The organism is Perlucidibaca piscinae DSM 21586 (assembly GCF_000420045.1).
GTDB lineage: Bacteria > Pseudomonadota > Gammaproteobacteria > Pseudomonadales > Moraxellaceae > Perlucidibaca > Perlucidibaca piscinae.
The window spans coordinates 114,152-227,848 of sequence record NZ_ATUE01000007.1 but is presented as its reverse complement, the minus strand read 5'-3'; the positions used below and the strand labels follow the sequence as shown (position 1 = coordinate 227,848).

Annotated in this window: 110 protein-coding genes, 1 tRNA gene and 4 pseudogenes (2 of these 115 only partly in view); 35 read left to right on the top strand and 80 right to left on the bottom strand. The window is 62.7% G+C overall.

Going from position 1 to position 113,697, the window contains the following annotated elements:
- Window positions 1-193, top strand: partial view of a flavin-containing monooxygenase gene (locus tag F595_RS0108565; protein WP_022956452.1) — the final stretch only. The gene continues 1,313 nt to the left of window position 1, outside the view; only the last 193 of its 1,506 coding nucleotides appear in the window; its start codon lies off the left edge, out of view; it ends in the stop codon at window positions 191-193.
- On the opposite strand, the gene F595_RS0108560 is transcribed toward F595_RS0108565, so the two are convergent.
- The 6 genes from F595_RS0108560 to F595_RS13500 all read right to left on the bottom strand — a co-directional run bounded on the left by F595_RS0108560 (window position 184) and on the right by F595_RS13500 (window position 6,279).
- Window positions 184-804, bottom strand: a complete 621-nt coding sequence (locus F595_RS0108560) for a cation transporter (protein WP_022956451.1) — start codon at window positions 802-804, stop codon at window positions 184-186. The genes F595_RS0108565 and F595_RS0108560 overlap by 10 nt on opposite strands.
- Window positions 805-854: 50 nt before the next feature.
- On the bottom strand, window positions 855-1,730 hold the full coding sequence (locus F595_RS0108555; RefSeq protein ID WP_022956450.1) for a metal-dependent hydrolase: 876 nt from the start codon (window positions 1,728-1,730) through the stop codon (window positions 855-857).
- Between the two features lie 123 nt (window positions 1,731-1,853).
- Complete coding sequence (locus tag F595_RS0108550) at window positions 1,854-2,678, bottom strand: SDR family oxidoreductase (RefSeq protein ID WP_022956449.1); 825 nt, start codon at window positions 2,676-2,678, stop codon at window positions 1,854-1,856.
- Window positions 2,679-2,697: 19 nt separating this feature from the next.
- Window positions 2,698-3,558, bottom strand: a complete 861-nt coding sequence (locus tag F595_RS0108545; protein ID WP_022956448.1) for an SDR family oxidoreductase — start codon at window positions 3,556-3,558, stop codon at window positions 2,698-2,700.
- Between the two features lie 49 nt (window positions 3,559-3,607).
- Window positions 3,608-4,957 carry a cytochrome P450 gene (locus F595_RS0108540; RefSeq protein WP_022956447.1) on the bottom strand — a complete coding sequence of 450 codons (1,350 nt, stop codon included), beginning with the start codon at window positions 4,955-4,957 and terminating at the stop codon, window positions 3,608-3,610.
- Window positions 4,954-6,279, bottom strand: a complete 1,326-nt coding sequence (locus tag F595_RS13500; protein WP_022956446.1) for an oxygenase MpaB family protein — start codon at window positions 6,277-6,279, stop codon at window positions 4,954-4,956. Before F595_RS13500 ends, F595_RS0108540 begins: the two co-directional genes overlap by 4 nt.
- 96 nt (window positions 6,280-6,375) lie before the next feature.
- On the opposite strand from F595_RS13500, the gene F595_RS0108530 reads away from it, so the two are divergent.
- Window positions 6,376-6,975, top strand: coding sequence for a TetR/AcrR family transcriptional regulator (locus F595_RS0108530; RefSeq protein ID WP_022956445.1), 600 nt, complete (start codon window positions 6,376-6,378; stop codon window positions 6,973-6,975).
- A gap of 22 nt (window positions 6,976-6,997) precedes the next feature.
- On the opposite strand, the gene F595_RS0108525 is transcribed toward F595_RS0108530, so the two are convergent.
- The 8 genes from F595_RS0108525 to F595_RS0108490 all read right to left on the bottom strand — a co-directional run bounded on the left by F595_RS0108525 (window position 6,998) and on the right by F595_RS0108490 (window position 16,179).
- A complete protein-coding gene (locus F595_RS0108525) occupies window positions 6,998-7,810 on the bottom strand; it encodes a copper resistance protein B (RefSeq protein ID WP_022956444.1) in 813 nt (270 codons plus the stop codon).
- A complete protein-coding gene (locus F595_RS0108520; RefSeq protein WP_026913407.1) occupies window positions 7,807-9,624 on the bottom strand; it encodes a copper resistance system multicopper oxidase in 1,818 nt (605 codons plus the stop codon). Before F595_RS0108520 ends, F595_RS0108525 begins: the two co-directional genes overlap by 4 nt.
- A gap of 41 nt (window positions 9,625-9,665) precedes the next feature.
- A complete protein-coding gene (gene cueR / locus F595_RS13495; RefSeq protein WP_022956442.1) occupies window positions 9,666-10,097 on the bottom strand; it encodes a Cu(I)-responsive transcriptional regulator in 432 nt (143 codons plus the stop codon).
- On the bottom strand, window positions 10,094-12,286 hold the full coding sequence (locus F595_RS13490) for a heavy metal translocating P-type ATPase (protein ID WP_022956441.1): 2,193 nt from the start codon (window positions 12,284-12,286) through the stop codon (window positions 10,094-10,096). Before F595_RS13490 ends, cueR begins: the two co-directional genes overlap by 4 nt.
- A gap of 2 nt (window positions 12,287-12,288) precedes the next feature.
- Window positions 12,289-12,489 carry a heavy-metal-associated domain-containing protein gene (locus F595_RS0108505; RefSeq protein WP_022956440.1) on the bottom strand — a complete coding sequence of 67 codons (201 nt, stop codon included), beginning with the start codon at window positions 12,487-12,489 and terminating at the stop codon, window positions 12,289-12,291.
- 88 nt (window positions 12,490-12,577) lie between these two features.
- Window positions 12,578-13,666 carry a YheT family hydrolase gene (locus F595_RS0108500; RefSeq protein ID WP_051144674.1) on the bottom strand — a complete coding sequence of 363 codons (1,089 nt, stop codon included), beginning with the start codon at window positions 13,664-13,666 and terminating at the stop codon, window positions 12,578-12,580.
- Window positions 13,663-14,106: a nuclear transport factor 2 family protein gene (locus F595_RS0108495; protein ID WP_022956438.1), complete on the bottom strand. Its 444-nt coding sequence runs from the start codon at window positions 14,104-14,106 to the stop codon at window positions 13,663-13,665. Before F595_RS0108495 ends, F595_RS0108500 begins: the two co-directional genes overlap by 4 nt.
- 45 nt (window positions 14,107-14,151) lie before the next feature.
- Entirely contained in the window at window positions 14,152-16,179 is a 2,028-nt protein-coding gene (locus F595_RS0108490) for an NADPH-dependent 2,4-dienoyl-CoA reductase (RefSeq protein ID WP_022956437.1), read from the bottom strand.
- Between the two features lie 141 nt (window positions 16,180-16,320).
- Here F595_RS0108490 and F595_RS14915 point away from each other — a divergent pair, with 141 nt between their 5' ends.
- Window positions 16,321-16,860 (top strand): PadR family transcriptional regulator, encoded by a 540-nt coding sequence (locus tag F595_RS14915; protein WP_022956436.1) that lies wholly within the window; start codon window positions 16,321-16,323, stop codon window positions 16,858-16,860.
- A gap of 7 nt (window positions 16,861-16,867) precedes the next feature.
- Here the strand turns inward: F595_RS14915 and F595_RS0108480 are convergent, their stop codons facing one another.
- Genes F595_RS0108480 through F595_RS0108475 form a run of 3 tightly spaced genes read right to left on the bottom strand, consistent with a single transcriptional unit; the run spans window position 16,868 to window position 19,397 of the window.
- Window positions 16,868-17,647 (bottom strand): HNH endonuclease, encoded by a 780-nt coding sequence (locus F595_RS0108480; protein ID WP_022956435.1) that lies wholly within the window; start codon window positions 17,645-17,647, stop codon window positions 16,868-16,870.
- Between the two features lie 46 nt (window positions 17,648-17,693).
- Window positions 17,694-18,353 (bottom strand): hypothetical protein, encoded by a 660-nt coding sequence (locus tag F595_RS14665; RefSeq protein ID WP_169446996.1) that lies wholly within the window; start codon window positions 18,351-18,353, stop codon window positions 17,694-17,696.
- A 36-nt stretch (window positions 18,354-18,389) separates the two neighbouring features.
- Window positions 18,390-19,397, bottom strand: a complete 1,008-nt coding sequence (locus F595_RS0108475) for an AraC family transcriptional regulator (RefSeq protein ID WP_022956434.1) — start codon at window positions 19,395-19,397, stop codon at window positions 18,390-18,392.
- Between the two features lie 125 nt (window positions 19,398-19,522).
- Here F595_RS0108475 and F595_RS0108470 point away from each other — a divergent pair, with 125 nt between their 5' ends.
- The 3 genes from F595_RS0108470 to F595_RS0108460 are packed head-to-tail and all read left to right on the top strand — an operon-like array spanning window position 19,523 to window position 22,413.
- Window positions 19,523-20,323: an SDR family oxidoreductase gene (locus tag F595_RS0108470; RefSeq protein WP_022956433.1), complete on the top strand. Its 801-nt coding sequence runs from the start codon at window positions 19,523-19,525 to the stop codon at window positions 20,321-20,323.
- Entirely contained in the window at window positions 20,320-21,303 is a 984-nt protein-coding gene (locus F595_RS0108465; protein WP_022956432.1) for an NAD-dependent epimerase/dehydratase family protein, read from the top strand. The genes F595_RS0108470 and F595_RS0108465 overlap by 4 nt, the downstream gene beginning before the upstream one ends.
- 60 nt (window positions 21,304-21,363) lie before the next feature.
- Window positions 21,364-22,413 (top strand): MBL fold metallo-hydrolase, encoded by a 1,050-nt coding sequence (locus F595_RS0108460; RefSeq protein WP_022956431.1) that lies wholly within the window; start codon window positions 21,364-21,366, stop codon window positions 22,411-22,413.
- 65 nt (window positions 22,414-22,478) lie between these two features.
- Here the strand turns inward: F595_RS0108460 and plsB are convergent, their stop codons facing one another.
- The 4 genes from plsB to F595_RS13480 form a co-directional block, all read right to left on the bottom strand.
- On the bottom strand, window positions 22,479-25,019 hold the full coding sequence (plsB, locus tag F595_RS0108455; RefSeq protein ID WP_022956430.1) for a glycerol-3-phosphate 1-O-acyltransferase PlsB: 2,541 nt from the start codon (window positions 25,017-25,019) through the stop codon (window positions 22,479-22,481).
- A gap of 77 nt (window positions 25,020-25,096) precedes the next feature.
- A complete protein-coding gene (locus F595_RS14235) occupies window positions 25,097-26,989 on the bottom strand; it encodes an ATP-binding protein (RefSeq protein ID WP_156873845.1) in 1,893 nt (630 codons plus the stop codon).
- Between the two features lie 162 nt (window positions 26,990-27,151).
- Window positions 27,152-27,997, bottom strand: coding sequence for an SDR family oxidoreductase (locus F595_RS0108445; protein ID WP_022956429.1), 846 nt, complete (start codon window positions 27,995-27,997; stop codon window positions 27,152-27,154).
- Between the two features lie 14 nt (window positions 27,998-28,011).
- Window positions 28,012-29,073: an AraC family transcriptional regulator gene (locus F595_RS13480; RefSeq protein ID WP_169446994.1), complete on the bottom strand. Its 1,062-nt coding sequence runs from the start codon at window positions 29,071-29,073 to the stop codon at window positions 28,012-28,014.
- 107 nt (window positions 29,074-29,180) lie between these two features.
- Here F595_RS13480 and F595_RS0108435 point away from each other — a divergent pair, with 107 nt between their 5' ends.
- Genes F595_RS0108435 through F595_RS0108420 form a run of 4 tightly spaced genes read left to right on the top strand, consistent with a single transcriptional unit; the run spans window position 29,181 to window position 33,064 of the window.
- Window positions 29,181-29,501, top strand: coding sequence for a 2Fe-2S iron-sulfur cluster-binding protein (locus F595_RS0108435; RefSeq protein ID WP_022956427.1), 321 nt, complete (start codon window positions 29,181-29,183; stop codon window positions 29,499-29,501).
- 37 nt (window positions 29,502-29,538) lie between these two features.
- On the top strand, window positions 29,539-30,927 hold the full coding sequence (locus F595_RS0108430) for a cytochrome P450 (RefSeq protein WP_022956426.1): 1,389 nt from the start codon (window positions 29,539-29,541) through the stop codon (window positions 30,925-30,927).
- A complete protein-coding gene (locus F595_RS0108425) occupies window positions 30,924-31,829 on the top strand; it encodes a fatty acid desaturase family protein (protein ID WP_022956425.1) in 906 nt (301 codons plus the stop codon). Before F595_RS0108430 ends, F595_RS0108425 begins: the two co-directional genes overlap by 4 nt.
- Window positions 31,826-33,064 carry an NAD(P)/FAD-dependent oxidoreductase gene (locus tag F595_RS0108420; protein ID WP_022956424.1) on the top strand — a complete coding sequence of 413 codons (1,239 nt, stop codon included), beginning with the start codon at window positions 31,826-31,828 and terminating at the stop codon, window positions 33,062-33,064. The genes F595_RS0108425 and F595_RS0108420 overlap by 4 nt, the downstream gene beginning before the upstream one ends.
- Here the strand turns inward: F595_RS0108420 and F595_RS13475 are convergent.
- Window positions 33,018-33,668, bottom strand: coding sequence for a TetR/AcrR family transcriptional regulator (locus F595_RS13475; protein WP_022956423.1), 651 nt, complete (start codon window positions 33,666-33,668; stop codon window positions 33,018-33,020). The two genes, F595_RS0108420 and F595_RS13475, sit on opposite strands and share 47 nt — an antisense overlap.
- A gap of 163 nt (window positions 33,669-33,831) precedes the next feature.
- Here F595_RS13475 and F595_RS0108410 point away from each other — a divergent pair, with 163 nt between their 5' ends.
- The 6 genes from F595_RS0108410 to F595_RS0108385 all read left to right on the top strand — a co-directional run bounded on the left by F595_RS0108410 (window position 33,832) and on the right by F595_RS0108385 (window position 39,601).
- Entirely contained in the window at window positions 33,832-35,283 is a 1,452-nt protein-coding gene (locus tag F595_RS0108410; RefSeq protein WP_022956422.1) for a flavin-containing monooxygenase, read from the top strand.
- An 8-nt stretch (window positions 35,284-35,291) separates the two neighbouring features.
- Window positions 35,292-36,095, top strand: coding sequence for an SDR family NAD(P)-dependent oxidoreductase (locus F595_RS0108405; protein WP_022956421.1), 804 nt, complete (start codon window positions 35,292-35,294; stop codon window positions 36,093-36,095).
- A 14-nt stretch (window positions 36,096-36,109) separates the two neighbouring features.
- Window positions 36,110-36,925: an SDR family NAD(P)-dependent oxidoreductase gene (locus F595_RS0108400; RefSeq protein WP_022956420.1), complete on the top strand. Its 816-nt coding sequence runs from the start codon at window positions 36,110-36,112 to the stop codon at window positions 36,923-36,925.
- Entirely contained in the window at window positions 36,922-37,863 is a 942-nt protein-coding gene (locus F595_RS0108395; protein WP_022956419.1) for an alpha/beta fold hydrolase, read from the top strand. Before F595_RS0108400 ends, F595_RS0108395 begins: the two co-directional genes overlap by 4 nt.
- Window positions 37,864-37,879: 16 nt before the next feature.
- A complete protein-coding gene (locus F595_RS0108390) occupies window positions 37,880-38,368 on the top strand; it encodes a DUF2505 domain-containing protein (RefSeq protein WP_022956418.1) in 489 nt (162 codons plus the stop codon).
- Between the two features lie 102 nt (window positions 38,369-38,470).
- Window positions 38,471-39,601: an aminotransferase class V-fold PLP-dependent enzyme gene (locus tag F595_RS0108385; protein ID WP_022956417.1), complete on the top strand. Its 1,131-nt coding sequence runs from the start codon at window positions 38,471-38,473 to the stop codon at window positions 39,599-39,601.
- A gap of 3 nt (window positions 39,602-39,604) precedes the next feature.
- On the opposite strand, the gene F595_RS14780 is transcribed toward F595_RS0108385, so the two are convergent.
- Window positions 39,605-39,775 carry a hypothetical protein gene (locus tag F595_RS14780; RefSeq protein WP_022956416.1) on the bottom strand — a complete coding sequence of 57 codons (171 nt, stop codon included), beginning with the start codon at window positions 39,773-39,775 and terminating at the stop codon, window positions 39,605-39,607.
- A gap of 140 nt (window positions 39,776-39,915) precedes the next feature.
- On the opposite strand from F595_RS14780, the gene F595_RS0108375 reads away from it, so the two are divergent.
- Window positions 39,916-40,983: an SDR family oxidoreductase gene (locus F595_RS0108375; RefSeq protein WP_022956415.1), complete on the top strand. Its 1,068-nt coding sequence runs from the start codon at window positions 39,916-39,918 to the stop codon at window positions 40,981-40,983.
- 176 nt (window positions 40,984-41,159) lie between these two features.
- Here the strand turns inward: F595_RS0108375 and F595_RS13470 are convergent, their stop codons facing one another.
- The 4 genes from F595_RS13470 to F595_RS0108360 form a co-directional block, all read right to left on the bottom strand.
- Entirely contained in the window at window positions 41,160-41,756 is a 597-nt protein-coding gene (locus tag F595_RS13470; RefSeq protein ID WP_265596741.1) for a nucleotidyl transferase AbiEii/AbiGii toxin family protein, read from the bottom strand.
- A complete protein-coding gene (locus F595_RS14910) occupies window positions 41,699-42,100 on the bottom strand; it encodes a nucleotidyl transferase AbiEii/AbiGii toxin family protein (RefSeq protein ID WP_211213154.1) in 402 nt (133 codons plus the stop codon). The genes F595_RS13470 and F595_RS14910 overlap by 58 nt, the downstream gene beginning before the upstream one ends.
- Window positions 42,087-42,686: a hypothetical protein gene (locus F595_RS13465; protein WP_022956414.1), complete on the bottom strand. Its 600-nt coding sequence runs from the start codon at window positions 42,684-42,686 to the stop codon at window positions 42,087-42,089. The genes F595_RS14910 and F595_RS13465 overlap by 14 nt, the downstream gene beginning before the upstream one ends.
- A gap of 170 nt (window positions 42,687-42,856) precedes the next feature.
- Window positions 42,857-43,837, bottom strand: coding sequence for a GlxA family transcriptional regulator (locus F595_RS0108360; protein WP_022956413.1), 981 nt, complete (start codon window positions 43,835-43,837; stop codon window positions 42,857-42,859).
- Window positions 43,838-43,938: 101 nt separating this feature from the next.
- Here F595_RS0108360 and F595_RS0108355 point away from each other — a divergent pair, with 101 nt between their 5' ends.
- Window positions 43,939-44,241, top strand: a complete 303-nt coding sequence (locus F595_RS0108355) for a putative quinol monooxygenase (protein ID WP_022956412.1) — start codon at window positions 43,939-43,941, stop codon at window positions 44,239-44,241.
- Between the two features lie 324 nt (window positions 44,242-44,565).
- On the opposite strand, the gene F595_RS0108350 is transcribed toward F595_RS0108355, so the two are convergent.
- The 3 genes from F595_RS0108350 to F595_RS0108340 form a co-directional block, all read right to left on the bottom strand.
- Entirely contained in the window at window positions 44,566-45,141 is a 576-nt protein-coding gene (locus tag F595_RS0108350; protein WP_026913396.1) for a PIN domain-containing protein, read from the bottom strand.
- Window positions 45,138-45,605, bottom strand: coding sequence for a helix-turn-helix domain-containing protein (locus F595_RS0108345; RefSeq protein WP_022956410.1), 468 nt, complete (start codon window positions 45,603-45,605; stop codon window positions 45,138-45,140). The genes F595_RS0108350 and F595_RS0108345 overlap by 4 nt, the downstream gene beginning before the upstream one ends.
- Window positions 45,606-45,774: 169 nt before the next feature.
- On the bottom strand, window positions 45,775-46,374 hold the full coding sequence (locus F595_RS0108340; protein WP_040568411.1) for a hypothetical protein: 600 nt from the start codon (window positions 46,372-46,374) through the stop codon (window positions 45,775-45,777).
- Between the two features lie 309 nt (window positions 46,375-46,683).
- Here F595_RS0108340 and F595_RS14515 point away from each other — a divergent pair, with 309 nt between their 5' ends.
- A complete protein-coding gene (locus F595_RS14515) occupies window positions 46,684-48,339 on the top strand; it encodes an OmpP1/FadL family transporter (protein WP_084682920.1) in 1,656 nt (551 codons plus the stop codon).
- Between the two features lie 334 nt (window positions 48,340-48,673).
- On the opposite strand, the gene F595_RS0108330 is transcribed toward F595_RS14515, so the two are convergent.
- The 5 genes from F595_RS0108330 to F595_RS0108305 all read right to left on the bottom strand — a co-directional run bounded on the left by F595_RS0108330 (window position 48,674) and on the right by F595_RS0108305 (window position 54,746).
- Entirely contained in the window at window positions 48,674-49,285 is a 612-nt protein-coding gene (locus tag F595_RS0108330) for a TetR/AcrR family transcriptional regulator (protein WP_022956407.1), read from the bottom strand.
- A 791-nt stretch (window positions 49,286-50,076) separates the two neighbouring features.
- A complete protein-coding gene (locus F595_RS0108320) occupies window positions 50,077-51,309 on the bottom strand; it encodes an NAD(P)/FAD-dependent oxidoreductase (protein WP_026913394.1) in 1,233 nt (410 codons plus the stop codon).
- 34 nt (window positions 51,310-51,343) lie between these two features.
- Window positions 51,344-52,999 carry a GMC family oxidoreductase gene (locus F595_RS0108315; RefSeq protein ID WP_022956404.1) on the bottom strand — a complete coding sequence of 552 codons (1,656 nt, stop codon included), beginning with the start codon at window positions 52,997-52,999 and terminating at the stop codon, window positions 51,344-51,346.
- Entirely contained in the window at window positions 52,999-54,411 is a 1,413-nt protein-coding gene (locus F595_RS0108310; RefSeq protein WP_026913393.1) for a cytochrome P450, read from the bottom strand. The genes F595_RS0108315 and F595_RS0108310 overlap by 1 nt, the downstream gene beginning before the upstream one ends.
- A gap of 14 nt (window positions 54,412-54,425) precedes the next feature.
- A complete protein-coding gene (locus F595_RS0108305) occupies window positions 54,426-54,746 on the bottom strand; it encodes a 2Fe-2S iron-sulfur cluster-binding protein (protein ID WP_022956402.1) in 321 nt (106 codons plus the stop codon).
- 126 nt (window positions 54,747-54,872) lie between these two features.
- Between F595_RS0108305 and F595_RS0108300 the strand changes: the two genes are divergently transcribed.
- From F595_RS0108300 to F595_RS0108275, 6 genes are all read left to right on the top strand, one after another.
- Complete coding sequence (locus F595_RS0108300; RefSeq protein ID WP_022956401.1) at window positions 54,873-55,925, top strand: AraC family transcriptional regulator; 1,053 nt, start codon at window positions 54,873-54,875, stop codon at window positions 55,923-55,925.
- Between the two features lie 226 nt (window positions 55,926-56,151).
- Window positions 56,152-57,090 (top strand): alpha/beta fold hydrolase, encoded by a 939-nt coding sequence (locus F595_RS0108295; RefSeq protein ID WP_022956400.1) that lies wholly within the window; start codon window positions 56,152-56,154, stop codon window positions 57,088-57,090.
- Entirely contained in the window at window positions 57,087-58,589 is a 1,503-nt protein-coding gene (locus tag F595_RS0108290; protein ID WP_022956399.1) for a flavin-containing monooxygenase, read from the top strand. The genes F595_RS0108295 and F595_RS0108290 overlap by 4 nt, the downstream gene beginning before the upstream one ends.
- Before the next feature lie 29 nt (window positions 58,590-58,618).
- The gene (locus F595_RS13460; RefSeq protein ID WP_022956398.1) at window positions 58,619-59,476 is read left to right on the top strand and encodes an SDR family NAD(P)-dependent oxidoreductase; all 858 of its coding nucleotides are present in this window, start codon (window positions 58,619-58,621) and stop codon (window positions 59,474-59,476) included.
- Between the two features lie 26 nt (window positions 59,477-59,502).
- Window positions 59,503-60,375 carry a metal-dependent hydrolase gene (locus F595_RS0108280; RefSeq protein ID WP_022956397.1) on the top strand — a complete coding sequence of 291 codons (873 nt, stop codon included), beginning with the start codon at window positions 59,503-59,505 and terminating at the stop codon, window positions 60,373-60,375.
- A gap of 96 nt (window positions 60,376-60,471) precedes the next feature.
- Window positions 60,472-60,885 (top strand): PaaI family thioesterase, encoded by a 414-nt coding sequence (locus tag F595_RS0108275; protein WP_022956396.1) that lies wholly within the window; start codon window positions 60,472-60,474, stop codon window positions 60,883-60,885.
- Window positions 60,886-60,927: 42 nt separating this feature from the next.
- Here F595_RS0108275 and F595_RS0108270 read toward each other — a convergent pair whose 3' ends face one another.
- From F595_RS0108270 to F595_RS14510, 9 genes and pseudogenes are all read right to left on the bottom strand, one after another.
- Window positions 60,928-62,529, bottom strand: coding sequence for a GMC family oxidoreductase (locus F595_RS0108270; RefSeq protein ID WP_022956395.1), 1,602 nt, complete (start codon window positions 62,527-62,529; stop codon window positions 60,928-60,930).
- Window positions 62,522-63,631, bottom strand: a complete 1,110-nt coding sequence (locus tag F595_RS0108265; protein ID WP_022956394.1) for an acyl-CoA dehydrogenase family protein — start codon at window positions 63,629-63,631, stop codon at window positions 62,522-62,524. Before F595_RS0108265 ends, F595_RS0108270 begins: the two co-directional genes overlap by 8 nt.
- Window positions 63,632-63,640: 9 nt before the next feature.
- Window positions 63,641-64,801, bottom strand: a complete 1,161-nt coding sequence (locus tag F595_RS0108260) for an acyl-CoA dehydrogenase family protein (protein ID WP_022956393.1) — start codon at window positions 64,799-64,801, stop codon at window positions 63,641-63,643.
- Window positions 64,802-64,842: 41 nt separating this feature from the next.
- Window positions 64,843-66,393, bottom strand: a complete 1,551-nt coding sequence (locus F595_RS0108255; RefSeq protein WP_022956392.1) for a long-chain-fatty-acid--CoA ligase — start codon at window positions 66,391-66,393, stop codon at window positions 64,843-64,845.
- 38 nt (window positions 66,394-66,431) lie between these two features.
- Window positions 66,432-66,878 carry a PaaI family thioesterase gene (locus tag F595_RS0108250; RefSeq protein ID WP_084682902.1) on the bottom strand — a complete coding sequence of 149 codons (447 nt, stop codon included), beginning with the start codon at window positions 66,876-66,878 and terminating at the stop codon, window positions 66,432-66,434.
- The gene (locus F595_RS0108245; RefSeq protein WP_040568481.1) at window positions 66,871-67,338 is read right to left on the bottom strand and encodes a PaaI family thioesterase; all 468 of its coding nucleotides are present in this window, start codon (window positions 67,336-67,338) and stop codon (window positions 66,871-66,873) included. Before F595_RS0108245 ends, F595_RS0108250 begins: the two co-directional genes overlap by 8 nt.
- A gap of 68 nt (window positions 67,339-67,406) precedes the next feature.
- Window positions 67,407-68,426 carry a BtrH N-terminal domain-containing protein gene (locus F595_RS0108240; protein WP_022956391.1) on the bottom strand — a complete coding sequence of 340 codons (1,020 nt, stop codon included), beginning with the start codon at window positions 68,424-68,426 and terminating at the stop codon, window positions 67,407-67,409.
- The gene (locus F595_RS0108235) at window positions 68,427-69,299 is read right to left on the bottom strand and encodes a metal-dependent hydrolase (protein ID WP_026913387.1); all 873 of its coding nucleotides are present in this window, start codon (window positions 69,297-69,299) and stop codon (window positions 68,427-68,429) included. It abuts the gene before it with no gap.
- A gap of 159 nt (window positions 69,300-69,458) precedes the next feature.
- A pseudogene (locus tag F595_RS14510) lies at window positions 69,459-70,206 on the bottom strand (IS5 family transposase); the annotation flags it as partial.
- 204 nt (window positions 70,207-70,410) lie between these two features.
- Here F595_RS14510 and F595_RS0108220 point away from each other — a divergent pair.
- Genes F595_RS0108220 through F595_RS0108205 form a run of 4 tightly spaced genes read left to right on the top strand, consistent with a single transcriptional unit; the run spans window position 70,411 to window position 74,735 of the window.
- On the top strand, window positions 70,411-71,373 hold the full coding sequence (locus F595_RS0108220) for a metal-dependent hydrolase (protein ID WP_022956389.1): 963 nt from the start codon (window positions 70,411-70,413) through the stop codon (window positions 71,371-71,373).
- 13 nt (window positions 71,374-71,386) lie between these two features.
- On the top strand, window positions 71,387-72,214 hold the full coding sequence (locus F595_RS0108215; RefSeq protein ID WP_022956388.1) for an SDR family NAD(P)-dependent oxidoreductase: 828 nt from the start codon (window positions 71,387-71,389) through the stop codon (window positions 72,212-72,214).
- A gap of 47 nt (window positions 72,215-72,261) precedes the next feature.
- Window positions 72,262-73,197 (top strand): alpha/beta hydrolase, encoded by a 936-nt coding sequence (locus F595_RS13450; RefSeq protein ID WP_084682901.1) that lies wholly within the window; start codon window positions 72,262-72,264, stop codon window positions 73,195-73,197.
- A complete protein-coding gene (locus F595_RS0108205) occupies window positions 73,194-74,735 on the top strand; it encodes a flavin-containing monooxygenase (RefSeq protein ID WP_022956386.1) in 1,542 nt (513 codons plus the stop codon). Before F595_RS13450 ends, F595_RS0108205 begins: the two co-directional genes overlap by 4 nt.
- Before the next feature lie 29 nt (window positions 74,736-74,764).
- Here F595_RS0108205 and F595_RS14505 read toward each other — a convergent pair.
- Window positions 74,765-75,151, bottom strand: a pseudogene (locus F595_RS14505) (DDE-type integrase/transposase/recombinase); the annotation flags it as partial.
- 165 nt (window positions 75,152-75,316) lie between these two features.
- Here F595_RS14505 and F595_RS0108200 point away from each other — a divergent pair.
- Window positions 75,317-76,054 carry a MerR family transcriptional regulator gene (locus tag F595_RS0108200; RefSeq protein WP_228126952.1) on the top strand — a complete coding sequence of 246 codons (738 nt, stop codon included), beginning with the start codon at window positions 75,317-75,319 and terminating at the stop codon, window positions 76,052-76,054.
- Between the two features lie 318 nt (window positions 76,055-76,372).
- Here F595_RS0108200 and F595_RS0108190 read toward each other — a convergent pair.
- The 4 genes and pseudogenes from F595_RS0108190 to F595_RS0108175 form a co-directional block, all read right to left on the bottom strand.
- Window positions 76,373-76,576, bottom strand: a pseudogene (locus F595_RS0108190) (IS3 family transposase); the annotation flags it as partial.
- 12 nt (window positions 76,577-76,588) lie between these two features.
- The gene (locus F595_RS14500; RefSeq protein WP_084682899.1) at window positions 76,589-77,638 is read right to left on the bottom strand and encodes an IS110 family RNA-guided transposase; all 1,050 of its coding nucleotides are present in this window, start codon (window positions 77,636-77,638) and stop codon (window positions 76,589-76,591) included.
- 212 nt (window positions 77,639-77,850) lie between these two features.
- Window positions 77,851-78,785: pseudogene (locus F595_RS13445) on the bottom strand (IS3 family transposase); the annotation flags it as partial.
- A gap of 257 nt (window positions 78,786-79,042) precedes the next feature.
- Window positions 79,043-79,133: transfer RNA gene (locus F595_RS0108175), tRNA-Ser, on the bottom strand.
- A gap of 178 nt (window positions 79,134-79,311) precedes the next feature.
- Here F595_RS0108175 and F595_RS0108170 point away from each other — a divergent pair.
- Together F595_RS0108170 and F595_RS0108165 are read left to right on the top strand one after the other, a co-directional pair.
- Window positions 79,312-81,201 (top strand): potassium transporter Kup, encoded by a 1,890-nt coding sequence (locus F595_RS0108170; protein WP_022956380.1) that lies wholly within the window; start codon window positions 79,312-79,314, stop codon window positions 81,199-81,201.
- 81 nt (window positions 81,202-81,282) lie between these two features.
- Window positions 81,283-82,644, top strand: a complete 1,362-nt coding sequence (locus F595_RS0108165) for a WS/DGAT/MGAT family O-acyltransferase (RefSeq protein WP_022956379.1) — start codon at window positions 81,283-81,285, stop codon at window positions 82,642-82,644.
- A 30-nt stretch (window positions 82,645-82,674) separates the two neighbouring features.
- Here F595_RS0108165 and F595_RS14660 read toward each other — a convergent pair whose 3' ends face one another.
- Window positions 82,675-82,833, bottom strand: a complete 159-nt coding sequence (locus F595_RS14660) for a hypothetical protein (protein ID WP_022956378.1) — start codon at window positions 82,831-82,833, stop codon at window positions 82,675-82,677.
- 173 nt (window positions 82,834-83,006) lie between these two features.
- On the bottom strand, window positions 83,007-84,842 hold the full coding sequence (locus F595_RS0108155; RefSeq protein WP_022956377.1) for an ABC transporter ATP-binding protein: 1,836 nt from the start codon (window positions 84,840-84,842) through the stop codon (window positions 83,007-83,009).
- A gap of 69 nt (window positions 84,843-84,911) precedes the next feature.
- On the opposite strand from F595_RS0108155, the gene F595_RS0108150 reads away from it, so the two are divergent.
- Both F595_RS0108150 and F595_RS0108145 read left to right on the top strand, forming a co-directional pair.
- A complete protein-coding gene (locus tag F595_RS0108150) occupies window positions 84,912-85,430 on the top strand; it encodes a YgjP-like metallopeptidase domain-containing protein (RefSeq protein WP_022956376.1) in 519 nt (172 codons plus the stop codon).
- A gap of 56 nt (window positions 85,431-85,486) precedes the next feature.
- The gene (locus tag F595_RS0108145; RefSeq protein WP_022956375.1) at window positions 85,487-86,701 is read left to right on the top strand and encodes a saccharopine dehydrogenase family protein; all 1,215 of its coding nucleotides are present in this window, start codon (window positions 85,487-85,489) and stop codon (window positions 86,699-86,701) included.
- 6 nt (window positions 86,702-86,707) lie between these two features.
- Here F595_RS0108145 and F595_RS0108140 read toward each other — a convergent pair whose 3' ends face one another.
- The 19 genes from F595_RS0108140 to F595_RS0108050 form a co-directional block, all read right to left on the bottom strand.
- Window positions 86,708-87,334: a GDSL-type esterase/lipase family protein gene (locus F595_RS0108140; RefSeq protein WP_022956374.1), complete on the bottom strand. Its 627-nt coding sequence runs from the start codon at window positions 87,332-87,334 to the stop codon at window positions 86,708-86,710.
- Between the two features lie 169 nt (window positions 87,335-87,503).
- Window positions 87,504-88,433 carry an electron transfer flavoprotein subunit alpha/FixB family protein gene (locus F595_RS0108135; protein ID WP_022956373.1) on the bottom strand — a complete coding sequence of 310 codons (930 nt, stop codon included), beginning with the start codon at window positions 88,431-88,433 and terminating at the stop codon, window positions 87,504-87,506.
- Between the two features lie 2 nt (window positions 88,434-88,435).
- Window positions 88,436-89,182 (bottom strand): electron transfer flavoprotein subunit beta/FixA family protein, encoded by a 747-nt coding sequence (locus tag F595_RS0108130; protein ID WP_022956372.1) that lies wholly within the window; start codon window positions 89,180-89,182, stop codon window positions 88,436-88,438.
- 167 nt (window positions 89,183-89,349) lie between these two features.
- A complete protein-coding gene (locus F595_RS13440; RefSeq protein ID WP_211213162.1) occupies window positions 89,350-89,916 on the bottom strand; it encodes a TetR/AcrR family transcriptional regulator in 567 nt (188 codons plus the stop codon).
- 76 nt (window positions 89,917-89,992) lie between these two features.
- Window positions 89,993-90,784 (bottom strand): TatD family hydrolase, encoded by a 792-nt coding sequence (locus F595_RS0108120; RefSeq protein ID WP_022956370.1) that lies wholly within the window; start codon window positions 90,782-90,784, stop codon window positions 89,993-89,995.
- Window positions 90,774-91,796: a DNA polymerase III subunit delta' gene (holB, locus tag F595_RS13435; protein ID WP_022956369.1), complete on the bottom strand. Its 1,023-nt coding sequence runs from the start codon at window positions 91,794-91,796 to the stop codon at window positions 90,774-90,776. Before holB ends, F595_RS0108120 begins: the two co-directional genes overlap by 11 nt.
- Window positions 91,793-92,434: a dTMP kinase gene (tmk, locus tag F595_RS0108110; RefSeq protein WP_040568406.1), complete on the bottom strand. Its 642-nt coding sequence runs from the start codon at window positions 92,432-92,434 to the stop codon at window positions 91,793-91,795. The genes holB and tmk overlap by 4 nt, the downstream gene beginning before the upstream one ends.
- Before the next feature lie 7 nt (window positions 92,435-92,441).
- Entirely contained in the window at window positions 92,442-93,473 is a 1,032-nt protein-coding gene (mltG, locus tag F595_RS13430) for an endolytic transglycosylase MltG (protein WP_084682897.1), read from the bottom strand.
- Window positions 93,470-94,315 carry an aminodeoxychorismate lyase gene (gene pabC / locus F595_RS0108100; protein WP_022956367.1) on the bottom strand — a complete coding sequence of 282 codons (846 nt, stop codon included), beginning with the start codon at window positions 94,313-94,315 and terminating at the stop codon, window positions 93,470-93,472. Before pabC ends, mltG begins: the two co-directional genes overlap by 4 nt.
- A complete protein-coding gene (gene fabF, locus F595_RS0108095) occupies window positions 94,312-95,550 on the bottom strand; it encodes a beta-ketoacyl-ACP synthase II (protein ID WP_022956366.1) in 1,239 nt (412 codons plus the stop codon). The genes pabC and fabF overlap by 4 nt, the downstream gene beginning before the upstream one ends.
- Window positions 95,551-95,706: 156 nt before the next feature.
- Window positions 95,707-95,946: an acyl carrier protein gene (acpP, locus tag F595_RS0108090; RefSeq protein ID WP_022956365.1), complete on the bottom strand. Its 240-nt coding sequence runs from the start codon at window positions 95,944-95,946 to the stop codon at window positions 95,707-95,709.
- A gap of 139 nt (window positions 95,947-96,085) precedes the next feature.
- Window positions 96,086-96,829 (bottom strand): 3-oxoacyl-ACP reductase FabG, encoded by a 744-nt coding sequence (gene fabG / locus F595_RS0108085; protein ID WP_022956364.1) that lies wholly within the window; start codon window positions 96,827-96,829, stop codon window positions 96,086-96,088.
- 30 nt (window positions 96,830-96,859) lie between these two features.
- Window positions 96,860-97,792: an ACP S-malonyltransferase gene (gene fabD, locus F595_RS0108080; protein WP_022956363.1), complete on the bottom strand. Its 933-nt coding sequence runs from the start codon at window positions 97,790-97,792 to the stop codon at window positions 96,860-96,862.
- Window positions 97,793-97,873: 81 nt separating this feature from the next.
- The gene (gene plsX / locus F595_RS0108075) at window positions 97,874-98,896 is read right to left on the bottom strand and encodes a phosphate acyltransferase PlsX (protein WP_228126951.1); all 1,023 of its coding nucleotides are present in this window, start codon (window positions 98,894-98,896) and stop codon (window positions 97,874-97,876) included.
- A 12-nt stretch (window positions 98,897-98,908) separates the two neighbouring features.
- Window positions 98,909-99,091, bottom strand: a complete 183-nt coding sequence (rpmF, locus tag F595_RS0108070; protein ID WP_022956361.1) for a 50S ribosomal protein L32 — start codon at window positions 99,089-99,091, stop codon at window positions 98,909-98,911.
- 61 nt (window positions 99,092-99,152) lie between these two features.
- Complete coding sequence (locus F595_RS0108065) at window positions 99,153-99,599, bottom strand: YceD family protein (protein WP_169446990.1); 447 nt, start codon at window positions 99,597-99,599, stop codon at window positions 99,153-99,155.
- Between the two features lie 130 nt (window positions 99,600-99,729).
- The gene (sppA, locus tag F595_RS13425; RefSeq protein WP_022956359.1) at window positions 99,730-100,695 is read right to left on the bottom strand and encodes a signal peptide peptidase SppA; all 966 of its coding nucleotides are present in this window, start codon (window positions 100,693-100,695) and stop codon (window positions 99,730-99,732) included.
- A gap of 63 nt (window positions 100,696-100,758) precedes the next feature.
- Entirely contained in the window at window positions 100,759-101,412 is a 654-nt protein-coding gene (locus tag F595_RS0108055) for an HAD-IA family hydrolase (RefSeq protein WP_022956358.1), read from the bottom strand.
- On the bottom strand, window positions 101,405-102,364 hold the full coding sequence (locus F595_RS0108050; protein ID WP_022956357.1) for an RluA family pseudouridine synthase: 960 nt from the start codon (window positions 102,362-102,364) through the stop codon (window positions 101,405-101,407). The genes F595_RS0108055 and F595_RS0108050 overlap by 8 nt, the downstream gene beginning before the upstream one ends.
- A 541-nt stretch (window positions 102,365-102,905) precedes the next feature.
- Here F595_RS0108050 and F595_RS13420 point away from each other — a divergent pair.
- Complete coding sequence (locus tag F595_RS13420) at window positions 102,906-105,902, top strand: Rne/Rng family ribonuclease (protein ID WP_022956356.1); 2,997 nt, start codon at window positions 102,906-102,908, stop codon at window positions 105,900-105,902.
- Window positions 105,903-106,015: 113 nt separating this feature from the next.
- On the opposite strand, the gene F595_RS0108040 is transcribed toward F595_RS13420, so the two are convergent.
- The 10 genes in view from F595_RS0108040 to msbA are tightly spaced (at most 16 nt apart) and all read right to left on the bottom strand, a layout consistent with a single transcriptional unit that may run on beyond the window.
- Window positions 106,016-106,666 carry a PqiC family protein gene (locus tag F595_RS0108040; protein ID WP_022956355.1) on the bottom strand — a complete coding sequence of 217 codons (651 nt, stop codon included), beginning with the start codon at window positions 106,664-106,666 and terminating at the stop codon, window positions 106,016-106,018.
- The gene (locus F595_RS0108035; RefSeq protein ID WP_228126950.1) at window positions 106,663-108,249 is read right to left on the bottom strand and encodes a PqiB family protein; all 1,587 of its coding nucleotides are present in this window, start codon (window positions 108,247-108,249) and stop codon (window positions 106,663-106,665) included. Before F595_RS0108035 ends, F595_RS0108040 begins: the two co-directional genes overlap by 4 nt.
- Window positions 108,224-108,889, bottom strand: coding sequence for a paraquat-inducible protein A (locus F595_RS13415; protein WP_051144672.1), 666 nt, complete (start codon window positions 108,887-108,889; stop codon window positions 108,224-108,226). The genes F595_RS0108035 and F595_RS13415 overlap by 26 nt, the downstream gene beginning before the upstream one ends.
- A complete protein-coding gene (locus F595_RS0108025) occupies window positions 108,886-109,488 on the bottom strand; it encodes a paraquat-inducible protein A (protein ID WP_026913381.1) in 603 nt (200 codons plus the stop codon). The genes F595_RS13415 and F595_RS0108025 overlap by 4 nt, the downstream gene beginning before the upstream one ends.
- A gap of 16 nt (window positions 109,489-109,504) precedes the next feature.
- A complete protein-coding gene (gene murB / locus F595_RS0108020; protein ID WP_022956353.1) occupies window positions 109,505-110,545 on the bottom strand; it encodes a UDP-N-acetylmuramate dehydrogenase in 1,041 nt (346 codons plus the stop codon).
- Window positions 110,535-111,041 carry a low molecular weight protein-tyrosine-phosphatase gene (locus F595_RS13410; RefSeq protein WP_211213161.1) on the bottom strand — a complete coding sequence of 169 codons (507 nt, stop codon included), beginning with the start codon at window positions 111,039-111,041 and terminating at the stop codon, window positions 110,535-110,537. The genes murB and F595_RS13410 overlap by 11 nt, the downstream gene beginning before the upstream one ends.
- Before the next feature lie 14 nt (window positions 111,042-111,055).
- Window positions 111,056-111,829 (bottom strand): 3-deoxy-manno-octulosonate cytidylyltransferase, encoded by a 774-nt coding sequence (kdsB, locus tag F595_RS0108010; RefSeq protein ID WP_022956351.1) that lies wholly within the window; start codon window positions 111,827-111,829, stop codon window positions 111,056-111,058.
- A gap of 15 nt (window positions 111,830-111,844) precedes the next feature.
- A complete protein-coding gene (locus F595_RS0108005) occupies window positions 111,845-112,045 on the bottom strand; it encodes a Trm112 family protein (protein ID WP_022956350.1) in 201 nt (66 codons plus the stop codon).
- Complete coding sequence (gene lpxK / locus F595_RS0108000; protein WP_211213160.1) at window positions 112,038-113,036, bottom strand: tetraacyldisaccharide 4'-kinase; 999 nt, start codon at window positions 113,034-113,036, stop codon at window positions 112,038-112,040. The genes F595_RS0108005 and lpxK overlap by 8 nt, the downstream gene beginning before the upstream one ends.
- On the bottom strand, window positions 113,033-113,697 hold the 3' portion of the coding sequence (gene msbA / locus F595_RS0107995; RefSeq protein WP_022956348.1) for a lipid A export permease/ATP-binding protein MsbA. The gene runs 1,105 nt beyond the window's last position; 665 of the gene's 1,770 nt are visible here — the last part of the coding sequence; its start codon lies beyond the right edge, outside the window; its stop codon occupies window positions 113,033-113,035. The genes lpxK and msbA overlap by 4 nt, the downstream gene beginning before the upstream one ends.

Sequence of the window (113,697 nt, the reverse complement as noted above, 5' to 3'; positions counted from 1 at the left end):
CGAAGCCAATGATCGCTACTTCCGGGACATGAAGGCGCGCAGCGGCAGCCAGGTGTTCTTCAACAACGGGTGCGCCAGTGCCAACAGCTACTACTTCGACAAGCACGGCGACGTGCCGTTCCGGCCCGCCACCAGCCTGGAAGCACACTGGCGCAGCATGACCTTCGACCTCAACGACTACGTTTACCGCTGAGCGCGCAACTCGCCCGAGGCCGAACGCAGGATGCGTGCCGCGCCGGTCAGCGCCAGCGTGGCCATGACCAGCGCCACCAGCACGTCCGGCCAGTGGCTGCCGCTGAACCAGACGGCGATGGCGGCCAGCACCACGGCCACATTGCCGATGGCGTCATTGCGACTGCAGATCCACACCGACTCGCGGTTGCTGTCACCGCTGCGATGGCGGAACAGCATCAGTGCCACGCCGACATTGGCGGCCAGCGCCAGCAGGCCGACGGCGCCCATGGTCGCGGCTTCCGGTACGTCACCACGCATCAGACCCGTCACGGTCACCAGCAGCACCCAGACGCCGAAGCCGGCCATGGTCAGCCCCTTCAGCAGCGACGCGCGCGCACGCCAGACCAGGCTGCGGTCGAGCACGTAGAGACTGATGGCGTAGTTGGCGGCATCGCCCATGAAATCCAGGGCGTCGGCAAGCAAGGCCTTGGAGCCGGCCGCCGACCCGGCGACCACCTCGATGACGAACATCGCGGCATTGATCAGCAGTGCCAGCACCAGCACGCGGCGGTAGCCGGCGTCAGCAACGGGTGTCTGGCTGCTGCAGCTGCCGTGGCAGTGATCCGACATGGTCTCACTCCGCAAAGACGGGTGAGACCAGTCTGGCGTCAGCCCTCAGGTCAGGCAACCAGCTTTTCCTGCTCGGCGAGGAACTCGTCGATCTTCTTCAGGTATTCCCGGTTGTCGTGATCCCAGGGGTGGAAGTCCGGGCGGTAGTAGTCGAAGTAGTTGACCAGCTGAACGCGCAGCATGCCGATGTCGCCCATGATGTAGCGGAAGAACTTGCGCCAGGCGTCGCTGTCAGCCAGCTTGCCTTCGTTGCGCACCACCATCAGGAACGAGGGCACCATGATGCCCCAGAAGATCATCGTGGCCAGCGTCATGCCCAGGGCGCGCGACGCATAGGCACGGGGACCGCGACCGATGGCCGCCTCCCAGGTGTCGTAGGCCACGGCCTTGTGCTCGGTTTCCTCGAGCGCATGCCACTTCCACAGCGCGGCATAGTGCGGCTCGGCACCCTCGACCAGACGCGGGTCACGCAGCACGCTGTCGGCCAGCAACCCGGTGAAGTGCTCCAGCGCGATGGTGCCGCTGAGCGAGAGCTCGTCGCCCAGGTACTTGCGCACGGAGTCCAGTGTGCCCTTGACGAAACGCTCGATCCTGCCCGCCACCGGGACATGCGCGAACAGGATCTCGTTGAGTTCCTCGTGCTCGCGACCGTGCATGGCTTCCTGGCCGATGAAGGCGGTGATGGCCTGCTTCAGCTCGGGATCGGTGATGCGATCGCGGTAGCTGCGCACGCTGTCGATGAAGAAGCGCTCGCCGATCGGCAGGAACAGCGAGAACGTGTTCAGGAACGCCGTGAAGATGGGGCCGGCCGGTTCGTGCCAGTCGCCGATGCGATCGGCAGGCAGCTTGAAGCGCAGATCGCGGCGCACAGGCATCACCATGGGCTGCAGGCGCGCCTGGAGTGCGGACGTGAGGGTAGTAGCCATGGCGGAGGTCCTCGAACTGATTCCGGAAGTTTCACAAAACGGCAGATACTGAAAATGACTGTCAAGTCACGATCATTCTGCCGCCAATCCGGTGTCCGCACAACACATCCGCCTGTCGTCCGATCAGAAGCTGCCGATGTAGAAATCACGCTGGATACGGTCGAGATTGGCCGGATCGTTGGCATAGCCGTTGAAATCGCTGACACCGGTCGTGCGCAGGATGTCCTCGTCCAGCCAGCAGACCTGGCCCTGCCCCGCCCCGCTGAGCAGCGCGAAAGCGGCATCGGCCATGATCGCCGGCGTGCGCGACACCGCCAGCCCGGCCTCGCCGGCGGTCATGCCCACCGCTGCCGTGGCGATCAGGGTCGCCGGCCACAGCGTCGACACGCGGATGCCACGCGCCTTCACCTCCTCGGCGAAACCGAGGCTGAGCAGGGTCATGGCGTACTTGGTCGAGGTGTAGGGCGCGAAGGCTCCCAGCCAGCCCGGATCCAGATTGATCGGCGGACACAGGTTGAGCACCTGGCCCTGCACCGCTGCCAGATGCGGCAGACACTCGCGCATGGTGATCAGCGGCGAACGCGTGTTGAGGGCGTGCATCAGGTCGTAGGCCTTGGTGGTGGTGGCCGCCACCGGTGTCACGCCGAGGAAGCCGGCGTTGTTGATCAGCACGTCAATGCGTCCGAACGTCTCCACGGTGCGGGCAACGGCCGCGACCAGCTGCGCCTCGTCGCGGGCATCCACCGCCAGCGGCAGCGCCTGGCCGCCAGCCGCGCGGATTTCCTCGGCCACCGAATGGATGGTGCCGGGCAGGCGCGCGTGCGGCGTGTCGGACTTGGCGGCGATGACCACGCTGGCGCCTTCGCGGGCCAGACGCAGGGCGATCTCGCGGCCGATGCCACGGCTGCCGCCGGTGATGAAAACGGTTCTGCCTTGCCACGAGGTCATGCGAGTCTCCAGAAAGGAATCAGCCACGGTAAAGAAGACGTCCGGCGGTCCGGAATGCCACGTCACTCAAACTGAACCGGATCATGGCACGGAACAGCCGGTTGGGCAGCAGCTGCCGCGATGCCACCATGGCATGGGCATCCACCCCGACCAGGTAGCGCAGACGGGTGCTGTCATCGTTGGCGGCCTGCCAGATCACCTCGGCGGCCTGCTCGCTGGTCGAGCCGGCCGCGCCGATGCGATCCATCACGCCCAGCATCTCGCCGGCGAAACGGTCGTAGTCACGAATGCCGGTGTCGGCGGCGCGGTCGCTGGAGCGCCCGAAGAAGTTGGTCTTCACGGCACCGGGCTCGATCAGCTTGACGCGGATGCCCAGCGACTCCAGCTCGTAGCTCAGGCCCTCGGTATAGCCCTCGACCGCGAACTTGCTGGCGTTGTAGACGCTGTACAGGGGCAGCGGAATGCGTCCGACCATGCTCGACACGTTGATCACCAGACCCTCGCCACGCGCGCGGAAATGCGGCAGAACGGCCCGGGTCACGGCCATCAGGCCGAACACGTTGGTGTCGAACTGGCGCCGGACCTGCTCGTCGCTGACGCACTCGAACGGCCCCATGAGGGCGTAGCCGGCGTTGTTCAGCAGCACGTCGATGTGGCCGGCACGGGCAATGGCCTCGCTCACCGCCATGCGGATGCTGGCATCGTCGTTGACATCCAGACCCAGGCAGATCACCCCGGGCAGGCGATTCAGCTCGGTTTCATGCTCGGGCGAACGCATGGTGGCGATGACCTGCCAGCCCTGGCGCTGGAAATGGAATGCCGTGGCGCGGCCGATGCCGGACGAGGTGCCGGTGATGAGGATGGTCTTGCGTTGGCGCATGGGTAGTGGCTCAGGTCAGTGGGATGGACAGGCTCAGGGAACGCGCTCGTCAGTGCGTCAGTGGAATCAGGCGCAGCGGCAGCCCGTCGGACGGAGACGGCAGGCTGGTGAAATTGACCGGCATCTCGTAGCGCTCGGGCAGCGACCAGCGGTAGCGCAGCAGCAGCTGGTGCAGGATGCTCTTGATCTGCAGGTCGGCGAAGTGCAGGCCGATGCACATGTGCGCACCGCCACCGAAGGGAATGTATTGATACGGGTGGCGCTTGTGCTCGGCCCGCTCCGGGGTGAAGCGGTCGGGATCGAAACGCTCCGGATCCGACCACCAGCGCCGCAGGCGATGGGTCACGTAGGGGCTGATCATCACCCGTGTGCCGGCCGGGATGCGCTGGCCGGCGACCTCGACATCCTTCACCGTGCGCCGGGGAATGCCGTGCACCGGCGAGAACAGGCGCAGCGATTCCTTGAGCACGCGGTCGGTCAGCTCCAGCGTCGCCAGGTCCTCGTGACGCAATGCCGGGCGCTGCAGGGCCTGGCACTCGGCACGCACGCGCTGCTGCCAGTCCGGGTGCTTGCCCAGGTAGTACATCACCGCGGTCAGCGTCAGCGTGGTGGTGTCATGTGCCGCCATCAGCATGAAGATCATGTGGTTGATCACGTCCTCGTCGCTGAAGCGGCGGCCCTGCTCGTCCTCGGCCAGGCAAAGCTGACTGAACAGGTCGCTGCCGGGACGGGCACGCCGTGTCGCGATGCGACTGGCGAAGAACTGTTCGAGGCGTCGCCGCGCACGCAGGCCGCGCCAGTGGCGCCCGCCGGGCACCGGATAGCGCAGCAGCGCGGTGCCGGCCAGCACGCAGTCGACGAAGTCGCGGTTGATGGCGTCGGCGGCCGGTCCCAGCTGCTCGCCCATGAACACCTCGGTGGCGATGTTCAGGGTCAGCTGCTTCATCCGGGCCAGCACGCGAAAGTCGCGGACGTCATGCCAGCTGTCCAGCTCGCGCGTGATCAGCGGGTTCATGCGCTGCTGGTATTCGACCAGCACCGGCTTCTTGAAGGCGGACTGCATGATGCCGCGATGCAGGCGGTGCTCGTCGAAATCGAGCAGCATCAACCCGCGCGTGAAGAAGCGGCCGATGAAGAAATCCCAGCCCTGGTGATTGGAAAAGGCCTGCTCGCTGTTGCGCAGCACCTGCTGGTTCACCTCCGGCCCGACCAGCGCGACCATGGTCTGGCCAAAGGCCGAGAGCCAGAACACCGGGCCGTAGCGGGCCTCCCAGCGCAACGCCATCTCCACCGGCCGGTAGAGAAAGTCCAGGCTGTGCCCGATCACCGGCAAGCCGGCCTGACCGGGCAGCGTGTCGCGCAGGCGCTGTCCCTGCAGGGTCGAGGCCAGCCAGCTCATGAACGGCCTCCGGTGGCCCGGGCCGCTTGCCCGACACCCGAGTGCGCGGCACCCGGATGCCCGGCACTCAGGCGCAGCACCTGCGCTTCCTCGCGCCCGAACAGGGTGCGCAAGGCAGCGGCCTGCTCGGCACGCCCCTTGCGGACCAGGCGGTCGCGCAGCGGTGGCAGGAAACGCATCAGGCTGTAGCGGCCGACCCGGGCCGGCAGGGTCAGCACCGGGTACCAGGGCAGGATGCCGCCGGGCAGGCCGAGCTGGTGCATCTGTTTCGCCGTCAGGAAATAGCGGCTGACGCTCAGGTGCTGGTGATAGGCCAGCCAGCGCTGCAGGGTCTGCAAGTGCGTGAAGTGGCGTGCCAACGGCTCGCGCGACAGCGCGTGACCGAGCTGGCGACTGGTGTCATCGGGCGGGCTCTGGGTCAGCACGGTGTGGTAGAGCAGCACGATGCCATCCTGCTCGCTGCGCGCCAGCCAGCCCGGTGACACGCCCATCAGCCAGCCCACGTAGGCCCACAGGTGCATGACCCCGCGCGACTCGCGCGGCGTGACCGGCAGACCCAGCTTTCGCAGCCCGCCCAGCATGGCCACCGAGAAGCCCAGGTAGGTGGCCACCATGTCGGTCTGGCTCAGGGGCACGCCCCAGTGATCCTCGTCCCAGTCCGGCTGGCGTGACAGGTGCTGGCGCACCAGCGCATGCACCAGCCGCACGTGCAGCGTCGACTGCCAGGCCATGCTGCCAGGCTGGTCGACATCGGGCTCGGTGCAATGCATCCACCAGGCCCCGGTTTCAGCGACCCGTGCCGAGGTGCCCTTGTCGAGCGCCCCGGTCTTGACCAGCGACTGGTTGAAGCCGGACATCAGGTAACCGCCCATCAGGGCGAGGTCGCGCAGCACCCAGTTGGCATGCAGACCGACCCCCTGCACGAAGCGCACGCCATCCTGGATGGCCTCGGGCTCGATCCAGCGTGGCGGCTGACGCAAGCCGTCAAAGAACACCCGCAGCGCCTGCGGGCAGTCAGGAATGGCCTCGACTCCCTCGCGCACCGCACGCATGAACAGCGCCCGGCCGGTGGCCATGCCAACTTCCTGCATCCAGGCCACCACGGCATCCATGGCCGGATCGCCGACGCGGAGGTCGTCACAGGCAGCGGCATATTCCTCGGCGGTCGGTGCCAGCGGGCGACCGAGCAGCAGACGCAGCGGCAGCGGCGTGGGCCTCTGCGTCTTGGCAAACGGCCGCGCGCGCGTCGGCACGGGCAGGCGGCCGGACGATGCGGCAGACACGCGGGCCGGGGACGCATGCAGGGCGGCTGACGTGAACATGGGTACTCTCCACCGGCGACGGCCGGACTGCGACGTTGACCCAACCTTAATGCGAAACTATATTCGCATTCAATTCGCATTCCGGTGAACAGTCATATGCGCAAGCGCCCGCAGCAGGAACGCTCACGACAGATGGTGGAGAGCCTGATCGATGCCACCGAGCAGTGCATCGCCCGGCACGGACTGGATGGCACCACGACCCCGCGCATCGCCGAGATCGCCGGCGTCAGCGTGGGCTCGCTGTACCAGTATTTCGACGACAAGGAGGGTCTGATCGAGGCACTGATCACGCGTCAGGCCGACCTGATCACGCGCGGCCTCAAGAGCCTGCCGATGGATGACAGCGCCAGCCTGCGTGACCTTATCGCGACCTCGGTGCGCTTCGGCGTCGCCCTGCTCGACTCCAGCCATGGCGTGTATCTGGAGCTGGTGCGCAACTGGCACCGGCTGCCCACGCAGCGGGTCGCCGACGCCTTGCAGCAGCACTTCATGGAAACCACGCACAGCTACCTGCTCAAGCATCACCGCACGCTGCGCGTGGAAAACCTGCAGGCCAAGGTCTTCATCATCGTCAACAGCACGCTGTTCACGCTGGTGAGGCTGATCAGCCAGGACAACCCGCTGCTGACCAAGGCACTGATTGCCGACGAGCTGATCGAGATGATCACGCGCTACATGGAGCCGCTGCCGGACTGAATGCGCCGACCACTGTCCGGGCTCAGTACCACAGGCGCAGACCGGCCACCACCGTGGTGTCACCGACCTGATCACCTTCGGCGCGGGCGAGGTCAGCCGTGCGGCCATGCTTGAGCTGCCGGACCAGACCGACGTAGGGGGCGATCTCGCGGCGAATCTCGTAGCGCAGACGCAGTCCCCATTCGCTGTCACTGAGACCGCGCCCCTGCCTGAGCGCCTCGTCGTCGTGCCCGAGCACGTTGAGCTCGACCTGCGGCTGCAGGATCAGGCGATTGGTGATGAGCAGCGCATACTCGCCCTTGAGCCGCAGCATGCTGCGACCCGATGTCCCGACATAGGCCGTGGCCTCGGTCTCGAACCAGTAAGGCGCCAGCCCGCGTACACCGGCCGCGACCCAGTTCCGACGCTCGCCGTCCTCACGATCCTGACGCACGCCCAGCGTGGTGTCCCACCAGCGTGACACGGCATGACTCCAGAACAGGGAGGTCTCCTGCTCGATCTCGCCGCCCTGCGCCCGCTCGCCCTCGGAGGCCAGCCAGACGCGGTCGAACGGACCACCCCAGCTGACGCTGCCATCCCAGGCCACCGCGCGCCCCGCGTCACCATTGACCGTTTCCAGCTCGTCGATGCGCAGCAGGCTGACACGTGCCGGGGCCATGTGTCCGGCGGCACCGTGATCAGTGGCCGCGTGCGGCATGGCATGACCATCATGGATGTCATGCGCCATGTGATCGCCATGACCGGTGTGCGCTGCGCTGTCCGCCGCCAGCGTGGCAGCCGGCACCAGGGCCAGCATCAGACCGATGCCGGCTGTCGTGACCAGAAAACGGCTCATGTGCTGCCCTCCGCCTCGATCACGTGAACCTCGCGGAACATCCCGCTTTCCATGTGGAACAGCAAGTGACAATGGAACGCCCAGCGCCCCGGCGCATCCGCCGTGACACGGAAGCTGCGCCGGGTGCCGGGTGGCATGCTGATGGTGTGCTTGCGCACCTGGAAGCGACCGTCGGCATCCTCCAGATCACTCCACATGCCATGCAGGTGGATGGGGTGCTCCATCATGGTGTCGTTGACGAGGGTGATGCGCAGGCGCTCGCCCAGGCGCATCACCAGCGGCTCGGCTTCGTTGAAGCGTATGCCGTTGAACGACCAGACGTAGCGCTCCATGTGGCCGGTCAGGTGCAGCTCGATGTCGCGACCCGGAGCGCGTCCGTCGGGATCGGCGAAGGTGCTGCGCAAGTCGGCGTAGGTCAGCACCCGGCGTCCGTTGCCACGCAGGCCGATGCCGGGATCGTCGAGGCGCGGCGCAGGCATCTCGGCCTGCATGTCGACGCCCGGATTGTTGCGCTCGCTGGCCGGGTGTGTCTGCATCGCGGGGACCGCTGCCACCGGTGCGGCATGACCGGAATGATCCTCATGGCCGGCATGCGCGTCGTGTCCACCATGTCCTGCATGCATGTCATGACCTGAGTGGCCCGTATGCCCGGCAGCAGGCACCGGTGCGGCATGGCCGGCATGATCACCATGGCTGCCATGCCCCATGTCCGTCATGGTCAGCAGCGGTCGCGGATCCACCGCCGGCACCGCGGCCGCAAGCCCGGCCCGGGTGGCCAGCGTGGCGCGGGCATAGCCGCTGCGATCCATGTTCCGGGCAAAGATGGTGTATGCCTGCAGATCACCAGGACGCACCAGCACATCCAGCGTTTCGGCCACCCCGAGTCGGAACTCCTCGATCTCGACCGGCTGCACGGGCTGACCGTCAGCGGCGATCACGGTCATGCGCAGACCGGGGATGCGCACGTCGAAATAGGTCATGGCAGCACCGTTGATGAAGCGCAGGCGCACGGTTTCGCCGGGCGCGAACAGCCCGGTCCAGTTGCCGGCCGGCGTGCTGCCGTTGATCAGGTAGGTGTACGCCGCTGCCGACACATCGGCGAGGTCGGTGGGGTTCATGCGCATCTCGCCCCAGGCGGCACGGTCAGCCAGCGCCGCACGCCAGCCGTCACGGCGTGCCTCGCGGAACAGGTCAACGAGGGTACGCTGGCCATGGTTGAAGTAATCGCCCTGCTTGCGCAGGCGATCCAGCAGATGATGCGGGTCGCGGTCGGTCCAGTCCGACAGCAGCACCACGTGATCGCGCTGGTAGCGATGCAGCTCGGGCCCGGCCGGATCAATGATCAGCGCGCCATAGAGGCCGAGCTGCTCCTGCATGGCGGAATGACCGTGATACCAGTAGGTGCCGTGCTGGCGCAGCGGAAAGTGGTAGTCGTAGGTCTCGCCGGGCGCGATGCCGTCAAAGCTGAGTCCGGGCACGCCGTCCATGGTGGCGGGCAGCAGCAAGCCGTGCCAGTGAATGGAGCTGGTCACCGGCAGCGTGTTGCGCACCCGCAGGGTGACGTGGTCGCCCTCGCGCAGGCGCAGCACAGGCGCCGGCAGCGAGCCGTTGACGGTGACTGCGGTGGCAGCCCGCCCGGTCAGATTCACCGCCTGGCTGCCGATGCGCAGGGCAATGTCGCTGCCGGTCAGCACCGCTGGCGCCAGCGGGCTCGCCGGGCCGGCTGCCCAGGCGCCGGGCACCCCCAGACTGACGGCGGCACCGCTCATGGCGAGACCCTGCACGAAGCGCCGCCGGCTGACGGGCTGCGCCAGCGCACCGGCGACGGATCGGTGTTCAGGTGCATCGTTCATCGTCATGTCTCCTTGCGTGTCGCGCACGGTCCGGAATCGCGGACCACGCCATCGGCCAGACCGCTCAGGATCGGACAGTCCGGACGTGCATCGCCGTGACAGCTGCGCGCCAGTCCGGCCAGTGCGTCACGCATCGCCGTCAGCTCGCGAATGCGCGCATCCAGCTCGGCCACATGGGCGCTGGCCAGGCGCTTGACCTCCTGGCTGCTGCGACCGGGATTGCGCCAGAGCGACAGCAGATCACTGACCTGGGGCAGTGAAAACCCCATCAGCCGGGACTGGCGGATGAAGCGCAGGGTGTCGACATCCGAGGCGCTGAACAGGCGGTAACCTGCCTCGCTGCGCAACCCCGGCGTGATCAGGCCCTGGGCCTCGTAATGCCGGATCATCTTGGCGCTGACGCCGGAACGTCGCGCCGCTTCGCCGATGTTCATCGCGGGGTCTCCTCATCATCACGCTCAGGGTGCCACACGGTCAGGCGCAGGGCATTGGTCACCACGCTGACACTCGAAAAGGCCATCGCTGCCCCCGCAACCACCGGGCTCAGGTAGCCCAGCGCCGCGAGGGGAATGCCCACCACATTGTAGGCGAAGGCCCAGAACAGGTTCTGCCGGATGGTGCGCCAGGTGCGCCGCGAAATCGCGATGGCATCGACGATCAGGCGCGGATCGCCGCGCATCAGCGTGACCTTGGCGGTGTGCATGGCGACATCGGTGCCATCGCTCATGGCCATGCCGACATCGGCCGTGGCCAGCGCCGGGGCATCGTTGATGCCATCACCGACCATGGCGGTGACGCCGCGCGCGCGCAGTCGCGTCAGCACCTCGGCCTTCTGCGCCGGCAGCACCTCGGCCACCACCTCGGTGATGCCGAGCTGATCGGCCACCACGCGCGCGCTGCCGGCGTTGTCGCCCGTGAGCATGACCGGCGTGATGCCCAGCGCCTGCAGCCGGCGCACGGCCTCGGCCGCCTCGGGACGGATCTGGTCACGAAAGGCCAGGAAGCCCGCCGTCTGGCTGGCACCGGCCCGGGCCAGCCATGACACCGAGGCGCCCTCGGCCTCGAACGCGGCAGCACGCGACTCCGCCTCGCCCAGCGCCACCCCCGACTCGGCCATGAGCTGTCTGTTGCCCAGCAGCCAGGTCTCGCCGGGCTGCTCCGCCTCGGCACCGGGCACGGGAGCCAGCTCGCCCTGCACACCACGTCCCGGCACCGCACGCACGTTCACGGCCGCCATGGCGGTCACGTTGCTGGCAGCCACGAAGGTCTGCAGCGCATGCGCCAGCGGGTGGTCGCTGTCGGCCTGCAGACCGGCGGCGCGGGCCAGCACCTCACCTTCATGCGCGATCAGCGCCGGCTTGCCCAGCGTCAGCGTGCCGGTCTTGTCGAACGCCACCACACGCACCTGATGCGTGGTCTCCAGCGCCTCGGCGTCCTGGATCAGGATGCCGCGACGCGCCGCCACCCCGGTACCCGCCATGATCGCGGTCGGCGTCGCCAGCCCCAGCGCACAGGGGCAGGCGATCACCAGCACGGCCACGGCATGGATGATCGCGGTTTCGGCATTGGCACCGGCGAGCCACCAGCCCAGTGCCGTGACCAGCGCGATCACCAGCACCACCGGCACGAACACCGCGCTGACGCGGTCAACCTGGCGCTGGATAGGCGCCTTGGCCGCCTGTGCCGCCTCGACCTGATGAATGATGCGCGCCAGCAGCGTGTCGGCACCGATCGCCGTGACCCGGACGCGCAGCACGCCATCGCCACTGATTGCGCCACCGGCCACCCGGTCGCCGGGTTCGCGCGGCACCGGACGGCTTTCGCCGGTAAGCAGCGACTCGTCCACCAGACTGCGGCCGGCGAGAATCACGCCATCCACCGGAATGCGCTCGCCGGGACGCACCAGCACCTCGTCATCGACGCGAATCCGTGCCAGTGGCAGGGTCCGTTCCTCCCCGTCGCGAATCACCCGCGCCGTGTCCGGGCGCAGTGCCTGCAGGGCACGGATGGCCGCCGTGGTCTGGCGGCGTGCGCGCGTTTCCAGCCATTTGCCGAGCAGCACCAGGGTGATGACCGCCGCCGAGGCCTCGAAATACAGATGGGAATGGCCATCAGGATGACTGAGCATCTGCTGCAGGCTGAGCCCGTAGGCCGCCGTGGTGCCCAACGCCACCAGCAGATCCATGTTGCCGGTACGCGCCTTGAGCGCATGCCAGCCGGCACGATAGAAACGCGCACCGAACACGAACTGCACCGGGGTGGCGAGCAGGAACTGCACGCTGGCCGGCAGCACGGCATGCACGCCGGCAGCCATGGCCAGCATGGGCAGCACCAGTGGCAGCGTCAGCAGAATGGCCAGCCAGAGGTGCCAGGTCTCGCGGCGTGCCTGCGCATCAAGGGCGTCGGCTGCCTCCGGCGTGTCCTCACGCACGACATACCCGGCCGCCTCCACCGCCGCCCGGATGGCCGCCGGGGTCACCTCGGGAGCAGCCTCCAGAGTGGCTGCCTCGGTGGCCAGGTTCACCGACACTGACTGCACACCGGGCAGACGCTGCAAGGCCGTTTCGACATGACGCACGCAGGACGCGCAGGTCATGCCGTTGATGCCGATCTGATGGCGCATGATCAGCCTCCCGGCGTAGCCGGATAGCCCGCCTCGGTAACCAGCGTGCACAGGGTCGCGTCCGGCAGCGACGAGGTGACGGTGACCCGGCCGGCGCTGCGCTCGACATGCACCACCGCATCGGGATCAGCGGCCTGGATGGCACGGGTGATGGCTGCCTCGCAACGGCCGCAGCCCATGCCTGACACGTGCAGAATCGTCATGATGACCTCCTCGTTGAACCGTCCCGGGACGGGATGAGGTCAGCTTGCACCTTCCCACAGGGGCAAGGTCAAGCACCCATGTCGCTTGTCACGCGACCGTGTGCATGACCCTGAAATACCCGCTCATCAGGCGCGCCGACCACGAGCGCGCGGCCCAGCCCTCGTAGTGCGCACAGTGGCTGCCCTCGGCCGTGGTCACCAGGATCACGTTGGGCATCGCGAGCATGGTCGGCAGCCAGGGCGTGAGGTTGCCGATGCGGCAAACCGGGTCATCCTCGGCATTCAGCACCATCAGCGGCACACGAATGCGCTCGAACACGTGCATGGGGTTGCTGGCACGGTCATAGGCCGCGTAGTCGGGGTGGCCAGCGAGCTCGAACTGCGCCCGATGCAAGCTGGCCAGATCCTCCGCTGCCTGCAGGCGCGGCAGCGTGGACAGATGCGCCAGGCGCGTGTGGTTGGGCGTGATGAACTGGCGCTGCAGCTTCCTCGCCATCATCCGGCTGTAGCGCGGATGCACGACATCGAGACCGGCGTCGGTGTCATAGCCCGGGCAGTAGGCAAAGCCGGCGCGGAACGGTGCGGCCTCGCCCTCCTCACCCAGGTAGCGCACCAGCAGGCCGGAGCCGGCCGAGGAGCCGACCGCGTACAGCGGAGAATCGGGAAAGCGTCTGCGAATGACCGCCAGCTGCTCGCGCAGGTCATCGGTGCAACCGAACAGATTCATGCGCGGCGTCACCAGCGGCAGGTCGGCATGACCGCGACGCAGGCAGAGCACCACGCGCCAGCCGGTACCCCGGCGCAGGTCGCGCACCAGCTCGGCCATGCTGTCCGGCGAGCCGGTGATGGTGTGCAGCACCACGATGGTCGGCGTGTCAGCCGGCAGGTCGTGACCGCACCAGTACAGCGCCGTCAGCCCGCCATCGCGCATGGTCAGCCGCTCGCGGTGGTCATAGAGTGCCGCGCGGCGCTGGCGCCGCTGCTGGCTGATCTTGCGCAGGCTGTAGAAGATCAGTTGCGCGTGCGCATTGAACAGCCAGGGCGTGGGGGTGAAGTCGGTCTGAAGCGGCGGCAACGCCGCCACCACCTCACGGTTGCGCGGGCTGTCGTGGCAGATCACCTGCGGCCGGCGACCGCGCCCCACCCATCCTGCGGGCACCTGACCGGATGCGCTCATGCCGGCTTCGCCAGACCCGCCGCAGCCAGCGCGGCCGGAAAACGCTGGTTCATCTCGCCGGCCAGCGCCTGCAGGCCGCTGAGGGGACGGATCATGACCTCGAACTCGGCAATGCGACCCTGCTCGTCGAAGCGGATCATGTCGATGCCTTTCAGCTCGCGGTCGCCGACGCGGGCGCTGAACTCCAGCACCACGCTCAGACCGTCTCCGGTGGCGAACTCGCGGTGGTAGGCGAAGTCCTCGAACACACCGATGACGGTGGAGAGAATCACGTGCAGCACCGGCGCCGTGTGATAGGGCTTGAACACCGCCGGCGAGCGGAAGGTGACATCCGGCCGGGTGATGTCGAGCAGACCGGTAAAGTCACGGCTGGCGATCATGGCGTGCCAGCGCGCCAGTGACGCAGCGACGGCGGGGGCAAGGTGCAAGGCAGTAGTCATGGGTGGCTCCTGATTCGGTCAAGACGGCCAGTGCTGGCCGTCGGGTCAGATCGCGGCGGCGAGGCGCACGCCCTGGTTGATGGCGCGGCGGGCGTCCAGCTCGGCAGCGACATCCGCGCCCCCGATGAGATGTACGCTCAGTCCGGCCGCGACCAGATCGGCGTGCAGCTCGCGCTGCGGCTCCTGACCGGCGCAGATGATCACGTGATCGACATCCAGCACGCGCGGCTCGTCATTGATGCGCACGTGCAGGCCGGCGTCATCGATGCGCTCGTACTGCACCGCCGGCACCATCTTCACCTGGCGCGCGGCCAGCCCGGCGCGATGAATCCAGCCCGTGGTCTTGCCGAGGCCATCGCCGACCTTGGATGCCTTGCGCTGCAGCAGGAAGACCTCGCGCGGCGACGCCTCGACCTCGGCCTGCATCATGCCGCCCGCCTCGCGGTAATCCTTGTCGATGCCCCACTCGCGGTTGAACTTGTCGGCATCCAGACTCGCGCTGGTGCCGCTGTGGGTCAGGTACTCGCTGACATCGAAGCCGATGCCGCCAGCGCCAATCACCGCCACCTTGGCCCCGACCGGGCGCTTGTCGCGCAGCACATCCAGATAGTTCAGCGCCTTGTCGTGCTCGACCCCAGGGATGGCCGGCGTTCGCGGCACGATGCCGGTGGCCAGCACGACCTCATCGTAGCCGCCCTCACGCAGCTGCTCCGCGCTGACGCGCGTGTTGAGCTTCAGCTGCACGCCATGCTTGTCGACCATGCGGCTGAAATAGCGAATGGTCTCGTGGAACTCTTCCTTGCCCGGCACCTGCTTGGCGATGTTGAACTGGCCGCCGATCTCGCTGGCGGCATCGAACAGGGTGACGTCATGGCCGCGCTCGGCGGCGGTGACCGCGAAGCCCAGGCCAGCCGGGCCGGCGCCCACCACCGCGATGCGCTTGGGCGCGGCCACCGGGGTGATGGGAATCTCGGTTTCGTGGCAGGCGCGCGGATTCACCAGGCAGCTGGTGATCTTGAGCTGGAAAGTCTGGTCGAGACAGGCCTGATTGCAGCCGATGCAGGTGTTGATCTCGTCGCTCAGGCCCTGCTCCGCCTTGCGCACGAAATCGGCATCCGCCAGGAAGGGACGCGCCATCGACACCATGTCGGCGTGGCCGTCGGCCAGTACCTGCTCCGCCACTTCCGGCGTATTGATGCGGTTGGTCGTCACCAGCGGAATCTTCACCTTGCCCATCATGCGCTGGGTCACCCAGGTGAAACCGGCACGCGGCACCTTGGTCGCGATGGTCGGGATACGCGCCTCATGCCAGCCGATGCCGGTATTGATGATGGTCGCGCCCGCCGCCTCGATGGCCTGCGCCAGCTGCACCGTCTCCTCGAAGGTCGAGCCGCCCTCGACCAGATCCAGCATGGACAGACGATAGATGATGATGAAGTTAGGCCCCACGCGCTCACGCACGCGGCGCACGATCTCGACCGGGAAACGCATGCGCTTCTCGTAGCTGCCGCCCCACGCGTCATCGCGGTGATTGGTCCGCGCTGCGATGAACTGGTTGATGAGATAGCCCTCGGAGCCCATGACCTCGACGCCGTCATAGCCGGCCTGCTGCGCCAGCGCCGCGCAGCGCGCGAAGCTCTCGATGGTGTCCAGCACTTCCTCATGCGTCAGCGCGTGGGGCTTGAACGGATTGATCGGCGCCTTCACCGCGCTCGCCGACACCAGACCCGGCTGATACGAATAGCGCCCGGTGTGCAGGATCTGCATGGCGATCTTGCCGCCTTCGCGATGCACCGCCTCGGTGATCACGCGGTGGTGCCCGGCCTCTTCCGGCGTGGTCAGCTTGGCGCCACCGGCGAAGACCAGACCGCGCTCATCCGGCGAGATGCCCCCCGTCACAATCAGGCCGACGCCGCCGCGAGCACGCTCGGCGTAGAACGCGGCCATGCGCTCGAAACCGTGCTCGGCCTCTTCCAGACCCAGATGCATGGAGCCCATGAGCACGCGGTTCTTCAGGGTGGTGAAGCCGAGGTCCAGCGGCGCGAGGAGGTTCGGGTAGAGCGTCGACGACATGATGAGGCACCTTTGTTTTGTCGTTTGGTCTTGCAATCTTTTATGCAACTGATTGCATATTTATAGCTGACGACTGCGTGAATTGCAACTAGTTGCAGAATCGCACTATGCTGTCCGGCAAGACTCCATGAAGAGCGGCCCATGTCTCTGCCCCACGCCCTGCTGACCTCGCTGCTGGAACGCCCCTGTTCGGGCCTGGACCTGGCACGGCGCTTCGACCGCTCCATCGGCTTCTTCTGGCCGGCATCGCATCAGCAGATCTACAAGGAGCTGGGGAAGCTGGAAGCGGCAGGCTGGGTGACGGCTGCGGCCGAGGAAGGGGCACGTGGGCGCAAGAAGGTTTATGAAGTGTTGGCGGCGGGTCAGGCGGAGCTGAAGCGGTGGGTTGGTGAGGCTGAGGACCCTGCTCCATTGCGGGATGCGCTGATGGTGAGGCTGCGCGCAGAGGCGGTGCTGGGGCCGGGGGCTGGGGTGGTGAATGATCTCAGGCATCGGTTGGAGAAGCATCGGAAGCAGTTGGCGTTGTATCAGGAGATTGAGCAGCGGGATTTTGCCAGCAAGGTGCTAACGCGGGCGGAGCAGTTGCAGTATCTGGTGTTGCAGTCGGGGTTGGTGACGGAGCAGGCGCAGGTGGAGTTTTGTGAGCGGGCGTTGGGGCTGTTGGGAGATCGGCACCTATAAGCCATCCCTACACGCCCACAAACACCTTCTCGTTGTGATACCGCAAAAACTCCTTATCTGGAGCAAACTTCTTCGGTAGCCGGATCGTCTCACCATCCAAACCCATCAGATATGTCATAGCCATTGGCCGATCCTCAGTCTCACGCAAGGCCGAAGAAACGCGAATCTTAAGATCAGGCATCACCGTTAATAGCCCTCGATCAAACGCCTTGTCATGAAGGGCAGACAGGCATAAGCCATTCGCGGGGTTCAGTCGATTGTGCTCATCTTTTGACCACGGGACGATGTGGCTAGCCACAAGCAAACTGGGATGCTTGATCCCGCTCATACAGCACATGCTGTCATAACTGCTAAGCACAGCCCGCCGGAAGAACGATTGCTTTACGCGCACTGTCACCGTGGCCGTCGTGGTCTCAGCACGATAACTGGCCGGGACGTCTAGCTCATCGGCCTCGCTGGCTAAATCATGAAGGCTCTTGGAGCCATCCACCAAGGCATCCATGAGCACCTGACTCTCGTATCCCACCTGCTCAGGATTCTCTTGGAACTCCTTCCAAACACGTCGATCAAGGGCCGATGCCCCACTCAGCCCCTTCCTGCCGGACTCGACGATGACCGGGTCCAAGCTGGCCAGGTTGGTGAGTTTCATCGCTAGCGAACCGGGTGTACGACCGAGCTTGGCGGCGACCTCGATGATTTCAGGGTTCCGGTAGTGCAGCCGCCCGAACGGAAGCTGGCAGTACAGATTCAGAGCGATCAGTACTTGGTCACGTGTCCATTCCGCCATGATCAAATACTGTGCTTAGAAAATGAAAGCGACATTTGGAAACTTCTCAATTACTACTGAGGCAGTGATAAATGTTGTCAGCAACAACTTTCAACGTAGCTGCTGCCTGGTCAGGGTTAGAGCCTGCAAAGCTGCCGATTTTGGTGTATCCCATATTCGCAACAGCACCAGTATTGGCTTGTGCCTGTTCTAGCGCTGCAAAACGAAAACTCGTACCCGTCGATAATTGGCGCGCAGTCAGAGTAAAGCGCACATAACGCTCAACCAATGCACCTGCCTGATAACGAGTAACACCCTGTGCAACTACTACACGTCCATCATCTCCTACTTGCTGGATTACATTGCCGCCGCCCACACCATATGTTCGTTGCAGGTTGTAATAGCGGCCACTATATGGGCCCCAGAAGCTACTGGACGAATCACTCAGACTGACTTCACGGTTGGTCACATGTTGAGCCACACAGACAGGCAACGCCTCTTTGATCTTGGATTTGGAGGCCGGAAGGTCAAACGTAATCGCTGACAAAGCCTCCGCGCTCATCCATGGCTCATAGGTAGCTCCGGTGTACTGTGAAAGCTCAGGCATACGGTGATATGCACACCCAGAAATGCTTGCTGCTATTCCGATGCCAATAATGCGATGTGAGTTTTTCATAAAACCTCCTTGTCTGCTTGGCACGACGATGACGGCTTTGCGTGATGACATCGAGCCTAAACAGATAATGTGTAGCCACTTCCCGCCTCACCCTGACCGCAGCCTCGCCCGCCAGACTTTCGGCGAGCACCCCGCCGCCGCCGTGAAGCGCCGTGTGAACGCGCTGTGCTCGGAGTAGCCCAGCAGCTGGGCGACATCCGACACGGTCAGGCGATGGTCGGCGAGGTAGGCCTCGGCCAGCTGCTGCCTCACCGCCGCCAGTTCGCGGTTGAAGCTGGTGCCGGCAGCGGCGAGCTGGCGCTGCAGGGTACGCGCGGACAGTCCCTGCGCGGCGGCCATCCCGGCCAGGGTCGGCTCGCCGAGGTGCAGCGCCTCGCCCATCGCCTGGCGCAGCGCGTCCACCCCTGCCACCGAGGCCGGCAGCAAGGCCAGACGCTGCCTGACCTGGGTCTCCATCAGCGCGGTCAGACCAGGGTCGCTGCCGGTGAGCGGCCGGAACAGGGTGTCCGCGGGAATGCTGAGCACCGTCTCGGGCTGGTCGAACTGCACCGGGCAGTCGAAGAAGGCCTCGTAGGGTCGTGGGTCGGCAGGCGCGGGGTTGATGAAGCGCACACTGCGCAGGCGCAACGGCGGACCGCTGGCGATGTCACGGGTGAACTGCACCAGGGCAGCGATGGCGGTGTCGTCGGAGAGCCGACCGGGGCGGCCATGCTCGGCATCCCAGACCAGCTCGATGCCGTCGCCGGTGGCGCGCACGGCCATCGGGGTAATGTCGTAGACCAGGCGCTGGTACTGGTTGAGCTTGTCGAGCGCGGCGCCGAGGCTGGGCATGGCCAGCAGCAGATAGCCCAGCGGACCGAGGTGGCGCGGTGTGATGCGCTGACCGACATGGAGCCCGAGGCAGGGATCGTCGAGCCGGGCAGCGGCCTGCTCCAGCAACGCCACCCAGTGCGCCATCGCGAGTCCATCGGCGGCCAGGCAGTCGGCTTCGCGCAGGCCGGTGGGCAGAACGTCGGCGAGCGCGACATCATGCGCCTGCAAGTGCTCGATGAGCATCTGCGGGAAGGTGGCGGGGATGCGCGGGTTCAGGGCCATGGCAAGGCATCGTGACCGGTCGTCGGATGGCGTGCAGTGTCAAGTCTGCCGGCATGGCGGGTCAAGCCTGTCAGGGCCTGTCACGCTACAGTGCTTTCCGTCAACCACGTTCAAGGAACCGTGCCATGCGCATCCTGATCACCGGCGCCGCCCGCGGCATCGGCCATGCTCTTGTCCGCCGCGCCCTCGCCGACGGCCACTCGGTGATTGCCGCCGACCGCGACGCCGAGGCCCTGTCAACACTGGTCGCCACCGGGCAGGGGCGGGTCCGTGCCGCCACGCTCGACGTGCGTGAGGGTGCCGCCTGGGAGCGGCTGGCCGACAGGCTGCACGCCGAGGGCGCGCTGCCCGACGTGCTGATCAATGTCGCCGGCGTGCTGCGCAGCGGCCAGACCGGCGAGCTCCGGGCCGACGACATCGACCTCATGCTCGATGTCAACGTCAAGGGCGTGATCCACGGCACCAATGCCTTCGCCCGCCACATGAAGGTGCGCCGCGCCGGACACATCATCAACGTCGGCTCGGTGGCCTCGCTCTACGCCACCCCCGGCACCACACTCTACGCCTCCAGCAAGTTCGCGGTGCGCGGCTTCAGCATCGCCGCCGCCGGCGACCTCAGGCCGCATGGCGTGGCGGTGACCCTGTTCGGGCCGGGCCCGGTGAAGACCGACATGCTGGAACAGCAGCGCGGCGACCCCGATGCCGCCCTGACCTTCTCGGGCGCGCGCGCGCTCAGCGTCGACGAGGTCGCCGCCGCCATCCTCGGACCGGTGCTGCGCAAGCGTCCGGTGGAGTATTTCCTGCCCTTCCGGGACGAGCTGATGGGCAAGGTCTGCAACGCCTTTCCGGCCCTCTTCCTGAGCCAGCTCGATCGTGCCCGGGCGCGCGGCCGCAGGCACTTCGCCGCCAGGGAGTACCAGTCATGAGACATCTCGCGATCACCGGCATCGGCGGCTTCATCGGCCTGCGCATGACCGAGCGCGCGCTGGCGCTGGGCTGGCGGGTCAGCGGCGTGGATCTGTCGCCGGAGGCCGTGGCACGTGCCCGTGCGCTCGGTGCCGACGCCCGCGTTGGTGACATCACCGATGCCGGCAGCCTGGCCCCGGTCTTTGCCGGCGCCGACCTGGTGTTTCACACCGCCGCCGTGGTGCAGGAAGACGGCCCGCGCGCGCTCTACGAGCGCGTCAACAACCAGGGCACCGAGACCGTCTGCAGGGCAGCACGCGAAGCGGGCGTGACGCGTCTGCTGCACCTGTCATCGATCATGGTCTACGGCTTCGACTACCCCGACCAGGTCGGCGAAACCGGCCCGTTCACCACCGACGACAACCTGTACAACGAGACCAAGCTCAGCAGCGAGCGCATCGCGCTCGCCTTCAACGCGCCCGAAAACGGGTTCGAGGTCGTCGTGCTTCGTCCCGGCGACGTCTACGGTGTCGGCAGCGTGCCCTGGATCACGCGTCCGCTGGGCATCATGGCAAAACGCCAGTTCATCCTGCCCGCGGGCGGGCGCGGCGTCATCAACCACGTGCACGTCGACAACCTCATCGATGGCGTGCTGCTGGCCGCCGACCACCCGGCCGCACCCGGCGAGGCATTCAACCTGACCGACGGCATCGCCACATCCTGCCGTGACTACTTCGGCCTGCTGGCCAAGGTCACCGGCCACGGACCGGTACCGGTGGCACCCACCTGGCTGCTGGATGGCGCCCTGCGCCTCGGGGAACGGGTCGCGCGTCCGCTCGGCCTGAGCCTGCCGGTGCAGCGTGCCGGCCTGCGCTTCCTGACCCGTCGTCATGCCATCTCGATTGCCAAGGCGCAGCGCATGCTCGGTTACCAGCCGCGCATTCCCCTGCACCAGGGCATGCGCCAGCTCGGCCGCGACCTGGCGGCACAGCACCGCTGACCCTTTTCTGATTGCGTCGATGACGTCTGTTGTTTCAATAACGCCCATGGAGACCCTGTCATGACTCTCACCGCCATTACCACCTTCGACGGCAGCCGGCGCGCCCTCGGCCAGCGCACCCGCGTCGAGGACACCCGTGCCGCCGCGCAGGACTTCCGCCGCCACATGCTGGCCGGCCCCAAGGTGCGCTACTTCGAGTCCTTCGACCTCATCAAGGTCGTCTACCCGACCCGCTACGGCCTGCGCAACGCCTACTCGGCCGAACGCCTGAACGAGTTCCTGCACATCACCAACCGCGTGTTCGTGGTGCAGTTCGACACCGCCGAGGGCCTCAAGACACTGCTGGTGTCGCCCTCGGACCACGAGCGCGGCGGCGAGACGCCGTATTTCCGCCGTCTGCAGGACAAGACCCCGGACTTTGTCATCAACCGCATGATGACGCGCTACGCCACCGTGCTCGACGTGCTCGCCGGCATCGGCCTGACACCGGAGGATGTCGACTACATCACCTATGACCACCTGCACACGCAGGACGTGCGGCGCTGGCTGGGCAGTGATGGCCAGCCTGCCCTGCTGCCGAACGCCAGGCTGCTGGTGCATCACCGCGAGTGGGCATCGGCACTGGACCTCGATCCCTACCAGCGCGACTGGTACTGCCCGAACGGGCTGGCCGGGATCGCCGCCGACAAGGTCATCCTGTTCGAGGGCAGCGTGATGCTCGGCGACGGGGTGGCCCTGATCCACACGCCGGGCCATACCGAAGGCAACCACTCGATTGTCGTGCACACTGACGAGGGCCTGTGGGTGACCAGCGAAAACGGCATCAGCGTGGACGCCTACGCGCCCCATCTGTCGACGATCTGGGGTGTCGCCGACTACGCGCGCAGCATCGGTACCGAGGTCATCATCAACGGCAACACGCTGGAAAGCACCGTGGACCAGTACATCTCCATGGTGCAGGAGCTGACCATTGCCGGCCCGTCACAGCGCGATCCGCGTTACCCCAACGTGTTCCCGTCGTCGGAGCTGACGCCGTTCTGGCTCTTCCCCGGCACCGCACCCAGCTTCTCGGTGAAACATGCCGTGCATGGCCGGCTGACGCGCCGCTGAGGGCCGTGTGACGCCGCGCCGAGGAACGCGCCGCACCGTCATCCGCAGGACGGTGCGGACCTGCCTCACCCCGCCCTGACCCTGCCCTTCTTCTCCGCCACCGCCTGCAGCGCCTCGGCGACTTCCTCGTCGGTGACCTGGGTCACCTGCAGCACGGCCTGGCGGATGCCGCTGGGCAGCACCGCCAGCGCCTCGCCGGCCAGCGTGTTCAGGCGCTGATCGAAGCACAGCCGGCCCTGCGCGCTGACACTGAGGATGCCGAGCTCGCCGAGCGTGTCCAGGAAGCCGCGGAAAAGTGCCTTGTCGAAGAACTCGGGGGCGCTCAGCTCGCGCACGAACGACAAGCGCTGCGCCAGCAGGTGGCAGAGCTCTTCCAGCTGCTGCTGGGTGAGCTGGTCACTGCCGCGCTGGCTGAGCACGGTGATGGTCATGTGGTAGCGCACCAGCGTCTGCCGCAGGGCGCGGCTGAGGATGTGCAGGCGCGCGTGCTCGGCGCTGCTGGCCTCGGGCACGCGCCAGTCGCCGCCCCCCTGCGGCACGATCAGACCGAGATCGGCGAGCGCCGCCAGATAGCGCGGCACCAGCGCATCGAGCTGCACGTCCGGCCAGGTCAGGAACAGCTCGGCGCGCAGGAACGGATACACCGCGCGCACCCGGTGCAGGATCTGCGCCGGGCTGGCCTGGTGGTGCTGCAGCAGGATGACCGCGATCAGCGATGGCAGCGCGAACAGGTGCAGCGTGCTGTTGCGGAAGTAGGTCATCAGCACGCCCTCTTCCTCGAACAGGTAGAGCAGGTCGCCGAGCGGATGCGGGCGCCGCTGCAGGATGCGCAGGCGCTCGCCAGTGGCGATCATGCCGCGCCCGTCGAGCTCGGTGACGGTGACGTGGTCGCCATAGGGCACGGCCAGCAGCAGCGCCTTGCAGACATCAAGCTGGCTGGCCAGCTCCTCTTCGTCAATGGCATGCCGCGGCGTCGACAGCAGCACCAGCGCCAGCAGGTTGCTGGCATTGACGTCGGCGGCGGCGTTGATGTGGCGGCTAATGTCGAGGCCGATCTGCTGCGAGGCGGGAATGAACGCGGGTGAATCGAGCACGGCGGGATTGTCGCGCCATCCCGGCAGCAAAGCATCCAGGCGTTCGTCGAGCAGGATGGGTTCGCCGAAGTTCAGGTACACGCGTCCGAACACCTTCTTGAGCTGGCGCACCGAGCGCACCAGCGCGAACAGGTTCTCCTTCTCCTTGGGCTTGCCCTGCAGCTCGCCGATGTAGGTTCGTCCCTCCATCAGCTTCTCGTAGCCGATGTAGGCGGGAATGAACACCAGCGGCCGGTTGTGCTCGCGCACGTAGCTGCGCAGGGTCATGTTGATCATGCCGATCTTGGGCGCGAGCTGGCGCCCGGTGCGGCTTCGCCCGCCCTCGATGAAGTACTTGATCGGGAAGCCGCGCTGCAGCATCTGGTGCAGGTACTCGTGGAACACCGCGCTGTAGAGGAAGTTGTCCTTGAAGCTGCGGCGCAGAAAGAAGGCACCGGCGCAACGCAGCAGGCTGCCCACCACCGGGATGTTGAGGTTGATGCCGGCGGCGGCATGCGGCGACACGTAGCCGCGCGTGAAGATCACATAGCCCAGCAGCAGGTAGTCGATGTGACTGCGGTGACAGGGCACGTAAATGACCTCGTGATCGCGGGCATGCTGCTCGACGACCTCGAAGTGCTTGACCTGCACGCCGTCGTAGAGGCGCGTCCACAGCCAGTCCAGGAAGAAGATCAGCGTGCGCATCACCGGCATCGAGGCGTCGGCGGCGATCTCGTTGGCGTACTGGCGGGCACGGGTCTCGGCGACTTCGCGGCTGACGCCGCGCTCGGCGGCCTCGCGTGCGATGGCGGCCTGCACCGGTTCGGCGTGGAAGACCTCGCGCAGCAGGGTGCGCCGGTGCGACAGGTCGGGACCGATGGCGGCCGTGCGCTCGCGGCGGAAATGCACGCGCAGCACGCGCGAGACCTTGCGCACCGCGCGCTCGGGACTGCCCTCGGGCGGACAGAGCTGGCGCAGCGACAGCGGCGGACTGATCTTCACCAGCGTGCTGGGGCCGTTCAGCAGGATGATGACCAGCTGCTTGAGCACGCTGGGCGTCGCCCAGGAGTCAGCGAACAGGGTGCGGAACCACGAGCTCTGCGTCTCCGGCGCGCGACCCCAGAAGATGTTCACCGGCACCAGCTGCACGTCCAGCGCCGGGTCGGCATGCAGGGCGTCGACCAGCGCCACCAGCCGTGGCGACTGCGTGTGGCGCGGCGTGATCAGCGGCAGTGGCGGCTCGCCGGTAGTCAGGCAGACCAGGGCATGGCGCTCGCGCAGGCCGCCGCTGCGCAGCGGGCGCAACGGCCGCGGCAGACCGAGGCGGATGGCCTCGGTCTCCAGCGCCAGCACGTTCGACAGCAGGCGGTTCTGCAGCACGTAGCACACCGGTCTGGCCGGATCGATGCCGAGCGGCGCGAGGTCGGCGGGCAGCACCTGCGGACGCACCCACAGGCGCATCAGCTGACGGATCACGAAGAACAGCAGGCGGTCCAGACCGGGCAGGCGCACGATGACATCTCCTTGCATCATGACCGGAAAGTCATGACATGACAGGCGTCTTCAATACCATGCCCGGTCGCTGCCCGACCAGTGTGTCCGGCCGGCGTTCAGGCCGACACGCGCGGGAGCTCGAACCAGAAGGTGGCGCCCTGGCCGGGGCTCGAGTCGTAGCCGATGCGCCCCTGCATGTGCTCGACCAGGCCCTTGCAGATGAACAGGCCAAGTCCGGTACCGCCCTGCTCGCGGCTATCACTGGAGTCGGCCTGGCCGAAACGCGTGAAGGCGCGACTGGCAAATTCCGGGTCGATGCCACGCCCGAAGTCCTGCACGCTGAAACGCACGGACTCGAACATGGCCTCGACACGCACCACCACTCGTCCGTTCTGCCAGGAAAACCGGATGGCGTTGGCGAGCAGGTTGACCAGCACCTGGGTCAGCTTGTCGGCATCAGCCAGCACCCGGGGCTGACCCGCGACCTCCAGATGCAGGGTCACGCCAGTTGGTGCGGCCATGGGCTGCAGCGACGCGATCACGCGGCTGGCCACGGCCTCGGCGTCCACCGGCGCGATGTCCAGGGTCAGATGACCGAGGATCAGACGGTTGGTGTCGAGCAGGTCGTTGATGAGCTTCTGCAGACGGTCACTGTTGGTCATGGCCATGGCGAGGATGCCGTCGACATCTCCGGGCAGCGCCCCCAGCGTGCCACTGCGAATCAGCTCCAGGGCGCAGATGATGGAGGTAAGCGGCGTGCGCAGCTCGTGACTGGCCGTGGAGATGAACTCGTTCTGCGCCTGCTGCAGGCGACGGCTGTCACGAATGTCGCGCACGAACACCAGGCAGCCGAGCTGCTCATGGTGGAGACCGACGGCTGACAGCTCGACCGGAACCGCGGTATCCGGCGTGACGCCAGCCATCTCGCTCTCGCCGGTGACCGGCTCGCCCCCCTGCGCAACGCTCAGCAGATGCACAGCCGCCTGACGCTGGCTCGCGCTGATCAGCGAGACAAATTGCAGCCCGTGCGCGTTGATCCCCGGGCGGCGGAGCAGCTGCTGGATAACCGGATTGGCCTCCACGATCCGACCTTCCTTGTCGAGGATGAGCACGCCATGCGGCATGTGCTGGAAGGCGACCTGGAACAGCCGCAGGCTTTGGGTCAGACTGACCTGCAGCTGGCGCTGCTGCCAGGCGGAATCGCTGAGGCGCCAGGCAATCAGGGTCAGCAGCAGTACCATGGCCCAGGCCAGCAGTACCGGGTAATCGGTGCCGGCTTCGGCCGGCTGAAGCAGATGGCCGCTGAGCTGCCAGGTCATGCCCTCCAGTGGCAGGTTCAGCACGAGCACTCCGGGTGAGCGCAGGTCTCCTGCGTATGGCGTGGCATGGAACTGCAGCGCGACCCCGCCTCGTGCCGCTTGTGCCGTGATGTCGGCAAGAATGCGATCCAGGCGCATGACCGTGCTCACCACGCCCCAGTAGCGACCGTTGCGGAGGTAGACCGGCGCGCGATGTATCAGCCCCAGCCCGCCCTGCACCAGCTTGACCGGGCCGTCCATGACCGGACGGTGAGTGTCCATGGCCTGCTTGACCCGTGGCCACTGTGACGCCAGATCGGAGTAATGAAGGCCCAGCGCCTGCTCGTTGCCTTCCAGCGGGTAGATGAAGCGGATGCGGTTGTCCGGGGCCAGGCCGATGTTGCGAATGTAGGGATTGTAGCGCTGCAGACTCTGCATCCAGCTGATGGCCTGCTCGGTGGGCAGGTAGCCGTTGTTGGCCTGAATGTAGGCAACCACACCCGTGGCGAGGTACATGACCGAGTTCACGCTTTTCAGGAGCTCGGTGCGTTGCTGCTCGAGAATGCGCTGCACCTGTGCCTGCGCCTGCTGGCGCTGCTGCTGCCGGTGATCATTGACGAAAAACACTGCCACGGCGGCCGACAGCACCAGCACCAGCGCCGGAAACAGGAAACGCGAAAGCTGTGTCCGCAGGACGCCGAGGCTGGGCATGGACTGGCTGACCGACAAGCAGATGGTGACGGCACCATGCTAGCGGGATGCCAGCTAATCACCAGTCGCATTGTGTAGCGTCTGTGCGGGGTTTTCGTGTTGTGCCGTTAATCGCCCGGCCACGGCGCAGGCGTGTCCTGCGCCACTCAACCCCTCAACCTTTCACAGCACCGGCCGCACCCACGCCTCGCTGGCCTCCCAGAGACGGCGGGCGGCATGCAGGTCCTGCGCGGCCGGAGCCGGCTCGACGGCCTTGCAGCGGTCGTAGTAGCGCCCCGACTCGCCCGCCAGCTCGGGTGCGGTGGCGCAATGCAGGCTGGTGCGGGCACCCTCCTCCGGCGTCACCATGAAGCGCTTGACCAGTGCCGCCAGCGGGCCGGGCAGCGAACGCCAGATGTCGGTGGCGACAATGCCCGGATGCACCGCATAGGCGGTGACGCCGCTGCCAGCCAGACGCGTCGCCAGCTCGCGCACGAACAGGATGTTGGCAAGCTTGGTCAGGCAGTATTCCCGCAGGGTGCCGGGCGTGCGCGAGGGCTGCTGCACCCAGTCCAGCGTCATGTACGAGGCCCAGCGGTGCATCTTGCTGGCCACCACCACGATGCGTGCCGGCGCCGAATCGCTCAGGCGCGGACGCAGACGCTCGGTGAGCAGGAAGTGCCCCATGTGGCAGACGCCGAAGGTCATCTCGAAGCCCGATGCCGTCATGCCGCGCTTTCCGGACAAGCCGGCATTGCACACCAGCAGGTGCAGCGGCAGGTTGCGGGCGAGAAAGGCGTCAGCGCAGGCGTTGACCGAGGCGAAGTCGCCGAGGTCCAGCGGCAGGAACTCGGCCTGGCCACCCAGGGCGGCGATCTCGTCGAGCACCGGGCGCGTTTTCTCGCCCGAGCGACAGGCCAGGAACACCCGCCAGCCCTGGCGCGCCAGCTCGCGCGCGGTCACCCGGCCTATGCCCGAATTGGCCCCGGTGACCAGAGCCACCTTGCCGTTTGCTGTCACTGTCGTCATGTCATGTCGCCTCATCAGGAAGACCCGCCGGCCAGCGCCGGCAGGGGCAGGGAATCGTCGCGCAGGGTGCGCCGGAACTCGCCGGGCGAGTGTCCGGTCCAGCGCTTGAACGCGTGCGAGAAGTTGGCCAGGTCACTGTAGCCCAGCGCCGTGGCGATGGCATCCAGAGACACCCTGGCATCCGCCAGCTGGAGCATGGCACGGTCACGCAGGGTGCCGGCCAGAATGTCGCTGTAGCAGGTGCCGGCCTCGGTGAGCCGGCGCTTGAGGGTGCTTGCCGACAGGTTGAGCGCAGCCGCTGCGGCCTCCAGCGGCAGCAGCCCGCCCTGGGCCTCGATGAGTTGCCGTACCCGGCCAGGCAGGTCCTCGGCCAGGATCTGGCTGCGCAGCATCGCCTCCAGACCGGCCACGGCGTTCTGGTAGGCAATCGGGTCGGAGAAGCGGCAGACCGCGGTCAGGGTGTCGCGCGGCACGGTGATGTAGTGCATGGGCGCGTTGAAACGCAGGCGGCCGGCACGGCATTCCGGGTGATCGGCGAGCCCGTCCGGCCCCGGCCAGGCAATGTGCACCACCAGCTCCGGCGGCTGGTCCAGCAGCAGGCGCAGCAGATGCACCAGCGCCGCCACGCAGTAATAGACCGGGATGCGGTCCAGCACCGGATCACCGGAGTCCACCGCCAGCAGCACCGCGACCGCGTCGTCGCGCTCCACGACACTGACGCGCAGCACGTTGGCGATCAGCGGGATGAAGCTCAGCAGGCGCAGCACTTCGCTCACCGAGCCGGCGCTGATCAGGGGCGTGGTCAGCACGCTGTAGGACGTCAGGCGCGCCTGCTCGCCGGCGAAGTAGCCCAAGCAGGCAGCCTGCTCGGCATCCATGTCCGGACAGGCCTCGCGGAACCAGCGCATAGGCGCCTGCGCGCCGGGCAGCAGCAGACTCGCGGTGTCGACACGCTCGCGCAGCATCAGGGCCCGGAAGCGGTCGCGCTCGTCCGCGGACAGCAGGTCGGTATCCAGCACGTGCGCCAGCACATGCCCGGGCATGGCCGCGGCGCGCGGCCGGATGGGGAGGAGCACCTGAGCTGATCTCACAAAAATCTGGTCCCGCGAAACATAGTCCATGGCGAGGCGCGGGCACAAGATGACGTTCATCCATCCACGACCCCGCAGGGAGCAGTCACGCCATGGGAAAGATCCTGTTTGTCAGCCACGACGGCGACACCCACGAAACCGAGCTGGTTGCCGGCCGCTCGCTGATGCAGCACGCCACCGGTCACGGCGTGCCCGGCATCGACGGTGACTGTGGCGGCGTCTGCGCTTGCGGCACCTGCCACGTCATCCTCGAGTCGCGCTGGCTGGACCGCGTCGGCGCCAGCGGCCCCGAGGAAGACCAGATGCTGTGCATGACGCCCGAGCGCCAGCCGACCTCGCGCCTGGCCTGCCAGATCACCGTCAGCGCCGACATGGACGGGATGACCGTGCGTCTGCCCGAGTTCCAGATGTGATCGCCCGCCCCCTTACGTCACCCAGGCAGATACCCGCATGAAGCTCATCGACCCCATCCTTCGCAAGGCCCAGGCTACCGTCCCCATGGATCTGCAGATCCGTGGCGTGCACCTCTACCACAAGGTCCGGCAGACCGCCCTGCCGGGCACGCGACCGCCGGAGTTCATCGAGCGCCCGCTGCCCGATGTCGCCGAGCTGCCCCTGACCGCGATCGACGTCAGCAACCCCTTTCTCTATCGCCAGGGCAAATGGCGCGAGTACTTCGCGCGTCTGCGCGAGGAGGCGCCGGTGCACTACCAGTCCGACAGCGCCTTCGGGCCGTTCTGGTCGGTGACCCGCTACGAGGACATCCTCACCGTCGACAAGGACCATGAGCGCTTCTCGGCCGAGCCTTTCATCGTCATCGGCGACCCGCCCGCCGGCCTCAGCCTGGAAATGTTCATCGCCATGGACCCGCCCAGGCACGACGTGCAGCGCCAGGCCGTGCAGGGCGTGGTGGCACCCAAGAACCTGAAGGAAATGGAAGGACTGATCCGCCAGCGCGTGCAGGAGGTGCTCGACCATCTGCCAGTTGATCAGCCCTTTGACTGGGTCGAAAAGGTGTCGGTGGAACTGACCGCGCGCATGCTCGCCACCCTGCTCGATTTCCCCTACGAACTGCGCCACAAGCTGGTGTACTGGTCCGACCTGGCGGCCGCCAGCCCCGAGACCACGGGCGGTCCGGCCGATCTCGACGAGTTCTTCGAGGGCGTCATCGACATGACGCGTCACTTCACCGCGCACTGGCATGACAAGGCCGCGCGCCGTGCCGCCGGCGAAGCGCCGGGCTATGACCTGATCAGCCTGCTGCAGAGCCACGACAGCACCCGTGACCTGGTCGACCGGCCCATGGAGTTCCTCGGCAACCTGGCGCTGCTCATCGTCGGCGGCAACGATACCACCCGCAACTCCATGAGCGGCGGCGTGCTGGCGCTGAACCGCTTTCCGGACCAGTTCGCCAAGCTCAAGGCCAACCCGGGCCTGATCCCCAACATGGTTTCCGAGATCATCCGCTGGCAGACGCCGCTGGCCTACATGCGTCGCATGGCCACCCGCGACACCCTGCTGGGCGGCCAGTTCATCCGCAAGGGCGACAAGCTGGTCATGTGGTATGCCTCCGGCAACCGCGACGAGCGCCAGTTCGAACGCGCCGACGATTTCATCATCGACCGCCCGAACGCGCGCAACCACATGTCGTTCGGCTTCGGCGTGCACCGCTGCATGGGCAACCGCCTCGCCGAGCTGCAGCTGCGCATTCTCTGGGAGGAGCTGCTGGCACGCTTCGACGACATCCGCGTGCTGGAAGAGCCGGAGATCGTGCAGTCCAACTTCGTGCGCGGCTACGCGAAGATGAAGGTGCAGCTGACGCGGAGGGCGGCAGCATGACGCCGACCGAACTGGCCGTGCTCAACCGTCAGGCCATCAGTGCCGCCAAGCGTCACATGGGATTGCCGGCCTGGGGCACGGTGGCACTGATCGCGGTCGTGAGCATTGCCTATGCCGCCACGCTCGTGCTGGCCGTGCAGGGCACCCTGCCCCTGCTGCCGGCCACCGTCGTGCTGGCGGTGCTGACCTATGTCGCCTACACCCCCCTGCATGAAGCCGCGCATGGCAACATTCACGGCGAGCGCACCGGACTGGCCTGGCTCAACGCGCTCTGCGGCCATGTCGCGGCGCAGCTCATCCTGGTGCCGTACGCCACGCACCGGGTGGAGCATTTCGCGCACCATCGCTACACCAACCAGCCCGGCCTCGACCCTGACCATGTGATCAGCGGCATGTCCGGCGGACCGCTGGCCTTCGTGAAGGCGGTCATCGGCTTCATCTGGTCACAGTGGGCCTTCCTGTTCCGTGATTACTGGGCCACCGCCCCCGTACGTGAAAAAGTGACGTTTCTGGCCGAGGTCATCCTTGCGCTGGGCTGGCGCGCCGCCTTGCTGGCCGTGCTGCCCTGGTCCGCTTGGCTGCTGCTGGTGCCGCTGGCCTGGTTTGGCGGCGCCCTGTTCACGGCCTACTGGTTTGCCTACCGGCCGCACCACCCCTATGACGAGACGGCACGCTACCGCAACACCAGCAGCCTGATCCTGCCGACCTGGCTGCGTCCGCTGGAATGGTTCTGGCTCGGCCAGAACCTGCATTCGATTCACCATGCCTTTCCGCGCGTGCCGTTCTACCGCTATCACGCGCTGTTCCGCGAGGTGGAGCCGGTGCTGCGCGCCCATGGCGGCCCGGTGATCGGCATGTTCAACCGCCAGCCGATACCTGCCCGTGAGGAGACAGGCTCATGACCAGCGGTCGCGTCATCGTCGTCGGCGCCAGCCATGCCGGCGCCCAGCTCTGCACCAGCCTGCGTCAGGAGGGCTGGCGCGGCGAGATCGTGCTGGTCGGGGACGAGCCCGTGCTGCCCTACCACCATCCGCCGCTGTCCAAGACCTTTCTCGCCGGCTCCACCGGGCTGGATGAGCTGCTGATCCGCACACCCGCGTTCTATGCCACGCAGGACATCAGGGTGCGCCAGGGTCGGATCACCGCCATCGACCGCGCCGCGCGCCGCGTTCAGTTCGATGATGGCGAGACCCTGGACTACGGGAAACTGGCGCTGTGCCTGGGCGCGCGGCCACGCCCGCTGCCGCTGCCCGGTGGCGACCTGCCCGGGGTGCATGCGCTGCGCAACGCTGCCGACAGCCTGGCGATCCGTGCCGACCTGGCCTCGGCACGCCATGTCGTCATCATCGGGGCCGGCTACATCGGACTTGAAACGGCGGCATCACTGCGCGGACTCGGACTCGCGGTGACCGTGCTGGAGACAGCGGAACGCGTGCTGCAGCGCGTCACGGCGCCGGCGGTGTCAGCCTTCTATGCCCGCGTGCACCGCGAGCACGGCGTGCAGCTGCGCACCGGCGTGACGATCGCCGCACTGACCGGCACTGACCGCGTGCGCGGCGTGCAGCTGGCGGATGGCGAGGTGATTGCCGCCGATGTCGTGATCGTCGGCATCGGCGTGCTGCCCAACGTCGAGCTGGCGGCGGCCGCCGGACTGGCGGTGGACAACGGCATCGTCATTGATGCGCATGGCCTGACCAGCGACGCCGACATCGTCGCTGCCGGCGACTGTGCCAGCCACCCCTGCCCGTTCAGCGGACGACACCTGCGCCTGGAGTCGGTGCCCAATGCCGGTGAACATGCCAAGGTGGCCGCCGCCACGCTCTGCGGCAAGGACAAGGCCATCAGCGCCCTGCCCTGGTTCTGGTCCGACCAGTACGACCTCAAGCTGCAGATCGCCGGGCTCAACACCGGCTACGACGAGGTCATGGTCGTCGGTGATGCGGAACGGGGCCGCAGCCTGACGGCCTGCTACCTGCACGCCGGCCGGCTGATCGCGGCCGACTGCATCAACCGTCCGCAGGATTTCCTGCGCCTGCGCAAGCTGCTCGGTGACCGGCAGTCGCCGGACCGGGCTGCGCTGGAGGCGCTGCTCAGCCCGTCCGCAGCGCCCGTATCAGCCCGCGAAACAGCACCATGACGCCATCCACCAGCACCTCGCGAGGCTGCTGGTAACTGGCGTGCAGCCAGTCCTTGGCAGTTTCGCTGGCGGCGCCGATCAGCCCCATGCAAGCAGTGCGCAGCACCGGCTCCGGCACCGTCACGGGCTGCAGCATGGCATTGCCCAGACTGAACAGCAGGTCGGCAAAGCGCCGCAGCGTCACGTTGTAGACCGCCTCGGCACCGGGGCTGACGCCGAGAATCTCGATCCAGATCACCCGTGACAGCTGCGGGTTCTCGGCAACCCGGAACAGCGCATCCACCCCGCTGCGGATGCGTGCCTCCAGACCCGCCTCGGGATCACTCAGGAACGCGGTCAGGATGGCGCTTTCCAGCTCATCGATGAGGCCCTCGTAGACCGCCACCAGCAAGGCCTCGATGGAGGCGAACGACTCGTAGAAGTAGCGATCGGTGAGACCGGCTTCCTTGCACAGCAGGCGCACGGTGGTTTTGCGATAGCCGATGGTGCCGAAGAGCTGGCGGCCGGCCTCGATGAACTGCTGGCGGCGGCGTGCAACCCGCTCTTCCGGCGGCAGCCCGGCATAGCTGCGCGAGGTGGCGGGTCGTTTCAGTGATGCATCCATGCCTGATTCCTGTTGCCTGGTCGTGGCTGACGGGGGTGAGATCGTATCTTCCGACGAACTGACTACGCGTGTCATCAAAAATATGTTGACTACGACTGTCGTCAGTTTATAGTGACAACACACAACGTCAGATTGCCTCACGCAGCGACCGGGAGCCTCTTCCATGCAGCACGACATCCTCATCATCGGCAGCGGTTTCGGTGGCCAGTGCGCCGCCATCAACCTGCTCAAGCGCGGCATCACCGACTTCCGTCTGCTCGAACGTCGTGACTTCATGGGTGGCACCTGGTGCCAGAACAGCTATCCAGGCGCGGCGGTCGACGTGCAGTCGCCGCTCTATTCCATCTCCTTCGAGCCGTACCAATGGTCGCAGATGTTCGTCGAACAGGCCGAACTGGAGGAGTACACCAACTTCGTCATCGACAAGTACACGCTGCGCGAGCGCACCGTCACCAACTGCAATGTCGAGCAGGTGCGCTGGGATGAAGGCGATCGCCGCTGGGTGCTCAGCACCAGCCAGGGCGAGCTGCGCGCCCGCATCGTCATCAACGCCTCCGGCCCGCTGAGCACGCCGGTGATTCCGAACTTTCCCGGTCGCGACAGCTTCCGGGGCGTGACCTTCCACACCAACGCCTGGAACCACGATGTCAGCCTGAAAGGCAAGCGCGTCGCCATCATCGGCAGCGGTGCCTCGGCGGCACAGGCAATTCCCGCCATTGCACCGGAATGCGGTCATCTGCACGTGTTCCAGCGCACGCCGCACTGGGTCATGCCGCGCCCGGATCGCCGTTTCAGCAAGGTCGAACGTGCCCTGCTCGGCATCAAGCCGCTGCACAAGGCGCTGCGTACCGCCATCTACTGGGAGCTGGAAACCCGCGTCGTCGGCTTCAAGTATTCGCCGTGGGCGCTGCAGCAGTTCGCCCAGAAGGCCGCGCTCAGACATATCGAGAAGCAGATCGCCGCCCCGGCTCTGCGCGCCAAGGTGACACCGGACTACACCATCGGCTGCAAGCGCATCATCCTGTCGAACACGCTGTACCCGGCACTGTGCCGCGACAATGTCAGCCTGCACACCAAGGGCTCCGGCATCGCCGAAATCACGCCGACCGGCATCCGCACCACCGATGGCCAGGACATCGAACTCGACGTGATCATCTATTCCACCGGCTACGACGCCACCGACGGGGTCATCAGCTACCCGGTGCTGGGCAAGGGCGGCCGTGCCCTCAAGGACTTCTGGGCCGAGTATCCGCGTGCCTATCTGGGCACCACCATGCCCGGCTTCCCCAACTTCTTCGTGGTCACCGGCCCCAACACCGGCATCGGGCACACCTCGGCCATCTTCGTGATCGAGGCGCAGATGAACTACATCATGAAGAGCCTGGATGCCCTGAAGCAGCGCGACAAGGCGCTGCTTGAAGTGACGCCGGCCGCCGAAGCCGACTACACCGGCATGATCCACCGCGAGATGGAACAGACGGTGTGGAAGTCCGGCGGCTGCAACAGCTGGTACCAGTCCAAGAGCGGTCATGTCATCGCCATGTTCCCCGGTTTCAGCTTCACCTACCGGCAGCTGGCCAACCGCTTCAAGCCCGAACACCACGTGTTCTCCTGAGGCCGGCCATGAGCAAGCACATCCTCGTCACCGGTGCCGGCAGCGGCCTCGGTCTCGGCTTCGCCGAACGCTACCTGCGTCGCGGCCATCGCGTCAGCGTGCTCGATCGCGATCTGCCGGACAGCGCCTGCCAGCGGCTTGATCGTGCTGGCGCCGGACGCTGGACCGGTCACCTGGCCGATGTCACGGATGACGCCGGCGTCAATGCCGCCGTGACCGCAGCCGTTGCAGCCTGCGGAGCCCCGGACCTGGTCATCCACTGCGCCGGCATCGTGCTCAACCGCGCCGTCGCCGACATGCAGGGCAGCGATTTCCGCCGCGTCATCGATGTCAATCTGAACGGCAGCTTCCACGTCGCCTCGGCCGTGCTGCGCCACATGAAGCCGGGCAGCCGGCTCGCGCTGATCGCGTCCATGGCCGGCATCACCAGCAACTACGCCTATGCCGCCTACGGCGCCAGCAAGTTCGGCGTGGTCGGTCTGGCCAGCACGCTGCGCTACGAATACGCGCCGCGCGGCATCGCCATCAGCTGCATCTGCCCGCCCGAGGTGCGCACGCCCATGGTGGCCGGTGAACGCACGCCCGGCAATTACAACGAGGTCGCCATGGCGCTCAAGGACTATGCCGGCTCGCTGGATGCCGACGTGGCCATCGACGCCATGATGGCCGGCCTCGATGCCGGCGAATGGATGATCATTCCGGGCCTGCAGGCAAAGGCGGTGGCACTGTTCTCGCGACATCTGCCGAAACCCTTTTTCGCCGTCATGGAGTTCATGGTCGGCCGTGAGCTGCGCAAGCGCGGCCAGATCTGACAAGGAGACTGAATATGACGCTGAAAGACAAGGTGGTGGTGATCACCGGAGCCGGCTCCGGCATGGGCCGCGCCTATGCCAAGGTGTACGCAAACGCTGGCGCACGCCTCGCGCTGAACGACTTTGATGCCGCCGGTCTGGCTGAAACCGTCCGGCTTCACGGTCGCGCCGACACCCTCAGTGCCGTGTTTGATGTCGGCGACCGCGACGCCATGTTCGGTTTTGCCGAACAGGTCATCGCGCGTTTCGGTCGCACCGACATCGTCATCAACAACGCCGGCATTTCCGGCGGCTTCAAGCCGGTCTGGCAGCTCGCGCCCGTCGAGATCGAGCGCACCCTGCGCGTCAACCTGTGGGGCGTGATCCACGGCACCCAGGCTTTCCTGCCGCACATGCTGAAGGCGCAGTCAGGTCAGATCGTGAATGTCTCCAGCATTTTCGGCCTGGTCGGCGCGCCCAATCACGGCGACTACTCGGCCAGCAAGTTCGCCGTGCGCGGCTTCACCGAGGCGCTGATGACCGAGCTGCAGGAGACCGGCGTCACCGCCCACCTCGTGCATCCGGGCGGCATTGCCACCAACATCGGCAAGGTGGACGGCGAGGAGCTGGCCTTCAGCAAGCACTACCTGACCACGTCGCCCGACGACATTGCCCTGCATGTGCGCGACAAGCTGCTCAAGGGCAGCGCCAAGATCGTGTACGGCAAGGACTCCCTCAAGACCTGGCTGGGCTCGAACGTGATGCCGCTGAAATGGCTGTCGCGCATCGTCTGGAACGACATCAAGCCGACGCTGGACCCGCTCCCCTACGATCAGGTACGCCGCTCATGAAGAAGCTTCTGCTGACCGGCGCGCTGGCTGCCGCCGGCATCGCCGCTGTCGTCACGTATCCGTCCGTGGGGGGACTGGCCTACCACGCCACGGTCGCCATCGAGAGCACGCTCTACGGTCTGCACACGGCCGAGGTGGATGGCGGCGACATCCGTCTGATGACGCTTCAAGGCGGCCCCAAGGATGCGCCGGCCGTGGTCATGATTCACGGCTACAGCGCCGACAAGGCGGTCTGGGTGCGCTTTGCACGCCACTTCACCGACGACTATCGCGTGCTCATCGTCGATCTCGCCGGCCATGGCGAAACCACCTTCGATCCGGCACTGGCATACGACACCACCAGCCAGGCGGCACGCGTGCTCAAGGCCATGGACAGTCTCGGCATCGCTAGGGCCCATGTGGTCGGCAACTCCATGGGCGGCTTCATCGCCGCGCGCCTGGCGCATGACCACCCCGGACGCGTCCTCAGCGCCACGCTCATGGACGCTGCCGGTGTCACCCCGCCCGAGCCCAGTGTCATGGGCCGGCTGCTGGCGAAGGGCGACAACCCCTTCCTGTTCAGTGACCGCGACGGCTTCCGCCGCTTCTATCCGATGACCATGGCCAAGGCGCCCTGGGTGCCCGGCATGACCCTGGACTGGATGGCCGACCAGTACATCGCGCGGCGACCGCAGCTCGCGCAGATCTTCCGCGACTTCCACAGCACCGGCCTGCTCGATGGCCAGCTCGCCGACATCCGCGTGCCCGTGCTGGTCATGTGGGGCGCGCAGGACCAGCTGGTGTCGCCCACCGCCGCCGGCGTCTGGTGTCCGGGCATCCCGGACTGCCGACGCGTGATCTACGACGACCTCGGTCACATGCCCATGGTCGAGGACCCTGCCCGCAGCGCGCGTGACGTGCAGCGCTTCATCACCGGTCTGTCCGCCGGCACCCCCTGATACCCCGGAGCATTCCGTGAAATACCGCCAGACCATCGATTACCCGCTGCCACGCGAGCGCGTCTTCGACTGCTTCGCCAACACAGACTTCATTCACGCCAAGTATGCCGGCCAGGGCGCCAGCCAGATCATGCTGCTGGACGCCGCGCAATCGGGTGACGAATTCCGCTTCACCTTCAGCCGTGACGTACCCGTGCAGGTCGACGTACCGGCCTTCGCGCGCTCGCTGGTGCCCGCCACCATCACCCTGGTGCAGACCGACATCTGGAACCGCGCTACCGGCGTCGGCAGTCTGGACATCGTGTTCAAGGGCATGCCGGTCAGCCTGCGCTGCGCCATGACCCTGGACGACCGTGGCGAACATGCCCTGCAAACCCTGGATTTCGACATCCGTGTCAGCGTGCCGCTGGTCGGCGGCAAGCTCGAGAAGCTGCTTGCCGACGACCTGCAGCTCAAGTTCGCGCATGACACCGAGGTCTCCAAGGCCCTGATGCTGGCGGGCTGAGGCAGACGCTGCCGGCGACCTACTTGAGGCAGGCGCCGGAAAACACGCCGCGTCAGGTTCACGCTATGCTTGCGGGAACGACCCACAAGAGAGAACACCTCCGTGTCCACATCCGCCTCCCTGCCCGCCACGCAGGGCCTTCACGAATACTCGGTGGTCTTCACCGACCGCGCCCTCAACCACATGTCGGCCTCCTTCCAGCAGGTCATGCGTGACATCTCCACGACGCTGAAGCAGGTCTACCAGGCCGACGCCGTGGTGGTGGTGCCCGGGGGCGGCAGTTTCGGCATGGAGGCCGTGGCACGCCAGTTCGCCACCGGACGCAACTGCCTGGTGCTGCGCAACGGCTGGTTCAGCTATCGCTGGACGCAGATCTTCGAGGCCGGCCAGATTCCCGCGGCATGCCAGGTGCTCAAGGCTCGCCCGCTGTCCGCCGATCCGCAGTCCGCGTGGATACCTGCCCCGATAGACGAGGTGGTCGCCAGCATCCTCAGGGACAAGCCCGACCTGGTGTTCGCTCCCCATGTCGAGACCGCCTCCGGCATCCTGCTGCCGGACGACTACCTGCGTGCCGTTGCCGACGCCGTGCACAGCGTCGGCGGTCTGTTCGTGCTCGACTGCGTGGCCTCCGGCACGCTCTGGGTCGACATGCGCAGGACCGGTGTCGACATCCTCATCAGCGCGCCACAGAAAGGGTGGAGCGCCTCGCCCTGCAGCGCCCTGATCATGCTCAGCGCCGCCGCGCTCGAACGTCTGCCGCAGACCCGCAGCACCAGCTTCGCCGCCGATCTGCAGAAATGGCTGCAGATCATGCAGGCCTACGAGAATGGCGGCCACGCCTACCACGCCACCATGCCCACCGACGCCCTCGCCCGCTTCCGCGACGCCATGCAGGAAACCGTCGCTGCCGGCCTTGACGACCTCGCCGCGCGCCAGCGCGAGCTCGGTCGCCGCGTGCGCGACCTGTTCCGGGCGCATGGCCTGCACAGCGTCGCGGCAGATGGCTTCGAGGCACCGGGCGTGGTCGTGGCGCACACCCGTGACCCCGAGGTCCACAGCGGCCGCAAGTTCCTTGCGCTCGGCCTGCAGACCGCGGCGGGCGTCCCGCTGATGTGTGATGAAGGCGCCGACTTCAAGACCTTCCGCGTCGGCCTGTTCGGCCTCGACAAGCTGCACAACATCGACCGCACCGTGGCACGGCTGGAGACGGCACTGGCGCAGATTGCCGGCTGACGCTCAGTCAGCAGGCAGGCGGTCGGCGAGCTTGAGGAACTGCTTCTGGTAGTGGCGGTTGCGACGCCGCTTGCGATCCCCGGCACGCTTCTCCAGGCGCTTGTCGATCAGCTTCTCGTCCAGCGCACTGAGGTCGTCGAGGGAGTGGAAGTCATTGGGGCTGTTGCGTTTCATGCAGAAACGCTAGATCACGGTCAGGCGCTGACCCAGTGGACAGAACAGGTCAATCGCACGTTGTTCGCGCGAACTTTTGGCACAATCGTTCTAGACTCCGCAAACACCCCTGTCCCGCATGCTCCGGAGTTCTGCCCGTGATGACCGACACCCTCCCCCGCTCCGCCCCCATCCTGGTCACCGGCGCCTCCGGCTACATTGCCAGCTGGCTGGTGCGCTACCTGCTGGAAGCCGGACACACCGTGCACGCCACGGTGCGTGACCCGAACCGCAGCGACAGCGTGAAGCACCTGCACCGTCTGGCGGAAGGCCAACCCGGCAGCCTGCGGCTGTTCGCCGCCGACCTGCTCAAGGCAGGCAGCTTCGACGAGGCCATGCAGGGCTGCGAGATCGTCATGCACACCGCCTCGCCCTTCGTGCTCGACGGCTTCACCGATGCCCATGAAGCGCTGGTACGGCCCGCCGTGGAAGGTACCCGCAACGTGCTGACGGCGGCCAACCGCACCGCCAGCGTGCGCCGTGTGGTGCTCACCAGCAGCGTCGCCGCCCTCTATGGCGACAACATCGATGCCCGCGACCGGCCCGACCACAGCCTCGACGAGACCTGCTGGAACACCAGCAGCTCGGTTGATCACAACCCCTACCAGTACTCCAAGGTCGCCGCCGAGCGCGAAGCCTGGAAACTCCATGACGCCCAGGATCGCTGGGACCTGGTCACCATCAACCCCGGCATGGTCTACGGCCCGGCGCTCACCACCCTGAGCCAGTCGGCCAGCATCGACACCCTGATCTCGCTCGGCGACGGCCGTCTGCGCACCGGCGTGCCCGACCTCATGTTCGGCATCGTCGACGTGCGTGACGTGGCACGCGCGCACATCCTCGCCGCCTTCACGCCCGAGGCCCGCGGCCGCTATTTGACCGTCGCCGGTGAAACCACCCTGCTCGATGCCGCACGCATCCTGCGCCAGCGCTTCGGCAACGCCTACCCCTTCCCGCGCATGACCGTGCCCAAGGCCGTGGTCTGGGCTGTCGGCCCGCTCATGGGGCCGGTGACCCGGCCGTTCATTCGCGACAACGTGGGCCACCCGATCCGCTTCGACAATCGTCGCAGCCTGACGCTGGGCCTGCAGTACCACGACATCCGTCAGACCCTGGAGGAACACTTCCAGCAGGCGCTGGATGACGGGCTGGTGAAGAAACGGGGCTGAGGAAACACGCCCTGAAACGAAAAAAGCCCCTGATTTCATGAAAATCAGGGGCTTTCTTGATCTGGCGGTGAGAGAGGGACTCACCCAGTCATAAAAATCAACAGCTTGAGCATAAAAAATTCAAACATGCCGACAGGAATGCCTACAAAAGAATTCGCAGAATAGTCTGCATGACCTCAAAGCCGCCCGATGTTCGCCTGTATCCGGCCCAGCACGTCATCGAAAGGCGGCTGCCCCTGATAGTAAAGCGCAGCACTTTGCTCATATGCCCGCCCGAACCGATCTCGCTCCGCCGGATCATCCAGCAGGAAGGCAGGATTCCTGGCGATGACCAACTCATCCCCTTGGCGGAAGCGTTGTGCCTTTCGCGCTTCATAGGCAGGCGTGCCGATGAACGCCTGAACCTCATCCAAGGCCAACAGGCAGTAAAGGTCGTAATAGTGCCGCATGAAGTTTCTCGGCAACGCCACGCTGCCTGACTGCGTACGGTACTTCGTCGAGACCGTCTGCAGCTTCTCGACAAACGTGTGCGTGGGGGCGTAGCACGGCACATCCTGAGCACGATTGTCAGTGACTGGCACCCCTGCCCTCGTCGCTGTCTCCCAGGCCCAGGACGATATCGCCACCGGCCGGTTGGGCGTCGTGTCATCAAAGCCCAGCTCAAGCAAGATGCCATCCTTGACGCCCGCCAAGCTGCCGGCACGCGCCTGATAGATCAGTCGTATACCTGCGCTGCGCAACTGGGGCATGTCATCGAACTCGGTATCGCGAATCGCCTGCTCGATCCCGGGAATTCGAATACGCCTGGCGGTTTCGTCGAAAACATCCGACGACTCTCCACATGTGCCGGCTTGCTGTGGTTCCGCCCCTGCTTCACATCCTGGCCAGCCTGAGGCTCGATCCGCAGGTCAATGTCTTCCGAAAAGCGGTGGATGACCCCGAACCCTTTGGACAGTGATGTGCCGCCCTTCAGCTCAAAGCGAAAACCTTGCTGCTGCAACCCCCAGAGGCAATGCATGATCCAGTAGTCCTTCTCGACCAGCACCGGATCAAGCCCGCGCTCGGACGCGACCAAGCCCAGCAGCCCCTCGAAGTCAGGATGGTCATGCAGCAGCACGGAAAACGCCCTCCAGCCGCTTGCGCGTGGTCACATTGCCATAGGCACGCAACGCCTGACTCAAGCCATCGCGATCAAACTGCTTCAACTTGCTTGCCGCGCATGCCCAGACAGCCGATACATCCTCAGCCAACTCATCGACATTGTTGAGCAGATCCACGAACAGGAACTCCGCAGACAAGGCATGCGGAAACCGGGGCTTCACCCGGAAATCGAACTCGCGATTGCCCAGCCTGAAGTGCCCATGGCGCTTGCGGTTGTAGACGACCGTGCGGTTGTAGAGCTGCGTGGTGCCCAGCCCGACCGTGTTGTAAGCGGAGGGAGAGAAAAGCAGGAAGTCATCATCCCGCAGAAAGCTGCGCACGAGTTCAGCATCGTCAGGCGGCAGCTCGCCAAACACAGACTTGCGAGGCGCGTAGTAGAGTCCCTGTGCCAGCTTCCGCAGATCACCCGCTTGCACCAACGCTTGGAGGTGTCTATCAACCGAGGTGGACACAGCCAACAGGTCGGCGCGTCGGTACACACGCCCAGGCTTCAGAACCTGCCGGACTTGCTCTAATGCACTGGGCTGCTCGTGATCGGCCATGACGCATGACTTCTCATTGAAAATTCATGCAATCAAGGTAACAGATTGGGTGACCTCTGACCAGCTCAAGCCTTTCCGACGCGCAACATCCACGACGACAGCCGGATAGAGCACGCAAGCGTCATAGACTGTCGTGAATGGCGAGCTTCTCACTCCTAACGTCATGAAATTTATTTTGACTCAACCTCACGAAAATCTTTGACTCCGCGCCCCAGCTTGCGTCGCAGAAGGGCGCGCAGTGTCACCCCGTCGGCGTACCCGACCTGCGCGGCGACTTGATCAACGCTTCCACTTCCGGTGCGCAGGAGTTGGACAGCGCGTTCAACACGCAGGTCCTGGAAATACGACAGCGGTGTCTTCCCGAGCACACTGTGTAAGCGCCGTGCCAAGGTGCGCTCGCTGGTCCCGGCCGCTTTTGCCGCCTCGCTCAAAGAAAATCCGTCCGCCAAATGGCGCCTGGCCCAGTCCTCGAAACGTTCGACTACTGGATCAGCATGGGCCAGGTGGTCCGGAATGATGAACTCCGCTTGGGAGCCACGCGCCTCGACCAGCAAGTAACGGGCAACCAGCGCTGCCAGTGCCGGGCTGCTGGCTCTGACCATGCTCAAGGCCAAGTCCACATGGGCAAGCGCTGCACCTGCTGTAGTGAAGCCATCCGCGTTGACGAGCATGCGCGACTCGTCAAGTTTCACCCTGGGATAGCGTTGCCTGAACATCGGACCCAGCCACCAAGAGGTCGTCGCGCGTCTCTCGTTCAGCAAACCACTTTCGGCCAGCAAAAAACTGCCTGAGCAGGCGGCACCCAGATGAGCCCCGGTGGCGGACCATTGGCGCAAGATTGCCGCTGCATCCGCCACGTCGGGTCGGACCAAGCGCTCCGCCAGTGGTTCGGGCATCTTGTCTCCCAGCGCAGGAACGAACACGACATCAGGCGTCGGCGCACGGTGTGCAGGCACGACGGGGACCGTCAAACCCTGAGCGGTTCGGACATGGCGCCGCACACCGACCAATGCTAGGTCAATCGGCGCCGGGGGCTGCGGCAAAGAGACAGCCAAGGCGTTGGCGAGACTCAACGTGTCAGTGAGCGCCGCCAACCCCAGATCGAATACACCATCAGATACCAAGAGATGAATTTTCATGGCAAGAATCATATCAATATTGTCGTTCTTGTCACTAGCCTAGCCTGTCACCCAGTCCCAGAATGTCTGCATGCCCAATGCCTGCAAAACCCGTCCACTGCTAGGAGTTCACCATGACCAAACTTGCCCTTTTCGTTCGCCTTGAAGCCAAACCTGGCCAGGAAGCTGCCCTCGCCGAATTCCTGGCCAGCGCACTCCCGCTCGCCAACGAGGAATCCGGAACCACCGCATGGTTTGCACTGAAGTTCGGCCCATCGACTTTCGGTATTTTTGATGCCTTTGCGAACGAGGCGGATCGTGAGGCCCATCTGAATGGCGCCATCGCTGCTGCCTTGATGGCCAACGCCGCCACACTGCTGAGCTCGCCGCCCAACATCGAGAAGGTCGACTTGCTTGCTGCCAAGCTGCCTGGCTAACAGCACTTTTTCAGCATTTCGCACCGAAACGAGATGGGGGGCTTTAGCAATCCATCTCTTTTCAATTTGTAGACGCTGTTGTGGACACGACGTTCCCCCGTATCACCCGCTGCTCCATCCGGGAACATGAGCCAAGCCCACTGATTTCTTCCCAGAAAAGCAAAAAGCCCCTGATTTCATGAAAATCAGGGGCTTTCTTGATCTGGCGGTGAGAGAGGGATTCACTACTATATAAATATCAATAACTTGAATTCATATAAAGCTACGGTGCCAACAAGAATACCTACACATCATCAGCACACTTGGCCATGCAGATTTGTTCGTTCACAGCAACGCGCCATAGCCCGCCAGCAGCTTGGTGGTCTGCACCAGACCTTGCCTGCGCAACACATCCAGGAAGCGATCAACCTCCATCGGAGGATGCCTGAGCGTCGCGCGCTGACGACGGGCAGCGTCCACGACTGCCGCCGGATCAAGATCGAACAGATTCTCGATGAACTCGTCAGGGTGCTGCGCCTCCACACCATAGGCTGACAACGCACTCGCAGGAAAATCCTTGAGGTTGAAGGTCACGATCACGTTGGCATGGCAACGCACCGCAGCGGCGAGCACATGGCGATCATCCGCATCCGGCAAGGCCAAACCATCGATCAGTGACTCATGGCCAGTGACCAGCCCATCTGGAATGGCCTGATCCATGAGCTGAGAAGTGCGATCCAGCTGCTCACGCGTGAGGTCGGTACGGTTCAGCAGCAGATTGCGCTTCCACTCCTCGTGAATCTGCGCTGTCCATCGGGCACGGAAGCAGCCCGACATGCCCAGCCAGATGACCAGGTCACGCAAGGGAGCCGGATAGAGCACACAAGCGTCATAGACTGCCGTGAATGGCGAGCTTCTCATTCATACCCCATGCCCAGATCCTGGGCCTGCTGGGCAAGCAAGGCCATGGCCTGCTCACTCTCGACAGCTCGCTTTTCCTTGTAGGCCATGAGATCTGCAAACTTGACACGCCGATGCTTGCCGGTGCGATGGAAGGCAAGCTGGCCCTCCTCCAGCAGCTTCACCAGATGCGGACGCGAGACATTGAGCAGGTCGGCCGCCTCCTGCGTGGTCAGTTCGGCATGAACAGGAAGCACCTTGACCGCATTGCCGTCCGCCAGCTCGGCGAGGATATCCACCAGCAGTCTCAGCGCCGAGGTAGGCAGCTCGACCTGATGGGCCTCGTTTCTGGCATCAAAGATCTGGATGCGCTGCGTCTCGAAACCCGTCGCCAGGAATTCCGCAAGCTCGCGCTGCCCGCGCACGGCGGCTTGAATTTCGCGCTCGACAGGCAGTGTCATCTTGGACTGGGCGGTGGTGGACATGGTGTACCTCTGGGTAGCAGACGCTATCTCTCACAGCCAAAATATTCGAAATAGACGAAAATCGCAATAGACGAAACAACCACAAGACTATCCTTGGCACTCCACGAGCACGGAGTCCCGCCCGCGCTCGGACGCGACCAAGCCCAGCAGACCCTCGAAACAAGGATGGTCATGCAGCAGCACGGAAAACGCCCTCCAGCCGCTTGCGCGTGGTCACATTGCCATAGGCACGCAACGCCTGACTCAGGCCATCGCTATCCAACTGCTTCAACTTGCTTGCCGCGCGTGCCCAGACAGCCGATACATCCTCAGCCAGCTCATCTGCATTGTTGAGCAGATCCACAAACAGGAACTCCGCAGACAAGGCATGCGGGAACCTAGGCTTCACCCGGAAGTCGAACTCGCGATTGCCCAGCTTGAAGTGCCCATGCCGCTTGCGGTTGTAGACGACCGTGCGGTTGCAGAGCTGCGTGGTGCCCAGCCCGACCGTGTTGTAGGCGGAGGGAGAGAAAAGCAGGAGGTCATCATCCCGCAGAAAGCTGCGCACCAGCTCGGCATCGTCAGGCGGCAGCTCGCCAAACACGGATTTGCGAGGCGCGTAGTAGAGCCCAGGCGCCAGTTTCCGCAGATCACCTGCCTGCACCAACGCTTGCAGGTGCCTGTCGACTGCATTGGAGACCGCCAACAAATCAGCGCGACGGTACACACGCCCGGGCTTCAGGGCTTGGCGGACTTGCCCCAACGCGCTGGGCTGCTCGTGACTGGCCATGATGCATGATTTCTCATTGAAAACTCATGCACTCATCGTTACAGATTGAGTGACTTTTGACCAGCTAACTCGCCGAATAGCTTTCGATTGACAATCATTTTTTGGTTGTGCGACCATTCAAAAGCTTTCTTTTCACAAGCAATCAACATTGAAATAAATATCAATTAATTAACTGAGCTCTATTTTACTAAATAGTTGACTAGGGAGTTTGACAGCATCAGCCATCCGAAAAAATTTAGTTATTAGCCAAAGAATATAATATTTATTAAAACAAGAAAATATGCGAAATAAAAATAAAAGGACATTCCCATGAAGAAAACAACGAAATTTGTCTTTTTGCTTTTAATTGCAAGCAATTCTAATGCAGGCGGGATTGATTTACCTTCAATTGCGGCGTCTCATCAAGCGTCAGCAAACTCGAACGGCGCGGAAGCAGCTGATGCATCAGTCCTATACTATAACCCGGCAGGAATGAGCTACTTAAAACAACGGAATATTTCGATCAGTGGTTCGTTAATAACTTTCCGTGGAAAAGTTAAAGATAATGGGTCGACAGGTACGCCAGAGCCTTTTGATAATAGCAACGAAGAGGGAAGGCCACTAGGTCCTAATGGTGAAGATCCTTATGCATCAGGTGGTTCAGGAAGTTTTTGGCCAAAATTACTTGGTTTGGGTTCTTTTTTTTATACCGCACCTTATGATGATAATATAACACTTGGAGTTGGCGTATTTTCACCCGGAGGAGGAAATATTAATTACAAAAATGACTGGTCAGGCGCCTATCAAGTAGATGCAATTGCATTAGAGCTCATAAATATTAATCCATCTATTGCGGTGAGATTTGATGAAAAACATAGTATAGGTTTTGGGGCATCTATTATTGGCGGGCATTTAAGATATCGCACGCAGCTTGATGCGAAAGGACTACAGCCCTATCTTTTACAAGAGGCTCTGAGCGAGCTCAATGTGGACACATTAACTGTTACACCAGAGATCCAAGATGTAATCACATCTGCATGTAAAATCCGCGTGTTGATTGATGCCGTCTGTGGAATAAAAGTCGGCGAGGTATTGCCAAGACCGATAATAGATGCTATTTCGTCCCCTCTCGCTAATGTTATTGTTGATCCGTCAAGCAGAGCTTCTGGCCTAATTGAAATGTATGGTTATGGATTTGGATATAACCTTGGCTATATGTATGGGCTGTCGGATAGATCTAGAATTGGTTTATCATTTCGCTCCTCGTCAAAAATAAATTTTAGAGGGCGCTCTGAATGGTATTTAGATGATCTCAAGGCAAGGCCAGTTGTTGGCACAAGCATTGTTAGCCTACTTAATAACGATGGAAATCAAGATCTTGGGGATTTTCTAGGCGATTATTTGCTGCCCGAAACAACAACAAAAGCCGTCTTTAATGTGCCAGCAAGACTATCAATTTCTTACTTTTCTGCACTGAATGATAAAACAGATTTAATGCTTGACTATACATTCATAAAGTCTTCAATTTTAGACGAACTTGCTGTTGGTTTTGGGATTGAAGAAGATTCAAATGGAAAGAGAGTCATACTGGCTGACGCAAAAATACCACTTAAATGGAGAGACTCCTACAAGGCATCACTTGGTATTAATCATCATATTAATGATGCAACAACTCTTAAGGCAGGGTTTCAATATGACAAAACCCCAATCCCATCAAAAGAATTTAGGCATCCCGCGCTTCCTGAAAGCGATAGATACATGACATCCCTTGGATTTAACCATCGAATTAATAAAAATTTATCTATTGACGGCGCTTATAGCTTATTAGTTTTTGAAGACTCCAAGTCTGAATACAGAAATAAATGCAGATTCAATAATCCAGAGGATAGCTCCGGTTCATGTACTGGCATTGGCGGAACATTTAGAGGTGAGTTTAGTGATACATATGCCAATATCATCAGCCTCCAGATTAACTCAAGATATTAAATTGGTTCTGCGCGAAAGTCCGAGGTGACTCGGACTTTCTACTTTTTCTGAATGATATACAGGGTGACATTTCAGCGACCTTCCCCGAAAAACCGTAGCGCCGAAAACTGAAGATTTCTAGCATGAGCTTCAGGTGCATGCGGTGATCCTGAACCAACTCATGCGCTTGGGCACGCCGCACACGATACGTGTGTCCTGGGCGAGATTGGGAAAGGAGTCGCTGAGCTCAGCCGTGCAATTGCGCAAGTGCCCCAGAGGTCGCCAAATCTTTTTGTTGGCGGCCAGTGCTTGCCACTAAAGTAGCCCTCAGCCGCCAGCAAGACTAACCCGACAATCAACCTCGACGATCTTCCAGCACGGCGCCACTGATCATGGTCCAGACAAAGGTACCGATTTCTTCCAGCGAATAGCGACCACCCTCGCGAAACCAAGTTGCCACCCAGTTCAGTGCACCCAGCCCGATCAACCGCAGTAGGTCGAGATCAACATCTTTGCGAATAACGCCCTGATCGACCAGCAACTTGAGCATCGCTGCCCACAACGCTTCATAGCGATCACGCAAGGTGATCATTTCCTGACGCGCCGCACCGCGTAATGATCGCCACTCGAACAACAGCACGTAAACCATATCTGAACCACTGACCAATAACTGCAGATGCGCGTTGATGCCGCGGCGCAGTTGCTCTGCAGGGTCGGAGACCCCGACGACGGCACTACTCACTGCGGCGGACGCCTGCTCCAACCCCAAGCACATGAGGTCAACCAGCAAGTCCTCCTTGGCCTGATAGCGATAGTGCAGGCTCCCGGGAAGCATGTCACAGGCATTGGCGATTTCCTTGACCGTGGTGCGCTCATAGCCCTGCTCTCGAAATAGGCGCGCTGCCGCAGCCAGGACAAACTGCCGGTCTGCCTGAGCGACGGGTGTCGACTGACGCTTTTTTCTCACAGAGTCCCCCTGATTGTTATTTTCAGCACACCAATTCTAACCTGAACAGACACTCGGCAGTCCCTTCCAAAGCTATTGTCTTCGCCCATCCCCGGCTTCCCGCAGCTCCGCGCGAGCTCGAAAGCATACAAATTTGCGCGAACCATATCGCCTCTCGGCAACTATTTGGTTATTTAGCGAAATTTAGTGATAACACCAAGCGAAACCGGAGCGAATGCTATGACGTTGGCAGACCGTAAGACCGGCTATGACGAGATAGGGGACAGCGACATACTTTCCGATGAAATGTAGCGGGGCACTGGATCAACCATGCTCCTCTAGATAACGCATTGGTTGAACGCCGTCCCCGATGGCGAACGCTGGGTCATGAGCTCTGCCCGGCAGCAGCTCGCTAAACTGCAGGATCCGCTGCTGAGAAAGGCGACCATCAAGCTTATCCGGCAGAAACGTATCATACCCGCGAGTATGATGAAATGATAGCGTTAACATTCAGCACGAACATCGCTGCGCTCGTTACCAATTGCCCGTGTCATCGTAACAGGATGCCGTCATATCGAATGCCCCCAACATAGCAGTCATACTGCGTTTGCTGGACAGCAACCTGGCAACCGATGACCGGATTCAGGGCGCCGTGCTCGCCTCCATATTTCCCAAGTCACTAACTACTACAAGCGTGCTACTCGAAGCCAAAGCACTGCGGCTGAATACCATTGGCCTGAATAACGGCCCGCTGGTTCTGCGCTTGCTTGATTAGCCAAACTGCCCATTTATCACCGACCCCGATACCAAATTCAGAGCAGAGATTTCAGATCAGTATGCTGATCGCCCAATAAGTCAGTGCTAACAACCTTGCGCAGCTGCACCAACTGTTTGCCGACCATAAAGGCGATCGGCAGATTGACTGCATCGACCGCGATGACACAACCATCACGCAAGTAGAACACCGCAAATCCCTTGTCCGCCGGGCTGCCACGCATGACACGCTGGTCATGGCCCTGCGACAAACCGACCATCTGCAGGCGAATGTCATACTGGTTCGACCAGAACCACGGCACGCTATCGTAGGGCTTGTCCTCTCCCATCAATACCGCTGCCGCAGTACGCGCCTGATCCACAGCATTGGCTACCGACTCAAGCCGCAACCTGTCTTCAAAAAAAAGATTGCGATGACGTGTGCAGTCGCCGATCGCCAGAATCGCAGGGTCATCGGTGCGAGTAAACTCGTCAACGAGAATACCGCCATCGCAGGCCAGGCCGGCCGCCTCTGCCAGAGCGGTATCCGGTATGACGCCAATCGAGACAAGCACGATATCCGCAGGCACCATGTCGCCATTTGCCAACCTGACCCCGGCGACACGACCGTGATCCCCGGTCTCGAACCCGGTCACCCCGGTATCCAGTCGTACCTCCACCCCGGCATCACGGTGTCTGGCCTCGAAAAAGGCGGACATCTCCGGCCCGGTCACCCGCTGCATGAGACGCTCGGCCGCTTCCAGCACCGTGACACTGACACCCTTCTTGACGGCACTGGCAGCGACCTCAAGGCCGACGAAGCCGCCGCCGACGATGACCAGACGCTTGCCCGGCACGAGCGCCTCGCGCAGGGCATCGGCGTCAGCGATGTCATGCAAATAATAAATACCCTTCAACTCGGCCCCCGGCGACGTCAGGCGGCGAACCTGTGAGCCCGTGGCCAGGACAAGGTGGTCGTACCGGATCATGCTGTGATCGGATAATTTGACCGTCTTGCTGTCTCGGTCGATCTGATCGACACGCACACCGAGCCGCAATTGATAGCCCGCATTGTCGTATAGCGAGCGTGGCTTCAGGTACAGTGATTCCTGCTCAACCTCACCGGCCAGATAATGCTTCGACAAAGGTGGTCGCTGGTACGGTGGATGCGGTTCCTCACCGACCAGCACCACCTCATGCGGGTATCTGCCTTGCAGCAAGGCCGCCAAAAGCGCACCTGCTGCATGCCCACCGCCAACGATAACTGTCACCTGCTGCGATTTGTTCGCCATGGCCTCTCTCAAACTCAATTTCGGGAAGGTTTTCTCAGGCGCCAGATGTCGCGGCATCCTCAAGCATCATCGCAGCGCCCTTCTCGCCGATCATGGTCGCCGGCTGGTTGGTATTGCCACCCACCAGGGTCGGCATGATCGACGCGTCGATGACCCGCAGACACTGCACACCATGCACTCGCAAACGCGGGTCCACCACTGCCTGCGAATCGACACCCATTTTACACGTGCCGACCGGGTGATACGCCGATTCAGCGCTGCGCCGCACCCAGTCGGCGAGGTCTTGGTCCGACAACCGCGCCTCTCCGGGGGAAACCTCGGTATCATGGTGCGGCGCAAAAGCTGGCTGCGCGAGAATCTCGCGCACCAGTCGCACCCCGCGAACAAGTTGCTCAACATCTGCGGGATCGGACAAATAGGCGGGATCGATCAGCGGCGCCGCATAGGGATCGGCGCTGTGCAGACGGACACGACCCCGTGATAAAGGCCGAAGCCCGTAGATCATGACTATGTAGCCATAACCACTCATCGCAGTCTTCATGTCCCGTCCGTGATCAGCGTAGAGCATGGGGCCGAAGTGCAGCTGCAGATCGGGAATCGGCTCTTGCGGCCGGGAGCGGATAAACCCGCCGGCTTCGGCGCCATTGCTGGACAGTACACCGCGCCGACCAGCCAGATACTGCAGCACGGCCCATAATCCCTTGTGCCAGTAGCTTGGATGCATCGAAATGCCCAGACGGGTGCGTGCCTTGACGCGGACGAACACGTCGATATGATCCTGTAGATTCTGCCCTACCCCTTGCAGCGCGTGACGCACCTCAATGCCGTGCCGAACGAGTTCCTCACGCGGACCGATACCGGATAACATCAGCAGCTGCGGTGAATTGAACGCGCCACCGCAGAGCACCACCTCGCGCGCTACTCGCACCTGCACCAGGCCCGCCCCGTTCCGATACTCCACACCGACAGCACGGGTTCCTTCGAGCAGGACCCGGGTGACCTGTGAACCACTTCGTATCGTCAGGTTGGTGCGTCCTGCCGCTGGCTCAAGATAGGCGCGTGCATTGCTGCATCGTGCACCATTTTTCTGATAGGCGTAGTAGAAACCCACGCCCTCCTGATCATGGCCGTTAAAGTCACTGTTGTGGCGGTATCCCGCCTGCTTTGCGGACTCAACAAACACCCGACTAAGGGGATTGGTATAACGACGCTCGGCAACATTGAGCGGACCTCCCCGACCATGAAACGGCGCGTCAAGCGGGTTTAATGGCGGCTCGAAATTCTCCGACTTCGTGAAGTAAGGCAGCACTTCCTGGTATGACCATCCCTGGCAACCCCGCTGCGCCCATTCATCGTAGTCCCGGGCGTGACCGCGGATATAAACCTGAGCGTTGATGCCGCTCGACCCGCCGAGCATCTTGCCCCGTGGCTGGAACAACGAGCGACCATACATATGCCGCTGCGGCTCGGTGTTGAACTGCCAATTATAGCGACGGCTGAACATCAGTTGTAAAAAGCCCAGCGGCATGTTCACGAACGGGTTACAGCGGCTCTCCGGCCCGGCCTCAAGCAGCAGCACGGAATAGCGGCCGCTCTCGGACAGGCGGTTAGCGACAGCACATCCGGCTGAGCCGGCGCCGACCACCACATAATCAAACTGCTCTGACGCCCACCCGGCCTGACGGCTCATCAACTTTTCGCCGTCAACTTGACCATCAGCGTGGAATAGCCCCGCACAAAGTTGGACTGCACTCGCTCCGGTTCGCCAACCACCTCGATGTTGTCAAAACGCTTGAGCAGCTCCTCCCACAGAATGCGCAGTTGCAGTTCGGCAAGGCGGTTGCCCATGCAGCGATGGATACCATAGCCAAACGACATATGGTTTCTGGCATCCTTACGATCAATGATTAACTGATCCGGGTTCTCGAATTTTCGTTCGTCACGATTGCCCGAGGCATACCACATCAGCACACGATCGCCTTTCTTGATGGTCTGGCCATGCAACTCGACATCCTGCGTGGCCACTCGACGCATATGTGCCAGCGGGGTTTGCCAACGGATGATTTCCGAGACCATATTCGGAATCAGATCCGGATTCGCCTTCAGCTTGGCAAATTCCTCGGGAAACTGATTCAGGGCAAGCACGCCACCACTCATCGAGTTGCGCGTGGTGTCGTTGCCGCCGACGATCAGCAGCGCCAGATTACCGATAAACTCCATCGGACGATTGATCAGGTCCTTGGTATCCTCGTTGTTCTGCATCATGCTGATCAGGTCGAAACCGACCTCTTCACCAGCTGCACGGCGCGCTTCCTTGTCGCGCCAAAGCCTGGAAAAAGACCAGGCCATGTCTGCGGCATCGTCGAACATGACATCTTCATTGGTAAATTCCCCACCGGTGGCCGACGACGCGCCGGACAAGCGATCCGACCAGTCAACCAGCTTGTGACGTTCCTCGTAGGGAAAATCGAGCAGAGTCGCCAGCATCCGACCGGTCAGTTCCTTCGAAACCGTCGGGACCCAGTTGAATGGCTTGTTCAGAGGCAAGCTATCAAGCACCTCTGCCGTGCGGCGGCGAATCAGCCCCTCCATTTCCTTGAGGTTCTGCGGCGCCACCACCCCCTGCACCGCGCGGCGCTGTACATCGTGCTTGGGGGGATCCATGGCGATGAACATTTCCACCGATAAACCCTCCGGGGGATCCCCCAGAACGATTTGCGGCTCGGAAGAAAACAACTCGTGGTTCTTGTCAACAAACAGAATATCGTCATAGCGCGTTATCGACCAGAATGGACCGAACGGGCTGTTTTTCTGATAGTGTACAGGCGCCTCGTCACGCAGACGCTTGAAATAGGCCCCCCACTGGCCTTGCCGATACAAAAACGGGTTGCTGGTATCGATATCTTCAATAGCCAGAGTGTTCACATCGGGCAAAGGCGACTCGGTAAAGTGAATCATCGGAGTCTTGGTTCCGATGGTTTTTCTCTTCGCCTTCATCAACACCTTGAGCGCCTTGATCTGCAGGTGCATCGGCACCACTTTTGAAGTGGTGTTGAACATTTTTGTCTGGAATGAGGTGTTTTCACCTTGTAACGTCGTCATATTATTCTCCATCTTTACATCTGGAATTCGGGAAGATAGACGCGCATCCCATCCATTGCTTCGGTAATCTTGACCTGACAACCCAGACGCGAGGTACCAGCCCGCTCCGGTGTCATGGACAGCATCTGTTCTTCGTCATCCGCGATTTCACCGGTCTTGTCGAACCATTGCTGGTCAACGATCATGTGGCAGGTCCCGCACGCACATTCTCCACCACAATCCCCGTCAATGCCGGGCACCGCATTGGCGACTGCGATTTGCATCAACGTAGTGCCCGCCTCGAACTCGGCAACATGCTCGGTGTTGTTATGCTCAATAAAGGTGATCTTGGCCAATGCCTTTCTCCTGCAATTTAGATCTTGTGTCGATGGTGATTCGGCATCACCATAACGAGGAGGTCATTTCTTGACAGCGTAGGGGTCATTTAGAGACAATCGAACCTTTCATCAGGGCCGATCCCAATGACGCAACTTGCCAGCACAAGAGACAAATCCGGTGGCGATATTCCGTCCAACTATTCACGGCTGATCGCCCGCGAACTCGGTCTGACAGCAAGGCAATTGCCGGAATTATTACAAGGCACCGGCCTCAGCGCCTCTCAGCTGCTGAGCGAGGATGGTCTGATTACTCCAGTGCAGCAGATGCAGATTCTGCGCAACGCCCTGGCGTTGTCGGACCAACCGGGGTTCGGATTGCGGCTGGGCAAGCGCTTGACGCCGGCAACCCACGGTGCAATGGGCTTTGCCGCCTCCAGCAGCCCTGACCTGCTCAGCGCTCTCCAGGCGATACACACCTTTCTGCCCACCCGTGCCAGCGTTATCGAGCTGCACTTGCAGGAAGCAGGTGATGACCTCGAATGCAGGCTGACTTTCCAGGTGCAGCTCGATGACGAACTTCTGCGTTGCGTGGCAGAGCTGATAATCACGGTGCTACTGGAGTTCGGCGAATTCATTGTCGGCCGCCCTCTGAACGAGGCGGCAATAGCCTTTACCCATCCAGCGCCCGAATACCAGGCGATTTATCCGCAGTACCTGTCCGGCCAGATTGAGTTCGGCCATGATCAGTTGACGCTCCGTTTACCGTTGGCGTTGTGTCATGAGCCGAATGCTTCTGCCAATCACAAGAGCTATCGCCTCGCTCTGCAGCAGTGTGAAGCGATGCTGGCGCAACTGCAGACACAAACATCAAGCTACCAGAACCGCCTCAAGAAAATGATGTTATCCCGGCCACCCGGCACACTCAGTGAAGAGGAAGCCGCCGCCACTCTTTTCATGAGCAAGCGCACCCTGGCCCGGAAACTGAAACAGGAAGGCAGCAGTTTCCGACAAATTCGTGATGACATCCTGTCCAGTCAGGCGGCCAGCTACCTGCGTGAAAGCACGCTGTCGATCGAAGACATTGCTGCGCTGCTGAACTACCACGACAGCGCCAACTTCAGGCGTGCCTTCAAGCGCTGGTTTGGCCAGCCACCCGAGGATTACAGGCGTGGCGCCCGCTCACCCGTGAAACGCTGAAGCGGATTCGAGCTATTTCAGCGAGCCAGCGCAGGCAATTCGGCTGTTTCCAGCGAAACACCCCGTGTCACTGCCCCGATAGCACGGTGAGCCCTCAATATTCCTGACACGCCGCCCGAGAACGGTTTCGATCAGCCAGTCAATCGGATCATGACTTGCTTCCTCTCCCTGACCAGATTATCATTTGGTTGGCCGCCCAATTCAATTGCTTTCCTGGAGACTTACCATGGCGCCTTCCGACAACGAGACGGTTCACGGCAATGGCAACACCATCCTGTTTAGCGGTGCCGGCGGCGTGAGGCTGCGCGCCACGCGTTATGGTGACCCACTAAGCCCGCCGGCGTTACTGCTCCATGGCGGCGGCCAGACCCGATATGCCTGGGCCGACACTGCTACAGCCCTGGCTGAAGCCGGTTACTGTGCCTGTACTATCGATGCGCGCGGCCATGGCGACAGCGACTGGAGCCCGGACGGAGACTACCGCGCCGACTTGCTGGCTGCGGACCTCGCCGAAGTGATTCGCTCGCTGGATACAGACCCGGTCATTATCGGCGCATCCATGGGCGGGCTGACCGCCATGCTGACGCTGGGCGAGAACCCTGCCCTGACATGCCGGGCACTGGTGCTGGTGGATGTCGCGCCGCGGCTTGAACGGGCCGGAGTGCGACGCATCATCGAGTTCATGCGCCGTCATCAGGACGGCTTTGCTTCCCTTGAACAAGTGCGTGACGCCATCGCCGCTTACAACCCGCATCGTCCCCCACCAGAGGACCTTTCCGGGTTGCGCAAGAACCTGCGTCAACGCGCTGACGGGCGCTATTACTGGCACTGGGATCCGGCTTTTCTTGACCATGCGCGCCTGCCGGTGAACGACGAAGGGATGTTCGATATCAGCAGGCTGAATGCTGCCGCACAGCATCTTGACCTGCCCACCTTGCTGATTCGCGGCTACCAGAGTGACGTGCTCAGCGACACCGGCGCCCGTGAGCTGCTATCGATCATCCCCCACGCCCGCTATGCCGTGCTCGACAAGGCCGGTCATATGGTTGCCGGTGACCGCAATACCGTGTTCACGGAAACAGTACTGGATTTTCTCAACCACCCGGATATCACCGGCAAGCCCCGGCTGCGCGCCAGTTCCGGACTGACAGGAGCTAGACAATGAAACACCGCCACCTTGACGTACTGATTATCGGCGCAGGTCTTTCCGGTATCGGGGCGGCCTGCCATATGGCAAAGAAGTGCCCGAACATACGCTTTGCCATTGTCGAGCGACGCAAACGCATCGGCGGCACCTGGGACCTGTTTCGCTACCCGGGGATCCGCTCTGATTCGGATATGTTCACTCTCGGATACAACTTCCGCCCGTGGACCGGCATCAAGATGCTTGCCGATGGACCATCCATTCAGCAGTACATTGAAGATACGGCTCGCGCCCATGATGTCAGGAAACGAATCCATTTCGGTCTCAAGGTGCTGTCCGAGGCCTGGCATAGCGACAAGAAGCACTGGCAGATCACTGCCGTTGACGAGGAGACCGGCGACACCCACGAATTTACCGCAGGATTCATTTTCAACTGCACCGGTTACTACAACTATGACGCCGGTTACACACCAGAAATCAAAGGCATGGAGCGTTTCCGGGGTGATGTCATCCACCCGCAACACTGGCCCGAAAATTACGACTACACAGGAAAGCGGGTCGTGGTCATAGGCAGTGGTGCAACCGCCGTGACGCTGGTCCCGGCGATGACCGACAAGGCGGCCCACGTGGTCATGCTGCAACGCTCGCCCACCTATATTGCCACTGTGCCGGAAAAGGACCTGATCTCCGCCAATCTGCGTCGTTTCCTGCCGGAGATGCTCGTCTATCGAATAGCTCGAAGCCGCAACATCCTGCTGCAAAGAACTGTTTACAAGCTGTCTCTGAGCAAACCGAAAGCCATTCGCCGCCTGCTGCTGGCGTCTGCACGCAAGCAGCTTGGGCCGGATGTTGATATGCGCCATTTCCAGCCTGCTTACAATCCGTGGGAAGAGCGCATGTGCGCCGTGCCCAAGGGCGACCTTTTCAAAGCAATACGAAATAACAAGGCATCGGTAGTTACCGACCATATCGAAACCGTGACTGAGAACGGCATCCAGCTCAAGTCTGGCGACCACCTTGATGCAGACATCATTATCACCGCCACCGGTCTCGACCTGCAGCTTTTGGGTGGCGCGTCGCTTTCCATCGACGGCGAGGATATTCGTATTTCAGAAACCTTGATGTACAAGGGGCTTATGCTGGAAGGCGTACCCAACATGGCACTGGTTTTCGGCTACACCAATGCTTCATGGACACTGAAGGCGGATATCGCCTGCGAATATGTTTGCCGACTTCTCAATCACATGAAACAGATCGGTGCGGAGGTAGTAACCCCGATAGACGAGGAAGGCTGTGGAACAAACCTCAACTTTCTCAACCTGCGCTCCGGGTATGTCCAGCGTGCCAATGACCGCTTGCCGCGACAGGGCGCGAAGATCCCCTGGCAAAACCTTGATGACTATCTTCGTGATCTGCCGGCCCTGCGTTACGGATCGCTTGACGATGGCCACCTCAAGTACGACGGCAAGAATATGAGGCAAGGAAAATCCACCACCCTTGTCAATCTCTTGCGCGCCTGATAAGCCTGCAACCAACGAGGAGACAACACATGAAAACCTTCAAAGAGAAGGTCGCCGCCATTACCGGGGCAGGATCCGGAATCGGCCGCGCTACAGCCATTGAACTGGCCAAGGCGAGATGCAACCTGGCAATTTCAGATGTCAGCGAAAGAGAGCTGGCCGAGACCGCGAAGATGCTTGGCCGCTATCCGGTCAAGGTCACCAGCCACCATGTCGATGTAAGCCGGCAGGAAGCGGTAAAGCGCTATGCCGAGGAATGCGTCAATGAGCATGGTCAGGTAAACCTGATCATCAACAATGCCGGTGTCGGTCTCGGCGAAACGGTTGAGGCCATGAGCTATGAGAATCTTGAATGGCTGATGGGTATCAATTTCTGGGGAGTGGTATACGGCAGCAAGGAGTTTCTGCCGTATCTGAAGCAGTCGGGTGATGGCCACATTGTCAACATCTCGAGTGTGTTCGGTATTATTAGTGTGCCAACTCAATCTGCCTATAACGCCGCGAAGTTTGCCGTTCGCGGCTTCACTGAGGCGCTCAGGGAAGAACTGGATCTCGAAAACTCAGGCGTCAGTGCTACCTGCGTTCACCCGGGTGGCGTCAAGACCAATATCGCCCGCAGTAGCCGTATGGGCGATATGGGGGCACTTTCCCTCGGCAGCCACGAAGAAATCTCGTCAATGTTTGAGCGCATCGCTCGCTCGACACCGGAAGAAGCCGCAAAAGCAATACTAAACGGAGTGCGTAGAAACCAACCCCGGGTTCTGATTGGTGCTGATGCTACTTTCCTAGATGTCGCCCAGCGACTGATGCCGACCGGTTACCAACGGCTTCTGAAAACAGCTTTTCGTCTCAACCAACGTCGCACCCATATTCCTACTACTTCCTGAATGGTTTTAAAACAAGGAGACTCATCGTGACAGCCAAAGCAAACACCACCCTGAGCGGCGCCTCCGTTGGCATACCACCGCGACACATTGATTTCGTATTTCCTGAAGCGATGCGGAAATACTTTTATGCGGGAAATGCCACCGCGACGACTTTCTTTGCCATGCTATCCGGTTTTTTCCCTCCCGGGGAACGCTACTTCATGGAGTCGGTAAGACCGTTCAGATCGAGCATAACCAACAACGAGTTACGCGCAGCCATTTCCGGCTTTATTGGGCAGGAGGCGATTCATGGCCGGGAACATGACCGACTGAACACGCTGTTGGCAGAAAAGGGGTTTGACATGGAAACGCCAGACCGGTTTGTCCGCATCGGCCTTCGCGTTCTGGAAATGCTACCGTCAAGCACACGCCTCGCTGCCACGACATTCATGGAGCACTTTACCGCATTGCTGGCAGAGCAGTTGCTCGAGGACGAGTCTTTCCAGAGCCTGGCCGATCCGGAAATGATCAAGATCTGGCAGTGGCACGCACTCGAAGAACTCGAACATAAATCGGTCGCCTACGATGTCTATCAGGTTATCGGAAACAGTCATGGTGAGCGTATCGCGGCCGCTGCGGCGTCTCTGGTAGTGCTGCTGCCCATGCTCGGCATTACCTGGGCCTGGATGCTGGCGAAGGACAGGCAGCTAGGCAATATCGGTGATAATGTCAAGGGACTTTCGATGCTGTTCGGGAAGAACGGTTTTGTTACAGGAATTCTGCCACGGGTTCCTGAGTTTATCGGCAAGCGCTTTCATCCTGAAAATCATGATACGCGAGCTCTGGAGTCCGCATGGCGGAAACGACTTTTTGCAGAGGGTGGCGCTCTGCATGATGTCTATCAGAACCGCGTTGCATGACAGCTGCGGGCTTCGCCATTACACTCGAATCACTTCAATCCAGCGCACGCTTTCATGGCAGAGAGCGTGCGCCACACCTTTTCAGGAGCAAACTTCATGTCAGGCAACTTCATAGACTCACTGATCAGTGCGTTTCCTGATGTGCCATTCCAGAAGTTGCTAGGCATCCAGATTGTCAGCGTCACCAGGGACAAGGCGGTGGTGCGCCTGCCTTTCCGGGCAGAGCTTGCCGGCGGTGGCAACGCGCTGCATGGCGGTACCATCAGCAGCTTGCTGGATCTGACCGGCGCGCTGGCCGCCTGGTCCGGTCACGACCCCTCCCGAGGCATGAAAGCGGCGACAGTCTCCATGACCGTGAACTATCTTTCCGCAGCTCTCGGCTGTGACATCATCGCCAGCGCAACAGCTGTCAAACGTGGCCGCGAGCTGATCTTTACCGAGGTGGCGATCAGTGAGGAAAGCTCAGGAAGACCGATCGCCAACGGGACAATGGTCTACCGTATCGCCTGAATCGCAGCGCACCGGGCGGCAGGCAACACACCGCCCGGCGGCTCATGCGCTCTCCTCAAGCATAAAGCCCGCAGCACGCTCACCGATCATCATACAAGGCGCATTGGTGTTGCCGCTGATCAGCAATGGCATCACCGATGCATCGGCAACACGCAAGCCACTGATGCCTTTGACTCGAAGCTGGCTATCAACCACCGCCAGACGGTCTTCACCCATGCGACAGGTGCCCACTGGATGGTATATCGTCTCTGACCGCTGCCGAATATCCTCGTCCAGCTGCGCATCCGTTTTTACCGTTGCCGGAGGCAGATCTTCGCCACCAAAGGCGGGCGCAAAAGCATCAGTCTGGAACAGGCGACGCACCAGTTTTACCCCCTCACGTAGCACCCTGATATCGTCCTGGTCTGACAAATAGCGCGGGTCAATCAAGGGCGCGCTACGCGGGTCATTATCCTGCAGGCAAATGTAACCCCGGCTCCTTGGCCGCAACTGGCAAACGTGAACAGTACAACCGAAACCCGGTGTCAGCTCCCGGCCATGATCACGCAGGAAGGCGGGGATAAAATGCAGCTGAATATCAGGGCGCGCACCACCGCCAACATTCAAAAACGCACCTGCTTCGGCCGCGTTACTGGCAAGGAAGCCGCGCTTATGCCGCACATAGTCATAAAATGCCCTGATCAGCCTCGGCAGGAAAAAAGGCGAGAAGCCGATCGACTGCCGGCTCTTGTCACGAATGGATACCGTCATATCCAGGTGATCCTGGAGATTCCTGCCCACCTGGGGGGAGTCGACGATACACCTGATGCCAATTTCCTCAAGGTGCTGGCGGTCGCCGATACCGGACAACATCAGTAACTGGGGTGAGTTGATGGCACCGCCTGACAGCACGACCTCCCGCTGACAGGTCAGTGTGACGGTTTTCCCCTGGGCATCAAGGCATTCAATGCCGCGCGCTCGGCCGTTGTCGACAAGCACACGGGTCACCAGCATATCGGTCATGATCGTCAGGTTCGGCCGCGCTTTCGCCGGATCCAGAAATGCGCGCGCCGCACTCCAGCGTCGCCCGTCCTTCTGGGTCACCTGGAAACGCCCGAAGCCCATCTGTGAGGCGCCGTTGAAGTCGTCGTTCTCAGGATAGCCAAGCTCGACGCCGGCGCGAACAAACATGGCGCTGAGGGGATTCGGGTCAGTGACCCGGGTGACATTGAGGGGGCCACCCCGACCGTGCCAGTCGTCGGGCAAGTATTGCTCATTGTTCTCATGAGCATTGAATACCGGCCTGACCTGCTGCCAGCCCCAGTGGGCTGCTCCGGCATCCTGCCAATCGTCATAATCGAGATGCTGGCCACGGATATAGACCATGGCATTGATCGAGCTGCTTCCACCCAGCGTCCTGCCTCTCGGCCAGTACAGACGTCGATTGCCGAGCTCACTCTGGGGGGCAGTATAGTAACCCCAGTTTCTTTTACCTTCGCGTATCAGGCCGATCACGCCGAAGGGAACATTAACGAAACCGCTATTATCATGGGGCCCGGCCTCGACCACACAAACCGAAAACTTTCCCGATTCACTCAATCGGTTCGCCAGAACACAGCCGGCAGAACCGGCACCGACAACAATGAAGTCGTAACGGTTATCCATGTGCGGCCTCACTCAAGGCGGCAAACCGCTCGACCTGGATGTCGCCCGCCCCATGGGAAAGCGAGCAGTGTGTAATCAAACGAAAATAATGGCCAACATCCAGCTCCTCGGTAACCCCGACGCCACCATGAATCTGGATGGCTTGCTGGGCGATTCGCACAGCCTTGTCAGCGAAGTAGGCTTTGGCGGCAGCACAGGCGCGGTCGCGCTCTGCCGCATCGCCGCTGGCAGCCTTGATTGAAACCATCAGCAACATTGATTCCAGCTGCTGGAGATCAATAAACATATCGACCAGATAGTGCTGGATTACCTGGAAACTGCCAATGTGGACAGCAAACTGCTTGCGCGTCTTTGCATAATCAAGTGTTTTTTCATAGAGTGCTCGGGCAGCACCATACATACGCGCACAATCAAGGGCCTGCAACCAGGCAAGCGTCTGAGTCGCTGCCGATTCTGCCTCGGCGCCGCAAGCAATGATCGCGTCATCATCGAGCATGACATCATCGAACACAATGCTGGACATTCGGGAGCCATCAAGCGCCCTGTGACTATCCACTTCACAGTTTGACAAGCGCACATGCACCAGCGCCAGCTCCTTCCCTCTGCGCGCCGTCACCAGAACGCTTTGCGCAAACCCGCCATCCGGGACAAAACTCTTCTGCCCGGAAAGCCTGTTACCTTCAATGACCAACGATGGGCTCAGCGCATCATAACCACTATGGATATCATAGAATCCGCAGGCCACTGCCGATTTTCCATCGATGATTGAAGCCAGCAATTGTCTTGCCGGCTCCGAATCAACAGACTCAAGAAGCTTCCCCGGCGCCACCACCATATCGACGTAGGGATCAAGACAAAGCGACGCGCCCATTTCACTGACAATCATGGCAACGTCGATGAGATCACCACCATAGCCGCCGACCGCTTCAGAAAATGGCAGACCAAACCAGCCAAGCTCCTGCATCATCTCCCAGCGCGATGATTCAAGGTGATTAGTCTGAGCGAGAACACTTCTATAAATATCAAAGCTGTACTGATCCTTGAGATAGCGCTTGGCGGTATCCGCGATCATTGTCGTATTTTCGGAGAGCTTGAAATCCATTGCCTTACCTCACAGACCCAGCAACATTTTTGCCAGAACATTCTTCTGGATCTCGTTCGATCCGCCGTAGATGGTCGACGCGCGCAGGAAATTATAACGACGCGGTGAATTGTTGAACTGATCACTGCCAACCGGCTCCTCACTGTCCCATACGAGAGACATCAAACCACCCAACTCAACCATGGTCTGAGACAGCTTCTGCTGCAACTCGGTGCCCTTGATCTTGAGCCCGGATGACTCCGGGCCAAACGGGCGTCCCTCGTCCGTTGCGGCAACGGTTCGGAAATTGGTGTATTCCAGCGCCATCAGCTCGATTTCCAGCTCGGCAATACGACGACGAGCCTGAGCTGGCACGGCGAAACGCGGCGCCGCATGCAGAGCCTCCTTCAGCCTGGCCATGGCATGATGGCTGTCGGCGACGCCGGCAATGGTGGTGCGTTCATGGGTGAGAAGAAACTTGGCAATCGTCCAGCCCATCCCTTCTGTACCCACCAGATTCTCCAGTGGCACCTGAACATCGGAAAAATACACCTCATTCAGGTGATGATGCCCATCGATGGTGTAAATGGGTCGAACTTCGATCCCCGGCGTTTTCATGTCAATCAACAGAAACGAAATGCCCTGTTGCTGCTTGACGGTACTGTCCGTACGCACCAGACAGAAAATCATGTCTGCCCAGTGGGCCTGCGTAGTCCATATCTTCTGGCCGTTGACCAGATAATGATCATCCTTGCGCTCGGCACGGGTTTTCAGGGACGCAAGATCGGAGCCGGCATTGGGTTCCGAGTAGCCCTGACACCACAAGGTATCGCCCTTGACAATGCCCGGCAGCCAGCGTTGCTTTTGCGCCTCCGAACCAAACGTATAAATCACCGGGCCGACCATCGACACGCCAAAAGGACTGGTCGGTGGCGCGCCCGCCATGGCTCGTTCAAGATCAAAGATATAGCGCTGTGTCGCGGTCCAGCCTGGCCCACCATACTGCTCGGGCCAGGTCAGAGCGAGCCAGCCTTTGTCGCCCAGCTGTTTTTCCCAACGCTGCTGCTGATCCTTGCTGGTCATGTCCCCGCGCGCAGTCACGCTGCGCAAATCGTCAGAGACATTCTCCTTCATCCATGCACGCACCATGTTGCGGAACGCGATTTCTTCGTCAGTAAACTCAAGATTCACGCAATTCACCTTTATCCGGTCAGTTATTTGAAACCCGCCTATCAGTTGACGGCACGCTCCATCTTCTCCCAATACGGAGCTCGCAACTCGTTCTTGAGGATTTTCCCGGCCCCACTCACTGGCAGGGCTTGCTCGCGGAACTCAATGCTGCGTGGCACTTTGTAGCTGGCAATCAGCGCCCGGCAATGGGCCTGCAGATCCTCTTCGTCCAGGCGGTGACCATCGCGAAGGACAACGATGGCATGCACCATTTCTCCCCACTCTTTGTGAGGAATGCCAACCACCGCACATTCCTGAACGGCAGGATGGCTGTAGATCGCGCCTTCGACCTCGACAGAAAAGATATTTTCACCGCCACTGATGACCATATCTTTGGCCCGGTCGACGATAAAGACAAAGCCATCCTCGTCCATATAACCGAGATCGCCGGTATGGAGCCAACCGTTACGCAAGGTCTCTGCCGATGCCTGCTCCATCCCCCAGTAACCCAGCATGACGTTCTCTCCGCGGGCACAGATCTCACCAACCTCACCACAAGGAAGCTCGCGATCATCCTTATCCATGATCACAACCTCGACACCCAGTGCAGCACGGCCAGCACTGCGCAATTTCGCACCACCCGACACATGGAACTCTGGCGCTAGGGCGGTCAATATCGGCGATGCTTCCGTCTGCCCGTAACCCTGCGCGAATGCTGCATTCGGCATCTGCTTCATGGCCTCGATCAGCACCGCCTCCGGCATTGGTGAGGCGCCATACAACATGCGTTGCAGACTACTGGTATCAAAATTCCTGATCTTGCCCGACGAGACCAGCATGTTAATCATCGTCGGCACCAGCAGCGTATGAGTAACACGCTCTGTTTGTATCAGTGAAAGCACTTCCTCGACATCAAAACGTGGCACAATGGCATGGGTTCCCGCTGCCAAGGTGACGGCAAAGGTGCTGGCCATATCCGCCAGATGAAACATCGGCCCGGCGTGCATATAGATGGTGCTCTGTCCGTAGCCCATTTCAGGAACTACATTCAGTGCATTGAAAACCAGATTGTCATGACTGAGCATTACACCCTTGGAGCGCCCGGTGGTTCCCCCTGTGTAAAACAGCCCGGCAAGCTGTTGCCCTCCCTCGGCCTGATCTTCCATCGGTGCAGATTCGGATATCAGCGATTCATAGTCGATACAGCCTTCCGGCCGTGGGCCATCCCCCATGAATACTACATGCTCAACATTTTTCAGCAGTGGACGAAGCACGGGGAGCATGGCACTGAACGCATCATCGACGAAGAGTACCGAAGATTCTGAATCATTCAGCGTGTAGGCAATTTCCGGCGGCGCAAGACGAATGTTAACCGGATTCAGAATCCCGCCCGCCCATGGCACCGCATAGAAATACTCCAGATAGCGATCACTGTTCAGAGACAGAATGGCAACACGTGCATTGCTCTCCGGAAGCAATGCATAAATGCCAGCAGCCAGTCTTGCGATACGTTCGGAGAACGCCTTCCAAGTTTGTCGCCTGCCCTTGTATACCGTAGCCGTTCCACTTGCATTTTGTTGAACGGCTCGACGTAGCGTTTGTGATAAAATCATGCTTCCCCCAGCAAAACAGTCTTCTGGCGCTGACTGAACTATCTGCTATAAATGAACCTACCCATCGAAACCAAGGTCTGATCAAGATAAATTCCTACTGATACAACGATGAATCGCTTACCTGACCTGATGATGCGAGGCACCGCGCGGATGGTGCCGGCAAATGCAGGGCGCAGGTAATCAAATGTCATGCTTTCACAATGAGGCTCTCTTTCCAGGCCAAGGACACCGGTCACATGCAAAGCAGCACTGATCTCACCAAAACTTGCCAGTATGCCCCCGTGGAATGTGCGTAATAGCGGATTGCCGATATGCTGGTCGCGGAAAGTCAGCTGATAAATTAGCTCTTCAACAGAATCGATCAGTTCGATGCCGAGGAAGCCGACAAAAGGAGTTTTCTCCAGCAACTGTGCCTGTACTGGACTCAACAGCACAACCTTATCCTTACAGTCGTTACCGGCACCCTGTGCACCCGGATTACCCATTCACGCCACCCTGTTCTTTCATTGAAGAATCAAACGCGGGACCGAGGGTACCGACAGCGAATGAACCCGATACAGTCGCCAGCAGCTGATCACCTGAGTCAGTCGATGCCCTGCCACGAACGTAAGCAATGTCACCCTTAACCGCATAGCACTCGACCTCACTGGTTACTGCGTCTCCGAAACCAGCCTCAGCAATGAAGTCGACTCTCAGGTCGATGGTTGCAATCGGCCTCATGTCACCAAGCCTTGAGAATATGGCTAACCCGCAATTGGTATCGAGCAGGGTGATGATGACGCCACGATGCACACCCCCACTGCGACCCGCCAAAAACGGTTGGTGACGAATGCTCATGACCGCCCGCCCCTTGCCAACTTCTTCTACTTCCACACCAAATGCATTGAACAAGGGGTGTGATGTTCCGAAAAAAGTTTTTGCCATTGTCAAATAACGTTCCGCCATTCCGGTATCACCTTTCATACGACTCCGCCTGCTCACGACAACGGGCTGATGCAGCCTCATCACACTGCTCAGGATTCAGGAAACACGGAGAGCGCACTGTCCGCATAGCACTGCTCATGGATACGAACCTGACGTATTGCCGCTTCGATTTTGGAATAGGGAAAAGCATCCGCTTCCGAACCAGCTTTGAGTACCGCAGCCAACCCTGACCATGCTGCAGCCGAAGCGCGCATCTTTTCGAGCAACCCGCCGCGTCTCACTTGCGGCAACTGCTCTCGCGCCTCTTCAAGGAATTCTATGTACATGGCGCGAAAGCCCGAGCCGCCAGTACCTCGTTTCTCGATGACCTGATAGGCAAATCGCAGATTCCAACGCCAGTTCGGGTCAGCCGCCCAGCGTGACAACTCAGCAATCCAAGTATCCAGTGCGGCCAGCCCACTATGGCGATTGCCCCGCATCAGGCTGGCAGCATTATCGACAATGGCCCGTCGCATGCTCGATGGAGATACTTCCGCATCAATGTGCTGCGGGGCATACATGTTTCCGTAATGCACAAAGGGGGCTGAAGTGGAGAAGCGGGAGTCGGCAAGCTTGTCAACAGGCACCGGCATCAGGCCAGGCCGCTCGGTGTCACTGACCATCACCTCACTGCGCTGCGCATCAAGCTGCCAAGCAACAATGGCATGCCCCGGAAAGTGGGTGCTGCTGTTGAAATACGGCAAGTGATAGATGTCCGTCAGCAGCAACGCAGGACGGCCGCCGAGCAATGCTTCATTCAGGGCATCGCTCGCCTGATCCTTTTCCGCAAAGGCTTCCCAGGCAAACGGCACACCCAGTGTCGCGAATACCTTCTCCTCGAACCCCATGGAGCGAACGTGAACAATAAAAGGGGTCGCTGACCCCGGCACCTCAACGTAGGTAATGCCAAGCCCGGCGCCAAGCCCAAAGCAACATGCCTCAGTCATGGTCAGGCCATGAAACTCCAGCAAATCCCTGATCGCTGAGCTGCCGCAATGCCGCCCCGGCCTGTGACTGTGACGCTGCGCAGGCAGCGCCACAGTACCGGGGGATTGCTCAACCACGCCCATTCAAGCGGCTTCCTGAATGACAGCATCGCCATACACTGCGGCAGAGGCTCGCATCGGATCACCGTGTTCGCCATACTCTTCCAGCCAGGCCGCGACCTTCTCCGGCATGCCGGTTTCCCACGGATGAAACCCGGGCCGGAACCAGGCAAGAAACTCCGGCAACATGCCGGTGAGGATGCCCCCGCGACCGTACAAACGATTCAATCCGCGCAGCACAACGCCGGGTTTGCGCAAGGCACCATCCAGACGCAGCATATTGATAAACACCGGCGCCACCACTGCATGCACCATCAGCATTGCCACCACCAGTGCCGAAACGCGCGTCAGGTATCCACCTCCGGCTGCGGTCTGATAAAGGTCATAAGCCACTGCCTTGTGCTCAACCTCCTCAACACCATGCCAGAGAAACATCGCCCGCATAACCGGATCTGCCTCGCGGAACATGTCTGTTTCTTCTTTCAGCATGGCCTCACCCAGGGTGGCAGTAAAATGCTCGAACGCGGCGGTCATCGCTAGTTGGTATTTTTTCGGAAGGTACTTCTGAGAGGTCCGGATAAAGCGGCGCAGATTGGCGGTCACCCGCTCAACATCGATCCCCTGCCCGGCCATAACATCATTGAAGCGATCATGGACGATACCGTGCTGACCCTCCTGACGGATGAAGTGACGAATATCCTGGCGCAGACGCGAATCGGTGACCTGATCCTGAAAGTGGCGCACCGACTGGATGAAAAAGCGTTCTCCCTCAGGAAAATGCACCGACAGGGCATCAAAAAACCGGGTCAGCACCGGATCACCACCATTCCAGTGACGCGGCACAGCTGAAACATCAAAAGCAACCTTGCGATGAGAAATAGACACTGTGCTCATCATAATCTCCTGCTACTGATCTGTTTGAGAAGCGTGATATAGCTTACAAACACCATTTTATTGGTCATACAACCAAATGTCTACACTTGGCTGCACTCGTTGCCACAGACCGAGATCAGCAAAGGCCTCAGGGACAGCAGCGGTCAGTTCGCGGCCTCCCTTCGGCGTGCCCAAGCGCATAAGTTGGTTCAGGATCACCGCGCGCACCTGAAGCCCTATCATCTGGCGGTCGAAGTCTTTGGCCGTCACCCGCTCGCCCAGCAACTTGAAGCAGCCCATCTTGGTTTCCACTAGGCTGCGCCGGTGATAACCGCTCCATTTCTTCCAGATCGTCCGACCCAGATGCCGGGCTGAACGCAAGGTTTCATGGCGAGCCTCAACACCTGCACCGCTGCCTTTCCAGGTCTGCGCATTCTTGAGGGTCAGGATCAGAGCGGCCGCGCCGGGTGTCGCAATCGCGGCATGGCAGGCCTTGGCGCCATACACCACTTACGGTCGTCACGACTTCCGTCACCGGGATTTGCGTCAGCAGCTCAGGCAGCATCGGCGCGTCGCCGATGCGGTTGCCCCTGATCTCGATGGCCCTGATTTCGAGCGTCTCGGCATCAATGCTCAGATGCGCCTTGCGCCACTGCCGGCGGTGGGTTCTACCCCGTATTCCGCGACATGCTTCTTGGTCTCCCCCTCACCCTCACCCTCACCCTCACCCTCACCCTCACCCTCACCCTCACCCTCACCCAGCATTTTCACACCGGTGTTGTCGACCAGCAGATGCAAGCCATCGCGATTGGGACGGTAAGGGAGACTCACAGTCAGCGCCTTCTGACGACGGCAGATGGCGCTTGTAGTCAGGCACGGGTCAATCCAACCTGGCCAGATCAATCAGACTTTGCACGAAGCCTATGACCTGCAGGCGTTTACGCAACAACGCCCGTAAGCAAGCCCTCGTGAGCATGAAAATATGCCATAACAGCACTTGACTGAGCGCACCAATAAATTACATGATGACATGGTAACATTTTTTCGTGTAATCTTTATTAGAGCCATATCTTATCACTTATCCTAAAATTTGTATGGTTGACCAACCTTTTGGGCGCACTGAGGAGAGTCGGTTATGGGTGAGTTAGCTAGGTCGATAGGTTACGAGGAGGTGATCCCTCGGGATCTCCACTTCCGGATGAATACGGAGACCGTGACCAGGCACTGGTTCAACGGTGATCCGTGGATGACACACTGGATGAACGCCATCCTGGCAGCAGTGCCAGACGGTGAGCGCTGGGTCATGAATTCGGCCCGGATCCAGTTAGACAATCTCAAGGATCCCGAAGTCAGGCAGGCGGCAATAAATTTCTGCAAGCAGGAGCGGATTCACGCTCGCGAGCATGACGAAATGAACAAGGCATGCGTGGAGCATGGTGTTCCCATTGATGTCGTCGAAAGGGTCTTCACGCGAATCCGTACCAGCTTGCAGGGCAGCCTCAGCCCGGACATGCAATGTTCCATTGCGGCGGCCTTCGAGCATTTCACGGCCATCATTTCTTCGGTGATGCTCGAGAATCCAGACCTGTTCGACGAGACGGATCCGGAGTTACGAGCCATGTTGTTTTGGCACTTCGTCGAGGAAACCGAACACAAGGGTGTGAGTTTTGACGTGTTCGTGGAGGCAAGCGGGGGCGGACTGTCGGGCTATTTCAAGCGGGTGGGTGGGATGGGGCTGGCCGTAGCTGTTGGCGTGCCGATCATGGTAGGCAATCAGGCCTATCTTCTTTACAAGGATGGCCAGCTCACCAACTGGCGCTCGGCAATTCGGATGAGCGACAAATTGTTCGTGCGGCCCGGAATTTTCACTCGCATTTTCGCGTCGCACTTCCTGCCGTACTTTTCGCCGGATTTTCATCCATGGGATGACGACAACCGCGAGGTGATCCGCGTCTGGAAGCGTGCATATGACAAGTCCAAGGACACGCACAAAGCCTTTGATGCACTGAAAGCTTGGACTTTGCGCCGTCGTCAGTCGGTAAATGGATCAAGCGCAGAAAGTTCCGGAGCCAAGCGCAAGCTTGCCATCGCCCACTAAGCAAGAGTCAGTCATGGCATTGAAGTCAATGAAGGTATCGAACAACGCCGCGGCAGTCGTTACAGGCGCCGGCAGTGGCATCGGCAAGAGCTTTGCGTATGAAATCGCACGCCGTGGCGGCGCCGTCATTTGCGCGGACATCAGGCAAGACAGGGCGGAGGCTGTTGCCGACTATCTTTCTGCGCTGGGGACACACGCGGTTCCCTACGCCTGCGATGTCGGCAAATCGGAGCAGATGGAAGAGTTGGCCAGGAAGGCGCCTGAGTTGCTGAAGCGGCCCGTGACGCTGGTGGTCAACAACGCCGGCGTCGGACTGGGCGGCGCGATCGGCGAAGTGACGCTTGCCGACTGGCACTGGTGCATGAACGTCAATCTCTGGGGCGTCATTCATGGATGTCATTTTTTCGCTCCGCAACTGCGCAGTGTTGGATACGGCGGAATCATCAATGTTGCTTCGGCGGCAGGCTTTGCAGCGGCGCCAGAAATGAGCACCTATAACGTCACCAAGGCCGGCGTCATGTCCCTTTCAGAGACCCTCCACGCCGAACTGACGGGTACTGGTGTCAACGTGACCGTACTCTGCCCGACGGTGGTGCCGACCAATATCGCGAACGACGGACGTCTTCCCGAGCGCCGGTCGGATTTTGCCAAGGAGGCGATGACTCGTTTCGCACTCATGGACAGCGATACAGTCGCCCGCAAAACGCTGGATGCCATGGACAGGAACCAGCTTTATATTTTACCGCAGGTCGACGGTCGCATCGCGTGGTACATCAAGCGGCTTGCGCCAAGACTGTACGCCAAGGGCCTCGGCGAAGCCTATCGATTAATTGCCGACTGAGTTTTTCAGCGCGAATACTTGGACGGTCAAGGTTACCGGGAGAAGTCATGGCATCCACACAAGCCGAAATCCTTAAGATAGCGTTGCGCATTAGAGTTAAACGAGAGTTTGGTAGCAAAGAGGCTGTCGTCAAACACTTACGTAGCGCGATGAACAGTCGAATGCTGCCCTGCCCACTGCCTGCAGGGGTGAAAATGCGCAAGGATGTGCTTGGTGGCATACACGGCCAGTGGCTGGAGGTGAGCAATCCCAGAATGGTGATGCTCTATCTCCATGGCGGTGCGTTCATTGGCGGTCGCCTCGAAACCTATCACCCGTTCTGTGGCGAACTGGCGAAGAGGCTTTCGGCACGGATTTTCCTTGCGGACTACCGGTTGGCACCCGAGCACCCGTTTCCTGCCGCGCCGGACGACGCATTCGCCACGTATGCCGCTCTGGTGAGGGGTGAAGGTGGCAAGTTGCCGATTGTCATTGCCGGTGATTCTGCGGGTGGGAACCTGACCCTGGTGACGCTGCTCAGAGCCAGGGACGCGGGGTTGCGGTTGCCGGCCTGTGCGATCGCGCTGTCGCCCGGTGCGGATGCGACCGGCAAACTGTGGTCCGTGAAGGCAAATTCTGAAGCCGATGCGATGCTGTCGAAATCTATCATCGATCATGCGATCGGGATTTATCTGAACGGTGCAGAGCCAACCGATCCGCATGTTTCGCCGTCGCGAGGCCACTACGCGGGATTTCCGCCGCTGATGCTGACGGTGAGCGAGAGCGAATGCTTGCGAGATGACGCCTATATGGTCGCACAGAGGGCGCGGGAGGCGGGAGTTCCGGTACAAATGATCGCCAGACAGGATATGCCTCATGTGTGGCCAATTTTCAACCTGTTTCTGCCCGAGGCAAAAAAAGATGTGACGAAAATCGCCCTATTTATCCAGCGCCATACCGACCAACCTGCTGGCGTGACACGAACCCTCGGAGAACTCGCATGAATATTGCCGTTGTTCATCAGGAGCGGGCTATTACGCAGATGCCGGTCATTGCTCATCCGGACCATGAAGTCGTCATCATCGGAGCAGGTATCTCTGGGCTCGGCACGGCGATCCAGCTAAAGAGCGAGGGCATCAACGATTTCATCTTGCTCGAGCGGGCTTCCGAAGTCGGCGGAACATGGCGAGATAACCGGTATCCCGGTATCGCCGTCGATATCACCTCGTTCACCTATTCGTACTCGTTCGAGCAGAATCCGAACTGGTCGCGTGTGTTCGCACCAGGGTCAGAATTGCACCATTACACGGAGAAGGTGGCAGCGAAGTACGGCATCTATCCCCACATACGGTTTGGCGTCAGAGTGGGGCGCGCCGAGTTCGATGAAAGCAGTCATTGCTGGCGGATATTCACGGACGGTGGCAAGATCGTCACGGCCCGTCATCTGGTTTCCGCGACGGGTGGGCTGATCTCCCCGAAGATGCCTGACATCAAAGGCATCAAGGATTTCCGAGGCGAGACCATCCACACCGGGTACTGGCGCGACGACATTGGCCTTGAGGGCAAGCGGGTGGCCGTGATCGGTACAGGGGCGACCGCCGTGCAGTTGCTGCCCGCCATCGCCCCGCAGGTTGCCCATCTCGATGTATTCCAGCGCACGCCCATCTGGTTGCTGAAGAAACCAGACCGTGTTCTACCGGCGTGGCTGAGGAGCGCCTTTCGTCTGGCGCCGACGGCGCAGCGCCTCGTACGTGCAGGCACCGACATAGTCAGCGAGTCCTTGATGGTGATATCAGCAGTCTACTACCGGCAATTTCCCTGGCTGGTGCGGCACTGCGAAGCGGCTGGAATCTGCAACATGCATGAGCAGTTGCCGGGCCGGCCTGACCTCTGGGAAAAGCTGACGCCGAAGTACGGCTTTGGATGCAAGCGGCCGTCATTCTCCAATGACTATTTCAAGGTCTTTGCTCGAGACAACGCACGGTTGGTGACGACGCCTATCGAGCGCATCACGGAAAATGGAGTGCTGACAAAGGACGGGGAAGAGCATCCAGTCGACGTCTTGATCATGGCGACCGGTTACCGGGTTTTCGAGAAGGGAAACCTGCCGTCCTACGAAGTCGTCGGCAGCAATGGCGTGGAGCTAGGCTCTTTTTGGGAGGAAAATCGCTACCAGGCCTATGAAGGGATGACGGTGCCCGGCTATCCTAATTTCTACGTGATGCTCGGCCCCTACGCGCTGATTGGAACGTCCTATTTCAAGATGGTCGAGGGCAATTCGATACACGCCGTCAGGTGCATCAATGAGGCTCGGCGCAGAAAGGCGACGCGTGTCGAGATCCGGCAGGAGGTGCATGACAGGTACTTTGCAGATATCCAGGACCGGCAGAAGAATACAGTTTTCCTGAATCATAACTGTGCGATGTCCAACAGCTACTATTTTGATCGGCACGGCGACGCGCCCATGTTGCGGCCGTCGACCTCGTTCGAGATGCTCTGGCGCGCCAAGCATCTGCCAATTGACAACTATGTGTTCTCCTAAATGCATAAAAAGGGGGCTGTTTGTAGTGGTCAACTCATCCGGGACACTGAGTTAGGCTTTTCTTCCGCCATAGCCGGCGCCAGTCCGTCATTGAACTGATGCGGCCGTATCCAGTTGTACCGGTGCATAAGCTAATGGCTGATGTCCCGATGTGCCTCCTGGGCCGTCATGTAACCCACACTCGGCACCAATTCCGATTTCAGACTGCGGAACAGCCGCTCCATCGGCGAGTTGTCCCAGAAGTTGCCGCGACGACTTATGCTCTGCGCGATCCGGTAGCGTCACAGGCGCGGCCGGAACTTCCGGCATGCATATTGCCCACCCTGATCCGAGTGGAACATCAGACCCTGAGGACGACCGCGTTGCTCATAAGCCATGCCCAGCGCCTGCATGACCAGATCAGCGTCAGGGTGGGATTGGACTCCAAAGCTTCGTGCTACTCAAATGCGGGGGGGGGGGCGTGGGGATAGAACCCAGGCTCATTAAGCCACTACACGGCTGATCATGATAGATTATTATGCTTTTGAAGCTTTTTTGAGGAACCGCAGATAGTGAAGGTAACGGAACGAGAAGGCTGGTTGGTGGAAGAACTCTCTGTTCTTGCGGGGACAACAGTACGCAATCTCAGAGCATTCCAAGATAAAGGCATCATCCCTCCCCCGGCCAAACGCGGTCGCCAGGCCGTGTATGGAGAGGCACATTTGTATCGCCTGCAACTTTTGTTACGCCTGCAGAGTCGGGGTTATAGCCTTAACGGCATCAAGGAATTAATCGATGCGGCCGAACAAGGCCGTAACGTGCGGGAGTTGATCGGTCTCGATACAGTAATCACCACGCCTCTTATGCCTAGCAATTCAACGCCAGGCACAGTTACAAACGCACAGTTGTTACGCATGTTCGGTTACAAACGGATGCCGAAAGTGCTTCTTCGTCAGGCGGTCGATTTGGGATTCCTGCTACCCGAGGGAAGAAGATATCGTGTAGGTGAGATCCTGATGCTCGAGGCAGCTGCGGACCTCGTCAAAAACGGTATTGAGTTGACAGACCTGCTTGAAATAGCCAGGCGACTTCGCGAAAACATGGATCGTATGGCAGAGGACATCACTTGGCGTCTAGCGAAATCGATCGATAGTTATGGGAGCGATATCCCCCCCCAGAAGGACATGCCGAGAATTGCGGCCCTAATCCAGTTACTCCGCAGACTAGTTGATCCGGTCTTGCTGTTCGAAGGGAAAAGGGCTATTGAAAGTGCGTCAGCAGACCTGTACAAGCAGCGGTTATCGCGAACAATCGACCAAGCGTCTAGAAAGCTAGGATAAGGATTTGACAGCTTAAGGGAAGAGACGATGGACTTCATGAGTGACTGTTTGTTGCACAACCACCATCGCTGCGACGTCCCCGAGGGGGTCCTAGATTTTGTGTGACCGGTCAATTAAGCGACACTGGCGCACCAGACCGGAGACACCATGAGTAAGGACAAACACCTCATCAACGACGAGTTGCTTGATCAGCTTCTCGCCCACTACCAGAAGCCCGAAGACCCTGATCGGCACTGACAGCATCCTGAATCAAGCCCGGTTCCGTGGAGGCCGTTTCGTTTAAGTCAGGCCGCCATGGCCTGAACCGACCCCAGTTTCCTAGACAGCTCCCTGCCTCATGAAATACTGCCGCTCGAACTCGGCGGGCGGCAGCATGTTCGTGTGACCGTGCTTGCGCTTCCGGTTGTAAAACATCTCCACGTAATCGAACACATCTTCCCGCGCTTCGTCACGGGTCAGGTACACCTTCCGGCGTATCCGCTCCCGTTTCAGCAGCTGGAAGAAGCTCTCCGCCACCGCGTTGACGCTCCTATGTCAACCACAGCCTCTCGAGACTGCTAAATCAGCCATGATTAGCGGATATATTTCACGCACGATATACCGTTTCAGGCAGCGATGAATCTCCTTGCTTGACAGTCCTTCCTGCGTTCGACGTTCAACATAAGTTCGTGTTCGTGGGTCACTTCGCATCCGAACCATCGCAATGGTCCACAAGGCATTATTGGCCGTTCGATCGCCACCTCTGTTCAAACGATGACGTGTCGTTTTGCCAGAGGAAGCTTGCAGTGGGCTAGTACCGCAGAGTGCTGCCAAGGCCGCTTCACTATGCAGACGCCCTGGGTTGTCGCCTGCTACTGCCACTAACGTCGCAGCAGTTTGCGGGCCTATACCGAAGCGCTCACGCAGGCGCGGGGCATACTCAGTAGTTAAGCGCTCCAGCATGGCATCGAGTGTTTTTAGCTCATCTGCGAGTGAGGCCCAGCGTTTTGCCAATAATCTCAGGGTAGCCGTCAATGCTTGCTCCATGACGCTTGTACCGAGCGAGCGCAGTCGAAGGCACCGTTTCACGCACTCGGCCGCTTTGACTTTTAACAACCGCTCTCGAACATCTTGCGGTGCACTGACCAGCAAAGCTCGTAGCTGATTGATTGCCTGCGTTTTGGCTTTGACTGCACTCCGCCTAGCTACAGAGACTGCTCGCATGGCTTCTGCTGCGCCTGATTGTGTCTTCGGTATAGCCGTTGCTTTCTCAGCAAGGACTGCGCGTGCAGCATTTTCTGCATCGATTGGATCAGATTTGCCTTTGGATCGACGTGCTGCCCGGTCGGGCCGATTGACCTCTAACACTTCAATTTCATGGTCGCGTAGTACGCGAGTCAATCCGGCTCCATAAGTGCCAGTACCTTCGACGCCAGCACGTCGCAATTTACCGAATGATTTAGCCCAGACCAACAGCTCGCAATACCCATCTAGATTCGTAGGCACAGCTAATGTGCCCAGGAGCTTGCCAGCTTCACTAATGACTGCGCCAACATGCGTATCTAAATGCGTGTCGACGCCCAGTAACACCTCACTTTGGTTCATAGATGCCTCCGCTATCTCGGATGCATCGTCAACCCTATTCGCAGGACAGGACACTCACGGTGCAGAACAAAGCTCCTATTAGGTCACAAGCGATAGGCCCGACAATGCTCGGGGAACATCGGAACTGATCGACAGGTCAACGCAAGGGCAGCCAGGCCAATCCCAGCACGGGTCAGATCAGTCCGATGTTCTGTAAGCATAATGAACTGAGTGTCCCAGCAGTTGCCGCGACGGCTCATGCTGGGTACCAGGTTGTGCACCTTCAGGAACGTCTGCCAGTCATGACTGCTGAACTGGCTGCCCTGATCCGAATGGATCATCACCGCAGCCGTCGGACGCCGGCGCCAGACCGCCATCAGCAACGCGTTCAGCACCAGCTCCGTCTCCATCCGGGCACCCATCGACCAGCCCACGATCTGGCGTGAGAACAGGTCCATGACGGCGGCCAGATACAGCCAGCCCTCGTGAGTGCGGATGTAGGTGATGTCCGTCACCCAGACCTTGTTTGGCGCGTCGACCGTGAACTCCTGCTGCAGATGGTTCGGCACGATGGTTGCGGGCTTGCCAGCATGGTGCCGAGGTCTGCGGTCGTAGCCACGTTGCGCCTGCAGCTGCTCCAACTGCATGAGTCGAAAGACACGGTTCTTGCCAACCTGCTCACCCAAATCGCGAAGGTCGGACGTGATCTTGCGATAGCCGTAGACCGTTCCGCTCTCCAGCCAGGACTGCTTGATCAGGCCGAGCAAACGACGGTCATCCTGTGCGCGCTGCGACAGCGGCTGGGCTCGCCAGGCGTAGTACCCGCTGCGTTGCACCTGCATGACCCGGCACAGCATGGTGACCGTGTGCTGGTGTTCGTGGGCGTGAATGAAGGCGTACCTTACCGGGACTCGCTGGCAAAGTACGCGGCGGCCTTTTTTAGGATGTCGCGCTCCTCGGTGACGCGGCGCAACTCAGCTTGCAGGCGCTTGATCTCGGCTTCGGCGGCTGTCGCCGCCGCTGGCTTGTTGTGCTGCTTGATCCAGGCGTACAGGCTGTGCTGCGAAACCCCGAGACGAGCCGCGACCTCGCCGACCGGATGACCTCGATCAACGACCTGCCGGACAGCTTCCTGCTTGAACTCCTGGGTGAAACGAATCTGTGTCATGACGACCTCCATTGCCTTGGGATTTTGAGGCAACAGGGTGTCTAGAGAAATGGGGTCGGTTCAGCTACGGCTTCATCAAACCCGTACTGCCCAATGAGACGCCGGAGAAAAACAGATGCGCTCGCCTTGAATAGACGTCAAGAAGTGTCTCCGCTCTCTCGAATCCACCGGCGCGCACAGCATAAGCAGCTGATTTCTTTAGAGATTTCAAAACGAAAAGCCCCCGGCTCTTTTGCAAGAACCAGGGGCTTCATGTTTGGCGGTGAGAGAGGGATTCGAACCCTCGATACGGGGTTACCGTATACACGCTTTCCAGGCGTGCTCCTTCAACCACTCGGACACCTCACCGGGGACTTGTCAGCCTATCACGGCTGGCAAGGCGCGCAATCCTACCCAAAGCCGCCCGACTTCGCAAAGTCTTTTTCAACGGGGGGCCGCTTGGCCGGCGTCACGGCATCGGTGCTAAAATCGCCCATCGCAAAAACGGCATCCTGCCCGCCCGGGCGAGATGCCACTGAGGCAAGACATGCACACATCGCCGGCGGAAGCCGCACAGGTCAAGCGTCAGCTCGCCCTCACCCTGGGAGCACTCGGGGTCGTCTTCGGGGATATCGGTACCAGCCCCCTCTACGCGCTCAAGGAATGTTTCCACGTCGCCCGTGGCCTGCCCATCACCCATGACAACGTGGTCGGCATCCTGTCGATGATCTTCTGGTCGCTGACCCTGGTGGTGTCGCTCAAGTACATCGCCTTCGTGATGCGCGCTGACAACCGTGGCGAAGGCGGCATCATGGCGCTGCTGGCGCTGGCCCTGCGCGCGCGCTACCGCCATGCCTGGCTGCGTCCGGTTCTGATCGGCATCGGCCTGTTCGGGGCCGCCCTGTTCTTCGGCGACGGAATGATCACGCCAGCCATCTCGGTGCTGTCGGCGGTCGAGGGCCTGGAGGTGGTGTCACCACAGATGGCGCCCTTCGTGCTGCCGGTGACCATCGGCGTGCTGATCTCGCTGTTCCTCATGCAGCGCCGGGGCACGGCCAGCATTGGTGCCCTCTTCGGGCCGGTCATGCTGATCTGGTTCGTCACCCTGGCACTGCTCGGCATCTGGAACATCCAGCAGCTGCCGCAGGTGCTGGAGCTGATGAATCCCTACTGGGCCGTGCATTTCATCATCGAGCATCCGGTGGCGGCATTCATCACCCTGGGCGCCGTGGTGCTGACCATCACCGGTGGCGAAGCGCTCTATGCCGACATGGGCCACTTCGGTCGCAAGCCGATCCGCCGTGCCTGGTTCCTGCTGGTGTTCCCGGCCCTGCTGCTGAACTACTGCGGCCAGGGTGCCCTGCTGCTGCGCGACCCGAGCGCGGTCGAGAATCCGTTCTACCGGCTGGTGCCGGAGTGGGGCCTGGTGCCGCTCATCGTGCTGTCGACGCTGGCCACGGTGATCGCCTCGCAGGCGGTGATCTCGGGCGTGTTCTCGATCGCCCGCCAGGCCATGCTGCTGGGCTATCTGCCGCGCTTCCAGATCCGTCACACCTCCGACCGCGAGATGGGCCAGATCTACATTCCCTTCTTCAACTGGACGCTGCTCTTCACCATCCTGCTGCTGGTGCTGACTTTCAAGACCTCCAGCAACCTGGCGGCGGCCTACGGCATAGCGGTGACCATGACCATGATCTGTGACGCCCTGCTGCTGCTGGTGGTGGCGCACAAGCTCTGGGGATGGCACCCGGCGGTGGCCGTCGCCGTGGCCCTGCCCTTCCTGCTCATCGACTTCGCCTTCTTCGCAGCCACCTCGCTGAAGATCGTCGAAGGCGGCTGGTTCCCGCTGGCCATCGGCATGAGCGCCTTCCTGCTCATGCTGACCTGGAAGCAGGGCCGCGACATGCTAGCCAGCCGTCTCGGCGCCGAGACCATGCCGCTCAATCTGTTCATCAACAGCATCGGCGGCGACATCGGGCAGAGCGTGCCGGGCACGGCCGTGTTCATGACCGGTTCGCACCAGTACGTGCCGCATGCGCTGCTGCACAACATGAAGCACAACAAGGTGCTGCATGAGCGCAATGTGCTGATGACGCTGGTGACCCGCGACGTGCCCTTCGTCGACGATGTCGAGCGCCTGCGCATCGAGCGTATCGGCCACGAGTTCTACCTGGTTACCGCCGCCTACGGTTTCAAGGAGCAGCCCGACATGCTCGAGCTGCTGGAGCTGTGTCGTGGTCAGGGTCTGGAGTTCGACCTCATGGACACCAGCTTCTTCCTGTCGCGCGAACGCATCCTGCCCACCGGCCAGAACGGCATGTCGCTGTGGCGTCAGAAGCTGTTCGTGGCCATGGCCCGCAATGCCGTGTCGGCGACCGACTTTTTCCACATTCCCGGCAACCGCGTGGTAGAAATGGGAACCCAGGTGCGCATGTGATGCGCACCGGCTGACCTGCCACCCGCTGCCGGTCATTTTTCACGCGAAAACAAGAGGCGTCGCAACGCCCGGAGCCTGCCCATGAAGCCGCTGTCACTCCCTGACCAGATGTTCCTGCTGCTGGAACGCCGCAACCAGCCCATGCACGTCGGCAGCCTGATGCTGCTGACACCGCCACCGGATGCCGGCCCGGACTACGTGCAGCGGATGGTCGAGACCTTCGAGAAGGCCACGGTCGCGCAACCGCCGTTCAACCAGCGCCTGAGCTACAAGCTCGGCGTGCCGTTCTGGGTCGAGGACAAGGACTTCGACCTCGAGGCGCATGTCCAGCACCTGACCCTGCCCAAGCCAGGCCGCATCCGCGAGCTGCTGAGCCTGGTCGGCAAGCTGCACAGCGGCCTCATGGACCGTGCCAAGCCGCTCTGGGAGTGCTACCTGATCGACGGCATCGAGGATGGCCGCATCGCCGTCTACAGCCGCATCCATCACGCCATGATGGATGGCATCGCCGGCATGCGCATGCTGCAGAAAAGTTTCAGCACGGATCCTGACCTGCGTGGTGTGGCGCCGTTCTGGGCACTGGAAAAGCCGAAACGCGAAACCAGCATGGTCGAGCAAGTCACCAAGCCGATTTCCAAGGCGGCTCGTCTCGCCGCCACCATGAAGGCCCAGGCCGCGACCTGGCCCAAGGTGTCGACCGAGCTGGTCAAGTCGATCCGTTCCCGTGGAAAGGATCCCGACTATGTATCGGTGTTCCAGGCACCCAAGACCATCCTCAACCAGCGCATCAGCGCCTCGCGACGGTTCGCCGCGCAGTCCTGGCAGCTGGAGCGTTTCAAGGCCGTCAGCCAGCGCCACCAGTGCACGCTCAACGACGCCGTGCTGGCCGTGTGCGCCTCGGCGCTGCGCAAGTATCTTGACGAGCTGGGCGCCCTGCCCGCCGAGCCGCTGGTGGCCATGGTGCCGATGTCGTTGCGACGTGACGACTCCGATGCCGGCAACCAGATCGGCATGGTACTCGCCAACCTGGCCACGCAGATCGCCGACCCGCTCGAGCGGCTGGCGGCCATCGGACGCTCGGTGCAGAACAGCAAGACCCGCTTCGCCGACATGACACAGCTGGAGATCATGAATTACGTGGGCACGGCCATGTCGATCAGCGGCATCAACATGGCCACGGGCATTGCACCGACCTGGCAGGCGTTCAACATCGTGATTTCGAATGTGCCCGGGCCGCGTCAGACCCTGTACTTCAACGGGGCGAAACTGGAAGGCATCTATCCGGTGTCGATCGCGATGGATGGCCAGGCCACCAACATCACGGTGTTCAGCTACGTCGACAAGCTCGAGATCGGCATCATTGCCTGCCGTCGCACGCTGCCGCACATGCAGCGTCTGCTCAAGTACCTCGAGGAAGGTCTGGTCGAGCTCGAGCAGGCCTGATCCGGCACCTGCTGCGCCGGCCCGTGACCGTCACTGCCAGTCGGTCCAGCCGGCGCGGGCCTTGCGGCTCTCGGTGACCACGTGAGCCACATCCTCCAGCTCCATCTGGTCAATCAGCCGGATGAAGCCTTTCATCATGCAGAAGCAGAGGCAGAGGTTGCTGTCGAGCTTCTGAATGAATGTCTTCATGATGCATCTCCTCCAGTGTCAACGTTCTGACGGTCCGAACCGCCAGGGCTTTCACAGAAGAGATCGTGCAGTCAGGGTGCCAACTTGAGCCGGCGCTACCAAATGCCCCCTGACCTTACGCAACTCCGAAGCAGCTTACACAACCCGGACAGAAATCCGGCCGTGGATGGATATCAGGCCTCCCTGGCCTCGACCAGAAAGCCGCCGGACTGGTGCGCCCACAGCCGCGCATAGACGCCACCCAGCGTCAGCAGTTCGTCATGGCTGCCGGACTCGACGATGCGCCCCTGATCCAGCACCACCAGCCGGTCCATGGCCGCAATGGTCGACAGCCGGTGGGCGATGGCAATCACGGTCTTGCCCGCCATCAGCCGGTACAGGTTGTCCTGGATGGCGGCTTCGACCTCGGAGTCCAGTGCCGAGGTGGCCTCGTCGAGCAGCAGCACGGGAGCGTCCTTGAGCATGACGCGGGCAATGGCGATGCGCTGGCGCTGTCCGCCGGACAGGGTCACGCCACGCTCGCCGACGTGGGCGTCGTAGCCGCGACGGCCGCGCGCGTCGTGCAGACCGAGGATGAAGTCATGCGCCTGGGCCTGGCGTGCCGCCGCCACCATGGCCTCGTCACTGGCATCCGGGCGGCCGTAAAGCAGGTTGTCACGCACCGACCGGTGCAGCAGCGAGGTGTCCTGGGTCACCATGCCGATCTGCGCGCGCAACGACTCCTGGGTGACCTGCGCAATGTCCTGTCCGTCGATGAGGATGCGACCGTGGTCAAGGTCATGGAAACGCAGCAGCAGGTTGACCAGCGTCGACTTGCCAGCCCCGGACGGCCCCACCAGACCGACGCGCTCACCGGGCCGTATGTGCAGGTCCAGGCCATCGAACACGGTACGTCCGTTGCCATAGCCGAAGCGCACCTGCTCGAAGCGGATGTCACCCCGGCTGACCTGCAGCGGCAGCGCCTGCGGCAGGTCCATGACCTCCTGCGGGCGCGAGATCGACCCCATGCCGTCCTGCACGGTGCCGATGTTCTCGAACAGTGCCGACACCTCCCACATGATCCACTGCGACATGCCGGACAGGCGCAGCACCAGCGCCAGTGCCACGGCGATGGCACCCACCGCCAGCTCGCCGGCCAGCCACAGCTGCAGGGCCACGGCCGCCACCGCCAGCAGCAGGGCAGTGTTGAGCACGTAAAGGGTGAAGATGAGGCGGGTCACCAGGCGCATCTGCGCATACACCGTGGTCATGAACTCGCCCATGCCCTCGCGCGCGTAGGCTGACTCGCGGCGCGCGTGCGAGAACAGCTTCACGGTCTGGATGTTGGTGTAGCTGTCAACGATGCGCCCGGTCATCAGCGAGCGGGCATCGGCCTGCTCGCCGGACACCGCGCGCAGACGCGGCACGAAATGCGCCAGCATGAGCACGTAGGCGGCCAGCCAGGCCAGCAGCGGCAGTGCCAGGCGCCAGTCCGAGCTGCCGACCAGCACCACGGTACCCAGGAAGTACACCGCCACGTAGTTGAGCACGTCGATGAGCTTGATCACGCACTCGCGCACCGCCAGCGCGGTCTGCATCAGCTTGGTGGCGATGCGGCCGGCGAACTCGTTCTGGTAGAAACTCATGGACTGGCGCAGCAGGTAGCGGTGCACCATCCAGCGGATGCGCATGGGGTAGTTGCCCATCAGCGTCTGGTGATTGAGCATGGCGTGCAGGCCGACCAGCAGGGGCAGCGCCAGGATCACCGCCAGCATCACCAGCAGCTCATTGCCACGCTGCTGCCAGAGCAGACGCGGATCCTGATCGGCCAGCCAGGTCACGATGTTGCCCATGAAACCGAAGAGCCAGACCTCGGCTATGGCGATCACCGCCATCAGCAGCGCCGACACCAGCAGCCAGGGCTCGCTGCCGCGCGTGTAGTGGCGGCAGAAGGCCACCAGCGTGCGCGGCGGCTCGACAGGGTCCTCGGGGGGAAACGGGTCCAGGCGGCGTTCGAACCAGCCAAGCATGCGGCGCATCCGGTCAGGCAAAACGCTACTCTAGCAGCCTGTTGACGCTACCGGCACCGGACAACGATCATGCCGCGCATGACCCAGCCCCTGCCCTATCTGCATGGCTACCCCGAGCACCTGCTGGCCCGGGTGCGCCAGCTCATCGCCCGTGACGAACTGGCCGGCTATCTGCAGTCGCGCTACCCGGACCCGCACGACATCCAGAGCGACCGTGCCCTCTTCGACTACCTGAACAGCCTCCGCCAGCGCCATCTGCGACACGCGCCGCCACTGGCGCGGGTGCGCTACGACAACACCCTGGACGTGCTGCACAACGCCCTAGGCCTGCATACCCGTGCCAGCCGGGTGCATGGCGGCCAGCTCAAGGCCCGTCAGGAAATCCGCATTGCCAGCCTTTTCCGCGAGGCGCCGGCCGAGTTCCTGCGCATGATCGCCGTGCACGAGCTCGCTCACTGCCGCGAGCGCGAGCACAACAAGGCGTTCTACCAGCTCTGCGAACACATGCTGCCCGGCTATGCCCAGGTCGAGTTCGACTGCCGGCTCTATCTCACGGCCCGCGACCTGCGCGCCAGCACGTCGACTTGAGTCGGACACCCCCGGCCTGCTAGCGTGCAACATCCCTTTGTCGCAGGAGTCGCGCCATGTCCCGCCCGCTTGATGTCATCGTGTTCGGCGCCAGCAGTTTCGTCGGCCAGATCCTGGTTCGTCACCTCTGGGAGCGCCATGGCGCCGATGGCGAGTTGCGCTGGGCGCTGGCCGGACGCAGCGAGTCGCGCCTGCGCGCCGTGCGCGACAGCCTCGGCGAGCGCGCTGCCGGCCTGCCCCTGCTGGTGGCCGACAGCAGCGATGCCGCCGCGCTGCACCGGCTTTGCGAGCAGGCCCGCGTCATCGTCTCCACCGTCGGGCCCTACGCCCTCTATGGCAGCACGCTGGTCGCGGCATGCGCCGACACCGGCACCGACTACTGCGACCTCACCGGCGAAGTACAGTGGATGCGGCGCATGATCACCGCGCACGAGGCGACTGCCCAGCGCACCGGGGCGCGCATCGTGCATGCCTGCGGCTTCGACTCGATACCCTCCGACCTCGGCATGCGCTTCCTGCAGGAAGCCGCCATTGCCCGTTTCGGCCAGCCGCTGCGCCAGGTCAGCATGCGCGTGCGCCTGACCGGTGGTGTCTCCGGCGGCACCGTCGCCAGCATGGTCAACTTCTTCCAGGAACTGGCTGACAACCCCGCGCTGGCTCGTGACATCCGCAATCCGCACCTGCTCGCCGGCATCAGCGGCGGTGCCCGCCAGACCGAGGTGCTGCGCCCAACCCGTGACGCCTTCAGCGACAACTGGCTGGCACCCTTCATCATGGCCGCCATCAACACCCGCGTCGTGCACCGCAGCAATGCGCTCAGCGGCTGGCGCTGGGGGCAGGATCTGGCCTATGACGAGGCCTGGGCCACCGGCAGCGGGGTCCGGGGCCTGGCCATGGCAACCGGATTCACGGCCGCACTCGGCGGCTTCGTGGCAGGCGCCGCCATCGGACCGGTGCGCCGTCTGCTGAGCCGGCATGTGCTGCCCAAGCCCGGCGAAGGCCCGTCCCCCGAGGAGCAGCGCAACGGCCGCTTCGAACTCACCTTCCACGGCCGCGATGACGCCGGACACCGGCTCACGGCACGCGTCACCGGGGAACGCGACCCGGGCTACGGCGCCACCGCGCGCATGCTTGGCGAAGCCGCTGCCTGCCTGGCGCAGGACATGGCCGGACGCCCCGGCGGCTTCTGGACGCCGGCCTCGCTGCTGGGCGACGCCTTGCAGCAACGCCTGCAGGCGCATGCCGGCATGCGCTTCCAGCTGCTTGACTGACGCCGTTCAGCGCCAGCCCTGCTCGTCGAGCGCCCCCAGCACGCGCTCGGCAAGCACGCCATAGCCTGCCGCGTTGGCGTGAATCGGATCCGCCTTCAACGCGTCATCCGACAGCACCTCGCTGATCGCATTCGGCACCAGCGTGATGCCATGCTGCTCCGCCAGTTCGGCAAACAGCGGATGATCTTCAAGACTGCCCCAGGCAGCGGCCAGTCCGGCCTGCGGCACCGCCAGCAGTGCCACATGTTCGCGGCCCTGGCGCGCTGTCGTGATCAGTGCTTCCAGATGACGGCGGGTGTCCGCGAGCGGATGCCGGCGCAGGAAGTCGTTGCCGCCGACCGCGATGATGACCGCATCCGGCCGATGCCGCGCGAGCAGCTCCGGCAAGCGGGCTGCGGCCTGGCCACTGGTGTGGCCGGGAATGCCGGCATTGACCACGCGCCAGCCACTGTCCAGAGCCAGCCGGGTCGGCCAGTCCAGCCCCTGACCTGCCCCGGTGCCAGCCACCAGGCTGTCTCCGATCACCAGTACGCGCGCCCCGGTTGGCAACGGTTTCTCCACCACGGGGTCGGGAGCACAGGCTGCCAGCCACGGCAGCAGGAAGATCAGCAACCAGCGCCACGATCGCGGCATTCCGCTTTCCTCATGCAGACAGTCATGACGGATACGGTGTCGCAGCGGACTCATGCTGTCCAGATCACAAATCCGGGAAGCTGCGACATGGCCTGACGCAGCATGTGCCTGAAAATGCAAAAGGCCGTCCCGGTTGCCCGGGACGGCCTTTTCAGGGATCCGCTGTCGCTCAGACCAGCTTTTCGATCGCCGGAACGGCGTCGAACAGATCGCCAACCAGACCGTAGTCGGCCACCGAGAAGATCGGGGCTTCCTCGTCCTTGTTGATGGCAACGATGACCTTGGAGTCCTTCATGCCGGCGAGGTGCTGGATGGCACCCGAGATGCCGACGGCAACGTACAGCTGCGGTGCCACGACCTTGCCGGTCTGACCAACCTGCATGTCGTTGGGCACGAAGCCGGCGTCGACGGCAGCACGCGAGGCTCCGACGGCGGCGCCCAGCTTGTCGGCCAGCGAGTAGAGGATCTTGAAGTTGTCGCCGTTGCCCATGCCGCGACCGCCGGAGACGACGATCTTGGCACCGGCCAGTTCCGGACGATCCGACTTGGCCAGCTCTTCGCCGACAAAGGAGGACTTGCCGGCATCGTGAGCAGCACCGACGGCTTCGACGGCAGCCGAGCCACCGGTGGCGGCAGCGGCGTCAAAGGCGGTCGGGCGCACGGTGATGACCTTGATGCTGTCCGAGGACTGCACGGTAGCGATGGCGTTGCCGGCGTAGATCGGACGCTCGAAGGTGTCAGCGGAGACAACCTTGGAGATTTCCGAGATCTGGGCGACGTCGAGCAGCGCGGCAGCACGCGGCAGGTAGTTCTTGCCGTTGGTGGTGGCCGGTGCCAGCACGTGGCTGTAGCCCTTGCCCAGTTCGGCGATCAGCAGACCCAGGTTTTCAGCAAGCTGATGACCGTAGGCGGCGCTGTCGGCGAGCAGCACCTTGCTGACACCGGCGATCTTGGCAGCAGCGTCAGCGGCGCCCTGGGCGCCGGCGCCGGCAACCAGCACGTGGATGTCGCCACCGATGGCCTGGGCGGCGGTGACGGTGTTGAGGGTAGCGCCCTTGATGGAGGCGTTATCGTGTTCAGCGATGACAAGAATGGTCATGATCAGATCACCTTCGCTTCGTTCTTCAGCTTCTCGACCAGTTCTTCAACGGTCTTGACCTTGATGCCGGCCTTGCGCTCTGCCGGCGGCTCGACCTTGAGGGTCTTCAGACGCGGCGAGACGTCGACACCGAAATCGGCCGGGGACTTGATGTCCAGCGGCTTCTTCTTGGCCTTCATGATGTTCGGCAGGGAGGCGTAGCGCGGTTCGTTCAGACGCAGGTCGGTGGTGACCACGGCCGGCAGCGCCAGCTCGACGGTCTGCAGGCCGCCGTCGACTTCACGGGTGACCTGGGCCTTGCCGCCCTCGACCTTGACCACGGAGGCGAAGGTGCCCTGACCGTAGCCGCCCAGCGCCGCAAGCATCTGGCCGGTCTGGTTGTTGTCGTCATCGATGGCCTGCTTGCCGACGATGATCAGGCCCGGCTGTTCCTGGTCAGCGATGGCCTTGAGCAGCTTGGCAACGGCCAGCGGCTCGGCGCCATCGGCCTCGACCAGAATAGCGCGATCGGCACCCAGAGCGAGCGCGGTACGCAGCTGTTCCTGGGCGTTGGTGGCACCCACGGTAACCACGACGATCTCGGTTGCGACGCCCTTTTCCTTCAGACGAACGGCTTCTTCGACCGCGATTTCGCAGAACGGGTTGAGTGCCATCTTGACGTTGGCCAACTCAACACCCGTCTTGTCCGCCTTCACGCGAACCTTCACGTTGTAGTCCACAACGCGCTTGACAGCTACCAGAACCTTCATGGAATCCTCAGCTTGTTTGTCTATGAGAATTTGGGGGTGACCAGAGGATTCACACACTGCGTGAACCCCAAAAGGTCACATATGTTGCAGTGTGTATCCCATGGGGTCAAGAACCGCACCCCCCGCTTGTACAGGCTCTGCCCGCAACGCGGCTGACGAAAGGCGCTTCAGCCGCCCTTTGTGGAGCGCTTGTCTGCCGGCGCGCCGAGCACGCCCCGGTTGCCCATGCGCACGGCGACATTGAGCAGGAACTCCAGGAAGGGCTCCTTGTCACCGATGAACTGGGTGTAGAAGCTCGACTTGCTCAGTGCCGAGGCGCCATGCGCCAGCGCCCAGGCGGCAGCGATGTGCCAGGTCGGCGGCACGTCGGCAAGCTTGCCGGCCTTGTCGGCCACCAGCTTGCTTTCCAGACGATCAAAGAGCAGGTACTTGTCGGCATCCTTGACGCGGAAGCTGAAATACTCGCGCACCAGGGCCGCCTTGTCTTCCGAGGTGTCAATGCGCTGGAACAGCTCGGCCAGCTCTTCCTCGTAACGGATCATGAGCAGCAGGTAGATCTCGTTCTTGGTCTCGAAGTGCTTGTAGATCGTGCCTTTGCCGATGCCGACCTTGTCCGCGATCATCTCGACGGTGACCTTGTCTTCGCCCATTTCCATGAACAGTGCTTGCGCGCAATCCAGAATGGACTGTTCACGTTGGCGAAACTCGCGGGCCTTTTGCGTGGCACGGGCCAGGTCAGACATAGGGAATCCTCGGGAAAAGTTGAATCAAGCTTCAGAATCTAATTGTTTTGCCAGTCCAGTCAATCTGTTAGGCCATGGCGACCGACTGCCGGCGAACATGCCGGAAAAGCGTGTGGAAATTGTGCGTGGTGGCCTCGGCCAGTGCTTCCGCGCTGATGCCGCGCAACGCGGCGATATGCGCCGCCGTATCGGCGACAAATGCCGGCTCGTTGGGCTTGCCGCGATACGGCACCGGCGCCAGCCAGGGCGCATCGGTCTCGACGAGAAGACGGTCGAGCGGAATGCGTTTCGCCACCTCCTTGAGCTCGGTGGCCTTGGGAAAGGTGACGATGCCCGAGATGGAAATGTAGTAGCCCAGATCCAGCGCCGCCTTCGCGGTATCCCAGTCCTCGGTGAAGCAGTGCATGACGGCCTGCTCGGCCCCCTCGGCACGCATCTGCGCCAGCACGTCCTCGCGTGACGAACGGGTGTGGATGATCAGCGGCTTGCCGGTGCGCTTCGAAGCCTCGATGTGGGTCGAGAACAGCGCCTGCTGCTGCACCCGGGTGGATGCATCGTGAAAATAGTCCAGACCGGTCTCGCCGATGCCGACCACCTTGGGGTGCTGCGCCAGCGTCAGCAGGCGCGCCAGGTCCGGCTGTTCGGCACCCGTGTGACAGGGATGCACGCCGACCGTGATCGACACGTCCTCATGCGCCTCGGCAATGCGGCGAATGTCGTCGAAACGCTCGAGCTCGACACTGATGCAGAGAAAATGGCTGACGCCGCGTTGCCGCGCCGCCGACAGTGCCGCATCCAGCGAGCCGTCATGACGGTCGAGATTGAGGAGATCGAGATGGCAGTGACTGTCAACCAGCATGGGAACCTCGTGTTCGGGTCTTGCGCCCCCAGTGCAGCCAGAGGGCATCGAGAATGGCTTGGGGCTGCACCGTGGTGTCCAGCAGACGACGCGCCTCCACCGCCTGGGCCAGGGTGTCCAGCAGCGCCTCGGCAGAGACGGCGGCAGCCAGCTGCTTCAGCTCGGCGGCGAGGTCGCGGTGTCGGCAGTCTGCGTCAGGCACCAGTGCCAGCTGCACGGCATCGTCAAGCAGGCTCTGCCAGATGGTGATCTGCGCCATGGCATCACGCTTGCCCCACTGCGTCGACAGTGTCAGCGGTGCCGCCCTGTCATCCGCCACCGCCAGAAGATCGGCAAGCAGGGCGCCGCGTTGCTGATACCACTCGGCCTGCAGCAGGTCACGTGCCGCCAGCGGCGCCCCCCGGGTCAGGGCCAGCAGCGTGTCCGCGACCGCGTCGTCGGCCGTCTCCGGCAGACCGGGCTGCGATCGCAACCACTGGCGTGCCAGCTGGGTGTCAGGCACACCCAGCGGCAGCAGCTGGCAACGGCTGCGGATGGTCGGCAGCAGGCTCATGGGCTGATCCGTGAGCAGCAGGAACAGGGTGTCGCGGCCCGGTTCCTCCAGCGTCTTCAGCAAGGCATTGGCCGATGCCGTGTTCAGGGCATGCGCCGGGCTCAGCACCACCACGCGCCAGCCCTGCATCTGCGCTGACTGGCTGGCGAACTGCACGACCTCGCGCGCCTGGTCGACCTTGATGACCTTGCTGACCTTGTCACCATCCACCTCGGGCGATACACGCAGAAAGTCCGGGTGGCTGCCAGCCGCCAGCCACTGGCAGCTGCGGCATCGACCGCAGGCCAGCTCACCGGCCGGGGACTGGCAAAGCAGGCGGGCGGCCAGCGCCAGCGCCAGGTCATGGCGACCGCTGCCCTCGGCGGCGGCCAGCAGCAGGGCATGAGGCAGCCGACCGGCAGCATGCAGGCGCAGCAGCGACGACCAGAGGCCCTGCTGCCAGGGATAGGGCGCGCTCATGCCGGCAGCGTCCGGCAATAGGCCGCCAGTTCGGCAGCCAGCGCCTGCTGCACCTGCGGCAAGGCCGGTGCGGCATCAATGACCCGGATCCGTGCCGGCTCGGCGGCCGCGCGCGCCAGGTAGCTGGACCGCACGCGCTCGAAAAAGGCGCTCTGCTCGGCTTCGAAGCGGTCGGCGGCGCCGCGTGCCGCAACCCGTGCCGCGCCCTGCTCGACCGGCAGATCGAGCAGCAGGGTCAGACCCGGTCGGGCGCCCTGCAGCACCAGCTGTTCCAGACTGGCAATGACCTCGGCAGGCCGGCCACGACCACCGCCCTGATAGGCCCAGGTGGCATCGATGAAACGGTCACACAGCACCCAGTCACCACGCTCAAGCGTCGGCACGATGCACTGCGCCCAGTGCTGGGCACGGGCGGCAAAGAAGCCCAGAAGCTCGGTCATCGGCGCCACCGGCTCGTCGCGAGGCGCCAGCAGCAGGCTGCGCAATTCCTCGGCCAGCGGCGTGCCGCCAGGCTCGCGCGTCACCACCACGGGGCGGCCGGTGCCACGCAGCCAGTCGGCAACAAAGGCCAGATTGGTGCTCTTGCCGACACCCTCTCCCCCTTCCAGGGTGATGAGTCGGCCAGTGTTCACGGACATGATGGTCTCAGCGTTGGTAGCGGTTGACGGCGCGGTTGTGCTCGTCGAGGGTGGCGGAAAAGATGTGCCGGCCACGGCCGTCGGCAACGAAAAACAGCGCATCCCCCTCGGCCGGATGCAGCGCGGCATGAATGGAGGCGCGCCCCGGCATGGCGATCGGCGTCGGCGGCAGACCGTCGATGCGGTAGGTATTATACGGCGTCATCTGGCGCAGATGGGCACGGGTGATGTCACCCCGGTAGTTTTCTCCCTGACCGTAGATCACGGTGGGGTCGGTCTGCAGGCGCATGCCCTTGTCCAGGCGACGGATGAAGACCCCGGCAATCTGCGCCCGCTCATCCGCAGACCCGGTTTCCTTCTCGATGATCGACGCCATGATCAGCGCCTCGTAAGGGCTCTTGTAGGGCAGTCCGGATGCCCGTCCCGCCCACTCCTCCGCCAGGATGCGCTTCTGGCGCAGATAGAGACTACGCAGGATGTCGATGTCGCGCTCGCCCTCCTCGATGTCGTAGGTATCGGGCGCGAACAGTCCTTCAGGATGCGTTTCCTCGGCACCGACCGCCGCCAGCATGTCGGTCACCGACAAGGTCGGCAGCTCCTGACGCACGTCCTTGCGCTCGCCCAGCATGGCAGCGAGATCGCGATAGCGCATGCCCTCCAGCAGCACCAGCGGTGGCGTGCCGTCGGGCGCCTCGGCGAGTCGGCGCACCAGCTGGTCCAGGGTCATGGGCGGGCGCAGAATGAAGGTGCCGGAGCGCAGCACCTCGTCGCCCGGGCGCAGCATCAGCCACAGGCGCAGGCTGATGCCATGCACGATGAGGTCCTTATCGGCCAGCTGGCCGGCCACGAACGACCAGCTGCTGCCACGCGGCACCTTCAGGCGCACGCCCTCGGGCGGCAGCACCAGCGACTGCAGCAAGGACCGGTAGAGCACGACCACCACCAGCAGGAGCAGCAGCCAGGGCAGTCGCCGGCGCCAGCGCGAGGACGGTTTGCGAACAGGGAACACCACACGCGAATGACGGGGTCGTCGACTCATTGCTCGGCAAACCAGGGCGAGATCAGGGCCTGACATTGTCGGGTCATCTCACCGACTCGCCAAGTCCTGTTCCGCCAGGCGGTCACCGGCCAGATGCCGAAGACGCTGTTGGCAAAGAAGCACTCGTCCGCCTGCAGCAGATCCTCCGGCCCCAGATCGCTGACCAGAGCGCTGATGCCCTGAACGACACAGGCATCCAGCAAGGCGTCACGCAACACCCCGCGCACGCCGCAGCGCTGCAGGGCAGGCGTCATCAGGACGCCGTCACGAACCAGGAAAAGATTGCTGAACACGCCTTCAACGAGTCGGCCGTGACTGTCCTGCACCACTGCTTCGGCACAGTCCGGGTGCTGTTGTGCCAAGGCCTGGCGCAACAGCACCTGCTCCAGGCGCGCCAGATGCTTGATACCGGCCAGCAGCGGCTGCTCGGCCAGCGCGAAGGCTGCATCGGCAACACGGATGCCGTCACGGACTCGCGGGTCCGGTGCCGGCTCCTGTGCCTGCCATGTCAGCACCAGGGTGGGCTGCGGCGCCACCGGCGGCAGGTAGCCGCGTTCGCCCGGTCCCCGTGTCACCACGATCTTGAGCACGCCATGACAAGGACTCGCGGCACGGATGTCCTGCAGATAGGCCGTCACGGCCTGGCGCCAGAACGCCAGGTCGGGCAGGCCCAGCACGGCACAGCCGGCACTCAGGCGCGCCCAGTGCTGCTCAAGCAGTACCGGACGACCGCCGATCACGCGGATGGTTTCGAACACGCCATCGGCACAGGCCAGCCCGCGATCCAGCGCGGACAGCGCGCTGACCTCACGTACTCCCTGCCAGAGCCGGGGGGCGATCACAGCGCGCTGAACACCAGGCTGCCGTTGGTGCCGCCGAAGCCGAACGAGTTCGACAGCACGGTGCGGATGCGGGCCTGACGCGCCACATGGGGCACGTAATCCAGCGTGCAGGCTGGGTCCGGGTTGTCCAGGTTGATGGTGGGTGGCGCCACCTGGTCACGGATGGCAAGCACGCTGAAAATGGCCTCGATGGCACCGGCCGCACCCAGCAGATGACCGGTCATGGACTTGGTGGAGCTGACCATGAGCCGGTCGGCATGGGCACCGAACAGCGACTGGATGGCCTGGGTCTCGGCGACATCACCTGCCGGTGTCGAGGTGCCATGGGCATTGATGTAGTCAATGGCATCAACCGCCACACCGGCATCACGCAGCGCGTTGCGCATGGCCGCCGCCGCCCCGGTGCCGCCTTCGGTCGGCGCGGTGATGTGGTAGGCATCATCACTCATGCCGAAGCCGGTCAGCTCGGCATAGATGCGGGCACCACGCGCCTTGGCGTGCTCGTATTCCTCCAGCACCATGACGCCGGCGCCATCGCCAAGGACAAATCCGTCACGGTCGCGATCAAAGGGACGGCTGGCCTGCTGCGGCGCATCGTTGCGAGTGGACAGCGCACGCGCCGCCGAAAAGCCGGCGATGCCCAGCGGCGAGGAGGCTTTTTCGGTACCGCCGGCGAGCATGACATCGGCATCGCCATAGCTGATCAGGCGGGCGGCCAGACCGATGCAGTGCGTGGACGTGGTGCAGGCGGTGGCCAGCGCCAGATTGGGGCCCTTGAGGCCGTGGCGTATGGCCAGCATGCCGGCTGCCATGTTGATGATCGAGCCCGGCACGAAGAACGGCGACACCTTGCGCGGACCACCCTCACGCAGACTGACGTGGTTGTCTTCGATGTTGGTCAGACCGCCGATGCCGGAGCCTACGGACACCCCTACCCGATCAGCGTTGTGCTCAGTGATGACCAGGCCGGAATCGACCAGGGCCTGCTCGCCGGCTGCCATGCCGTACTGGATGAAGGTGTCATAACGACGTGCTTCCTTGGCCGGCATCACCGACTCAGGCTGGAAGCCGCTGACCGTGCCGGCGAACCGTGTCGCATACTGGCTGCAATCAAAGTGGGTGATCGCACTGATGCCGCTGCGACCAGCCAGGATGCCGGCCCAGGTCTCTGTCACCGAGTTGCCCAGACCGGTCAGCATGCCCAGACCCGTTACCACCACGCGACGGCGTGTCATAAGAACTCCAGCTCACACGATATGAAGCGAGCATATGTCATTGTGCTGACAACTTCATGACAACAAAAGCGCCCGGCCTGACGATTTCAGCGCCAAAAAAAACCGCAGGAACGCGAAGCGCCCTGCGGTCTTTCGGCACGTCTGCCGCGAGCGAGCTTACTGCTTGCTGTGCGCGGTCACGTAATCGATGGCGGTCTGCACCGTGCTGATCTTCTCGGCTTCCTCGTCCGGGATCTCGGTCTCGAATTCCTCTTCGAGAGCCATCACCAGCTCGACGGTGTCCAGCGAGTCAGCGCCCAGATCGTCGACGAAAGAAGCTTCGTTGGTCACTTCCTCGAGCTTGACGCCCAGTTGTTCGGCGACAATTTTCTTGACGCGTTCTTCGATCGTGCTCACTTTTTTCTCCTGTGTTGTCGGTGACCCCGACAAGTCGCACGCCAGTTTATTGAAGCCACCAGCCTGTGACAAGTCAGCTCATCCGACAAGTCGTAAGTAGTTATTTCAAAAATAAATCAAAGGAAAACAATGGCTTGAATCAAGCCATGTACATCCCGCCATTGACATGCAGGGTGGTTCCGGTGATGTAGCCAGCCTCTTCGGAGACCAGGAAAGCCACCGCTGCCGCAATTTCTTCCGGCCGCCCCAGACGCCCCGCCGGAACCGCCGTCAACAATTTCTCGCGCTGCGTTTCGGGCAGCGCCTGGGTCATGTCGGTCTCGATGAAGCCGGGCGCCACGGCATTGACCGTGATGTTGCGCGAGGCGATCTCTGCCGCCAGCGCACGCCCGAAGCCTTCCAGACCTGCCTTGGCCGCCGAGTAGTTGGCCTGACCCGGGTTGCCGATGGAGCCGACCACCGAGCTGATGTTCACGATTCGACCCCAGCGCGCCTTGGTCATGCCCTTCAGCGACGCACGGCAGACCTTGAAGATGGCGGTCAGGTTGGTGTCCAGCACCGCCTGCCACTCCTCGTCCTTCATGCGCAGCATGAGGTTGTCACGAGTGATGCCGGCGTTGTTGACCACGATCAGGGGCACGCCCCAGGTCTCGATGATCTGTGCCAGGACCGCCTCGACGGCACCCGGCCGGGTCACGTCAAGCACGAGGCCGCCACCGGCAATGCCGGCCTCGGCAAAGCGCGCCGTGATGGCGTCCGCACCCGCCGCTGACGTGGCGGTACCGACCACCGTGGCGCCGAGCTGACCGAGCTTGAGCGCCACCGCCTGGCCGATGCCACGACTGGCGCCAGTCACCCATGCCACCTTGCCTTGCAAACTCATGTGACGTCCCCTGTGTGTCGTTCTGGCCGCTCAGGCACGTGCCAGAGCCGCCTGGAAAGCATCCGGCGCATCGATGGCAAGATGCTCCGCATCCTTGGCAATGCGCTTGTCGAGCCCGGTCAGCACCTTGCCCGGACCGCTCTCGATGAAGCAGGTGACGCCATGATCAACCAGCCACTGCACCGATTCGACCCAGCGCACCGGGCTGTAGAGCTGTTCCAGCAGCGCCGCCTGCAGACTGGCGCGATCACCGGCCACCCGCGCGGACACATTCTGCACCACCGGGATGACAGGGTCGTTAAACGGGATGGTGGTGAGGTGCTGGGCCAGACGGGTGGCGGCCGGGCGCATCAGGTCGCAATGCGATGGCGCGCTCACCGGCAGCGGCAGCGCACGCTTGGCGCCCGCTGCCTTGAGCAGTTCGATGGCACGCTGCACGGCCGCCGTGCGCCCGGCAATCACCACCTGGCCCGGGGCATTGAAGTTGACCGCCGACACCACCTCGCCTTGCCCAGCCTCGGCACAGGCGGCAATCACCGCCGCGTCATCGAGGCCGAGAATGGCGGCCATGGCGCCCTCGCCTGCCGGCACGGCTTCCTGCATCAGGCGTCCGCGCTCGGCGACCAGGCGCACGCCGTCAGCCAGACTCAGAACGCCAGCCGCGACCAGTGCGGTGTACTCACCCAGCGAGTGTCCGGCGACATAGTCAGGACGCGCGCCCCCCGCCTGCTGCCAGGCACGCCATACCGCGATTCCGGCGGTCAGCAGCACGGGCTGGGTATTCTGCGTGGCATTGAGGACTGCCTCCGGCCCGTTCTGCGCCAATGCCCAGAGATCCAGACCCAGTGCAGCCGATGCCTCGGCAAAGGTCTCCTGCACCACCGGATTGGCCACCGCCAGCTCCGCCAGCATGCCCACGGCTTGCGAGCCCTGACCGGGGAAGACCCATGCTGTATGCGCCATGACTCATCCTTGCAGCCGCTGCTGCGATGTCAAATTTCAAGGACGCAAGGGTAACGCAAAACCGGGGAAGGAGAAGACGACTCAGATCGCAGATGGCGACACTTCAGCCACTGAAAGCGACAGATGGCGTGCGATCAGGCCGGGAACATCCTGCTCGACCTCGGTGACCGCCACGCGCAGGGCCTGGGCAAAGGCCTGCTGATCGGCACTGCCATGACTCTTGACCACGACACCGGTGAGGCCGACCAGGCTGGCGCCGTTGTGACGACCCGGATCGAGACGATGCTTGAGGCCGCGCCAGATGGGCCAGGCCAGCAGACCCAGCAGACGCGTCAGCCAGGAGCGGTTGATCTCGGCCTTGATCATTGACGCGATGAGCTTGGCAATACCTTCGGAACTCTTCAGCGAAACGTTGCCGACGAAGCCGTCGCAGACCACGACGTCCGCCTCGCCACGGGTGATGCCATCACCTTCGACATAGCCGATGTAGTTGAGGCCCGAGGCGCGCAGCAACTCGTGGGTCTGCTTGATCAGCTCGTTGCCCTTGATTTCCTCTTCGCCGATGTTCAACAACCCGATGCGGGGACGCTCGACGCCGTCCAGCGCCCGCGCCACCACCTCGCCCATCTGCGCGAACTGCAGCAGATGCTCGGGTTGCGAATCGACATTGGCACCCAGATCGAGCATGTGGGTGTGACCATTGCTGGAGGGGATCGCGGCCATGATCGCGGGCCGGTCGATGCCGGCATGGGTCTTGAGCACGAAGCGGCTGACCGCCATCAGGGCACCGGTGTTGCCGGCAGAGACGCATGCCTGGGCCTGGCCGTCACGCACGGCGTTGATGGCAAGACGCATGGAGGACTGTTTCTTGAGACGCAAGGCGGTGGACACCTTGTCATCCATGGTCACGTATTCACTGGTGTGAATGACGTGCACGCGAGCGCGCAACAGGCTGTCTGCCTGCTGCAGAAAAGGCGAGATGAGGCTTTCATCGCCGACCAGCAACAGGTGCAGGTCGGGGAACTCACGCAGGCACTGCAGTGACGCCGGCACCGTGACGGCGGGACCGTGGTCTCCGCCCATCACGTCAACGGCCAGCGTCATGCGCATGCGTCATCAGCTCTCGTCTTTGGCACCGAACAGCTGATGGCCACGGTAGAAGCCATCCTTGGTGACGTGGTGACGACGGTGCAGTTCACCGGTGGTCTGATCGACGCTCAGGGTCGGACCGGTCAGTGCATCGTGCGAACGACGCATGTCACGACGGGAACGGCTCTTGCGGTTTTGTTGAACGGCCATGGCTTACTCCGGCACTGTCAAAAGTCATTGGGGCGTCTGCATCGCTGCAGTCGCGGGATCATCATTCCGAATCCGTGTCCTGCCGTTTCAAGCCGGCCAGCACCAGGAAGGGATTTTCTTTCTGCGCCACCGGCACGTCCGTTTCCGGCTCGGCCAGCACCACCGCAGGTTCACAGTCGTCATGGCGCGGCACCAGCGGCAACGCCAGGATCAATTCATCTTCCAGCACGGCGAGGAGATCGCAATGACCCTCGTCGTACACAACATAGTCTTCCGACTCGTCCAGCCGCTCGGCCAGCTCCTCATCAGGGAGCAGGAACAGCGACATGTCCGCCGCCACCGGAATCGTCACGGCATCGAGGCAGCGCTGGCAGGTCATCACCACGTCGGCGTGCAGCTCGCCGGTGAGCAGGACCAGCCCGCGCGGGTCGCGGCGAAGACGGCAGGTCACCTGCACAGCGCCGGCGTTCTCGGGCAATCCGGCCAGCAGGCGCTGGAAGCGCTGCACGGGCAGACTGGCGACAAACGGGGCGTCACGATCCGCCCATTTCAGCGGGTCGATGTGCGCAGGGAGCGAGGCTTCTGACATAGGGGCGCGATGATACGGACTCGCCCCGCCCCTGTCAAAGAAAATGCCGTCAGCGCAAACCGTCTGACGGCAGGCTCAGACCCAGGCCCTGACGCAGGCCCAGAGCGACTTCGGTGCCCAGCTGACGGAGCACGCGATCGAACGGATTCGGCACCTGGGTGTAGTCAACCAGCTTCTCCTGCTTCACGACATCACGTGCCACCGAGTGCAGCGAACCGACGCCGTCAGCCAGGCCGAGCGCGATGGCCTGCTCGCCACTCCAGAAGAAGCCGCTGAACAGGTCGGGATGATTGCCCAGACGCTTGCCGCGTCCGTCCCGCACGGCCTTGATGAACTGGCGATGCACGGTGTCGAGCACGGCCTGGACATGCGCCTGCTCCTTGGGATCTATCGGCCGGGTCGGGCTGAGCAGCGCCTTGTGCTGGCCGGCGGTCAGGGTGCGATCCTCGACACCGAGCTTGTCGAGCAGGTTGCCGACACCGAAGCCCGGCATGATCACGCCGATGGAGCCGACCAGGCTGGCCGGATTGACATAGATGCGATCCGCTGCGGCAGCCATGTAGTAGGCACCGGAAGCCCCGGTATCACCGATCACGGCATAGAGCGGCTTGTCCTTGTGCAGGGCACGGAGACGACGCATCTCGCGGTAGATCTCGTCAGACTGCACCGGACTGCCGCCCGGGCTGTTGATGCGCAGCACCACCGCCTTGGCCTCGGCCGACTCGAAGGCCGTGGTCAGGGAGTCGATGAGGGAATCGGCATTGGCCGGCATGTCGGCCGCGATCACGCCATCCACCTGGATCACCGCCACGTGCGGACCGAAGGCGGACGGATCGACACTGACGTCGCGCCCGGCCTGGAAGATCACGAAACCGATCACCGCGATCACCAGCAGTCGCCGCACCCAGCGCCAGCGACGGACACGCCGGCGATCGTTCAGATCCTCCAGCAGAAACCGCTCGACCAGGGACCAGTCCTTGGGCCCGCTCCGCGATGCACCACCCCACTCTGACATGTCATGCTTCCTTTATATGGAAACCGCAGCCATGGTCGTCATGACCGACTGCGACTCCGCAATCTATACCGCACCCAGCCGTGCTGCCAAGTCATCGATGCTGTTGCAAAGCGCCAGCGGGCCATGCGCCAGCAGGCGTTCGGGGGCATGTACGCCGTAGGTGACACCGATGGAGGCCATGCCAAGCGCCTCGGCCATGGCCAGGTCATAGGTGGTATCGCCGATCATGACCGCACGCGACACCGGCACGTTCAGCTCGCGCAACAGTTCACGCAGCATGCGCGGGTCCGGCTTGGAGGCGGTTTCGTCAGCGCAGCGCGTGGCATGGAAGCGCTCGGCCCACCCGGTCTGCGCCAGCACCCGGTCGAGTCCGAGCCGTGACTTGCCGGTGGCGACCGCGAGCAGGCGCTGCTGCCCCTGCAGACGCTGCAGCAGCTGGTCTGCACCGGCATAGGGCTGGCTGCGCCCGCCGGTACCGCCGACAAAATGGGTGGCATAGCGTTGCCGCAACGCCTCGCGCTCTGCCTCGGGCACCTGCGGAAAAAGCACACGCATGGCCTCGGGCAGGCCCAGACCGATGATGTCACGCGCCGCCGCATCCGAGGGCGGAGGCACCCCGAGGTCGTCGGCAGCGGCACGCACGCTGGCCACGATCTGCGCGATCGAGTCCATCAGGGTGCCATCCCAGTCAAAGATGACCAGATCGAAGTCAGCCACGACGCAGCGTCTCCAGACCACGCTGGAAGTCATCATCCGGCTCGGCCTCCAGTGCCAGCCTGGTGCCCGACGGCAGGGTCAGGTTCAGCGAGCGGGCATGCAGGAACAGGCGCGACAGCCCCTTGGCCTTGAAGCGGGCATTGTCGGCATCGCGTCCGTACTTGTCGTCGCCCACCAGCGGATGCCCCAGATGCTGGGCGTGCACGCGGATCTGGTGAGTACGCCCGGTGAGCAGGCGGGCCTCGACCAGGGTGGCGTCCTTGAAACGCTCCAGCACGGTGAACACGGTGATGGCCGCCTTGCCCTCGCGCGAGACACGCACCACGGCCTCGCCACCCGGTCGCTCGGTCTTCAGCAGCGGCGCTTCGACGCGATGCTGAGTGCCGTTGAGGCGACCCGACAGCAGGGCCAGATAACGCTTGTCGACCTCGCCCTGACGCAGCTGCTCATGCAGGGCGCGCAGCAAGGGCCGGTGGGCGGTGACCATGATCAGGCCCGAGGTGTCACGATCAAGACGGTGCACCAGCTCCAGGCTGGCCGCCTGCTCCGGACGCATGGCACGCAGCGCCTCGATGAGGCCGACCGAAATGCCGCTGCCACCGTGCACGGCCAGACCGGCCGGCTTGTTGACCACCAGCAGATGGTCGCGATCATGCACGATGCGTCCGGCGAGCAGTTTCTGCAGGCCTCCGGACGGCTTCACCGTCGGCGCCTCATCGCTCAGGCGCAACGGCGGCACCCGCACCACGTCACCGGCCTGGACACGGTAATCGGGCTTGACCCGGCCCTTGTTCACGCGCACCTCGCCGGTGCGGACGATGCGGTAGACCAGGGTGCGCGGCGTGCCCTTGAGGGCGGTCATGAGAAAGTTGTCCAGGCGCTGATCGGCAAACGCGGCATCCACCGTGATCATGCGTACGGCGGGAACGGACAACGAGGGGGTATCGGTCATGGGGGCTGCCTTGGCGGAACCGTAGTAAATGCTTGGCCTGGATGGAAAATGACTGCTATATTAATGAGTCGCTTGCCTGTGAAGACCGTCGGCAGTTGTGCTGATGGCGGAATTATATCGCAAAGCGACAGTCGCTTGGCGGGAAACGCACCCGAGCCGAGTCCCTGTGACGGCAGCATCTGCCGCTCAGGATGACCGCCGACCCATGCACCTCCCCCACCCGGCACCAGGGCAGTCATTTGCTGCCAGAAACCACAAGCCTCGCGCCGCATCGCGTGCGCAGGCAGGATTTGTTTTGCGGCCCTGATCCCGCGTGAAGGAATCAGGAACCGTGTCAGGCCTCTCCCCCTCGGCCACCCCGAGCCGGACCTGCCTGACCAACAACAGAATGTATTGCTGCGTGCCGGGACTGATCACCTGTCGATCGCCGCGACACGCATCCCTGCACGGCTGACCCATCCGGTCATCCGTACTCGCTGTTGCCGCCAGCCTGTCTGCGGACACCCGATACGGGGCATGAACCCCATGGGTATCCCCGAAAATGAAACGCATGTTAATAAACGCCACGCACGCCGAAGAAATCCGCGTGGCAATGGTCGACGGGCAGCGCCTGTACGACTTTGACCTCGAGCATCGCGGTCGTGTGCAAAAGAAAGCCAGCATCTTCAAGGGTCGCATCACCCGCATCGAACCCAGCCTCGAAGCCGCCTTCGTCGACTTCGGTGGTGACCGTCACGGCTTCCTGCCGCTGAAGGAAGTCGCCCGCGAATACTTCAACAAGACCCCGAAGGAAGCCGGCGGCCGCATCACCATCAAGGATGCGCTGCAGGAAGGCCAGGAAGTCATCGTCCAGGTCGAGAAGGAAGAGCGCGGCAACAAGGGCGCCGCCCTCTCCACCTTCATCTCGCTGGCCGGCCGCTACCTGGTGCTGATGCCGAACAACCCGCGTGCCGGCGGCATCTCGCGCCGCATCGAGGGTGAAGAGCGTCAGGAACTGAAGGATGCGCTCAACGCCATCAACATTCCCAACGACATGGGCGCCATCGTGCGCACCGCCGGTCTCGGCCGCAGCGCCGAAGAGCTGCAGTGGGATCTCGACTACCTGATGACGCTGTGGAACGCCATCCAGGCTGCCGGCAAGGAAAAGTCCGCGCCCTTCCTGATCTATCAGGAATCCAACGTCATCATCCGTGCCGTGCGTGACTACCTGCGCCAGGACATCAACGACGTCCTGATCGACAACGAGTCGGCCTACAACGAGGCCATGGCCTTCGTGCAGCAGGTGATGCCGCACTACCAGACCAAGATCAAGCTCTACAAGGACTCGGTGCCGCTGTTCAACCGCTACCAGATCGAAAGCCAGATCGAGACCGCCTTCCAGCGTGAAGTGAAGCTGCCGTCCGGCGGCTCCATCGTCATCGATCCGACCGAGGCGCTGGTGTCCATTGACATCAACTCCTCGCGCGCCACCAAGGGCAGCGACATCGAGGAAACCGCACTCAACACCAACCTCGAAGCGGCCGACGAGATCGCCCGCCAGCTGCGCCTGCGTGACAGCGGCGGCCTCGTGGTCATCGACTTCATCGACATGACGCCGCCCAAGCATCAGCGCATGGTCGAGGATCGCCTGCGCGACGCGCTGGCCATGGACCGCGCCCGCATCCAGATCGGTCGCATCTCCAAGTTCGGCCTGCTCGAGCTGTCGCGTCAGCGCCTGCGTCCGTCGCTCGAGGAAGCGACCGGTCTGGTCTGCCCGCGCTGCAACGGCACCGGCGTGATCCGTGACGTGCGCTCGCTGGCCCTGTCGATCATGCGCGTCATCGAAGAGGAAGTGCTCAAGGACCGTACCGCGCAGATCAATGCTTCGGTACCGGTTTCGGTGGCCACCTTCCTGCTCAACGAGAAGCGCAAGACGCTGGCTGATCTGGAAGCGCGCAGCAAGGTGCGCATCCTCATCCTGCCGAATCCGCACATGGAAACCCCGCACTACGACGTCACCCGCCTGCGTGACGACCAGGTCGAGGAAGGCGACGAGGATATCGCCAGCTTCAAGATGGTTGAGCGCATCCAGCCGCCGGCACCGGAAATCGTGCTCGACGCCGTCGACGGTGACGCGCCCAAGCGCCAGGTTGCCGCCGTGCGCAACATCCAGCCGGTGACCCAGGCGCCGACGCCGCGTGAACAGCAGCCGCGCGAACCGCAGGCTCGCGAGCAACAACCCGCCCGTGATGAGCGCCCGCGCGATGCTATGCAGGCAGCTGCAGGCAATCGCGGCCAGCGTCAGCCCGCTCGTCCGGCACCGGCTGCCGCCCCGGTGGCAGCACCCGCAACCGGCTTCATGGCCTGGCTCAAGGGCCTGTTCGGCGTCAAGCCGGAGCCCGTGATTCCTGCGCCCAGCATCGAGCCGCGTGGCGGCCAGCGCCAGGGTGGCGGTCAGCAGCGCCCGCGTCAGCAAGGTCAAGGCCAGCAGGCCGGCAACCGCAACGGTCGTGGCCAGGAGCGTCAGCAGGATCGTGGCGAACGCCGCCAGAACAGCGAACTGATGGCCGCTGGTGGTCGCTCGCAGATCGACAAGCCGACCGAGCAGGCTGAACGCCCGCCGCGTCAACCGCGCCCGCCGCGCGAACCGAAACCGGACGTTGCTGCCGGCGACAGCGCTGCGCCGGTGCGCGAGCGTCAGCCGCGCCCCGAACGCGCACCGCGCCCGGAACGTCCGGCGCGTGACGCCGTCGAGGCTGCACCGGTTGTTGGCGACGTCACGATCGATGCCGTCGTGGTGACCGATGGCGCTGTGCCAGCGGTTGCTGGTGAGGCTGCCGAGCAGCCGCGTCGTCGTCGCAACCGTCATCCGGCTCGCCGCCGCGGTCCGCGCGAACGTGATCCGCAGGTGCTGATCGATGCTGGCCTGCCGGTTCCCGCCGAACTCATGCCTGCCGGTGAAAGCGCTGACGCAGCGCCTGTGGCGGCAGCTCCTGACGCCAGCGTGCAGACGGCTGACGCAACGGTCAGTGCCGAGCCGGCAGCAGTCGCCGCTGTCGTTGCTGCTGACAGCGCGGATGCCGTTGCCAGCGTCGAGCCTGTCGCGCTGACGGCTGAAGCCGCTGTTGACGCCAGTGCCGACGCCAACGTCGAGGCCATCGTCGAGACGACAGCGCCGTCTGCCCCGGTGGACATGCCGGCGGTGACTGACGTCGTTGCCACTGAAGCCGTCGTCGAAGCGCCCCGGGTCGAGGCAGCGGTCGCACCCGAGGCCGCTGACACCGGTGCCCTGGCTACCGGTGATACCGTGGCCGAGGTTGATGCAGCCCCTGTCGTCGAGTCCGCAGAGACGGTGGTGGCAACCGTTGCCGATGCCGAGGTGACCCAGGAAGCAGCGTCTCCTGCTACCCATGCCGAGAGCCCCGTGGCTGCTCCCGCCGAAGCCGCACCGCGCCGTGCCTCCAACGACCCGCGCGTGCGTCGTCGCCTGCAACGCGAAGCCGAAGCTCGCGCCAAGGCCGAAGCACAGCAGGCACAGGGAGCGTCCAGCGACAGCTGAACGCCTCTGACCTCAGCAGGGCATGACTGAAAACGCCCCCGCACGCAGACACGTGCGGGGGCGTTTTCACATGGGCTGCTGCCATGCCGGCAGCAACGACTCCTGCCTGACGATCAGGCTCCCGCAGGGCACATCAGCATTGCCGGCGGCCGCCCGGACGCGAGCGCGGCGGACAGCACTGGCTGCAGCTGCCCGGCCAGGCGCGCCAGGACACGCTGATGCGCCTGCACCAGCGCCTCGCCGGAGGCCGTCGCCACCGCTTCACCGAGGCGGGCATGACAGCTGACCAGCTCTTTCTGATCCGGACCCTGCAGGCGCCAGTGCAGATCCCAGAACACGCCAGCCGGTTTCTGCAGGGAAGACTGCAGCTGACGCACATCAAGCTGAAGACGATAGCGCCCCGCGCCTGTTGTCATGACAGGCCCGGCACTGACCTGCACGCCCGGCAGCCCCTGCTCCAGGGAAACCGCCAGGGTTCGGGCAATGTCCTCGGCAAGCGGGCCGGACCAGCGCCATTGCTCTCGGCGGGACACCGTCACCGGCGAGGTCCGCAACACCAGCTGCGGACGATCCACCTCCTCCGGCAGGCGTATCGGCATGATCTCCAGACGGGGGCGTTCGGCCGTCCACGCAGGCGTCACAGCCTGCAGCTGCGGCAAGGGCGTCAAGGTGTAATAGGTCACGGCGGGTGACCCCGCGCAACCGCTCAGCAGCAGCACCGGCAGCAGCATCTGCTGACGCGGGGACAACGGAAAGATGGTCATGGTTGATCCTCGCGCTTGCCCTGGATCAGGGACTCCGGTTGCTCGGACAGCTGCTCGCCAAGCTGACGCAAGGCGCGCGCGGTGGCAGAGAGCTCCTGCAGCGTGCTCTGCAGCTCCTGCTGCAACGGCCCCTCCGGCGCCAGCGTCAATGCTGCCGAGGACATCACTGCGCGCGTCTCCTGCAAGGTCACCCTGGCCTCCGGAGCCAGCTCGGAATCCACGCGACGAATCAGCTGGTCGGTGGCAGCGAGGGTCTTGTTCAGGTTGCTGCCGATCTCGTCCAGCGGCATTTTCTGCACCTTGGCCACGATGTCGGTCACGGCCGACTGCAGCTCGTCCAGGCTGCCCGGCATGGCGGGGATCTCCAGTGGTCGCTGCGCCGGATTCACGGCCACGGCCGCAGCCTTCGGAAAAAAGTCGAGCGCGACATAGAGCTGGCCGGTAAGCAGGTTGCCGTTGCGCAGCTGCGCGCGCAGGCCGCGGCTGATCAGGCGCGCCATGAACTCGTGCGGTTCGCGCTGGCGCGTGCTGCTGCGCAGGCGGTCGGGATAGAGCTGCAGCGTGACCGGCAGCAGCACCATGCGGCGCTCGCGGTCAAAGCGGACATTGATGGTTTTCACCTCGCCCACCACGACACCGCGAAAATCGACCGGAGCACCGGGCGTCAGCCCCCGCAGCGACTGCGGGAAGTTGACCACCACGGTGACCGGCGCGCCGTCAGCCTTGCGCATCGCGGTGCGCTGATCGCCATGCAGCGAGAACACCGTGCCACGCGCCGCCGGGGATGAGGATGCCGCATCGCCATCCTGGAAGGCGATGCCACCGGCAAGAATGGAGGCCAGCGACTGGGTATTGACCTTGACCCCCTCGGCGCCAAGTTCGACATCAATGCCGCTGGCATGCCAGAAACGGCTGTCGCTGGTCACGAAGCGGTCATAGGGTGACTTCACCACAATGCCCAGGGTGACGCCCTGCCCGGACTCGTCCAGCGCGTAATGCGTGACCTGGCCCACCGGGATGCGGCGGTAGAACACCGGTGCACCGATATCCAGGGAGCCCAGCTCCGAGGCCTTCAGCACATAGGTCGTGCCCTTCACGTCGGCAGTGACCACCGGGGGCTCGTCGAGCGCCACGAAATCGCTGCGCTTTTCCGTCGAACGCCCGCTGTCGATGCCGATGTAGGCGCCGGACAGCAAGGTGCTGAGCCCGGAGACCCCGCCCACGCCTATCTGCGGCTTGACCACCCAGAAGCGCGTGTCGCTGACGGCAAACGGTGCCGCCTGCTTGCTCAAGGCAATGGTGGCAATGACGCCGCGCCGGTCCTCGCTGAGCTGGATGTCGGTGATCTTGCCAATGTCGACTTCCTTGTACTTGACCGGTGTCTTGCCGGCCTCCAGCCCCTCGGCGCTGTTCAGGCGCAAGGTGATCTCGGGACCGCGCGCAAGCAGGGACTGCACCGCCAGCGTGATGCCGATGAGGGCTGCCAGCACCGGCACGAACCAGACCAGCGAGGGTCGCAGGCGGGAGGCCGGCCGCGCCTCGGGCGCAGGCAGCTGATCAAGATCCGGCGGGGGTGTCGACACGCTCATCGCTATCCTTCCTGACAGTGACAGGGTCCCAGATCAGTCTGGGATCAAAGCTGAGTGAGGCCAGCATGGTCAGCACCACGACGGCACCGAAGGCCATGGCACCGGCACCGGGCAGCACGGTCGCCAGCGCTTGCGCCTGGACAATGGCCGTGAGCAGGGCAACCACGAAAATGTCCAGCATGGACCAGCGTCCGACGAACTCCAGCAGCCGGTACAAACGGGTGCGCGGCAAGGTCAGGCGAGTATCACGTCGCCATGCCATCCAAACCAGCCAGGTCAATGCCAGCAGCTTGAGCATGGGCACCAGGATGCTGGCGACGAAAACGATGACGGCCAGTGCCGGCGAGCCCTCGATCCACAGGTAGACAATGCCGGTGAAGATGGTGTCATTGCGTACCCCGTAGATGGACTCGGTCACCATCATGGTCATCAGATTGGCCGGCAGGTACAGCACATACGCGGCCAGCAGCAGCGCCGTGGTTCGCGTCAGACTGCCGGGAATGCGCGAGCGCATGGGCGCATGGCAGCGCGTGCAACGCAGCTGATGATCCGCTGCCAGCCCCGTTCCGGCACGATGCACCAGCCCGCACACCGAGCACGGCAGCAGGCCGGCTGACCGGGCTGTCGCCGTCATGCCGACTCGACCTCGATCAGCCGCTCCCACAGCGTGCGCGGCTCCAGTGCCGCCAGTGCCGCGAGCAGCAGGGTCAGCGCGGCAAACGACCACAATGCCACGCCGGGAATCACCTCGGCGGTATTGGCGAGCTTGACCACCGCGATCAGCATCGACAGGAACAGCACGTCCATCATGCTCCAGGGGCGTATGCGCTGGATGACGCGCAGCAGGATGCGCCCGCCCCAGACCGGACGCCCCTGGGCCAGCGGCCACAGCAGCAGCAGAAGCAGCAGCGTGTCGAGCAGGGGAAACACCAGGGCGGTCAGAAAGACCACCACCGACAAGGGTGACAGGCCCTTGTCATGAAGCACCCAGACCGCATCCCAGAGCGTGCAGCTGAGCTGCTGGCCCTGCAGGTCCATGGTCACGACGGGATGGCTGTTGGCCAGCACGAACAGCAGCAGTGCGGCAATGACCAGGGCCAGATGGCGGGAGATCTCGGCCGGGTTGTCACGGTAGAGCACGGCGTCACAGCGCGTGCAGCGGGCGCTGCCGCCAACCGGCAGCGGCTGACGTTGATGCAGCAGGTCACAGTCGGGACAGGCAATCAACGTCATGGCGCCCTCGCCTCGCTCACGGCCGGCCGAGAATGACCGGCTCCTGCTCCAGCTCGATGCCGAACATCTCGTGCACGCTGGCACGGATGTCTGCTGCCAGCGCGAGCAGCTCGCTGCCACGCCCGCCACCCTCGTGCACCAGCACCAGGGCCTGGCGATCATGCACGCCGACGGCGCCTCGACGCAGGCCCTTCCAGCCCGCCTGCTCGATCAGCCATCCGGCGGCGACCTTGACGCCATCCGGCTGGACATGGCCGACCAGGGCCGGGAAGCGCTGACGCAGCTGATCCGCCTGGGCCACCGGAATCACCGGATTCTTGAAGAAGCTGCCGGCATTTCCGATACGGGCCGGATCCGGCAGCTTGCTGCTGCGAATCGCGATGACCGCCTGCGCGACGGTGTTCGCGGTCGGTCGCACGATGCCTTGCTGCTCATGCCACTGACGAATGTCGCCATAGCCCATGCGCAGCGTCGGCTGGAGGCTTGCAGACAACCTGAAGGTGACCTCGGTAATGATGTAGCGGCCCGGCGCGACGGACTTGAACACGCTGTCGCGATAGGCGAAACCGCAATCGGCGGCCGACAGGGTGACCCATTGGCTGGTCTCGCGATCCCAGGCTCGCACGCTGGCCAGCACGTCCTTGATCTCGACACCGTAGGCGCCAATGTTCTGCACCGGTGCAGCGCCCACGGTACCGGGAATCAGCGACAGGTTCTCGAGGCCGGACAGGCCCATGGCGAGCGTGGTCCGGGTCAGGCCATGCCAGCTCTCGCCGGCACCGGCGGCCAGCAGCACGTCATCGCCTTCGCGGCTGCAGACGCGAATGCCCGCGATCGCCATGACAATGACCAGACCGTCGACATCGCCTTGCAGCACGATGTTGCTTCCGCCGCCCCAGATCGTCACCGGCAGGCGCGCGGCCGGCACCGACGACAACACCTCGTGCAGCGCTGCCTCGCTGCGCACCACGGCCAGGAAGCGCGCCTTGCCGGGCAAGCCCAGCGTATTGCGCCGGCTCAGGTCGGCCTGCTCCAGCCAGGTCAGATCAGCAGCCACAACCGGACACTCCCCGCTCCTGCAGGAGCTTTCGCAACAAGGCTTCGGTGGCTGGCTCGACCAGATCCAGCACCTCGTCAAAACCGGACTCATCCCCGTAATACGGGTCTGGCACGTCGCTGCCAGCCTGCTCCGGCAACACATCCAGCAGTCGCATGAAACGGGCGCGCACCGGCTTTCCGGCCGCCCGCTCCGCCTCGGCGAGCTGCTCGAGCCCGCGCAGATTGTCCGCATCCATGGCCACGATCAGGTCGAAGCGCTGCAAGTCCTCCGCGACCACCTGGCGCGCACGCAGCGATTGCATGGCATAGCCGCGCGCAGCAGCCCGGCGGATGCTGCGGGCATCCGGCGCCTTGCCGACATGCCAGCCAGCCAGACCGGCTGAATCAATCTCCACCAGACTGTCCCAGCCGGTACGTTCGAGCTGATGACGCATCACCGCCTCTGCCGTCGGTGAGCGGCAGATGTTGCCGAGACAGACGAAGAGCACGCTCAGGCCGGCTCCGGCAGTCATGCGCCCGAAGCCTCCAGCAGACGACGCACACGCTCGAGATCCTCGGCCGTGTCCACACCCGGCGGCAGGGCCACATCGGCAATGTCGACATGGATGCGGACGCCGCGATAGAGCGCACGCAGCTGCTCCAGCGCCTCGACCTGTTCGATCAGGGCCGGCGGCCAGGACACGTAGTCATGCAGGAAGCCGACGCGGTAGGCGTAGATGCCGAGGTGGCGCAAGTACAGCGACACCGCCTCCGGCGGCAGTTCGGCGCGATTGCGGGCAAAGGCGTCGCGAGCCCAGGGCATGGGTGCCCGGCTGAAATACATGGCATGACCGTCATGGTCACGCACCAGCTTGACGATGTTGGGGTTGAACAGCTGCTCGGCATTCTCCAGCGGTTCGGCCAGCGTGGCGATGCCGGCCGCATCGGCCTGGCGCAGGTTGTCAGCGACCTGGTTGATGACTGCTGGTGGAATCAGCGGCTCGTCGCCCTGGACATTGACCACGATCTCGTCATCAGCCCAGCCGAAATGGGCAGCGACTTCCTGCAGCCGGTCGGTACCGGAGGGGTGATCGCTGCGCGTCATCACCACCGGTGCGCCGAGATCACGCATCACGGCCTGGATGCGCTCGTCATCCGTGGCCACCACGACATCGCTGGCCCCGCTCTGCAGGGCGCGCTCGTAGACATGGGCCACCATGGGCTTGCCGGCAATCGACAGCAGCGGCTTGCCGGGCAGACGGCTAGAGCCGTAGCGGGCGGGAATGACCACGTGAAAACTCATGATGCCGATCTCCGTTCAGCGGCCGCGACTGGCCGGCAGGCTTTCATCCAGCGACAACCGGCGGGCCTCGCCCTCCAGCATCACCGGCAGACCGTCACGCACCGGAAAGGCCAGCGCATCGGCACGGCAGATCAGCTCGGAGGCAGCGGCGTCATAGTGCAGCGGACCCTTGCACAGGGGGCAGGCCAGAATGGCCAGCAGCTTCTTGTCAAGCATGGGGAGGTCTCCAGGCGGCCAGACGTGTCATCAGCGTCTGCCAGAACAGTGGCGGCAGCATAGCCTGAACCGGCACCATCCAGCTATCGGCGGGCGCCAGCCCGCGACACTTGACGGCATCCTTCTCGGTCATCACCAGCGGAGCCGGTGGCGTGAAATGCAGCTCGTCCACGGTGTAGGCATGATGATCCGGAAACGGGTGCTCGATGACCGTGAAGCCGGCCTGGCGCAGCTGCGCGAAGAAGCGAGGCGGATGGCCAATGCCGGCCATGGCATGCACGGTTGCCGGGGGCTGCGGCGGCTGTTGCGGCGTGTCGGCGGCAAGCGGCTGCCAGGAGCCGGGCAGCAGCGACATGACATGCGCATGTGCGGGTACCGGTTCGGGCCGCGACCAGGTCCCGTTGATCACGACCGCATCCGCCGAGGCCAGCCGTGACATGCCTTCGCGCAGCGGACCGGCAGGCAGCAGCCAGCCGGAACCCAGACCGCGCTGGCCATCGATCACCACGATCTCGACATCACGCGCCAGCGCGTAATGCTGCAGGCCGTCATCGCAGACGATGACGTTGCTGTCGGTCTCTGCCAGCACATGACGCACCGCGCGGGCGCGCAGCGGGTCAACCACCACGGGCACGCCGCTGCGACGCGCCAGCAGCAGCGGCTCGTCGCCGACCTCGGCGGCTGGCGAATCCGGCAGAACACGACAGGGATAATCGGCATCACCGCCATAACCGCGGCTGACAATGGCCGGCCGCCAGCCAGCCTGGCGCAGCTGCTCGACCACGGCCAGGGTGACCGGCGTCTTGCCGGTGCCGCCGACGGTGATGTTGCCGATCACGATGACCGGCACCGGTGCCCGCCAGCCACGCAGCAGGCCGGCACGGTAGAGCTGGCGACGCAGTGCCGTGATCAGCCCGAACAGCAGTGACAGCGGCAGCAGCAGGGCGAACAGCGGATGCCCGTCATGCCAGCGTTGATGCCACACGATCAGGCGGTCTCCGTCTCGGACGGCTCGTCCTCGGCAAACTTGCGGCTGTGCAGCTGGGCATAGGCACCCGCCTGCGCCAGCAGCTCGGCGTGGGTGCCCTGCTCGATGATGCGACCGCTGTCCATGACCACGATCCAGTCGGCGTTCTCGATGGTGGACAGGCGATGGGCAATCACCAGCGTGGTGCGCCCGACCATGACCCGCTCAAGCGCGGCCTGGATGAAGTATTCGGACTCGTTGTCGAGGGCGCTGGTGGCCTCGTCGAGAATCAGGATGGGAGCATCCTTGATCAAGGCACGGGCGATCGCCAGACGCTGACGCTGACCGCCGGAAAGCAGCATGCCGTCCTGGCCGACGCGGGTGTCGTAACCCTCCGGCAGCGCCCGAATGAAGTCGTCGGCATACGCCGCCTTGGCGGCCTCGACCACGGTCTCGCGCGGAAGATGATTGAAGGCTCCGTAGGCAATGTTGTTGGCCACGGTGTCATCGAACAGCACGACCTTCTGGCCGACTGCCGCGATCTGCTTGCGCAGCTCGGTCAGCGGGTACTCGTCAATGCGGTGCCCGTCGATGAGGATCTCGCCCTGCTGGGCGTCATGGAAGCGCGGCAGCAGGTTGACCAGCGTGGTCTTGCCGGAGCCAGAGCGACCGACGATGGCCACGG

What these genes read in the sequence shown, in the direction of transcription:
- F595_RS0108140 (WP_022956374.1), bottom strand. Translation starts at nt 87,334, where the DNA reads ATGCCGCGATCGTGGCGCTGGTTGCTGATCTTCCTGCTGCCGTGGCTG.
- F595_RS13460 (WP_022956398.1), top strand. Translation starts at nt 58,619, where the DNA reads ATGAAAACCTTCAAAGAGAAGGTCGCCGCCATTACCGGGGCAGGATCC.
- F595_RS0108025 (WP_026913381.1), bottom strand. Translation starts at nt 109,488, where the DNA reads ATGACGTTGATTGCCTGTCCCGACTGTGACCTGCTGCATCAACGTCAG.
- F595_RS0108410 (WP_022956422.1), top strand. Translation starts at nt 33,832, where the DNA reads ATGCAGCACGACATCCTCATCATCGGCAGCGGTTTCGGTGGCCAGTGC.
- F595_RS0108150 (WP_022956376.1), top strand. Translation starts at nt 84,912, where the DNA reads ATGCCGCGCATGACCCAGCCCCTGCCCTATCTGCATGGCTACCCCGAG.
- F595_RS0108405 (WP_022956421.1), top strand. Translation starts at nt 35,292, where the DNA reads ATGAGCAAGCACATCCTCGTCACCGGTGCCGGCAGCGGCCTCGGTCTC.
- F595_RS0108465 (WP_022956432.1), top strand. Translation starts at nt 20,320, where the DNA reads ATGAGACATCTCGCGATCACCGGCATCGGCGGCTTCATCGGCCTGCGC.
- F595_RS0108320 (WP_026913394.1), bottom strand. Translation starts at nt 51,309, where the DNA reads ATGGCGAACAAATCGCAGCAGGTGACAGTTATCGTTGGCGGTGGGCAT.
- F595_RS0108400 (WP_022956420.1), top strand. Translation starts at nt 36,110, where the DNA reads ATGACGCTGAAAGACAAGGTGGTGGTGATCACCGGAGCCGGCTCCGGC.
- F595_RS13420 (WP_022956356.1), top strand. Translation starts at nt 102,906, where the DNA reads ATGAAACGCATGTTAATAAACGCCACGCACGCCGAAGAAATCCGCGTG.
- F595_RS14235 (WP_156873845.1), bottom strand. Translation starts at nt 26,989, where the DNA reads ATGCCCAGCCTCGGCGTCCTGCGGACACAGCTTTCGCGTTTCCTGTTT.
- F595_RS0108315 (WP_022956404.1), bottom strand. Translation starts at nt 52,999, where the DNA reads ATGAGCCGTCAGGCCGGGTGGGCGTCAGAGCAGTTTGATTATGTGGTG.
- F595_RS0108545 (WP_022956448.1), bottom strand. Translation starts at nt 3,558, where the DNA reads ATGCGCCAACGCAAGACCATCCTCATCACCGGCACCTCGTCCGGCATC.
- F595_RS0108435 (WP_022956427.1), top strand. Translation starts at nt 29,181, where the DNA reads ATGGGAAAGATCCTGTTTGTCAGCCACGACGGCGACACCCACGAAACC.
- fabF (WP_022956366.1), bottom strand. Translation starts at nt 95,550, where the DNA reads ATGACACGCCGTCGCGTGGTGGTAACGGGTCTGGGCATGCTGACCGGT.
- F595_RS0108130 (WP_022956372.1), bottom strand. Translation starts at nt 89,182, where the DNA reads ATGAAGGTTCTGGTAGCTGTCAAGCGCGTTGTGGACTACAACGTGAAG.
- F595_RS13415 (WP_051144672.1), bottom strand. Translation starts at nt 108,889, where the DNA reads ATGACGGCGACAGCCCGGTCAGCCGGCCTGCTGCCGTGCTCGGTGTGC.
- F595_RS0108165 (WP_022956379.1), top strand. Translation starts at nt 81,283, where the DNA reads ATGAAGCCGCTGTCACTCCCTGACCAGATGTTCCTGCTGCTGGAACGC.
- F595_RS0108245 (WP_040568481.1), bottom strand. Translation starts at nt 67,338, where the DNA reads ATGGCGGAACGTTATTTGACAATGGCAAAAACTTTTTTCGGAACATCA.
- F595_RS0108425 (WP_022956425.1), top strand. Translation starts at nt 30,924, where the DNA reads ATGACGCCGACCGAACTGGCCGTGCTCAACCGTCAGGCCATCAGTGCC.
- F595_RS14915 (WP_022956436.1), top strand. Translation starts at nt 16,321, where the DNA reads ATGTCTCTGCCCCACGCCCTGCTGACCTCGCTGCTGGAACGCCCCTGT.
- F595_RS0108430 (WP_022956426.1), top strand. Translation starts at nt 29,539, where the DNA reads ATGAAGCTCATCGACCCCATCCTTCGCAAGGCCCAGGCTACCGTCCCC.
- F595_RS0108145 (WP_022956375.1), top strand. Translation starts at nt 85,487, where the DNA reads ATGTCCCGCCCGCTTGATGTCATCGTGTTCGGCGCCAGCAGTTTCGTC.
- cueR (WP_022956442.1), bottom strand. Translation starts at nt 10,097, where the DNA reads ATGAACATCGGCGAAGCGGCGCGACGTTCCGGCGTCAGCGCCAAGATG.
- F595_RS0108395 (WP_022956419.1), top strand. Translation starts at nt 36,922, where the DNA reads ATGAAGAAGCTTCTGCTGACCGGCGCGCTGGCTGCCGCCGGCATCGCC.
- F595_RS0108250 (WP_084682902.1), bottom strand. Translation starts at nt 66,878, where the DNA reads ATGGGTAATCCGGGTGCACAGGGTGCCGGTAACGACTGTAAGGATAAG.
- F595_RS0108470 (WP_022956433.1), top strand. Translation starts at nt 19,523, where the DNA reads ATGCGCATCCTGATCACCGGCGCCGCCCGCGGCATCGGCCATGCTCTT.
- F595_RS0108040 (WP_022956355.1), bottom strand. Translation starts at nt 106,666, where the DNA reads ATGACCATCTTTCCGTTGTCCCCGCGTCAGCAGATGCTGCTGCCGGTG.
- F595_RS0108530 (WP_022956445.1), top strand. Translation starts at nt 6,376, where the DNA reads ATGCGCAAGCGCCCGCAGCAGGAACGCTCACGACAGATGGTGGAGAGC.
- F595_RS0108555 (WP_022956450.1), bottom strand. Translation starts at nt 1,730, where the DNA reads ATGGCTACTACCCTCACGTCCGCACTCCAGGCGCGCCTGCAGCCCATG.
- F595_RS13500 (WP_022956446.1), bottom strand. Translation starts at nt 6,279, where the DNA reads ATGTTCACGTCAGCCGCCCTGCATGCGTCCCCGGCCCGCGTGTCTGCC.
- F595_RS0108290 (WP_022956399.1), top strand. Translation starts at nt 57,087, where the DNA reads ATGAAACACCGCCACCTTGACGTACTGATTATCGGCGCAGGTCTTTCC.
- F595_RS14515 (WP_084682920.1), top strand. Translation starts at nt 46,684, where the DNA reads ATGAAGAAAACAACGAAATTTGTCTTTTTGCTTTTAATTGCAAGCAAT.
- F595_RS14660 (WP_022956378.1), bottom strand. Translation starts at nt 82,833, where the DNA reads ATGAAGACATTCATTCAGAAGCTCGACAGCAACCTCTGCCTCTGCTTC.
- F595_RS0108310 (WP_026913393.1), bottom strand. Translation starts at nt 54,411, where the DNA reads ATGACGACGTTACAAGGTGAAAACACCTCATTCCAGACAAAAATGTTC.
- F595_RS0108505 (WP_022956440.1), bottom strand. Translation starts at nt 12,489, where the DNA reads ATGACGATTCTGCACGTGTCAGGCATGGGCTGCGGCCGTTGCGAGGCA.
- rpmF (WP_022956361.1), bottom strand. Translation starts at nt 99,091, where the DNA reads ATGGCCGTTCAACAAAACCGCAAGAGCCGTTCCCGTCGTGACATGCGT.
- F595_RS0108340 (WP_040568411.1), bottom strand. Translation starts at nt 46,374, where the DNA reads ATGGCCAGTCACGAGCAGCCCAGCGCGTTGGGGCAAGTCCGCCAAGCC.
- F595_RS0108500 (WP_051144674.1), bottom strand. Translation starts at nt 13,666, where the DNA reads ATGAGCGCATCCGGTCAGGTGCCCGCAGGATGGGTGGGGCGCGGTCGC.
- F595_RS0108375 (WP_022956415.1), top strand. Translation starts at nt 39,916, where the DNA reads ATGACCGACACCCTCCCCCGCTCCGCCCCCATCCTGGTCACCGGCGCC.
- F595_RS0108270 (WP_022956395.1), bottom strand. Translation starts at nt 62,529, where the DNA reads ATGGATAACCGTTACGACTTCATTGTTGTCGGTGCCGGTTCTGCCGGC.
- F595_RS0108345 (WP_022956410.1), bottom strand. Translation starts at nt 45,605, where the DNA reads ATGTCCACCACCGCCCAGTCCAAGATGACACTGCCTGTCGAGCGCGAA.
- F595_RS0108350 (WP_026913396.1), bottom strand. Translation starts at nt 45,141, where the DNA reads ATGAGAAGCTCGCCATTCACGGCAGTCTATGACGCTTGTGTGCTCTAT.
- F595_RS0108005 (WP_022956350.1), bottom strand. Translation starts at nt 112,045, where the DNA reads ATGCTTGACAAGAAGCTGCTGGCCATTCTGGCCTGCCCCCTGTGCAAG.
- fabD (WP_022956363.1), bottom strand. Translation starts at nt 97,792, where the DNA reads ATGGCGCATACAGCATGGGTCTTCCCCGGTCAGGGCTCGCAAGCCGTG.
- F595_RS0108235 (WP_026913387.1), bottom strand. Translation starts at nt 69,299, where the DNA reads ATGATGAGCACAGTGTCTATTTCTCATCGCAAGGTTGCTTTTGATGTT.
- F595_RS0108550 (WP_022956449.1), bottom strand. Translation starts at nt 2,678, where the DNA reads ATGACCTCGTGGCAAGGCAGAACCGTTTTCATCACCGGCGGCAGCCGT.
- F595_RS0108265 (WP_022956394.1), bottom strand. Translation starts at nt 63,631, where the DNA reads ATGGATTTCAAGCTCTCCGAAAATACGACAATGATCGCGGATACCGCC.
- F595_RS13475 (WP_022956423.1), bottom strand. Translation starts at nt 33,668, where the DNA reads ATGGATGCATCACTGAAACGACCCGCCACCTCGCGCAGCTATGCCGGG.
- F595_RS0108155 (WP_022956377.1), bottom strand. Translation starts at nt 84,842, where the DNA reads ATGCTTGGCTGGTTCGAACGCCGCCTGGACCCGTTTCCCCCCGAGGAC.
- F595_RS0108120 (WP_022956370.1), bottom strand. Translation starts at nt 90,784, where the DNA reads ATGCTGGTTGACAGTCACTGCCATCTCGATCTCCTCAATCTCGACCGT.
- F595_RS0108490 (WP_022956437.1), bottom strand. Translation starts at nt 16,179, where the DNA reads ATGTCGTCGACGCTCTACCCGAACCTCCTCGCGCCGCTGGACCTCGGC.
- F595_RS0108495 (WP_022956438.1), bottom strand. Translation starts at nt 14,106, where the DNA reads ATGACTACTGCCTTGCACCTTGCCCCCGCCGTCGCTGCGTCACTGGCG.
- fabG (WP_022956364.1), bottom strand. Translation starts at nt 96,829, where the DNA reads ATGAGTTTGCAAGGCAAGGTGGCATGGGTGACTGGCGCCAGTCGTGGC.
- holB (WP_022956369.1), bottom strand. Translation starts at nt 91,796, where the DNA reads ATGAGCGCGCCCTATCCCTGGCAGCAGGGCCTCTGGTCGTCGCTGCTG.
- F595_RS0108560 (WP_022956451.1), bottom strand. Translation starts at nt 804, where the DNA reads ATGTCGGATCACTGCCACGGCAGCTGCAGCAGCCAGACACCCGTTGCT.
- sppA (WP_022956359.1), bottom strand. Translation starts at nt 100,695, where the DNA reads ATGTCAGAGTGGGGTGGTGCATCGCGGAGCGGGCCCAAGGACTGGTCC.
- F595_RS14500 (WP_084682899.1), bottom strand. Translation starts at nt 77,638, where the DNA reads ATGAACCAAAGTGAGGTGTTACTGGGCGTCGACACGCATTTAGATACG.
- F595_RS14780 (WP_022956416.1), bottom strand. Translation starts at nt 39,775, where the DNA reads ATGAAACGCAACAGCCCCAATGACTTCCACTCCCTCGACGACCTCAGT.
- kdsB (WP_022956351.1), bottom strand. Translation starts at nt 111,829, where the DNA reads ATGAGTTTTCACGTGGTCATTCCCGCCCGCTACGGCTCTAGCCGTCTG.
- F595_RS0108540 (WP_022956447.1), bottom strand. Translation starts at nt 4,957, where the DNA reads ATGAGCTGGCTGGCCTCGACCCTGCAGGGACAGCGCCTGCGCGACACG.
- F595_RS0108295 (WP_022956400.1), top strand. Translation starts at nt 56,152, where the DNA reads ATGGCGCCTTCCGACAACGAGACGGTTCACGGCAATGGCAACACCATC.
- F595_RS0108525 (WP_022956444.1), bottom strand. Translation starts at nt 7,810, where the DNA reads ATGAGCCGTTTTCTGGTCACGACAGCCGGCATCGGTCTGATGCTGGCC.
- F595_RS0108205 (WP_022956386.1), top strand. Translation starts at nt 73,194, where the DNA reads ATGAATATTGCCGTTGTTCATCAGGAGCGGGCTATTACGCAGATGCCG.
- F595_RS13450 (WP_084682901.1), top strand. Translation starts at nt 72,262, where the DNA reads ATGGCATCCACACAAGCCGAAATCCTTAAGATAGCGTTGCGCATTAGA.
- F595_RS0108475 (WP_022956434.1), bottom strand. Translation starts at nt 19,397, where the DNA reads ATGGCCCTGAACCCGCGCATCCCCGCCACCTTCCCGCAGATGCTCATC.
- F595_RS0108300 (WP_022956401.1), top strand. Translation starts at nt 54,873, where the DNA reads ATGACGCAACTTGCCAGCACAAGAGACAAATCCGGTGGCGATATTCCG.
- mltG (WP_084682897.1), bottom strand. Translation starts at nt 93,473, where the DNA reads ATGAGTCGACGACCCCGTCATTCGCGTGTGGTGTTCCCTGTTCGCAAA.
- F595_RS0108135 (WP_022956373.1), bottom strand. Translation starts at nt 88,433, where the DNA reads ATGACCATTCTTGTCATCGCTGAACACGATAACGCCTCCATCAAGGGC.
- F595_RS0108420 (WP_022956424.1), top strand. Translation starts at nt 31,826, where the DNA reads ATGACCAGCGGTCGCGTCATCGTCGTCGGCGCCAGCCATGCCGGCGCC.
- plsX (WP_228126951.1), bottom strand. Translation starts at nt 98,896, where the DNA reads ATGACGCTGGCCGTTGACGTGATGGGCGGAGACCACGGTCCCGCCGTC.
- F595_RS13465 (WP_022956414.1), bottom strand. Translation starts at nt 42,686, where the DNA reads ATGGCCGATCACGAGCAGCCCAGTGCATTAGAGCAAGTCCGGCAGGTT.
- F595_RS13490 (WP_022956441.1), bottom strand. Translation starts at nt 12,286, where the DNA reads ATGCGCCATCAGATCGGCATCAACGGCATGACCTGCGCGTCCTGCGTG.
- F595_RS0108170 (WP_022956380.1), top strand. Translation starts at nt 79,312, where the DNA reads ATGCACACATCGCCGGCGGAAGCCGCACAGGTCAAGCGTCAGCTCGCC.
- F595_RS0108220 (WP_022956389.1), top strand. Translation starts at nt 70,411, where the DNA reads ATGGGTGAGTTAGCTAGGTCGATAGGTTACGAGGAGGTGATCCCTCGG.
- F595_RS0108050 (WP_022956357.1), bottom strand. Translation starts at nt 102,364, where the DNA reads ATGACCGATACCCCCTCGTTGTCCGTTCCCGCCGTACGCATGATCACG.
- F595_RS0108360 (WP_022956413.1), bottom strand. Translation starts at nt 43,837, where the DNA reads ATGATTCTTGCCATGAAAATTCATCTCTTGGTATCTGATGGTGTATTC.
- F595_RS0108240 (WP_022956391.1), bottom strand. Translation starts at nt 68,426, where the DNA reads ATGGGCGTGGTTGAGCAATCCCCCGGTACTGTGGCGCTGCCTGCGCAG.
- F595_RS14665 (WP_169446996.1), bottom strand. Translation starts at nt 18,353, where the DNA reads ATGTCATCACGCAAAGCCGTCATCGTCGTGCCAAGCAGACAAGGAGGT.
- plsB (WP_022956430.1), bottom strand. Translation starts at nt 25,019, where the DNA reads ATGATGCAAGGAGATGTCATCGTGCGCCTGCCCGGTCTGGACCGCCTG.
- F595_RS0108445 (WP_022956429.1), bottom strand. Translation starts at nt 27,997, where the DNA reads ATGACGACAGTGACAGCAAACGGCAAGGTGGCTCTGGTCACCGGGGCC.
- F595_RS0108480 (WP_022956435.1), bottom strand. Translation starts at nt 17,647, where the DNA reads ATGGCGGAATGGACACGTGACCAAGTACTGATCGCTCTGAATCTGTAC.
- F595_RS0108275 (WP_022956396.1), top strand. Translation starts at nt 60,472, where the DNA reads ATGTCAGGCAACTTCATAGACTCACTGATCAGTGCGTTTCCTGATGTG.
- F595_RS0108355 (WP_022956412.1), top strand. Translation starts at nt 43,939, where the DNA reads ATGACCAAACTTGCCCTTTTCGTTCGCCTTGAAGCCAAACCTGGCCAG.
- F595_RS0108460 (WP_022956431.1), top strand. Translation starts at nt 21,364, where the DNA reads ATGACTCTCACCGCCATTACCACCTTCGACGGCAGCCGGCGCGCCCTC.
- tmk (WP_040568406.1), bottom strand. Translation starts at nt 92,434, where the DNA reads ATGTCCGTGAACACTGGCCGACTCATCACCCTGGAAGGGGGAGAGGGT.
- F595_RS0108215 (WP_022956388.1), top strand. Translation starts at nt 71,387, where the DNA reads ATGGCATTGAAGTCAATGAAGGTATCGAACAACGCCGCGGCAGTCGTT.
- F595_RS0108255 (WP_022956392.1), bottom strand. Translation starts at nt 66,393, where the DNA reads ATGATTTTATCACAAACGCTACGTCGAGCCGTTCAACAAAATGCAAGT.